The sequence below is a fragment of the Arthrobacter sp. 147(2020) genome, from assembly GCF_013116715.1.
Classification (GTDB): domain Bacteria; phylum Actinomycetota; class Actinomycetes; order Actinomycetales; family Micrococcaceae; genus Arthrobacter_D.
Map to the genome: position 1 here is coordinate 57,672 of NZ_JABFOM010000004.1, position 115,343 is coordinate 173,014.

Genomic DNA, 115,343 nt, shown 5'->3' on the forward strand with positions numbered 1-115,343 from the left:
GCCTCTAGCGTGGCCAGCGTCACGACAATCCGGGACGGCAGGGGCTGCTCGCCAGCATCGTAGGAGTGCAGTGCAGCAGCAGCTTCCTTCGCATCATCCACGAGACCGATGAACGCCAGAGCCTCGCATAGCCAAGCGGTAGCCAAACGACGGCGATCAGGATCGAGCGCACCAGGAACAAACTCCGGCGATTTCAGCTCGGTGACAACGTCACGAAATCGGCCCTCAGTTGCGGCTAGGCGGGCGCGCTCAAGAATGCTCGCTGCCCGCTGCTTTCGGGGGTTGCCGACTGGCTGGCTCAACCGGTCGGGTTTTGACCCGCTCGTTGCCGAGTGGGGACTGAACCCATCGATCTGGTTCGTCAGGCCGAGCACCGCGTCGCTGAGGAGCCGGGTCGCGACAGAGACGGTCGCCCACCGGTCATTGCTAATACAGAGCATTCCCTGATCGTGAAGATAATCGAGATCTCCCAGAGCCTCGGCTGGGACGGCGGCGAGTGGCGTCATTTCCAAGGCGGCAAAGGTTCCGAGAACGCTGAGTTGGGAAGGCTGAAGCATTTTGATGCGGGCCGTGATCAGAGCGGTCGCCTCTGTGGGCCGGATCGTGACGGCGGTCAATACCCAGATGCCTTCCGCGCAGCGGAGCGCACCGTCGGCGACATAGTCACGCACCAGCGCGACGAGAAGTCGTGGGTTCCCACCGCTGTGGGTGTGCAGCGCGCGCGAGGATGCCTGGGATACACCGGCGCCGAGGGTCGCGGCGAGGTAGGCCGCGACCTCCTGCTGTGAAAGGGGCGCCAGGTCAATCCTCACCAAAGTGTCCTTCAGACATAATCTCTGGAAGTAGGTGGGGGCGTCCGCAAAGCGGCTGCAGGCTGCGATAAGGCGAATGGTCCCAGCCTGGGCCAGCTGGCCCAACACGGTGGTCGAGTTTTCGTCCAGATGATGGGCGTCGTCGACTACGACGATCACAGGTAGTCCCAGTGCCTTGCCTTTGAGTACCCGAGTCAGAGCTCCAACCATCCGGATCGGATGGCTGAGCACTTCCCCCCTCATATCCGGAAGGAGGACTTTGAGCGCATCGTAGGATACCCCAGAGTTACGGCCGGTCCCTTGCAGATTAATGAGGTAGGTGGTGGCTCGAAGGTGGTCGACCATTGACTGAAGCAACGTTGACTTACCGCTTCCCGGTTCGCCGATCAACATCACAGATGAAGGGGCTGGACCTTCAAGTACCTGGTTCCTGAGCATCTCAAAAAGGTGCGCACGGGTCAGCCGCGGGGGTGACATCGGACTACCGACCCCGGTCCGAGGATCGTCTGCCGCCACATACCCCTCGATCTGGGCAAGCGCGGAATCATGCGCATTTATGTCGTAACTCATTGAGAGACCTTTTCTTCGCGTTCCCAGCGTTGTGAAGTACTGATCACGGTAGAACCACCGCCCGGCGCCCGCATGAGTAGCGACTACCCGAGTTTTTCGCGCACACTACGCGTCGGCTACTTGGATCCGTGGGGTCCAGGTACTCGCCGATATCCGCTGCCTGCGTAGGCACCAAAAAAGGGACCGACGTTGGGATGGGGGTGGCCCAGTCTCAGAGGCCGCCCAACGTCGGCCCCCGTATTTGGGGCCGTGATGGCGCGAAGCGGTCCGGATCATTTCACCAGTGGACCGCTGGTCGTGAGTCTAATTTATACGTTATTTCCCGGCCGAGTGGTATTTCTGCTGAGCGCTGACAAGACCCTCGGTAATCAGCGATTCCACGGCATCGGCAGCGTCTTCGAGGAGAAAGCCCAGCTCCTTCTTTTCGACGGTTCCGAAGTCGCGGAGGACGTGATCGGAGGCATCCTGCCGTCCCGGGGGCCGGCCCACTCCCACCCTTACTCTCAGGTAGTCCTTGGTGCCGAGAACCTTGGAAATGTCCCGCAGCCCGTTATGTCCGCCTTCGCCGCCGCCAGCCTTCAGCCTGACCGTGTTGAAGTCGATGTCGATCTCGTCATGCACGACAATGACCCGCTCAGCGGGTATGTCGTAGAACCGACAGAGCGCGCCGACTGGACCTCCTGAAAGATTCATGTAGGTCAAAGGCTTGGCGAGGACCAGCCGTGGTCCGCCGATGCCCAGGCGGCCTTCGAGGACTGCCGCGTGCGCCTTATGGCTTTTGAACTTCCCACCGATCCGGTCGCCCAGAACGTCAAGGACCATCTGACCGACGTTGTGCCTGTTGCGGCTGTAGTCGGGCCCGGGGTTTCCGAGCCCGACTACCAGCCACGTGTCATTCGCCACGGGTATTCCCGCAGATGGAGTTACTCGCCCTCTTCGGACTTCTCGCCGGAGGCAGCGACAACGTCACCCTCGGCAACTGTCTCTTCGTCTTCGTCGCCGAGATCCTGGACAGTCGGCTCGCTGATGTTCACGATCAGCGTGTCTGCTTCGATCAGCAGGGTGACGCCCTTGGGCAGCACAATGTCGGAGGCGTGGATGTGCTCGCCGACGGTGCGACCCTCAACGTTGACGGTGAGGGAATCAGGCAGGTGGGTGGCTTCGGCTTCGACCTGGACCGAGTTGTGCTCGAGGTTCATGACAGCGCCCGGGGCCAGCTCGCCCTCGACGTGGATGAACACGTCAACGGTGACCTTTTCGCCACTACGGACGGTGAGGAGGTCAAGGTGCTCCACAATGCGCTTCAGCGGGTTGCGGACAACGTACTTGGCCAGGGCCAGGTGCTTCTCCCCTTCGATGTCAAGGGTCAGCAGTGCGTTGGAGGTCCTCAGCGCGAGGGTCGTTGCCTTCGAGGGCAAGAGGACGTGGATGGGGTCGGCTCCATGGCCGTAGATGACCGCAGGGATCTTGTCTTCGCGGCGTGCACGGCGGGCTGCGCCCTTGCCGAATTCGGTGCGTACTTCTGCGGGGAGTGTGAGGTCAGACATTGAGTCTCCTGTGTTGACGAGTAGTGGATCGTTGCTGGGCAAACGATCGGCATCTGTCTAGAAACAGTTCATCGTCAACACGTTCAGTGTTGGACTCTCGTCACTAGCCACCGTCGATCACGGAACACTCCCGGTGGCACCGGGATGCTCCCTCGCCTAGGCATCGCGTTCAATGTTACAGCACGTGCGGCACCGCCCCGGACATCGGTTCAGGAATTCGTTCGGACAGGAACCGGCAGAATATTCCTCATCATCCTCTAATGTGTGAGACATACCGTTGAAGTCTGTTGGAACCGCTGGCAAGCAACCAGTGGCAAGCATCTCGTCGAAAGCTCCCCGGAGCTGCCGGACAAAGGATCAGCATGCGAATTTCAGTTATAGGTTGTGGCTACCTCGGAGCCGTCCACGCGGCGTGCATGGCAAAGCTGGGGCACGACGTCGTCGCGATCGACGTCGACGAGCGCAAGATCAGCGAGTTGCAGGCTGGCCGGTCGCATTTCTTCGAACCTGGCCTGCCCGAACTCCTCGACGAGGTTCTCCAGACGGGCCGGTTGAAGTTCAGCTCCGAGATCACCGACGCCCGCGGGGCGCAGGTGCACTTCCTGTGCGTGGGTACCCCCCAGCGCAAGGGTGAGTATGCTGCCGATCTGCGGTACGTGGACGCCGCTTTTGCCTCCCTCGTCGACTCGCTCGAGGAGGGGAACCTGGTGGTGGGCAAGTCGACGGTGCCGGTGGGCACCGCGGCCCGCCTCGCCGACGACCTCTTGGAACGGTTCCCTGACGCCAGCCTGGCGTGGAACCCCGAGTTCCTGCGGGAGGGCTTCGCGGTGAAGGACACGCTCAGTCCGGACCGCCTCGTCTATGGCGTCCCTGCCGGCGAGGCCGGGGAGCGGGCGACCGTCCTGCTCGACGAGGTGTACGCCGGGCCCCTGGGACTGGGAACACGTCGACTGGTGGCCGACTATGCCACGGCGGAACTGGTCAAGTCCGCCGCCAACTCGTTCCTGGCCACCAAGATTTCCTTCATCAATGCAATGGCAGAGGTCTGCGACGCGGCAGGGGCGGACGTCACGCTGCTGGCCGACGCGATCGGCATGGACGACCGGATTGGACGCAAGTTCCTCAACGCGGGAATCGGGTTCGGCGGTGGCTGCCTCCCGAAGGACATCCGCGCGTTCATGGCCCGGGCCGGCGAGCTGGGTGCCGACCAGGCGCTGACGTTCCTGCGCGAGGTGGACGACATCAACCTGCGACGCCGGATCCGGGTCGTGGAGTTGACCCGCCAACTGGTGGGTGGGTCGCTTCTCGGCAAGCGCATCACAGTCCTGGGGGTGGCGTTCAAGCCCAACAGCGATGATGTGCGGGATTCTCCTGCCCTGAGCATCGCCGCCCAGCTCCAACTCCAGGGCGCCGATGTCACAGTGACCGACCCTGAGGCGTTGACCAACGCCAAGGGTCGGTTCCCTGAACTGAACTACGAACCGGACTTCGGCGCAGCCGTCGCGAAGGCGAACGCGCTCCTGATCCTCACAGAGTGGGACCAGTACCGAGCACTGGATCCGGCGGAAATGGCCAAACAGGTGGCCAGCAAGAACATCCTTGACGGACGGAACGTGCTGGACCCCGTCCAGTGGCGTGCAGCCGGCTGGAACTACCAGGGCATCGGGCGGCCCTAATTCATACCGGGCGCCCGACGGGAGTCCCCGGAACCGGCCCTAGGCGTTGCCGTCGAACAGGCTGGTCACGGAGCCGTCGTCGAAGACTTCCCTGATAGCCCGGGCGATCAACGGGGCAATCGACAACACGGTGAGCTGCGGGAACCTCTTCTCCGAGGGGATCGGCAGGGTGTTCGTCACCACCACCTCGCGGGCGCCGGACTCGGAGAGGCGGCGGGCTGCAGGGTCCGAGAAGACGGCGTGGGTGGCAGCGATGATCACATCCTTGGCACCTGCGTTCTTGAGCACCTGGACGGCCCCGGAAATGGTGCCACCCGTGTCGATCATGTCGTCGATGAGCACGCAGGTCCGACCCTCGACCTGGCCCACCACCTGCTTGGAGACTGCCTGGTTCGGGACCGTGAGGTCCCGGCTCTTGTGCACGAACGCCAGGGGCGATCCGCCCAGCCGTTCAGCCCACTGCTCGGCGACGCGGACCCGGCCGGTATCGGGCGAGACCACAGTGACGTTGTCGGCGTCGACCCGGGTGCGGATGTAATCGGCCAGCAGCGGAATGGCCATCAGGTGATCCACCGGCCCGTCGAAGAACCCCTGGATCTGCGACGTGTGCAGGTCAACCGACATCAGCCGGTTGGCTCCAGCGGTCTTGTACAGGTCGGCGACCAGCCGGGCGGAGATCGGTTCGCGGCCGCGACCCTTCTTGTCCTGCCGGGCGTACGGGTAGAACGGGGAGACCACAGTGATGCGCTTGGCCGAGGCCCGCTTCAGGGAATCGATCATGATCAGCTGTTCCATCAGCCAGTTGTTCAGCGGCGCGGGATGAGCCTGGATCACGAATACGTCGGTGCCGCGCACGCTCTCCCCGGAGCGGACGTAGATCTCGCCGTTCGCGAAGTCGTAGGCGGAGATCGGGAGGAGCTCAGTGCCAAGCGCTGCAGCGATCTCTTCCGCCAGTTCGGGGTGGGCCCGGCCGGAGGCCAGGACCAGTTTCTTTTCGCCGCGTGCGGTGATCTCACTCATGAACGGTCGCTTTCGTCTGTGGTGCCTGGGGTCGTGCCGGAGGTGCTGGGGAGGTCGGAAGCGGCGAGTGTGTCAGGCGCTGCGCCCTGAGCCGTGGCCGCAGCTGTCGCGGCGGCGGTGCCGGGCCGTTTGGCCTGGACCCAGCCTTCGGCGGTCCGTTGCGGTGCAACGCTGATCGCCAGGGCACCGGCGGGTACGTTGTTGCGCACGACGGCGCTCGCACCGGTGTACGCGCCGTCGCCGATCACCACGGGGGCCACGAACACCGTGTTGGAACCGGTCCGCACGTTGCTGCCGATGACGGTGCGGTGCTTGTTCACGCCGTCGTAATTGGCGGTGATGTTGCCGCAGCCGATGTTGGTGTCCTCGCCGATCTCTGCGTCGCCGGCGTAGCCCAGGTGGGACAGTTTGGAGCCGCGTCCGATCGTCACGTTCTTCGTCTCGTAGAACGCACCGATCTTTCCGTCCTCCCCGAGAACCGTCCCTGGCCGCAGGTAGGTGAACGGGCCGACGGCGGCGCGAGCGCTGATGTGCGCGCCCGAACCGTGGGTGCGCAGTACACGCGCCCCCTCCCCGACCACAACATCGGTGAGGGTGGTGTCCGGGCCGATGACGGCGTCGCGGGCGATATCGCAGGCGCCGTGAAGTTGGGTGCCGGGGAGAATCGTCACGTCCTCAGCCATCTGCACCGACGTGTCGATCCAGGTGGTGGCGGGGTCGATAATCGACACACCGGCCCGCATCCAGCGGGTGAGGGTACGCCGGTTGAGTTCGGCGCCCAGCGCAGCAAGCTGGACCCGGTCGTTGGCCCCTTCGACCTGCCACGGGTCGTCCGAGACGACGGCTGCCACCCGGCCGCCCTGGCCGGAGGCGATGCCCAGGACATCGGTCAGGTACATTTCGCCCTGTGAGTTGCCGGCGGTCACAGATTTCAGCGCATCGCGCAGGGTCGCCGCGTCGAACGCGTAGATTCCCGAGTTAATTTCATTGATGGTGCGCTGGGCGTCGGTAGCGTCCTTGTGCTCGACGATCCCGGTGACGGTGCCGTCGTCAGCACGCAGGATACGGCCGTAGCCGGAGGCGTCGCCGAGCACCGCGGTCAGCACTGTGACGGCGTTGGCCCCGCCGATGTGCTCCTCAATCAGCTGGGCGAGCGTGTCGGAGGTCAGCAGGGGCACGTCACCGTAGGTCACCACGACGGTGCCCTGCAGGGGTGCGCCAGCCTCGTCGTCGAGAGCGTCAAGGGCCACCTGGACGGCGCGTCCCGTCCCGGGCATGTCATCCTGGTCGACGATGAGTGCCTGCGGATCCAGTTCGGCGATGTGGCCTGCCACGCGATCGCGTTCGTGCCGGACGACGACGGCGAGGGCCTCAGGCACGACACCGCGGGCAGCGGCGACAGCGTGCCCCACCATTGACCGTCCGCCGAGGGTGTGAAGGATCTTCGGGGTCCGGGACTTCATTCGTGTTCCGGCTCCGGCGGCCAGCACGATGACTGCTGCTGGGCGTTTAGCGCCTGCCTCGGGGATCTGTTCCTGAGGGTGGGTGTTTGAGGTCTGCGGACCCATTGAGGAGACACTCCTGCCTGTAGTTTTCACTGTCAACCGGAAAAGTACAGGCTCACACCGGCAATACTACCCGCGGCAATACTTTCCGATTGTTCCGCCCATAGGATTCGAACCTATACTCCACAGCTCCAAAGGCTGGGGTGCTGCCATTACACCAGGGCGGACTGTGCCAACCGGGCCCTGTCGGGTCCCGGACGCACGGTTATCCAGTTTGCCATGAGTCGGGGGCTTCCTGCGACTTGGAAGCCCCCCGTCGTGGCGCTACTTCCCGACGACCTCGGCTGCGGCAAGCCACTGCAGCTCCAGGTCCTGCTGCTCGGCCTGGACCGCCTGCAGTTTCGTGTTCAGCGTGGCCATCTTGTCGAAGTCGACGTCGCCGCCCGCACCGTCGTTCATTTGCTGCTGGATACGTTCCACCTGTGCTGCGGCCTTGCCGAGCTGGCGTTCGATGCGGGTCAGGTCCTTCTTCGCCTGCCGAGTCTCTTCGGAGCTGTACGCGGGGCTCGATCCGGCGCTGGCCTGGGCATCGTCAGCATTGAGGGGGGAGGCACCTGCTCCGGATTCCGCTGCACGACGCAGTTCGAGGTACTGGTCCACTCCGCGCGGCAGGTCACGCAGCTTGCCGTCGCCGAGCAGCGCCATCTGCGAATCGGTGACCCGCTCCAGCAGGTACCGGTCGTGGGAGACGACCACCAGGGTTCCCGGCCAGCCGTCCAGGACGTCCTCGATCGCCGCCAGGGTGTCGGTGTCCAGGTCGTTGGTGGGTTCGTCGAGCATCAGCACGTTGGGCTCGCCCACCAGGAGTCGGAGTAGCTGCAGCCGGCGGCGTTCGCCACCGGAGAGGTCCTTCACCTTGGTCCACTGCTTCGCGTTGGTGAAACCGAGTTGCTCCACCAGCTGGGTGGCTGACACCTCGCGACCGCCGACGCTGAAGACGCGTTTCTCCTGCTCGATGACCTCAGTGACGCGCAGGTGCTCCAGCTCGTTGAGCTCCTTGACTTCCTGGGAGAGGACCGCCGTCTGGACCGTCTTGCCCTTCTTCACCTTGCCGGCGTCGGGGCTCACCTCCCCGTTCAGCATCCGCAGCAGGGTGGTTTTGCCTGACCCGTTGACGCCAACCAGGCCGAGTCGCTGGCCGGGGGCGAGGCGCAGGGTGATGCCGTCGAAAAGTGTCTTCTCTCCGAGTGCGAGCGAGACATCCTCAAGGTCAAGGACGTCCTTGCCCTGCCGGGCCATCGCCATTTTGCTCAGGGCGAGGGAATCGCGCGGCTCGGGCACATCGGCGATCAGCGCGTTGGCTGCCTCGATCCGGAACTTCGGTTTGGCGGTCCGCGCGGGCGCACCGCGGCGCAGCCAGGCCAGTTCCTTCTTGACCAGTTGCTGCCGCTTGCCTTCGACTACTGAGTCCATCCGGTCACGCTCGGCGCGCGCGAGCACGTAGGCGGCGTAACCGCCGTCAAAACCGTCGACGACGCCGTCGTGCACCTCCCAGGTGCGGGTACAGATTTCGTCGAGGAACCAGCGATCGTGGGTGACGACCAGCAGCCCGCCGTCGCTCGGGCGCCAGCGCTCGGCCAGGTGGCGGGCCAGCCAGGCCACGCCCTCCACATCGAGGTGGTTGGTGGGCTCGTCGAGCATGATGACGTCGTCGTCCCCGATCAGGAGCTTGGCCAGCGCAACACGCCGCTTCTGCCCACCGGAGAGCGAGGAGACCTTGGCGTGCCAGTCCACTTCAGCGACCAGACCACCCATCACGTCGCGGATCTTGGGATTGGAAGCCCATTCGTGGTCGGCCTGGTCGCCAACGATCGCTTCGCCGACGCTCAGGTCGCCGTCCAGGACGTCCGTCTGGTCCAGGTAACCCACGTGGACGTCACGGCGGCGCGTGACCCGGCCTTCGTCGGGGGTGGCGCGCTGCGCCAGGAGGCGCATGAGGGTGGACTTGCCGTCACCGTTGCGGCCGACCATCCCGATCCGGTCGCCGTCCTCGATGCCGAGGGAGACGCCGTCGAGAACGGTGCGGGTGGCAAACGTGACGCTGACGCTTTCAGCGCCCAGAAGATGTGCCAAGGGTGTACTGCTTCCTGATTGTGGAGGGATGAATGGCTTGAGCTGGCCCCTGCAAGGGCCACGGGTCAAGCGGTGTAGTCGTTAACAATTCTGGCACCGTGCACCGGACCGTGCACTGCCGTGGCGGTCAGACCGCCCAGTGAGAGCTGCTCGGCGAGCGCTGCCGCGTGTTCTTCATCCTCGGCAAGGAACGCAATGGTGGGCCCTGATCCGGAGACCAGTCCGGCGAGGGCTCCCGCGTCAGTGCCTGCCTGCAGGATCGCGGCAAGCTCCGGTGCCAGCTCAAATGCCGCCGCCTGGAGGTCGTTGTGAAGGAGCTCGGCGAGCGCTACGGCATCGCCGGCGCGCATCGCGCTGAGGATCCGCGAGTCGATGTCCGGCGGGGTGGCCGGTTCGGTCCCGTCCCGCAGCCGGAGCTCGTCGAGCGTCCGGTAGACCTCGGGGGTGGACAGTCCAAAGGCGGACGTCACCAGCACCCAGTACAGGGGCGTCTTCGAGATCGCTGGAGTGAGCTGCTCCCCTACCCCAACTCCCACCGCCGTGCCGCCGACCAGCGCAAACGGCACGTCAGCGCCGAGGTCAGCTGCCATTTTCGCTAGCTCGTCCCGGGAGAACCCGCTGCTCCAGAGGGCATCGCAGGCCAGAAGTGTGGCAGCGGCATCGGCGGATCCTCCGCCCATCCCTCCGGCCACGGGTACTCGTTTGGTGATATCGAGCAGCAGCCCGGTGGAGCCGTCGCTGAGATCGGCGAGCAGGGTGGCTGCGCGTGCGGCAAGGTTGGTGGCGTCCAGCGGGATGCTTTCGACCGGCAGGTTAAGTGATCCCTGCCCGTTGACGGTGACCACGATGCCCGGCTCGGCCGTGACGGTCGCGGTCACCTCCTCATACAGGGAGACGGCCAGGTACACGCTCGCGACGCTGTGGTAGCCGTCCTCGCGAAGCGGGCCCACCCTGAACGAAACGTTGATCTTTCCGGGCGCGCGGACACGCACGCTCGCCGGAGCGCCGCCGAAGAGTCCTGCCGTTTTGCCTACCTCCATAGTCTCCAACCTAGATCACCCTGGGCTGAACCGGGAATCCTGCCGGCTTGCTACCGGACCATTGCACAAAGATAGTAAGCGTGCTTACATTACAGATTGTAAGCAGGATTACTATCCGAAGGAAGAACTATGACTACCCAGAATTGGTCAGAGGATCCCCTGACAGCTGTGCCCTCAGGCGAGCGTGTCCGGTCCGATTCACCAGCAGGCAACACACCGGTCGGTGGGAGCAACGGGTCCACCGGAATCAAGGATCAGGCGAAGGACCAGGCCAAAGAGGTGGGGCGCGACGGCCTGGACGCAGCCCAGGGTGTTGCCCAGACTGCGACCACCGAGGCAAAAAATGTTGCCGCTGAAGCCAGCACCCAGGCAAAGAACCTGCTGGGCGAACTGGGTTCGGATCTCAAAGAGCAGGCCGGCGCGAGCCAGCAGAAGGCTGCCGAGGGACTGCGCTCCATCAGTGATGAGCTGGTCTCCATGGCAGACAACGGGGACCAGGACGGCCCCGCCAACTCCCTGGTCCGCCAGGCTGCCCAGCGGTCGGGCGACGTCGCCGGCTGGCTGGAGGGCCGGGATCCGGGATCGCTGCTGGACGAGGTCAAGGACTTCGCCCGTCGACGCCCGGGTACCTTCCTGATGGTGGCTGCCGGAGCGGGCCTGCTCGCCGGGCGCCTCACCCGAGGGCTTACTGGCGCCGGATCGGACTCCCCGAGCACCACACCGGCCAACCCGGCCCCCGAGTACCCACCGACGGTCCCCGCGCAGCCTGCGGCAGGATCCTTCCCGGCTGCTACCGCGACCACCCCCGCGACCGAAACGAACCCGGTGGTGGACAACGGCCTGACCTCGGCCGACGATGCCCGGGGAACCTCGAACGATCCGCTGGCCGACCCGATCGCCGCCGAGCCAGTCATTGTTCCGGGCACCCGCACCCAGGACGAACGACTCGATAGGGACCTGCGCTAATGAGTGGCATTCACACCGGAGGACCCCAGGCGTACGAACCGCCACCCACCACGGCAGAGGAGCGGGCGGCCAACGAGTCGCTGGGATCGCTGCTGAGCGATGTGAGCCGCGACCTGTCCACCCTGATGCGTCAGGAGCTTGAGCTCGCCAAGGCTGAACTGCGTGAGAGCGGCACCAAGGCAGGCAAGGGCGTGGGCATGTTTGGCGGCGCCGCCATCGCCGGGCATTTCGTGCTGTTGTTCCTGTCCCTGGCGCTCATGTGGGGATTGGCTGAACTGGTTGGCCTGGGTTGGTCTGCGGTAATCGTCGCAGTCATCTGGGGCATCATCGCCGCCGTCCTCGCCCTGACCGGCAAGAAAGAACTCAAGAGCGTGCGCGGCCTGCCGGCTACCGCCGCAACCGTCAAAGACATTCCCCCCACTCTGAAACCAGGTGAGAAGACCCCATGAACCAGACCCCAGAACAGATTCGTGCAGACATCGAACGAACCCGCCGGGAGCTTGGCACCGACGTCGACGCCGTCGCCGACAAGGTCAGCCCCTCCAGCATCGCCCAGCGTCAGGGCGACAAGGTCCGCAACGCAGTCGGCGGCCTGAAAACCTCGGTCATGGGATCAGCGGACCATGCGTCCGCTGGCACCCGGTCGGCAGCGCAGAACGCCAGCGACGCCGTGCAGGACGCCCCCCAGCGGCTCACCCGCAAGACCCAGGGCAACCCGCTGGCTGCCGGGCTGATCGCCTTCGGCGCCGGCATGCTCATCTCCTCGCTGATCCCGGCGAGCGAGAAAGAGAAGGAAGCCGCGGCTGCGCTGAAGGAGAAGGCTGAGCCCCTCACGAGCAGTGTCACCGATGCGGCCAAGGCTGTGGCCGAAGATCTCAAGGAACCGGCACAGCAGGCAATGGATTCGGTGAAGGAAACAGCCACCATTTCTGCCAACACTGTGAAGGAAGAAGGCGCATCGGCCGCGGCCGATGTCAAGGGCAAGGCCCAGGACGCGAAGGACAACGTCCAGAACGAGGCCAGCCGCTCCTAGCAGCGGCTGCTCGTTAGAGCCAGCTGCTGGTGTGGCGTGCTGGCCCCGGTCCGCACGCCACACTGCCCTGCACTGCTATCCCGGTTCCCGGGATCAGACGCGACCCGGCTGATCCTCGGGGGGTGGCAGCTGCTCCGGTTTCGCTTCGGCGATCCGGGCGAAGGCGGCAATGTCGAGCATTTCCCCCCGCAGGCTCGGGTCGACGCCAGCCGCCGCAAGGGCCTCCCCCGCCAGCACTGAGCTTCCGGCCCACCCGGCGAGCGCCGCGCGGAGGGTCTTGCGCCGCTGGGCGAAGGCCGCGTCGATCACGGCGAAGACCTCACGCCGGCTCGCCGACGTCGCCGGCGGGTCATGCCTGACAAATCCCACCAGACCTGATGCGATCTTCGGAGCCGGCCAGAACACGTTCATCCCGATCACGCCGGACTTGCGCATCGTCGAGTACCACGCAGCCTTAACCGAGGGCACCCCATAGGTTTTGGATCCCGGTCCGGCGGCGAGCCGGTCGGCAACCTCGTCCTGGACCATGACCAGCCCATGGCGCAGCGACGGGAAGTTCTCCAGCAGGTTCAGCACCACCGGCACCGCAACGTTGTAGGGCAGGTTGGCCACCAGTGCTGTCGGCGGGTGTGGGAGCTCAGTGACACGCATGGCGTCGGCGAGCACCACGTCGAGGTTTGCCGCGGTATCCGGACGCCAGCGGGCCACCGTCTCGGGCAGCCGTGCAGCGAGCACCGGGTCGATCTCCACCGCCACCACCCGGCGGGCGGCATCCAGCAGGCCCAGGGTCAGCGAGCCAAGACCGGGCCCCACCTCGAGCACCGTCTCCTCGGGACCCAGGTGGGCGGCAGCCACGATCCGGCGGATGGTGTTCCCATCGATGACGAAGTTCTGGCCCAGCGTCTTGGTGGGGCGGAGATCCAGGTCGGCGGCGAGGCGGCGGACGTCACCGGCGCCAAGCAGGGGCTGGATCGGCTGGGGATTGGAGGGCGCAGTCACCTAAGCCATGGTAGTCGTGCGACGCGCCCGCTGGTCACCCAGCCGTGTTCACTCCCCCGGTGCCTTTAGGCATCAGTCCACTGGCCGTATACCCGGCGGGTGTTGTCGGCGATCGACTGGCAGAGCCTGGCCAGGTCGGTGTCCAGCACGTCCGCCATCGACCGGACCGTGTACGGCACCAGGTACGGCGCGTTGGGGCGCCCGCGGAACGGGTGCGGGGTCAGGAAGGGGGCGTCGGTTTCGGTGAGCACCAGCGACGGGTCGGCAATGCGCAGCGCGTCCCGCAGGTTGTCGGCGTTCTTGAACGTCACGGTCCCGGCGAAGGACATGTACCAGCCGTGCTCGTTGCAGATCCGGGCCAGTTCCGCACCGCCGGAGAAGCAGTGGAAAACCACCCGCTCGGGTGGACCTTCGGACAGCAGGGTGGCGACGACGTCGTCGTGCGCCTCCCGGTCATGGATCTGGAGCGCCAGGTCCAGCCGTTTGGCAATGTCGAGGTGCCGGCGGAAGGAGTACTGCTGGCTCTCGAGTCCGGCGGCGGCGGTCCGGTAGTAGTCGAGCCCGGTCTCGCCGATCGCCCGGACCCGCGGGTGGGCAGCCAATTGCTCAATCTCCGTGAGCGCAGCCTCAAGACCGCCCTGTTCCGCTAACAGCGGGGCGTCGTTCGGGTGGATCGCGACTGCCCCCAGCAGGCGGGGCTCCTGGTCGATGGCTTCGACTGTAAACCGGGACGATTCCAGGTCGCACCCCACCTGCACTGCACCGCACACACCCACCGCTTCGGCCGCGTCGAGGGCGGCACTAACACTGACCAGTGGCAGGCCGCTGCGGAAGTCGAGGTGGGTATGGTTGTCCATCACGGGAACGGGCAGCGGTTCGGGTGCTGGCGGGTACTGCTGCTTCTGGCTTCGCCCGCCCGCGTCGGGTACGCCGCCGTCGGGAGTCGTGCTGGGCGGCGCCGGTTGGTACGCCGCCGGAATGGCTGTATGAGGCATGACTCAACCCTAACCACCCGCGAAGTGAGTGCGGAACTTATCCCCACGGCCGCAAGTTGTCCTAGTAATCTGTACTCAAGCAGTTGCTGCGTGCCCCACGGCCGAACCGGCCGTGGGCGTATCCGACCAGGGCTGACCGACTCAACTGCACACCGGGGTGCAGTGCTCGCGGAAGGTTCGCATGGACGCCCACAACCAGTACGCCTCACCGAATGCCTCAGCCAACGTCACCACTGATCGTGACGACCCCTCAGGTGAGGCGCGCACCATGTCCGGTGAGCACTTCGACCAGCTGGCGGGCCGGATCCTGGGGTCAATCAACACGGTGATCGACGGCAAACCGGAAGCCGCGCAGCTGGCCCTCACGGTGCTGCTGGCGCAGGGCCACCTGCTGCTGGAGGACGTACCGGGAGTCGAAAAGACGCTGCTGGCGAAGACACTCGCCCGGACCATTGACTGCACGGTCAACCGCATCCAGTTCACGCCGGACCTGCTGCCCTCGGATGTGTCAGGGGTGTCGATCTACAACCAGGACACCCACCGGTTCGAGTTTCGGCCGGGCCCGGTGTTTGCCAACATCGTCATCGGCGATGAGATCAACCGTGCCTCCGCCAAGACGCAGTCGGCCCTGCTGGAATGCATGGAGGAACACCAGGTGACCGTCGACGGCGGCACCTACCGCCTGGGCGAGCCGTTCATGGTGGTGGCAACCCAGAATCCCATCGAGATGGAGGGCACCTACCCCCTGCCCGAAGCGCAGCGGGACCGGTTCATGGCCCGGATCTCCATGGGGTACCCGGACCGGAACGCCGAACTGCAGATGCTGCAGACCCACCAGTCGGTGTCGCCACTTGATGCGGTCCAGCCGACCGCCAACGTGGCCGACATCGCAGCGATGATGGAGCGGGTGCGCAGCGTCTACGTCTCCCCCGCGGTGCGGGAGTACACGGTGGCCATCGGCCACGGTACCCGCGGGCACCACCAGTTGCGCCTGGGCGCCAGCCCTCGCGCGCTGCTGCAGCTGCTTCGGGCAGCAAAAGCGGGGGCGGCGCTACAAGGCAGGGATTTCGTGTTGCCCGACGACGTCGCGGCGGTGGCCGAGCCGGTCCTGTCGCACCGCCTGATCCTGGATCGGAAGGCGCTGAGCACCGGGGAGACCCCCCAGTCAGTGGTGGCAGGAATCCTCGCAAAGGTTCCGGTGGAACGCACCGCGTCGAACTCCTACGTTCGAACCTAGGACCGCCGTGCGACTGCTGGCCAACCTACCCTCCCGGGTCCTCACCTCGCGCGGGTGGGGGCTGGTCATCACTGGTGTACTGGCGCTGCTCACGGCCCAGGTCCTGGGCCGCCGGGACCTGCTCTACGTCGGCGTTCTCCTTGTCTGCCTTCCGCTCCTGTCAGTGCTCATGCTGCGGCTGATCAAACCCCGGTTTACGGTTGAGCGGAAGTTTGCCCCGCAGACAATGGAAACCGGATTCACCTCCACTGTCACCCTGTCAGTCAGGTCCAGTGGCCCGCTCAGTGGGACGGTGGTGATGCAGGAAAGGATCCCCGCCCGCTTCGGGGAGTCACCGGAGTTCCATTTCCCCTCCCGCCATCCCAGCGCCCAGGGTGCCAGCCACTACGAGTACCGGCTGCGGTCCTCCTCCCGCGGCGTGTACGACGTCGGTCCGGTCACCGCCGCTTTCACCGACCCGTTCGGGTTGGGAACCTCCCGGCATACCCTGGGAGGCACTGAGCGGCTGGTCGTCACGCCCGCGCCCCTGGACCTGCCGCATTCACCGCTGACCGGTGCCCGCGGGGCCGACGGGTTCGCCGCGACCCGGCGCAACGCCAACCCCAGCGACGACGACGTCATGACCCGCGAGTACCGTGCCGGCGATCCGATGCGCCGGGTCCATTGGGCCGCCACCGCCCGCCACAACGAACTGATGGTGCGCCAGGAAGAGTCGGTCACCACCCCGGAGGCCACCCTGATCCTCGATCAGCGGCAGGCCCGCTACAGTTCCGGCTTCCATTCGGCCTTCGGCGTCGAAAACGACGACGGCACGTCCCTGCTCTTCTCCCCCGGATTCGAATGGGCTGTGGTCGCCGCCATGTCCATCACCGCGCACCTGCTTGAGCGGAACTATGCCCTGCGGTTCGTCGATGAGACGGGCGCGCCGGCACTGCGTTCGTCGGTCTCCGCCCCCTGGCCCGACGACGAGGAGCACCAGGGCCAGACCGGTATCCACAACGTCGCCGAAGGGCTGGCGGCACTGGAACTGTCCCCCGATCCGGCGAAACGAACGACCACCCGGCGCACGTCACGGCGCGCCGCCAGTCCGTCACGGTCATCCCAGGCCGGCCCGAACCGGTTCACGCCGTTCGGCGACCCGATGATGGATAAGCTGGCGACCTACAAGCACCGTGGCCCGTTGCTCGCCATTCTCGGTGCCATCACAGCGGCGGAGGCGCGCGACCTCGCGGCGGCGGCCGAATTCGGTTCGACGTCGTTCGCGATCCTCGTCGCGGACCGGCCGCAGGACCTGCACCCGGTGATGGAAATCCTCCGCGCCGCCGGGTGGCACGCGGTAGCAGTGTCCCCCTCAGCCGACCTGACGGCGGCCTGGACCTACTTCGACTCCCCCGGCGCTGCCAGCGCATCGACCGCCAAGACCACTGTGCCGTCCGCGGGCGGCTGGACCGGAGGGCGGGCATGACCTCGACCCTCCCCCGCCCCGCCACACCGACGCAACGGGTCGAGCCCCGCTCCGGTGGTCGGCTCCGCAGGGATCAGCGGCATTGGCTCTCGACGGCGGCCGTGTTCGCCGCGGTGATGCTGACCTCGCTGAACCTGCACTCGGTGCTGTTCGGGTGGACCTGGCTCAACCCGCTGGCCTTCACCGTCGGCGCCGTACTGCTGGTCATGGGGGCGGCGCGGAGCGCCCGCCTGCCCGCAGCCTTGGTCCCGGTTGCCGGGCTCGTGGCGCTGGTGGGTGCGCTGGTGTGGCAGTACTTCCCCGGGCAGAGCGTCTTCGGCATTTTTCCCGGCGAGGGCGCCGCTGGCCGGCTCACCGTCCTGCTCAATCACGCAGAAAACACGGTGGTATCCCAGGTGGCCCCGGTCCTACCGGGCACCGGGATCTTCCTGGTGGTCTGCGCCGCGATGGGCCTGATCAGTATTCTTACGGACACGCTGGCCACCACGCTGCGGATGCCCGCCACCAGCGGCCTGGCGTTGCTCGCGATCCTGGTGGTGCCTGCCGTGGTGCGGCCGCAGAGCGTCGGGGTACCCGGCTTCGTGGCGGCCGTCGTCGGCTTCCTGATCCTGCTCGGCTGCAGCCAGTGGCGGGATAGCCAGGCCACCGGAGCGTCGCGGGACGCCTCTGGCGGGCGGCTCGCCCGTGGACTGTCGATCGGCGCTGCGGCCCTCGCGGTGACCATCCTGGTGCCCCTCGCCATCCCCGGATTCAATGTGGGCCTGTTCCCCCAGGGCGCTCGGGTCAATCTCTGGGGCACCGCGACCGGGCTGAATCCGGTGGTGACGCTGGGAAATGACCTGCGGAACCCCACCGGTTTCGGCCGGATCACCTACGCCACGAATTCCCCCGAGGCCCTCTACCTGCGGGCGGTGACCCTCGAAGACTTCGACGGGGAGCGCTGGGAACCCGATCAGCGGCACAGCATCAGGCAGCCCGGGGTGGAGGAGATGGGCACCGACGAGGTGCGCGCCGCCATCGACGACGGCGTCGTCACCACCACGCGGATCACCACCGACACCTTCACCAGCCCCTGGCTGCTGGCGCCCTACGCTCCGGTGGGCTTTTCCAACCTGGCCGGACGCTGGTCATGGGACCCGCTGAACCACAGCATCATTGCGACCGACAATGGGTCGACAGCGCAGCAGGAGTACGTCGTGCGGAGCGCCGGGCCAGCGCTCACCCGGACCCGTTTGCAGGCCGTCGGCCCGGTAGCCGAGGGCGCAGTCGACGCCCAGTTCCTGAGCCTGCCGGACACCACCCCCGCCATCATCGAGCAGACCGCCACACTGTTGACTGAGGACATCGTCAACCCCTACGAGCAGGCGCTGGCAATCCAGAACTACCTTCGGGGGCCATCGTTCACCTACTCCGTGGATGCCCCGGTGGAGGGCGGGTATGACGGCAACAGCCTCGACGTCGTCGCGCGCTTCCTTGAATCGAAGTCCGGTTACTGCGTGCATTATGCGGGTGCGATGGCAGTGATGGCCCGGGTGGCGGGAATCCCCAGCAGGGTTGCTGTCGGGTACGCGCCAGGTACCCCGACCGGCGAAACGGTCTCCGGGCCTGACGGCGTGGAACTGACCGAGTTCACAGTCACCTCGCTTGACGCCCATGCGTGGCCCGAACTGTACTTTGACGATCTCGGCTGGGTGAAGTTCGAGCCAACCCCCTCCCGGGGCGTGGTCCCGGAGTACGCACAGACGGCGTTCGCGCCGGGTGCCCCCGCGGCCAACCCCGACAATCTGGACCCTGGCGGGAATCCGCTCACGGATCCGGGCACCACCGGCACTCCCGGTCAGGCAGCGGAGGACCCGCAGACCGAGGCGGAGACAGCTGAACGGGCCCGCGAAACCTCGACGCTCGTCATGGGCGTCCTGGTGGGAGGGGTGCTGCTGCTTTTCGTCCCGCTGCTGTTGCGGACGTTGCGCCGCCAGCGCCGTCGACGGCGCTTCACCGGAGCCGCAGGGGACGGCGCTGCGGCAGCACTGGCCTGGGCTGAGGTGGTGGATCTTGCCGCCGACTACGGCCACCCCGCCCTGCCCACCGACACCCCGCGGACGTTCGCGGCGCGGCTGTCCACCACCACGGGGATCGGCGGGGCTGCGGGGTCTGCCCTCGTCAGGCTCCGGACTGCCTACGAGGCCGCCCAGTATGCGGACCCCGCGTCGCTGGTTGTAGTCGCCGAGGGCGCCCCATCACCGGCCACCGGCCGAGGCGGTGGCCCGATGGTCCCCTGGACGGGGACCGCGCCAGGCCGGGCCGTACCTCTTGGCTGGGACGACGTGCAGGCAATTGCCGGGGCACTCCGCGACAGCAGTGGCAGGGCAGCCAGGATCAGGGCGCTCCTGCTCCCCCGATCATTGTCCGGGGACGCCCGGGGCTAGCTGTCCTGGGACAGCCAGCCCAAGGAACGTCAGGACGCCGTCGGATCGGCGATGCCGACGTACTGCGTGTAGAGGTACTCCTCGATGCCCTCGGAACCGCCCTCGCGTCCGAGTCCTGACTGCTTGACGCCGCCGAATGGTGCCGCCGCGTTGGAGACCACCCCGGCGTTGAGCCCGAGCATCCCGACATCCAGCCGTTCGCCGATGCGCAGCCCGCGGTTGAGGTCCCGGGTGAAGACGTAGGCCACCAGCCCGTACTCGGTGTCGTTGGCGAGGCGGACGGCGTCGTCCTCGGATTCGAAGGTGATGATCGGCGCGACCGGCCCGAAGATCTCCTCCTGCAGGATCCGGGATCCCGGCGCCACATCGGTGAGCACCGTCGCCTGGTAAAAGTAGCCGGGCCCCTCGACGGCCGATCCGCCAACGACTACCGTTGCGCCGTCGTCGACTGCCGCTGTGACCAGTTCGTGGACCTTGGTCCGGCTCTTCTCGTCGATCAGGGGGCCGAGGGTTGAGTTGTCCTCGGTGCCGCGGGCGGTCTGAAGGGTCTTCATTTTCGCCGCGAACTTCTCCGCGAACTCCCCGGCGACCGATGAGTGAATGATGAACCGGTTCGCTGCCGTGCAGGCTTCGCCCATGTTGCGGAGCTTCGCGAGCATCGCCCCGGCTACGGCGGCGTCGACGTCGGCGTCCTCAAAGACCACGAAGGGTGCGTTTCCACCGAGCTCCATGGAGGTGCGCAGCACGTTCTTGGCTGCGGCGGCCAACAGGTTGCGGCCCACCGGCGTCGAACCGGTGAAGGACAGCTTGCGGAGTCGCGGATCCTCGATCAGCGGTCCGGTGACGCCCTGGGCGTCGGAGGTGTGAACAACGTTCAGCACGCCCTTGGGCAGGCCCGCTTCCTCCAGGACGGCGGCGAACAGCGACGAGGTCAGTGGGGTGAGGTTCGCGGGCTTGAGCACCATGGTGCAACCAGCAGCGATGGCTGGGGCGATCTTGCGGGTAGCCATCGCGAGGGGGAAGTTCCAGGGAGTGATCAGCAGGCAGGGGCCTACCGGCTTCTTGTTGACGAGGATGCGGGTCTTGCCGTCGGGCGAGGTGGAGTACCTGCCGGTGGTCCGGACCGCCTCCTCGGAGAACCAGCGCAGGAATTCGGCGCCGTAGGTCACTTCGCCGCGCGCTTCGGCCAGCGGCTTCCCCATCTCCATGGTCATCAGCAGGGCGAAGTCCTCCGCCCGGGCGGTGACCAGGTCGAAGGCCCGCCGCAGGATCTCGCCGCGCTCACGGGGCGCGGTGCGGGCCCAGCTCTCCTGTGCGGCGGCGGCTGCGTCCAGCGCTGCCATCCCGTCCTCTGGGCTGGCGTCCGCGATGGTGAGCAGGGTTTCGCCGGTGGCGGGGTCCTCAATGTCGAAGGTCTTCCCGGTGGAGGCGTCCCGCCAGTGCCCATCAATCAGCAGTCCGGTGGGAACCTGCGCCAGAAGTTCCTGCTCACGCTGGGTGGTAACTGCCATAGTTGGTGCCTCCAAGAGGTTCTTCGTTGCGGGAAATCAAGTCGCGGCAGATCTGCCGCCTGGGCACCACGCTAGTCCCGCGCTTGTCAGGCTGTCCATGCCAGCCTGCACGGTCCCATCCGCTTCCCGCTGTCCGGGTGCACAACGCCGGCCCGGCGTCCGAGGGCCCCCGCTAGCGGGCGGCGATCACCGCCGCGTAGAGCTCCCGCTTGCTGATCCGCGACTCCTCGGCGACCGCTGCCACTGCGTCCTTGAGACGGATGCCCTGGTCCACGAGGGTGGCGACCGCTGCCACCCTGTCCTCCGGTTTCGCTGGGGCGGCTGGTGGTGCGCCGCCGACGACGACGGCGATCTCACCCCTCACCTCATTTTCTTCAGCCCATTCCAGGAGTTCCGCCAGGGGGCCCCGCAGCACCTGTTCATAGCGTTTGGTCAGTTCGCGGGCCACCGCCGCCGGACGGTCGGGGCCGAAAACCTGGTGCAGCGACCTCAGCATCACCTCCAGGCGGTGCGGAGCTTCAAAGAAGACCATGGTGCGTCGCTCGTCGGCCAACTCGGCGAGGCGGGAGTTCCGCTCACCGGTCTTGCGGGGCAGGAACCCTTCGAAGCAGAAACGGTCGGTGGGTAGCCCCGACAGGGCGAGCGCCGTCAGGACGGCTGACGGGCCGGGCGCCATGGTCACGGTGACCCCGCCGGCGATGGCGGCCTCCACCAGCCGGTAGCCCGGATCGGACACCGAGGGCATTCCAGCGTCGGTCACCATGAGGATGGTCTTGCCGTCGTGGACCTGTTCGAGCAGTTCGGCCGTCCGGCTGGCCTCGTTGTGCTCGTGATAGCTGATGATGCGGCCGGGCACTCTGATGTCGAGCGCCCTCAGCAGCCGTTGCAAGCGGCGGGTGTCCTCGGCCGCAACAATGTCAGAGGTTTGCAACAGCGACACCAGACGGGCTGACGCGTCGGCGGCGTTGCCAATGGGCGTCGCCGCCAGCACCAGCCGGCCACCGGGGTGGATGGTCCCGACGTCGGCCGCTGGCTCGAAATCCGGGTGGGACGCTTCGTCGCCGTCGGTGTAGCCGCCGTCGGTGTAGCCGCCGTCGGTGTAGTCGCCGTCAGAATCCGCTTCGTTCCCAGTGCTGTTCACCATCCCAGCGTAGACCCGCATCACCGGGGTCGGGATCACCTACTGGCAGTAGCATAAGCAGGGTGAGCCATACAGCCGTTACCCCACCACCGGTGGCAGCGGTGTCGGCTCATGGCTGGGTGTACACCCCCCGCACTGCCTATGACGCGCTGGTGCTGCGACGCCGCCTGCTGGGTGAGCGATTGCCGCTGGGGCTCCTCGGCTGGTTGTTGCCGTTGGTGGTCATGGTCATCGGCGGGGTGCTGAGGTTCGTCCGGCTGGGCGACCCGGCGACGCTGGTGTTCGACGAAACGTACTACGTCAAGGACGCCTACTCCTATCTCCTATCCGGCTACGAGCGGGAATGGCCCGAGGAGCCCGACGCCGATTTCAACAGCGGCAATACCGGGATCATCCTGAACAGCCCCGACTACGTGGTGCACCCGCCGGTCGGGAAATGGATGATCGCCCTGGGGATGGCACTGTTCGGTTCCGACAACCCGTTCGGCTGGCGCTTTTCGGCGGCACTGGTGGGGACGCTGTCCATCCTGATCATTGCCCTGATTGCCCAACGGCTGTTCGGGTCCCCCATCCTTGGTGCAGTAGCGGGGCTCCTGACAGCCGTCGATGGCCATCACCTGGTGCACTCCCGCACGTCCCTGCTGGACGTGTTCCTGATGTTCTGGCTGGTGGTCGCCTTCGGCGCGCTGCTGCTGGACCGTGATCGTTCACGGAAAAAGCTTGCCAAGAAGGTGTCGGCGTTGGCCGCGGCGTCCCCGACGGGGCGGCCGTCGGCGGCTGACCTGCTCTATGGGCCGTGGCTGGGGTTCCGGCCGTGGCGGATTGTCGCCGGTATCAGCCTGGGGCTCGCGCTCGGCACCAAATGGTCAGCAATCCCCTATATTGCGGTCTTCGGACTAATGACTGTGCTGTGGGACATGAACGCCCGCAGGATCGTCGGAGTGCACCGCTGGATCACGGGCGCCATCCTGAGGGACGGCCTGCAGGCATTCGTCTCGATTGTTCCCGTCGCGGCGCTGACCTATCTGGCGACGTGGACCGGCTGGTTCCTGTCTTCCGATGCGTACAACCGCCAGTGGGCAGCAGACCATCCGGCTCCCGCATGGGAATGGCTGCCTGCATCAATCAGGTCGCTCGCCGACTATCATCGCGCTGCCTACACCTTCCACGAAGGTCTCGGCTCCGAGCATCCCTACGAATCGACTCCCTGGTCCTGGCTGGTGATGGGACGTCCGGTGTCCTTCTACTACAAGGGCGATCTGGGGGCCGATGAAGGGTGCGCCGTCGACGCCTGCTCCCGGGCCATCTCCTCGGTCGGGAATCCGCTGATCTGGTGGTCGGCGGCGATCGCCCTGATCGTGCTCGTTTTCTATTGGGTGGGGCGGAGGGATTGGCGCGCCGGTGCCATCCTGGCGGGCGTCGCGGCTGGCTATCTCCCGTGGTTCCTGTACCCGGAGCGCACCACCTTCTTCTTCTACGCCATCGCGTTCCAACCGTTCCTCATCCTGGGCCTGGTGTACTGCCTGGGTCTCGTGTTGGGCGGTGCCTCCGACCGTCCCAGCCGACGGCGTCTGGGCCTGATCCTCGTCGGCGGGTTCGTGGTCGCGGGAGTATTGCTTTCTGCCTATTTCCTGCCAATCTGGACGGCAGAACTGATCCCCTATAACCAGTGGCGGCTCCGCATGTGGATGCCCAGCTGGATCTGATTTTGCGTCCTGGCGACGCACCTAGTGAAAGGTGAACCTCCCCCATGCGCGAATCATCCACCGAACTCCTGGTGAACCTCCCCGCGGACACCAACATCACCGACCTGCTCCTGGAGCAGCACCGCAGGGCTCCCGACGGCGCCCTGTACTCGGTGAAGAAGGGTGGTCAGTGGCAGGACATCAGCGCGTCCGAATTCCTTGACCAGGTGCAGGCCCTCGCCAAGGGCCTTATCGCGCGGGGGGTGCGCCCCGGCGACATGGTGGCTGTGATGTCAAAAACCCGGTATGAGTGGACCCTGGCCGACGTCGCCATCTGGTTCGCCGGAGCTGTCACTGTTCCGATCTATGAGACCTCCTCCGCATCACAGGTCGCCTGGATCCTTGAAGACTCTGCCGCCGGGATTATCTTCGTCGAGGACGATGCCAAGGCCGAGGTGGTGCAGACCGCGCTCGGTGGCACGGATTCGGATAACCGGTTGTACCTGATGAACAACGACGACGGCGGCGACACCTTCGCAGCGCTCGTCTCCGAGGGGTCGGCCGTCGGGGATGACGAGCTCGAAGTCGCCCGGGCCAGCCGCACTCTCGACGACGTTGCGTCGCTCGTGTACACCTCCGGGACGACCGGCGCCCCCAAGGGATGCGAAATCACCCACGGAAACTTCGCCCTGTTTGCAGTGAACACTCTCGAGTTCCTGCCGGAGCTGCTCCGCGAAAAAGACGCCCGGACGCTGATGTTCCTGCCGCTCGCGCATGTGCTGGCCCGGGCGGTCCAGGTGGTGTGCCTGGCTGGTGGGGTAAAGCTTGGACATACGGCCAACGCCGGCGAGCTACTGGACGACCTGTCGACCTACAAGCCGACGTTCCTGCTGGTTGTCCCGCGCATCTTTGAGAAGATCTACGCAACCGCGGAGCAGAAAGCCAGGGATGCTGGCAAGGGCCGCCTGTTCGAGATGGGTGCCGCCACCGCCGTGTCCTACTCCCAGGCTCTGGATACTGCTGCCCGTGGCGGCCGGGGGCCCTCGGTGCTGCTCAAGGCACAGCATGCCCTCTTCAACCGGCTGCTTTATCCCAAGCTGAGGGGTGTCTTCGGTGGCGAGGTGACCTACACGGTGTCGGGGGCAAGCCCGCTGAGTGAACACCTGGCGCACTTCTTCCGCGGGGCGGGGATCCAGGTGCAGGAGGGATACGGCCTGACGGAGAGCACGGCTCCCTGCACCGCGAACACCGTTGCATTGACCCGGGTCGGCAGCGTTGGCATTCCGATGCCCGGCACGACCGTGCGCATGGACACGGACGGCGAGATCCAGATCAAAGGCGTCGGGGTGTTCAAGGGATATCACAACAATCAGCAAGCCAACGCTGAAGCTTTTACCGACGACGGCTTCTTCAGGACCGGCGACCTTGGCCAGCTCGACGAGGACGGATTCCTGACCATCACCGGCCGCAAGAAGGACCTTCTGGTCACCGCTGGTGGGAAGAATGTGGCGCCCGGGCCGCTGGAAGAGAAGCTCCGTGAGCACCGGCTGATTGCCCACGCTGTGGTTGTGGGTGACGGTCGGCCTTTCATTGGTGCGTTCCTCACGCTCGACCCGGAAGCCGTGGCCGCATGGGGAACTGAAACCGGTCTCGGTGGTCTGACTGTCGCCGAGGCAGCATCACACGCCGGGGTGCGTGCCGAGTTGCAGTCAGCCGTGGACGAGGCCAACTCCCACGTCTCTGCCGCCGAGCAGATCCGCAAGTTTACTGTGCTCGACCAGGACTTTGGACCGGATTCCGGCTACCTCACCCCCACGCTGAAACTCAAGCGCGGAGCTGTTGTCGCAGACCTGGAAAGGGAGCTGGAGAGCCTCTACAGCATCTCGTGAGCCCGCTGCAGGTCACTCGGTCGGCAGCAGGCGAGCACCTGCTGTTCGATGAGGGCAGTGGAGGTCACGGCTGCAGTCGAGCGAGGGTGCGTTGGGAGGAAGCTGGCTGGGTTGGGGCTTCGCCGGTTAGGCGTTGACTCGGTGGTCTGCGCTTCGTAGGGCTTGCTACGGGACCGGGCACCAGGAACTTGAGCCACCGGGAGACGGGGCTGCCGCCAACTTCCGCAGATTCGGGACATGACCGCACTGCAACGTTGTCACCCCGGGACGGTTGGCCTTAAGAGTCTGCTGTTCGTTAGCTTGATCGTCTGCTGTTCTCTAGAAGGGTGGTGGGTCTTTCTTTGGTGCCGGTGGTGGGTCTGGTCGGGTGAGGTAGGTTTCGCCGGCGGGTGAGATGGCGATGATCATTCCGGGTTCGGGTTGTCGGTAGTGCCAGTAGCCTTCGGATTTGAGTTTGTGGTGCCGTTTACACAGCGCCGCCAAATTGCCGTAGCTGGTTTTCCCGCCTTGGGACCAGGGTGTGGTGTGGTCGAGTTCGCAGAACACCGCCAACCGGTTGCACCCCGGATGCCGGCACGTCCGATCCCTGACCCTGACCGCATCTTGGAGGTCTTTCGGTACCCGATAAGTAGTGACATCGGCCCCAAGCCTGGCCCCTGTGAACGGGTGGGTAAGGATCCTCGTGAACGAGGGGGCATGCCCGGCGAGTCTCCGGGCGGTGTCGGGGTCGATCGGCCCGTATCCTTCGAGTTCCCCCGGTGCGTCCCCGCCCAGGAGGGTCATTACCGGGACGGTGACGAACACCTTCGCCTGCACACCCCAGTAGGCGCCTGCACCACCGCGGCGAACCGGCTCGCCCACGGCGGTCGATCCGCCGTTCCCTGGCATCCCGTCCAGTCCGTTGATCCCGTCAACGACTGGTCCTCCGGTACTTATGTGCCCGGTGGCGCCGGCGCTGGTGAGGACGTCTGCGAGGACGTCGGCTCGTAATTGGGTGAGGGTGCGTGGTTCGTCGGGGCCTTGGAGGTGGCGGGCGGCGGTGTCGACGCGGTGGAAGATCCCGGCCGCCTGATCCACGGGTAGGTAGGCTTCGAGCCAGGCCATCCCGTCGTAGCTGGGGGTCAGGAACACCCCGCGCTCCTTCACCGCTCTCTTACGTCGGGTGGTGATGGTTTCGGGGTGGAGTTCTTCGCGGAGCCGGTTCGCCTGCTGCCGGAACTTCGCCACCGTCGTCAACGACGCCATCCCGATCAGCTGGCTTTCGAAGTCGGCGGTCACGGTGGGATCAGTGTCGGGGATGCTGGTGGCTTCCTCGACCACAGCCCACGCATGCCGTTTACTGAGCTTCCCGGCCTCCAACGCCTCCAGGGTGGCCGGGCAGTACCGGGTGAGCAGGGTGCTGTGCTCGACGAGGAACCCCGCCGTCCGTTCCGGTAGGTGCAGGGCTGCGCTGATCTCCGACGCGGTCACGGTTTTCTCGTAACCCCAGTCCCTCGGGTCGTGGCGGGTGTGTTCGGTTTGCAGGTCCAAGGCCCGGGTCACGACCTTGGCTTCCTGGGCGTCCAACCAGGACCTCGCTTCGTCGATGTCCTTCAACGCGTCCAACACCTGAGAGGCATCCAAACCACCCACAGCAGCCATCTGCAACTGCCCAGTCAGTGCGGGAGGTTCGCTACTGGAACGCACCCGTCCATCCGGGTCATCCCCGAAGTAAAAGAGATCCCACGCTTCAGAAAACAACCACTCAGAACCAGAACCGCCCGAATCTGGGCCAGAATCGGGCCCCGTTGATTCAGGGACAGTCGATTCTGGCCCTGTTGAGTCCGACCCTGTCGCATCGGGTCCTGTTGAACCGGATTTTGCCGGGTCCGCATCGTTCGGATCAGCCTCAGCCTCATCCGGATCCTTATCAGCCGCGGGCTCCGGCGGCTCCACGACCGGAGCCGTCCACACCGACTCAACACCCAACGGACCAGCCGACCCATACCTAGAAGAACACCCCGTAGAAGCTCCCGTGGACGTGTCCCCGGACGACTCCGAGCCAGCCTCCGCGGAAGACTCCCTGGACCTCTCCGCCGCAGTCTCCGGAGGAGCCCCTTCGGAAGTATCCGCCGCGGCCTCCGAGGAGGTCTGTAGACGTGTCCACGGACGTGTCTGAGGTAGCTTCCGCGACCCCGCTATCAGGAACGGAATTCGTGCCGGATCCGGGAGGAATCTCCGGTCCGGTAGAAGAAGCTCCGCTGCTTTCCATACCTCAAGTTCATCACCCGCCACCCCCAAAATAAGGTCCAATCAGGGGTGCCTAGAAAACTTTTCCTATTAATTTTTCGCCCGCCCAGAGGCGGCCCGACCCCTGCCCTTAGAGCGAGAGTGAGTCCAGCTGGCGCTGCCGGGCAGCGTCAGCTGCCAGGCGGGACTTCTGCCGGCGAGCCTTGGTAGGCCAGGTCAGAATGAGTGTGACCAGCGAGACGATCAGCACGAGCGCCGCCACGGTGATCGCGGCGTCCATCCAGAACTGTGCCGGGAAGAGCCTGATCAGCGTGTCGTCCATGCTGAACGTCCAGGTCCCGTCGGCGAAGAACAGGGCATGCACCTGGGTGAAGAAGGTCTGCCAGCCGAGGATGGCGGTCACCGTGAGGGCAATCATCAACACCAGGGTGGTCAGCGCCCCGGCGAAGAGACTGCGCCGAACACCACCCGGGTAGGTGCGTGCCAGGTGCCAGCAGGCGGCAATGGTGAAGACGAGCATTGCCAGCGCGACGGCGAAGCTGATCACCAGGACCAGCTTGACGTCAAGCATGTGGCCCACTTCGCTGTCGAGGAAGAGCTGGTCGCCGTCGGCGTTGACCAGCTCACCCAGGTAGCGAGGGGGTGCCCAGTTGAGGATGTAGTCCACTGTGTAAGAACCGTAGGTCATGCGGTCCTCGGCGGTGAACCCGAAGCCGTCTGAGGGGAATCCGGGGCGGTAGTACTCCACCCAGAGGAAGAGGGGGGTCGTGACGGCCCGGATTGCGGCCGCCAGGAGCATGATTGGGAAGAAGATCGCGATGAGAACTTGGAAGACCCTCGCCATCACCGGCTTTCCGGTCAGCGCGCCGTCTCTTTCGGCGGCACGACGGCGTGCCTCCTCCTCGGATGCCCTGGTGGACAGTGCTGCAGTTTCAGGCTCCGGGTAGTAGGGGTCGGACTCTGCGTCATCACTGCTCGTGCGGGTGTCGTTCTTGGCTCCGGCACTGGCAACCGCTGCAGCCGATACAGGCGCAGCAACCGACGTAGCGGTGGAGCTGTGCGAATCGGAAGCATCCTGGTCCTCGTCAGCGTCGTGAGAATCGGCTGCGTCGTGAGAATCGGCTGCGTCGTGAGCGTCTGGCTCGACGTTCCCTGAGGTTGCGGCATGGCCAACAGCACCGGTGGGTCCGGCGTGAGGATCGCCGCCGTCGTCGTCGGCGCTGTCGTGGTCGATGCTGCGCCGATCTGCGCCAAGGCCAGCCGCGCTCTCATCGGTGCTGTTCTCGTCAGTGCTGTTGTGGTTGGCGCTGTTGTGATCAGTGCTGTGCTCGTCGGCAATACCATCAGGGCGAGCAACGCCCTGGGTGTCCTGGGTATCGCCAGCGTTGGGGGAACCCAACGCATCAAAGGCGTTCTGCCAGTCCGCAATCGAGGTATCGTCGGCCTCGTCATGAGCGGGGCCAGTAGCCGTGTCGCTTCCCCGTGTCTCGTCCGCCGACGCATCGCTCGCCCGGGTGTCGTTCAACGGGGTCTCGTCCAACGCGGGCTCATTCGAAGAAGTGTCGCTGAGGGAGGTGTCGTTCGACGACAGGTCGTTCCCTGACTCGCCTGCCGGCCCGCCTGCCTGCTGGCTGTCCGCAGGCTCGCCGTCCGCAACTTCAGCCGTGCCCGACTTACCATCGAGCGGGTCATTCCCCTGGTCCTCGCCATCAGAGGTCCGGCCCTCGAACCGGCTGAGATCCGGCATGGTGCTTGCCTTGCGCATTGGCAGCGAACTGCGCAGCGCGATAGCGGGCTCGCCAGCAGGTTCGGTGGATTCGACGGGCGCTGGGGTGGCAGCGGCACTGGTCTCCGGGGAGGTTGCGTCAGCTCCGGCGTGCTGGTCGGTCTCGTCGTTCTGAGCCACTGGGTTATCTCCTAGAAAATTGCGCAAGTACTTACGTTCGAGCGTACCGCCGAACCCCGCTTACCTGCGGAGGCCGGACCGACGTCGGGCAACTGGTCCCAAGTCGCCTAGACAAAAGAACCCTCGGTAGAGGACCTGCACACTGGGACCGGCGTAGAGACCGGCTACCTTAGGAAGTGCGAACAGTCTCACCGCGGTCGATGCTCGACAGGTCTCCGGTGTAACCAGCATTGACAGCCCGGCGGCCCAGCACGAGGGTGTACACCCAGTACGAAGCGAACACGAGGAAGCCGATGCTGATTCTCAGCCAAGCCGGGAGCGGGCTGGGGGTGACGAAACCCTCGACCAGTCCGGAAATGAACAGCACCAGTACCAGGCCCAACGCAACGGTGATGAGGGAGCGCCCCTCTTCGGCGAGGGCATTCGCGCGGCTCCGGGCGCCGGGTGACACCCACGCCCAGAACAATCTCAGACCCGCGGCCGCTGCGATGAAGATGGCTGTCAGCTCCATGAATCCGTGCGGCAGGATATAGATGAAGAAGGTGTCGAGCTCCCCATAGGCGGCCATGGTGCCACCGGCCATCCCGACGGCCTGGGCGTTCTGGTAGAGAATCCACGGCGCCCATACGCCTGTCACCCCGAAGGCAACCGCCTGCAGGGCAATCCATGCGTTGTTGGTCCACACCAGTCCCGCGAACGATGCCGCCGGATTCTCGGAGTAGTAGTTGACGAAATCCTCCTGCACATACTGCTCGGCGACCTCGTCACCGCCCATCGCCGCGATGACACCGGGAGTGCCCGCCACCCAGGCCCCATACATCCAGGCCACCGCGATAAACAACACGCCGACGACGACGGTCAGCCAGCGGACACGGTAGAACGCTGCCGGGAGGGACACCACAAAGAACCCGGCCACATCCTCCATGAAGTTCGAGCGTGCGCCGGTGAATCGGGTCCGTGCCCGGGACAACCTCATCGACAGGGCGCCGGAGAGAGCACTCTCGGGCGCAATCGACCGGATCATTGACAGGTGGGTGGAGGTGCGCTGGTAGAGAACCAGCAGTTCGTCGGCCTCGGCGCCGGAGAGCTTCCGCCGCCGCACCAGCTCATCAAGCCGCTCCCAGTCCGGGCGGTTCACCTCAACGAAAGCATCGACATCCACCCGTTCAGCTTAGCCGGGCGACGCCAGATAAGCTTCAGAAGGAGAGGCCGCTCCGACGCCGTTCAGGCTGCGGAGGAACAACTTCAGGCTGCGGAAAGACGCGTTGGGCTTCGGAGAGAGACACTGGTCGGGGAAAAGCGCACTAGGCAAGGGGACGCATGATGAGTTCGGTCGTGACTGGCGAGGCTGTAGTCCTAGAACTCAGGCCTGCCTCCTTCGGTGCCCGGAGCATCAGCCTGCTCATCGATATCGTTGCCCAGGCGATCCTGGTCCTGGCAATCGTCCTGGGCGTGAGCAGCACCCTGGGCGGTTCCTTCGATCCGGCGCTGACCCAGGCGCTGGTTCTCGTGCTTCTGGTCCTGGTGGTGTTGGTGGTCCCGGTGACGGTGGAGACCGTGACCCGCGGTAAATCCCTCGGCAGGCTGGTGATGGGGCTACGGATTGTGCGCGACGACGGCGGTGCCATCCGGTTCCGGCACGCCTTCATTCGCGGCATGGTCGGCGTCCTCGAGATCTACCTGCTGCTCGGGTCGCTGGCCTTCCTCGTGGCCGTGTTTAACGAACGCTCCAAACGCCTGGGCGACCTACTGGCCGGTACGTACTCGATGCACGAGCGGGTAGTGGAGAAGCCCCGCACCCTCGCTGTGGTTCCCCCGCAGCTGGCGGGCTGGCTTGCTACCGCGGACGTCATGCAGCTCCCGGACGCACTGGCGCGGCGGGTAACCGCATTCATTGGCCAGGCCTCCAGACTCACTCCCCTGGCACGCCACACGCTCGCCGTCGACCTGGCGACCGAGGTGTCATCCTTCGTTGCACCGCCGCCACCAGCGGGCACCCATCCGGAGGATTTCCTCAACGCGGTGCTTGCCGAACGCCGGAACAGGGACCTGAACCGGTTGCGTCGCCAGCGCGAGCGCACCACCCGGACCACCGATCGGCTCCACAAGCTGCCCTTCGGCCAGTAACCACCGGCGCCGGCTGTCAGCTGGACGAAGAGGGCTGACTAGGGCTGGCTGCTGTATTCGCTCCACGGGGTGTTCCAGTCCCCGAAGCCGTCCCAGATGAACATCGGACCGTAGCCGGTATTGCGGACCTCGACTACGTCGCCCGGGCCGAAGGTGTCGTAGAAGTACTTCGCCCCCTCAGGGGACATTCCGATGCAGCCGTGGGAGACGTTGAAGTTGCCCAGCGCCACCTGCGCCGCGGGCAACGCCTCATGCACGAACGCCCCGCCGTTGGAAATCCGGCTTGCATGGTTCACCACGGTGGGCTCGTAATAGGCCTCGTCGCCCGGTTCCAGGCCAATGGACTCGGCCGTGAACCTGGTCGACTCATACTGTTCCATCACCACGTGGAAGCCGATGGTCGATGGCCACTCCTCGGTTCCCAGGGTGATGGGGAAGGTCTCGGTCAGATTCCCGTCGATGTAGACGTTCATCATCTTGGTTTCATTGTCGACGACGGCCAGCCGGGTGTTGTGGGTGTTGAACACCAGCTGGTCGTCGAAGTTCCCGATCATCTCGTTGCCGTAGTCAACCCCGAACAGTTCCATGTCGACGGTGATCGTGCTGTTCGGAGCCCAGAACTCTTCGGCCCGGTAGCGCACCTTGGTGTCGCTGAGCCAGTAAAAGGCACCGGTCTGACCGCTGGTACTGGTGATGGTGATGGCGGACTCCACCTCATCACGGTTGATGACAGGTTCGCTGAAGTTGATCTCGATGGGTTGCCCGGTCCCGACCGTCGAACCGTCCCGCGGATACATCGCCGCGTCCGCCTCGTTGGCTGGCATCACGGTACTGAAGCGCTGTGACTCGGTGACCGTGTTCCCGTTGGCGTCAGCCAACACAAACTCGAACTCGTAGGCGGTCGCGAACGCGAGGCGGTCGGTGGCGGTCCAGACGGTGTCGTTCTCGCTGAGCGTCCCGGCGACCGGCTCGGCCCCAGCGGCCCGTAGAGTGACACTCTCGATGACCCCATTCTCCGCCCGGATTTCCGGCGCGGTCACAGGGTTCACCTGTTCCGCCCCGTCCGCGGGAAGCGCGTTGAAAGCGAGATCGGCTGCGACGGTCGGTTCGGGGGAACTTGAGGCAGTCGTCGTCGGGGACGGCGAAGGTGCGGCGGCCGTCGTCGTCGACGTGGCAGCTGGCCTATCGTTGCCGGTGCCCGCCCAGTTGGGGGCCACGGCTACAGCCGCTGCCGCAGCGATCAGCAGGGCTGCCACCGAAACCCCGCCAATGACCCAGCCCTTGCGGCTCTTGCCCGTGCCCTGCTGCTTATCCATCATCTGCCCACATCCTCTAAAAAACCGGCCACCCCACAACAGATTTTACGTTGTGGGGTGGCCGGTGGAGTTCACTTCGACGTGGCAGCCACGTCGGGCGGTCTGGTTAGTACCGGTAGTGGTCCGATTTGTAGGGGCCGGAAGCGTCGATATCCAGGTATTCGGCCTGGCTCTTGGTGAGCTCGGTCAGCTCCACCCCGATCGCGTCGAGGTGCAGCCGGGCCACCTTCTCGTCGAGAATCTTCGGGAGCACGTAGACCTGGTTCGCGTACTCGCGGGTCCCTTCGAGATTGTTCTGCATCCATTTGGTGTAGAGCTCGATCTGGGCGATCGTCTGGTTGGCGAACGAGTTGCTCATCACGAACGACGGGTGGCCGGTGGCGTTGCCCAGGTTCAGCAGGCGACCCTCGGACAGCATGATGATCGAGTGCTCGGCGGTGCCTGCTGCCTCGTCGGCGGCGAACACCCACTCGTGGACCTGGGGCTTGATCTCCACCTTGCGGATTCCGGGGATCTTGGCCAGGCCAGCGATGTCGATCTCGTTGTCAAAGTGCCCAATGTTGCCCACGATGGCCTGGTGTTTCATGCCCGCCATGTGATGCGCCATGATGACGTCCTTGTTGCCAGTGGTGGTGATGAAGATGTCACCCTGCGCCAGGACGCTCTCCAGCTTCGCCACCTGATAGCCGTCCATGGCCGCCTGCAGCGCGCAGATCGGGTCGATCTCGGTGACGATCACCCGTCCGCCCTGGCCGCGCAGCGCCTCGGCGGCACCCTTGCCGACGTCGCCGTAGCCGCACACCACGACAACCTTGCCGCCGATGAGCACATCGGTGGCGCGGTTCAGGCCGTCCGGGAGGGAGTGGCGGATACCGTACTTGTTGTCGAACTTCGACTTCGTGACGGAGTCGTTGACGTTGATGGCCGGGAACAGCAGCTTGCCCTGCTGCGCCAGCTGGTACAGCCGCATGACGCCAGTGGTGGTTTCTTCGGTGACGCCCTTGATATCGGCCGCAATCCGGGTCCACTTCTCAGGATCCTCCGCCAGGGTGCCGCGCAGCACGTCGAGCACCACTGAGAATTCGTGGGAGTAATCCAGGTCGTCCTCGGCCGGGCCCGCGGGAACTTCTCCGGCCGCCTCGAACTCCACTCCCTTGTGGACCAGGAGGGTCGCGTCGCCGCCGTCGTCGAGGATCATGTTCGGCCCGTGGCCTGCTCCGCCGGGCCAGCTGAGGATCTGGGTGGTGGTCCACCAGTATTCCTCAAGGGTCTCGTTCTTCCAGGCAAACACCGCGACACCGGCGGGCTCCTCGGCGGTGCCGGTGCCGACGACGATCGCGGCAGCAGCCTCATCCTGGGTGGAGAAGATGTTGCACGAAGCCCAGCGCACCTCGGCGCCGAGAGCGGTGAGGGTTTCGATCAGGACCGCTGTCTGCACGGTCATGTGCAGGGAGCCTGCGATGCGGGCCCCCTTCAAGGGCTGGCTTGCACCAAATTCGCGGCGCAGGGCCATCAGGCCGGGCATCTCATGCTCGGCCAGGCGGATCTGGTGGCGTCCCGCCTCGGCGAGGGAGAGGTCGGCAACTTTGAAATCGAAGGTCATGGTTTAGCGCATTCCTGTTCGTTGGTGCTGCTGAAGGGACTAGTGTGCTGGGGGCCCATCGTGCTCGTCGGAGCCAGCCGCGGTCGCGGCCACAAGTAGTTCGGGGCGGAGGAGCACAGGGATGCCTTCGTCGATGCTGAATCGCACCGGGCTTCCTGTGCTGTCGGGCTCCGAGGAGACAAGGAACTCCCCCTCGTGGACCAGGGTTGAGCCGGTGACGGGGCAGCGGAGCACAGCGAGCAGATCAGGGGATATGGAGCTCATGGCTCAAGACTATCGCGGGCGCGGGTTGCGCGGATAACGTGGACCCTCGAACCCGCGCGGGGACAGCGGGAGGCACAGGTCTGGCCGAACCGCTGGGCTACTGCTCCCGGAGGATCCGCAGGTGACCGCGCCGGACGCCGGAGACATTGGCGGGTGGTTCCAGCGTGCCCTTGTTGCCCCGTACGGCTGGACCCGCCTCGGGACTCCGATCGGTGGCAGCTTCCCGTACAGCGTCGACGAGTGCCAGCAGGTCATCTGGGTGGGGCTCGGCGCGGGCCGAGGGCAGCGCCAACCTGACGACTTCCCAGCCACGTGGCACGGTGAGGGTTTCGGCGTGGGTGGCGCACAAATCGTAACAATGCGGTTCCGCGTAGGTGGCCAGCGGGCCTAACACTGCGGTGGAATCGGCATACACGAAGGTCAGCGTTGCGACTGCGGCATGCTGGCAGGCTGAGCGTGAACAAGTTCGAAGGGATCCCACGACTGTTGAGCCTACCGGCTAACCCCATCCGCGGCGGGGATCTGGGGCGGTCCCGCGCGCCGTCCGGGCACCGGCCCTTGCATTGGGGGCCAATGGGTTTACAGTCATTACATGCGGGACAGTTCTACATTCTCGGTACGGTTGAACGACCCTGACGACGCCGCGCGGCCGGGCCCGTCAGGTCCGGGTTTCAGCCGTCGTCGCCGTAACCGGCATGGCCGTGGCCTGCGCGGGCAGCTGATTCCGCCGCATCTCCCCGGCGCCCGCAGCAGGGCTGAACGGTTCGATGAGTGGGTGATGGAATCGGCCCAGCGGCTGGAACGGCTCTGGGGTGAGCGGATCCTCGACTTGCAGATGGTAGTGCAGGACATTCCAGCGAATCTTGAGTCGATGACCGCCCAGTCGCTTCGCGGGCTGCTCGGTACGTCGATTCCCGGAGCCGCGAACCGGCCCCCCACCATCATCGTGTACCGCCACCCCGTTGAACTCGCTGCCGGCGGCTTCATCGCGCCGAATGAACTGGTCCACGATGTGGTGGTTGAACAGACGGCCGAACTGTTGGGGATGACGCCCGAAGCCGTCGACCCCGCCTACGGGCGGTCCAAGGCCTGACCGGCGCGACAGGTTGCCAGTCAGTACCCCAGGTTTACCGCCACGTTTGGCTGACCGCCGCTACCGGGTGGAAGCGACGTCACCGAGATGCCCGGTTCACTGTCGATCTGGTGCACCTGCGCCCCGTACACCGGGTCACCTGAGGCCGCGATCAGGACGGCCACCACATCATCACCGAGATCGGCTGCCGTCACCGTAACTGTGGTCCCGCCGGCGACGCTGACTGTCTGTTCCTCCAGCAGGGTGCCGTCCTCGGCGACGGGAGTGAGCTGCACTTCCGACCGGCCCGTGGGTGCACCGAAGGTCAGGGCGGCACGGGAGCCCGCGGGGAACACCGCTACCTGGGTGCTACCGAGCCGTGCTCCCGACGGCGCGAACCCAAAGTCGACCGGCTCCTCAGCCCCGGTGCCACGGCTGACGCGCGCTGCCGCTGAAATGAGCACATCCGCTGTGACCTCGACGGTGTAGTCACCAGCCGGGATACTGTCCAGGGCCACGCTGGTCACCGCGCCCGCCGTTGCGGTGATGACGCCGCCGTCGGGAAGTTCCACTTCGCCGCCAGCACCGTACACCCTGACGTTCACCACGGCGTCGGTGCTGCCGGGCACCACTACCTGCAGGCCGGGTGCGGCAGTTTCGTAGCCGTCCTGGTCAGTAATCTCATTGGCAATGTCCTCGTCCTGGATCCGTACCCCCGAAATCACCTGGGTGCTGGCAGCTGGCGCGGCAGCCTGCAGCAGCTCTACACCACCGGGAGTCAGCTCACGCAGCAGGCTCTGCTGGATGTGTCCGGTCACCCGGCCGCCGTCGCTGAGGACGCGGACCGCCAGTTGGTCCTGGCCCGCGGCCAGGCCTGCGAGCACGATTGACTCGGTGGCTCCGGGCGCTATCAGCAACCCTCTACTGCCACCGGCCTCAACCGGCCCAGCTAACCCGTAGAGCTCAAGGTCGACGGTTGCCGGGGTTCCGGACGGGTTCGACAGATTCAGGACGGCGGTGGCGCCCACAGTGGTAGACGCGCCGACTATCCAGAAATCGCTGCGGGGTGCGGTGCAGTGGGACAGCGCGAGCCCACCCAGGTCGCCGTCCGTGGCGCGGTAGCTCAGGACCGCGCCGGCGGTGGCCGGAAGGTCGCCCACGGGTTGGACTGAAAGGACGCTCACCCCGTCGACCGCCTGGTCCGCGAGCACCCCGGCCGTCCGGTTGGTCAGCCCGTTCTCATCGGTGACCGCTTCGGGGACCGGGTCCTCGCCGGACTCGCCTGACTCTCCGCTGGCGATGGTCGCGAGCGGTTCCTGCTCTCCGAGTGCTGTGAGGTCGCTGCCGGGAAGGACCGACCCGAGGCTGCTGAGCACCAGGGCGCTCACCGCGCTGCGGGCCGTCTCGGACTCCGGGCTGAACTCCGGGTCGGCAAGGGCGGCGTCGCTGGCGATCAGGCGCGGCGGTCCCGGGCAGACCCCGGTGTACTCCCCCGCGGGCACCTCGGCGACGGGGATGGGGAACTGGGCTGCGGCGCCGGTGGGCTCCAGCCCGGAGATTCCGATCACCAGGGCGCCACAGGCTCCGACCAGGATCAGTGAGGCACCGATCCCCGCTCCACGGCGCAACGCACCCGGGTGTCGCCGCCCGGATCGGGAGCCCCCGGATCGAGAGCGGCCGGATCGAGGGCGGCCAGATCGAGGGCGAATGGCTGGCTCTGAACCGGCCGCAGGGTCTGCGGCGTCAGCCGTCACAGGACGGTTCACTGCAGTGTCAGGGTCATGGTGGGCACCCGGTTCGGTCATGACCGCCCCCGGGCGGTGAGGATTGATGTGTCGTTGGCTGGCCGCTCCCCGGCGGACCCGGTGGATGAAGCAGCGACGGCCGATCGGGCCGGCTCGGCTGACGAATCAGCGGGCTGGTCGGCGGGTGCGGTGGCATCGGCCCCGGCTGGCTGCGGCACCACGGTGGCTGGCGTTCCGCGCCGGCCCGGATACGTCCTGACGAAGCGGGGGCGTGACGGCATCGGGATGGCCAGCAGCACGGTGAGGCCGATGATGACGGCAGTCCCGATGCCTGCCCAGGGTTCCCACGCCGTGACATAGGTGACTTCCAGCCGGCCGCCGTCGGCGGGCAACTCGAACTCCTGGGACCATTCAGTGGTCCGCGGCGTGAGGGCGACGCCGTCGAGGGTGGCCCGCCAGCCGGCGTCGGAGCGTTCGGCCAGCACGAGCGACCGCTGGTCATCGCCCGCGGGGATGATGGTTGAGACGGAGGTAGGTCCGGAGTCAACCACCTCGACAGTGGTTCCCTCGGCATCAATGATGCGCACCCGCGCCCCGGCAGTGTTCTCCAGGCTGGTGGTGTCAGCTGTGGTGACAGCATCGTCCGAACCGGTGCCGGGTACCACCCGCCACAACCATCCCGAGTTGGTGTTACCGACCGCGACGAGGCCCGGCACTGCGTCAATCTGTCCGGCGAGGACTTCAGCAGCCGTATCCGACTGCTGCAGCACAATGAATCCGACACCCAACTGGCTCAGCTCCTGGCGGGGATCGTAACCGGTGCCGGCCACGATCACGGCGACGGTGCTCCGGATCGCAGCAGTTGCTTCATCGTCAGCACGCACCTCAGCCGATCCCAGCGGACCATAGAGTCCACGGGCCGAGTAGATCTGTGAGAGCTGGTCAAGGGTGGTGCCGCCACTGCGCATCAGGGCGGCGCTGACGTTGTTGCTGCCGTCAACGTTCAGCACCAGGGACTTGGTGCGCTCGGCGCTGTTCCCTCGGTCGGCGGCCGTCGCGGGAAGGGTGCGCTCGGCACTGGGCGCGAGGAGAAGGTCAGCACCGAACCGGGTGCCGGCGTTCGCCGACGGCTCGAGGTTGTCATTGGTCAGGCTATCGGTGGCCAGGCTATCGGTCGACGCGGTGTCGCCCGACAGGGCGACGGCGGTGGTCTCGACGGGCGTCGGGATAGCCCAGAGGCCAAGACTGACCGCCGGGCCGATTCCGAGTACTACGGCGGCAGCTACCAAGGCGGGACCGGTGCGTCGGCGCGGCGCGGAGGCGTCAGCACGTGCCTTGCGGGCGATCCCGGTCTGGTGCGCGGAGAGGGCCTTGTCCGCTCCGACGAGCGCCGCGCCCGCCATGGACAGCATCAGCACCGAGACCAGTGGTCCGGTAAACGGAGTGATCAGTGCCGAGGACCCCACCGAGACGGCGACAAAGGACAGGGCGGTGGAGAGCAACAGGGCAGCCAGACCGAGAACCCAGAGCCCACGGGCCACAGCAGTGCCACGGCCGGGCAGGAACAGCGCCGCGGCAGCCAGCAGAAGGGTTGGACCGCCGACCAGAAGGGCAGCGGCCAGCGCCCACGGCCCCTCGGGCAGGAAGGGCAGGGCCGCGAGTGCGGCCGTCGGGTCGAAGGCCACCGGGTAGCCGAGCAGCTGCTGCCACAGCGCGGCAGCCTCAAACGGGACGGGGACACCGGGATCGGCCAGGACGGCCCGCAGCTGGTCGGTGGTCGAGGCGATGAAGGGGACAAAGAGGGCCAGCGCGGGCAGCAGGGACCACCACAGGGTTTTGGCGCGGCGGCGGAGCAGGACGGCAGCGGTGAGGACTCCCACCACGGTCAGGGGGAGCAGCGACGGTGCGGCGGCCGTGATTGCTGCCAGCAGCAGGCCGGCTGTCGCAGCGGCAGTCCAGCTGGGTACCCCGCTGATACCCGGCTTCAGCATTACTTCGACCGGGCGGCGGCGGGCGTACGCGTCGTCGTCGTCAAACGCGATCGCATAGGGGCTCGACGCGGCCGGAGCCACTCCGGGCGCGTGGAGGTGGGATCCCGGCTGCGGTGCGCGCGCTCCGCCGACGGCGCGAATCAGTGCCAGTCCCGCCAGCGGCAGCAACAGATGCACCAGCAGCGCACCCAGGCGACCACTGCCCACGGCCACCTGGAGCGCCGGCACGGCAGCCCAGAAGAAAGCGGCCCACACGCGCAGCCCCCGGCTCCAGGTCAGGGCTCCGGCAGCGAACCAGGCGGACAATCCAGCCATGGGAAGGGCCAACAGCACCAGGGTGACCAGGACGACGTTGCCGTTGCCGAATCCCAGGGCGGCGAGCAGCCACAGCACGTATCCGAACGGGTCGCCGTGACCGGCCATTCCGAAGGCCAACGGGATCCACCAGCTCGACGCGTTGTTCCAGATATCCACCATCGAAGCGGAGACCGGCAGCAGGGCTCCCCCGGCCAGCGCTGGTGCGCCGATGAGCCGGTAGAGGCCTACAAGGGACACGGCCGCTAGCACTACGGTGGCCACCATGGCACCCACGCCAACCCAGGTGCGCGATGGTGCGGCAAGGGAGCTGAAGTCTTCGGCGGCGTCGCCGGAGGGAATATAGGCGCTCTGCTCGTCGGCAATGGCGGCTTCGCTGAGGTGCCCTTCCGCCGAGAAGGCGTCGATCACCGACCGGCGGTGGGACCAGACTTCGCGGCGGGACGTGCGGAGTGCGCGGACGGTGTTACGCGGCAGTTTCCTTGTCCGCGTGGCGCGGCGGCGGGATCGGAACAGGTCCACTGGTCGCAGTACCGCTGAAACGCTGGCAAAGAGTTGGCTGAACCCGTAGCCGGGGTCCTTGGCCAGTAGTCCGAGGACCAGCCGGCCGAATCCGCCAATGACCGCCCCGACCGCCAGGAAGGGAACCTTCCACAGGGTGGAGTGCTTCAGCCGCAGGTAGACCTCGGCCTTGCGGGCTGCACGATGGGCGACCGTGGGATGGGTGCGGGAGCTGGCATGACGGATGACTGCGCTGGGGACCACCACGACGCGATGTCCGGCGAGCCGGTTCCGCCAGCAGAAGTCGACGTCGTCGCCGGTGCCGGGCAGTGCGGGATCGAACCCCTCCAGGAGCTCCCAGACATCCCGCCGGATCAGCATGCCAGCGGAGTTGACGGCGAACACGTCGCTTCGCGAGTCGTATTGGCCCTGGTCGAGTTCATCGACGTCGATCAGCGTCAGCCGTTCTGCCCACCGGCTGATGGACAGGCCGACGTCGACCAGTTTCCGCCGATTGCCCCACTCCACCTGCTTTGAGCCGGCGACGGTGACCGAAGGGGCGCGTTCGACGGCCAGGAGCAATTCCTCCAGGGCCTGGGGCTCGGGGGCAGAATCATCGTGAAGGAGCCAGAGCCATTCATGGGCGGACTCCGATCCTTCAACCGGCGGGCGGCGTTCCGGCAGTTCGGCGAGACCCACCCGCACTGCCGCTCCAAAGCCAGCACGGGACGGCGCCCCCACCACCGGAGATCCGACCGGCAGTTCCAGCTGCAAAATGGACGCCGAGTCATCAGTTGACCCGGCGTCGACGCCAATCACAAAGTCGGCCGGGTGTTCCTGCGCTCCGAGAGCGGCGAGGGTGGCCGAAAGAAATGCCGAACCGTTGTGGGCGACCACAACGGCCGTGACGCGGGGGTGCTGCAGAATTAGACCGCTCGCTTTCGTAACCGACGGCGCTCGCGCTCGGAAAGCCCACCCCAGATACCGAAGCGCTCATCATTCGCCAGCGCGTATTCGAGGCACTGCGAGCGCACGTTGCAGGCACCGCAGACCTTCTTGGCGTCGCGGGTCGACCCGCCCTTCTCGGGGAAGAACGCTTCGGGGTCGGTCTGTGCGCACAGCGAATCAGCCTGCCAGCCCAACTCCCCCTCGTCGTCGAAATCCTGCCCGATGCCCGGCAAACCGATCCAGACGGCCTGGTCGCTGCGCTCGGCTGCCTGTCGGCTCGGTGCGGGGGCCTCGGCGGGGGTGAGCCGCTGCGGCGCCAGGAGCGCCGAGGGTGATTCGTCATCGAGGTCAGTCAGGTCCTCATGAGCGGTGAGGAAGGCGGTCGCCTGGTCCTCGAGTGAACTGGCGGTGCTCTGCCGGTACCGCTCGGCTGCCTCGGGGTCTGCCGGATCGACAAACCAGTCGCTGGGGACGCCACGTGAGCCGTAGCGCGCCGAAGCCTGTGCCTCAATGGTCGTACGGTCGTGGACCTTCTCTGCCTGTCCCATGTCAGCCCTCCCGGTGTTGCCGTTCCAGCAGCTACTGTGGTGGATTCAGGCACGACTACTGAGCAAAAGGTGTTTGCGAGAGACTGTGCGGCCCAAGTATCCGATGTGCTGGAACTTTCCGATACCTAATTACACGCGTGTAATACGTGTTCAGTCAAGCGCCGGGGGGAATCTTATAGAGTTATTTCCCAGGAACCCGTTCACGCCACGCTGAGAGTTTGTCACTTCCCCTGCGGCGTGTCCCCTGTGACACTGGCAAATCCGCAGCCGGCGGATTCCCGGCCAAAAAAAGAATTCGCAACCAGGCACCAGGAAGGCGTCAACCGGTCATGGCAGCATCAACGGCAGTCCCCCACCTCATGCACCAGCTCCGCACGGTCAATCCCTCGGCTCCCCGGCTGATCTGGTACGGCCCCAACAGTGAGCGGATCGAGCTCTCCGGACGGGTGCTGGACAACTGGGTGGCCAAGACCTCCAACCTGCTGGTCGAGGAACTGGACGCCGTACCCGGGACGCGGGTTAACCTCTTGCTGCCCGGCCACTGGAAGACGCTGGTATGGGCCCTGGCCTGCTGGCAGGTAGGGGCGGTCCCCGTCGCCAGCGCGGTGACAGCCGACACCGCCGCGGACATCGTGGTCAGCTCTGACGACACGGCGGCGGTGAACTCTCCCTCCCAGCTGCTGGTGCTGGTGGCGCTGGGCGCCCTCGACCTGAAATATCCCGGAACCATCCCTGCCGGTGCCGTTGACTATGCGGCGGAGGTGCGGGGCTACGGCGACGAGTTCCTCGACCTTCCCCCAGCGATCGAGGGTCAGACCGCCATGGAGCTGGCAGATGGCGGGTTGAGCATGCCGGTGCTGTTCGACCGGGCTGCGGCCTGCGGCTGGACGCCGGGCGGGGTGCTCCTGGTCCCTGCCGACCTGCCCCTTGAGACAACCCTCGCTGCGGCGGTGCACTGCTGGACCACCGGCGGCACCCTGATCGTGGCACACGCCAGTGTGGAGCTTTCCGCTGACCTGGTGGCCAGCGAACGGGTCACTGATCGCGTGGGAGCGTAGGTTCGCGCGGCCCAGCATCCAGGTTGTCGACAATTCCCGGTCCCGGTGCGGCGCCAGCCGGCGCATTCACCGGGCCTTCCTCGGCCCTGTCGTCGGGGTGCCCGAACAGCTCCCGGTCGTGGCTGAACGCCGGATCCTCGTCGAGTTCCACGTTGAACACCCAGAAGCGGTAGGCGACGAACCGGAGGACAGTGGCGAGGACCGTTCCCACGATGCCGGCGAAGAACAGGGTCGGGCGATCAGTGATGTCCATCGGGTACTTGGCGATCCACACGCACCCGGCAGCGATCCCCATGCCGATCAGGTTGATGAACACGAACATGGTCAGTTCGCGCGCCGGGTTCGGTTGCCGGCGGTGCCGGAAAGTCCAGTAGCGGTTGGCGATCCAGGCAAACACTGTGGCCACCGACGCTGACACGAAGCGGGCCTTGACCTCGCTGTCGGACATCGGGCCGTGGATGAGGTACCAGAAGAGGCCGTTGTCGATGATGAAGGCGACTCCGCCGACTGCGCCAAACTTGGCAACCTCTCGCCAAAACAGGGATGCGAGGCCCCTGATGCGCTCTGCCACTGTGGAAAACATGACCCTCCGCGGTCCGGTTGCATGCTGGTTACCCCATGATCGCGGACGTGCAATCGTGGGGGGTGCTACCACCATGCTGCATGCACAACGGCCAATGAATCATTTTAGCTGCCAAGGTTGGGAGTTTCCTAGAAACCCACCCCACCTGGGCCCTGCATGCCAGTACCGCGCCCGGCAGTGGGTACCCTGAGTACGTGACTTTTCCTGTAATCGGCGTGGTTGGCGGCGGCCAACTGGCGCGCATGATGGCCCCTGCCGCAGTCCAGCTCGGCTTCACCCTGCGCGTCCTGGCCGAAGGCCCCGACGTGTCGGCGGTGGCTGCCGTCGCCTCCTCCACGGTGGGCGACTACCGCAACCTCGAGCAGCTGCGTGCGTTCGCAGCCGGGGTGGATGTGCTGACCTTCGACCACGAGCACGTCCCCGGGGACCTGCTCCGCGCGCTGGAGGCCGACGGCGTGAACGTGCAGCCGCCGTCGTCAGCCCTCGCCCATGCGCAGGACAAGATCGTGATGCGCCGCGCCATCGACCGCCTGGGGCTGCCCAACCCGGAGTGGGACGAGGTGTCTTCGGTGACGGAGCTGTGCGCGTTCGGCGACCGGATCGGCTGGCCGGTGGTCCTGAAGACCCCGCGTGGCGGCTACGACGGCAAGGGCGTCATGATCCTTGACTCTCCTTCCGACACCTCCCGTGCAGCCTCCTGGTTCACGGGAGGCGCCCTGCTCGCCGAAGCGAAAGTGGACTTCAGCCGCGAACTCTCAGCCCTGGTGGCGCGGACCCCGTCGGGTTCATCCCTGGCCTGGCCGGTGGTGCACTCCATTCAGGTGAACGGCGTCTGCGACGAGGTCATCGCGCCCGCAGCCGATCTTCCCGCTGACCTTGCGACGGCGATCGGTGCCGCAGCACTGCGCATTGCCGATGAGCTGGGGGTGACCGGAGTGATGGCCGTCGAACTGTTCCAGACCCCCGGGACCGAGGCAGGGTTCATGGTGAATGAACTGGCCATGCGGCCCCACAACTCGGGCCACTGGACGATGGACGGTGCGGTCACCGGCCAGTTCGAGCAGCACCTTCGGGCAGTCCTGGACCTGCCACTGGGAAGCACCGCGACGCTCGGCGGGGTGACAGTGATGAAGAACTTTCTGGGCGGCAGCAACGTTGACCTCTTTAGTGCCTATCCTGTGGCACTGGCGGCCGAACCCGCCGTGAAGATCCACACCTACGGCAAGGACGTCCGGCCGGGTCGCAAGATTGGCCACGTCAATGCCGTGGCACTGGCCGGCGAAAGCCTCTCCACCGTCCGGGACCGGGCGGAGCGGACCGCAGCTATCCTCAGGGACGGGCTGGACGGTCCAGACATCCGGAAGGAAAACACGTGAACAACCCTCTAGTGGGCCTGGTAATGGGCTCCGATTCGGACTGGCCCGTCATGGAGGCCGCCGCGCAGGCCCTGACCGAATTCTCGGTGCCCTATGAGGTGGACGTGGTGTCCGCGCACCGGATGCCCATTGAAATGATCGCGTACGGGCAGGACGCCCATGACCGTGGCATCCGGGTCATCATCGCTGGTGCTGGCGGCGCCGCCCACCTGCCGGGGATGCTGGCGTCGGTCACCCCCCTGCCAGTGATCGGCGTCCCGGTGCCATTGAAGTTTCTTGACGGAATGGATTCGCTGCTCTCGATCGTCCAGATGCCCGCGGGGGTTCCGGTAGCTACGGTGTCGATCGGCGGCGCCCGCAACGCCGGGCTCCTCGCCGTGCGGATCCTCGCCGCAGGCGAAGGGACCCTGGCCGATCGCCTCCGCGGCGAGCTCATCACCTTCGCTGCCGATCTGCGGCAGACCGCCGTCGACAAAGGCACCGCGCTCCGCGCCCGGGCAGCCGCCCCGGAAGGCAGCGGCGTATGAGCCAGCACCCCGGCACCGAGGGCCACTGGCAGTTGACCGACCCGGTCCGCTACCCCCAGTCCGCCCCGCCCAGGGTCCGCACCAAACGCGCCTTCGTCCTGCTCCTGTTGACCCTGGTGTTGCCTGGCTCCGCGCAGATCGTCGCCGGGAACCGCGCCCTGGGCCGGCGGGCACTGGTGGTGACCTTCTTTGTCTGGCTGGCCGTGGCGGCAGCGATCATCGTCGCCGCAACCAACCGCACCGCTCTGGTGAGCGTGGTGACCCACCAGTGGTGGTCGCTCGTGTTGATCATCGTGCTGCTCGCACTGGCCGTGTCCTGGGCGATTCTGTTCCTGAACACGCTGCGGATCATCAGGCCTCCCCTGCTGGAGCGGTCTATGCGCCCGCTGGTGGCCGGATCGCTGGTGGCCCTGATGGTGGTCACCAGCGGCTCCCTCGCCTACGGTGCCTACCTGCTCAACGTCAGCCGCGGTACCTTCGGCTCGATCTTCCAGGCTGGTCCCGCGTTCGACCCGGTGGATGGCCGCTACAACTTCCTGCTGATGGGCGGCGACGCCGGTGAGGACCGCACCGGCCGCCGGCCGGACAGCATCTCGGTGATCAGCGTGGACGCGTCCACCGGTGCCGCCGTCACCTTCAGCATTCCCCGCAACCTGCAGAACGCCCCGTTCACCGAGGATTCCCCGCTCTGGGAGATCTATCCGGACGGGTACAACTGCGGGGATGAGTGCATCATCAACAGCCTCTACCCGGTGGTCGCCCAGGACTACCCCGACCTGTATCCCGATTCCGCCGACCCCGGCGCGGAAGCCATGATGGACGCGGCAGGTGGGGTTCTCGGCATCGAGGTCCAGGCCTACATTCTGGTGGACATGGAGGGCTTCTCCCAGGTGATCGACGCCATGGGCGGCATCACCATCGACGCTGGCGGCTGGGTTCCTATTACGTCCGCCGAGATTCCTGGCACCGACCCGATCCGGCACTACCCTCCCTCAGGGTGGATCGCCCCGGGGGTTCAGACCCTCGACGGGTACCAGGCTCTCTGGTACGCCAGGTCACGGGAGTTCGTCACCGACTATCACCGGATCGCCCGACAGCAGTGCGTGCAGCAGGCGATGATCGCCCAACTGGATCCAGCAACAGTGCTGACCCGGTTTGAGGACCTGGCCAGTGCCGGGGCCGAGATCGTCGAAACGGACATTGCCCTGGACCAGTTGGGAAGCTTTGTTGACCTGGCACTGAAAGCCAAGGACCACGAAACCCGGCGCCTCACCATCGGCCCACCCGACTTCGGTACAGCTGCCGACAACTTCGTCACCTACCCTGTCTTCGAGGAGATTCACTCCCGGGTCCAGGAGACCCTCGCCGAGGACGTTTCGGCCTCCGCCGCCGACTTGCCGGTGCCTGGCACGTCCGACGCGCCGGACGTGGCAGCCGTCTTCCAGTCCACCCAGCTGCCGGACACGGTTCCCGCACAGCTTACGGAGCCCGAGATCACCGAGGAATACCTGCAGCAACTGGCCATCAACGGTGACATTCCCACCCTCAGCACCCTGCTGGACAACAATGGGGAATGCAGCCCCGCCTAACGAAACGAGACCCATGTACCTGCTGGAGAACACCATGCGGCCCTACGCCTGGGGATCCGAAACGGCAATCGCCGAGCTGCTCGGACGGGTTCCGACAGGTGGACCGGAAGCGGAGCTGTGGATCGGCGCCCACCCGGATTCGCCGTCGCGCGTCTTGCTCGAGGATGGCACGCAGGAGGATCTTGACCACCTGATCGCCGCAGACCCGGAGCGCGCCCTGGGTGCAGCTACCCGTGAGCACTTCGGCGACCGGCTCCCGTTCCTGCTGAAGGTGCTCGCCGCTGCGGCGCCGCTCTCGCTCCAGGTCCACCCCAGCAGTGAGCAGGCTACAGCAGGGTTTGAGGCCGAAAACGCAGCAGGCGTTCCGGCCGACGCCCCCCACCGCAGCTACCGGGACGGGTTCCACAAACCCGAAATGCTTCTCGCCCTCACCCCCTTCGAGGCGCTGTGCGGGTTCCGCCCGGCGTCGGAGGCTGCCGGCGTGTTTGAGCACCTGGTCAGCGTGATCGAGGACACCGGGGCGAACGTCCCCGCGCTGCTGGCCGACGTCGTCAGCGACCTCCGCCACCCGGATCAGGGTGAAGCACTACGCGGCGCCTTCACCCGCCTCCTCACCGACGACGGCACCCCGCAGGCGGTCGAGGCCGTCACCGCAGCCCTCGCCGAGGCGCCCGGGAAGGACGCCGCGACGGTCAGGGACCTCGCCGCTCACTACCCCACCGACCCCGGGGTGCTGGTCTCCCTGCTCCTGAACCGGGTGTCCCTGAAACCCGGCCAGGCCATTTACCTGCCTGCCGGGAACGTCCACGCCTACCTGAGCGGCCTCGGGATTGAAGTGATGGCGGCATCGGACAATGTCCTGCGCGGCGGTCTCACCCCCAAGCACGTCGACGTCCCCGAACTGCTGCGCACCGTCCGGTTCGAAACGGTTAAAGTACCCGCCGTCGAGGTCCGCCACACCCCGCTCGGCCAGGAGGTGTACTGCCCGCCCTTCGAAGAGTTCGCCCTGCAACGCCTCGACCTGCGCACCGGATCCGATTCGATGGCCTCCTCCGACGTGCCGCTGGCCCAGAACGGGCCCGTGCTGGTCCTCGCCGTCTCCGGGAGCATCGTCCTGGACTCACCCCGGGGCGATCTCCTGCTCCCCCGCGGATCAAGCGCCTTCGTCCCGGCCAACGAGGCCCCCGTCATGGTGAAGCTCGCCTCCGGGACCGGCCCGGACACCGACAACGACGACGACGGCGCCCTGGCCTTCGCCGTCACCCTCCCCGGCTGACCCTGCCCCTGCTGCCGCCCCACAGAAGTGCCGGGAAGGCAGGCCAATGACCACCAATGGTCGGGGGTGTCGGCCGGATTTCCCTAAGATAGACGGGTGACTGCTTCCCTCGTGGCGAAGGACCTCTCCGGAGGCCACGCCCACCGCACCCTCTTCTCCGGCCTCAATCTAACGGTCGCGCCCGGCGACGTCATTGGCGTGGTCGGGGCGAACGGCGCCGGCAAATCCACGCTGCTCAGGCTCCTCGCCGGAGTGGACACCCCACTGGGCGGCACGGTTACCACCACCCCCACCGACGCTTTCGTGGGGTGGCTGCCCCAGGAACAGGACCGGCTCCCCGGCGAAACCATCGAGGGTTATCTGGGACGCCGCACCGGAACGACGGCGGCGACCGCGGCCATGGAGGCGGCCGCCGACGCGTTGGCCTCCGGCACCACGGCAGCGAACGACGCCTACGGAACCGCCCTGGACCGCTGGATGGCGTGCGGCGCGGCCGACCTCACCGAACGCATCCCAGCCGTCCTCGCGGAGCTGGGCCTGACCCTGGCCGTGGACACCCCGATGACCGGCCTCTCCGGCGGACAGGCCGCCCGCGTGGCGCTGGCAGCACTGCTGCTCAGTCGGTTCGACATCGTCCTCCTGGATGAACCCACCAACGATCTCGACCTGGCGGGCCTGGCCCGTCTGGAGGAGTTTGTGAGGGGCCTGCGGGGCGGCGTCGTCCTGGTCTCCCACGACCGCGAGTTCCTGGCACGCTGCATCACCGCAGTGGTGGAACTGGACCTCGCGCAGCGCAGCGTCGCCGTGTACGACGGCGGCTACGACGCGTTCCTCGAGGAACGGGCTGTGGCGAAGCGCCACGCGCGGGAAGCGTACGAGGAGTTCGCCGACAAGAAGGCCGATCTGGTCTTCCGCGCCCGCACCCAGCGGGAATGGAGTTCCCAGGGCGTCCGGAACGCGATGAAGAAGAGTCCGGACAATGACAAGATCCGGCGCCGGGCGTCCATGGAGTCCTCGGAGAAGCAGGCCCAGAAGGTCAGGCAGATGGAGTCGCGGATTTCCCGCCTCGATGAGGTAGCGGAACCGCGCAAGGAGTGGCAGTTGCAGTTCAGCATCGGTGAGGCCCCCCGCTCCAGCTCCGTGGTGGCGACCCTGAACGCCGCGGTGGTCCGCCGCGGCGGGTTCACCCTCGGACCGGTATCCCTGCAGGTCAACGCCGGCGACCGGATTGGCATCACCGGCCCCAACGGCGCCGGGAAATCAACCCTCCTCGGGTTGCTGCTGGGCCAGCTGGCGCCCGACGACGGCGGGGCGGCGCTGGGAGCGAGTGTCGCCGTCGGCGAGATCGACCAGGCGCGCGGCGTGTTTGCGGAGACCGAGAAACTCGGCGATGCCTTCGAGGCACTGGTTCCCAGCCTGAACCGGGCCGAGGTCAGGACCCTACTCGCGAAGTTTGGGCTCAAGGCCGACCAGGTCGGCGGCACCGTGGGCAGCCTGTCCCCCGGTGAACGCACCCGGGCGGCGCTGGCACTGCTCCAGTCCCGCGGGGTGAACCTGCTGGTGCTGGACGAACCGACCAACCACCTGGACCTACCGGCCATCGAACAGCTGGAGGAGGCGCTGGAACACTACGACGGCGCGCTGCTCCTGGTTTCCCACGATCGCCGGCTGCTGGAGAACGTGCGGTTGGATAGCCGGTGGACGGTCGCCAGTGGACAGGTCAGCGCCAGCTGACCGTTAGATCAACTCGTCTGGGACCGGCCCCGGATTGTGGATTTTAGCCGAGGGATTGCTGACTTCAGCGCTGGCTTGACCCTGGCCGCGGTGGACTGGGCGAAGCGTATCCCGTCGCGGGCAAGCGGCATCGCCCGGGAGTACACCGGGTAGAGCGGTGAGAGGGGTTTGTCCCACGTTCCGGCGAGCTGGTTCTCGTGCTTGGCCCAACCCATCTTGAACTTGGAGACACCGTCGTTCAGGAGCCCGTTGAAGTCGTAGCGCACCGCGCCGCGCTCCTTCATCGACTGGATAGCCAGCCACTTCAACGCGTAGTTGGCGCGGAGGTGCTCACCCGCTGCGGTCATCCCGCCGTACAGTTCGAACACCGTGTTCTCGCTCACCGACAGCCAGAGGAAGGCCACTACCTCGTCACCCTGGAACGCCGCATAGACGGGCGACGCGCTGCCCAGGTTGTCGAAGATGTCCAGGTAGTAGCGGTCCTCGTGGATGCCGAACCCGGCACGGTCAGCGGTCTCCCGGTACACCGCAAGACACTTCGGCAGCTCCGCGCGGGTCACTTCCCGGTACTGCAGGTCCTCCCGCCCGGACTTCCTGATGTACTGCCGGTGCTTCTTGCTCATCGCGGCCAGCAGCTCGTCCTCGCTGAGGGTGAGGTCGAGAATCAGGGTGCGCCCAATCAGGATGGTGCTCTCGGTGCTGCGCCAGCCTGCTGCGGCGAGGGCCCGGGCCGGGGCGGCGTCGGCCTCCCAGTCGGGCTCGATGCACAGGGCCACCGGCCGGTGGGCGCGGCGGGTGTACACCTCAAGTGCTGCCAGCACCTCGGCTTCCCGTCCAGGGAGGGTCTGCGGTCCGCGCGGGCAGTAGGCGAGCGCGCGGAACGGCAGCGGCAGCTTCCGGAGCAGCAGCTGGGCTGATCCCACGAGTTCGCCGCCGTCCTGCACCAGGACACGGTCAACACTCCAGCCGTGGCTGGCCTTGGTCTGGCCCCAGCCCCAGAGCTGCTGGGGGTGCCCAAGCAAGGCGTTGACTGAGGCGTCCCACCGGGACTCGTCGGTGCACTGCACAACAGAAAGGGTCATGCCCTCAACCCTAGCGCCGATCACGGGGCAGTCCCGCAGGTGGCTTCGTCGCAGTCCCCTTCAGACGGCCACCCGATGGCCCTCCTTGACCAGTCCTACTTCAGACGTGCGTAGCTTTCCCACTTGTGCGCTTGGTGCTCGCCGTCGACCACGCGGATCGTTCCGGACTTGGACCGCATCACGATGGACTGGGTAAGGACCTTGCCCTTGTTGTAGCGCACGCCGCGCACCAGGTCGCCGTCGGTGATGCCGGTCGCCGCGAAGTAGCAGTTGTCGCTGGTCACGAGGTCGGAGGTGGACATCACGCGGTCGAGGTCGTGGCCGGCGTCGAGAGCCTTCTGCTTCTCCTCGTCGCTGGTGGGCCAGAGGCGGCCCTGGATGACGCCGCCGAGCGACTTGATGGCGCAGGCAGCCACGATCCCCTCGGGGGTGCCACCGATTCCCATCAGGGCGTCGACATCGGTACCTTCACGGGCTGCGGCGATGGCCCCGGCCACGTCTCCGTCCATGATGAACTTGGTGCGTGCGCCAGCGGCGCGGATCTCGTCGACCAGCGGGCGGTGCCGGTCGCGGTCCAGGATCATGACGGTGACCTGGTTGACCGACTTGCCCTTCGCTTTAGCGATCAGGTGCAGGTTCTGCTTGACGGGCAGGCGCAGGTCCACCATGTCGGCGGCCTCGGGCCCGGTGACCAGCTTCTCCATGTAGAACACCGCTGAGGGGTCGAACATGGTGCCGCGCTCGGCGACGGCCAGCACGGCGATCGCATTGTTGATGCCGAGGGCCGTCAGCCGGGTCCCGTCGATCGGGTCGACGGCGACGTCGCACTCGGGTCCGCTGCCGTCGCCGACCCGCTCGCCGTTGAACAGCATCGGGGCTTCGTCCTTCTCGCCCTCACCAATGACCACCACACCGTTGAAGTGGACGGTGGAGAGCAGGGAGCGCATGGCGTCCACCGCCGCGCCGTCGGCCTTGAGCTTGTCCCCGTAGCCGACCCAGTGGCCGCCGGCAATGGCTGCTGCTTCGGTCACGCGCACCAGTTCCAGCGCAAGGTTGCGGTCCGGCTCATCGTCGCCGACGGCGAGGGCGCGCGAAAGCGTTGAATACTGGGCTGATTTGGCGGTGTTAGACACGTCAATCCTCATCGTCGAAGCGGTGCTGTGCCATCGCTGGCGAAAGCTGCGGGACTTATCCCCTGCGCCCAATCATAGTAGGACCGGTCCAGCCGCACTATGCGTGACGGCGGACGTCCCGCAGTCCGGGAGGGCCATCGTTTAGGCAGGCACCCCGGGTGTGGTGGAAAATAGAACCGTGAGCACCCCCCAGCCCGGACCATCAAACACTTCCGCCGACAGCGCCCCCCGTCCCGACGCTGACCAACAGTTCACTCCTGTCCTGACCCCGAAGCAGGCGAAGCGGGCCAACTCCACGGTGATCGGCATGCTGATCGCGGTTGCCGCGACCTTCGGCCTGGTGCTGCCGGTGCTGCTGCTCAACCCGACCCATACCGCCGAAACCTACGCGCGGGACATCGACGTTCCGAACGTCTCCGCGGAGGCCGCTGACATTGCCGGGTATGTGCCCCTGGCCCCCGACCTGCCGGAGGACTGGACCTCCAACTTTGCCCGCTGGAATCCGGGCGGCAGCGACGGCGTCCCCTTCTGGGAGGTCGGCTACCTCACCCCCGAACGGCAGTTCATTCAGCTCACCCAGACCAACAGCGCCAACCCCACCTGGACTGCGCAACGGCTCGACGGCGCCCAGCTCTCCGGCCAGCGCACCATCGGCACCCTCGACTGGGAGCTGTTCGACTCCTCCTCGGGGGATTCCTTCCTGACCACCGAGACCGGCGAGTTCACCCTGATCCTCAACGGCACCGCCGATCTCGCCGAATTCGATGTGCTCGGCGACGCAATCCTGAACGATCTCGCTTCCCCCTAGGCTGCATGTCCGGGTCATCGGCCCGAAATCGAAGGGTCACAGTCTCAGGAAACCTGGGCCATGCGGCGTAAGGTAGGCCCCGTGAACAACCAATTGACTCCTGCCGATGCCTGGCAGCGACTGCGTGATGGAAACCAGCGGTTCGTCACGGGGACGTCCTCGCATCCCAACCAGGATGCCCTGCACCGGGCGTCACTGGTCGAAACCCAGCACCCGTTCGCCGTCATCTTCGGATGCTCGGACTCCCGGCTGGCCGCTGAGATCATTTTCGACCTCGGCCTCGGTGACGTCTTCGTGGTGCGCACCGCCGGTCAGGTCATCGACGACGCCGTCCTGGGCTCCCTTGAGTTCAGCGTCAGTGTGCTGAACGTCCCGCTCATCGTGGTGCTCGGCCACGACCGCTGCGGCGCCGTATCGGCCACCATGGATTCCCTCGACTCCGGAGTGATGCCGGTGGGCTTCCTCCGTGAACTCGTGGAGCGGATCACCCCCTCGGTCCTCACCTCCCGCCGCAACGGGGTCACCGACCTCAACGCGACAGTTGTCGAGCACATTAAACAGACCTCGAAGCGCATGGTGGACTCCTCCCGGGTCATCGCCGATGCCGTCGAGCAGGGCTCGACAGCCGTGATGGGTGTGACCTACCGGCTGGAGGATGGCAAGGCGGAGATCGTCTCAGGAATCGGCGACCTCTAGACGGCAGCGCCCGGCGGTGTTCAGCCACCGCAGGGGATTCCCGCTGCATTTCGATGTGGAGCCGAGCAGGATTTGGTTCGCTGCAGCCCCAGCGGAGAGAATTGGCGCATGACTCAATCGCCTGGATCCGACGCCGAATTCCGTATTGAACACGACACGATGGGCGAGGTCCGGGTTCCGGTCAACGCCCTGTACCGTGCACAGACCCAACGCGCCGTGGAGAACTTCCCCATCTCCGGCACCCGCCTGGAGCGCGCCCACATCGAAGCGCTGGCCCGCATCAAGAAGGCCGCAGCCACCGCCAACGCCGAACTGGGAGTGCTCGACGACGAGCGTGCCCGCGCCATCGAGGCCGCCGCCGAAGAGGTGGCGCAGGGCAAGTACGACGGCGACTTCCCGATCGACATCTACCAGACCGGCTCCGGCACGTCGTCGAACATGAACATCAACGAGGTCGTCGCCACCCTGGCGACCCGCGCCCTCGCCGCCGCGGGCAGCGAAACCACTGTTCACCCGAACGACCACGTCAACGCCTCCCAGTCCTCCAACGATGTGTTCCCCACCTCGGTGCACGTGGCTGCAGCGTCAGCACTGACCAAGGATCTGGTCCCCGCCCTGGAATACCTGGCCGCCTCGCTGGAGCGCAAGGCCGACGAGTTCAAGACCGTCGTCAAGTCCGGCCGCACCCACCTGATGGACGCCACACCGGTCACCCTCGGCCAGGAATTCGGCGGGTACGCCGCGCAGATGCGCTACGGCGTCGAGCGTATCCACGCCTCACTCCCCCGGGTCGCCGAAGTACCGCTGGGCGGCACGGCAGTCGGCACGGGGATCAACACCCCCGCCGGATTCTCGGCTCGGGTCATCGAACTTCTTGCCAGCGACACCGGACTTCCCCTCACCGAGGCCCGCGACCACTTCGAGGCACAGGCCAACCGCGACGGACTGGTCGAGGTGTCGGGCATGCTCCGCACCATCGCCGTATCGTTGACCAAGATCAACAACGATTTGCGCTGGCTGGGCTCCGGCCCCAACACGGGCCTCGGCGAGATCGCGCTGCCCGACCTGCAGCCCGGCTCGTCCATCATGCCCGGCAAGGTCAACCCGGTGATCTGCGAAGCGGTCATCATGGTGTGCGCCCAGGTGATGGGCAACGACGCCACGGTGGCCATCTCCGGAACCAACGGCGCGTTCGAGCTCAACGTCGGCATCCCCGTCATCGCCCGCAACGTCCTGGAATCGGTGAGGCTCCTGAGCACCTCCACCCGGGTGATGGCCGACAAGATGATCGACGGCATCACCGCCAACGAGGAGCGCGCCCGGTTCCTGGCCGAAGCGTCCCCCTCGATCGTGACCCCGCTGAACAAGTACATCGGCTACGAAAACGCCGCGAAGATCGCCAAGAAGGCGGTGGCCGAGGGGCTGACGGTCCGGGAGGCCGTCGTCGCGCTCGGGTTTGTGGAGCGCGGGGAGCTCACCGAGCAGCAGCTGGACGACTCACTCGACGTCCTGTCCATGACCCGCCCGCCGCAGTAACTAGCGCTTCCCGCACAGACACGGCCCTGAGGATCAGGCCCGCCGGTTCCTCCCGGCGGGCCTTTCCCTTGGGGCCGTTTCTGTGCCCAGACTTATTATTTTGCACTCTTAGCTCTATCGTGCAAATATGTACTCCGTGGAGAATAGTGCAAAAAATGAAGACGGCGGCCTGCGCGAACGCAAACGGCTGATTACCCGGTCAGCCATCTGCGACACCGCCCGCCGGCTGACCATCGACAAGGGGCTCAGCGGCTTCACCGTCGAGGAGCTCTGCGAGCAGGTCGGCATTTCCCGGCGCACCTTCTTCAACTACTTCCCCACCAAGGAAGACGCGGTGCTCGGCCACAGCGAGGACCATCAGCCGAAAGACCTGACTGACGCCTTCCTTGCCAGCGCCGGGTCCGTCCCCCTACTGACCGCGCTGGCCGAGCTGGCCGCCTCCACCGGCGAGCGCCTCGCCATCACGCGGGAGGAGTTCGCGCAGATGCACGCCCTCATGCAGCGTGAACCCCAACTGCTCGTGAAGCTGTTCGGCGACTCAGCGGTCCGGCACAAGGAGTTCGCAGCCCTGATCGCCCGCCGTGAGGGCATGACTGCTGACGACCCCCGCGCCGCCATGGCCGCCGAGCTCATCGGCCGCATCGCCTGGCTCTCCACTCACGCGTTCTTCCGGGACGAGGAAAGCCAAAGCTACCGCGACATTCTTGAATCCAACATCGACGCCGCAGGCTATCTCTTTAACACCGGCGCCCCACACCACACCCCCGAAGGAACACCATGAGCTCGACCGCCCAGAAGGAAAAGGGGCCGCTGCTGCTAACCCAGAAGCGCATCTGGATCATCTTCTCAGCACTCATCGCCGGCATGCTGCTGGCCAGCCTCGACCAGACCATCGTCTCGACGGCGATGCCCACCATCGTGGGGCAACTCGGCGGCGTCGAACACCAGACCTGGATCACCACCGCCTACCTGCTCGCCACAACCATCGTGATGCCGATCTACGGCAAACTCGGCGATGTGTTCGGCCGGCGCAACCTGTTCCTGTTCGCGATCGCCCTGTTCACGATCGCGTCGATCGGCTGCGCCTTCGCCACCGACTTCTGGGCCTTCGTGATCTTCCGGGCCATTCAGGGTCTCGGCGGCGGTGGGCTGATGATCCTCTCGCAGGCGATCATCGCGGACATCGTCCCCGCCAGCGAGCGCGGCAAGTACATGGGCCCCCTGGGCGGCATCTTCGGCCTCTCGGCGGTCGCCGGTCCCCTGCTCGGCGGGTTCTTCGTCGACAACCTGACCTGGAACTGGGCCTTCTACATCAACATCCCCATCGGCGTCGCGGCCTTCGCCGTCGCCTGGTTCACCCTCACCCTCCCGTCCAAGCAGGCCACCAAACGGATTGACTACTTCGGGATTGGGCTGCTGTCCATTGCCACCACCTGCCTGATCTTCTTCACCGACTTCGGTGCCGACCCTGCAGAGGGCTGGGCCTCACCCCTCACCTGGGCCTTCGGCGTCGGGCTGGTTCTTGCGGTGACCGCGTTCATCATGGCAGAGCGCCGGGCCGAGGATCCGATCATCCCCCTCAGCCTCTTCCGCAACAGGGTCTTCATCAACGCGACGGCCATCGGCTTCACCCTCGGGCTGGGCATGTTCGCCGCCCTCGCGTTCGTTCCCACCTTCCTGCAGATGTCTTCGGGTACCTCGGCGGCCGTCTCCGGCCTGCTGATGTTGCCCATGATGGTGGGCCTGATGGGCATGTCGATCTACTCCGGTCTGGCCATTTCACGGACCGGGAAGTACAAGCCCTACCCCATTGTCGGAACCAGCTTCACGATCGTGGCGCTGCTGTGGATGACCACGCTGACCGCTGACACCCCCATCTGGGTGATCTGCGCCCAGCTGTTCCTCTTCGGCGCTGGGCTCGGCCTGATCATGCAGGTGATCGTCCTCGTGGTGCAGAACGCAGTCTCCGCCGACATGATCGGCACCGCGACCAGCACTAACAACTACTTCCGCGAAGTGGGAGCCTCCCTGGGTGTCGCAGTGTTCGGTGCCATCTTCACCAGCCGCCTCACCGAATCGCTCACCACCACCTTCACGGGGTTCGGTTCGACGCCGGCGCAGGCCGGTGAGGCGTCGGCAACTATCGATCCGCAGACCCTGGCACAGTTGCCCGACCCACTCAGGGACGCGATCGTGGCCGACTACGCGAACTCCCTCGCGCCGGTGTTCTGGTACCTCGTACCGTTCCTGGTCCTCGCCCTGATCCTTGCCATCACCCTCAAGCACATCCCCCTGTCGGAAACCTCGGGCATGGTGGCCAGGGGTGAGGCGATTGGCGGCGAGGACGCTGAACGCCTCGAACGCGAGCGCGCCTCGGTGCCCGCCGGGGGGACCACCGCGACCGGCACGGCCGGAGGTGAGGCACCCGCCGACCCCAACGCCGAACTGGAGACCCGTCCGGCTCCGGGACCGGATTCCCGCTAGCGCACGAAGTGGGGGACGCCGTCAGCCGTGCGGGCCGATTCGATGAGCTGGCGGTGCCGGGTGTTCAGGTCGGGCAGGTCGTCGAGGGGGAACCACTGCACGTCGGTGGACTCGTCGTCGTTCACGCGGGCGTCCCCCGAAACGTACCGGCAGCTGAAGTCGGAGGTGAGGAAAGTGCACACGTCCCCGTTGGGGAAGGTTACCGGCCCCACCACCTCCACCCGGATCAGGTGCTCCACCCGGGCCACCACCCCTGTCTCCTCAAGGATTTCCCGCACGATGCCCGGTGCCGGTTCCTCACCGGGCTCAAGCATTCCGGTGATCACCGTCCATTGCCCGTTATCGGTACGTTTTCCGAGCAGCACCCTGCCGTCGTCGTCGAACACCACGCCGCCGACGCCGGGCAGCCAAAGCGGCGCGTGCCCGATCTTCTCGCGGAGGGACAGGACATAGTCAGGAGTCGGCATCCCTTCAGCCTAGCGACGGGATCGCCAGGACCAGTACCGCGCCGCCGATCATGAACGGGCCGAACGGAATCGCCGACCTCAGGGTGCCACGACGGCTGGCGATCAGGGCCAGCCCCCACAGCCCAGCAAGGCAGAACGCCGCAAAGGTCCCCCACAGCAGGTATCCCCACCCGGCGAACCCGAGATACAGTCCCAGCAGGCCGGCGAGCTTCACGTCTCCGAAGCCCATCCCCGCCGGGTAGACGATCCGCAACATGAAGTACACCAGCCAGAGCAGCGCAGCACCGATGAGCATGGCGAGCACCCGGGAGGGCTCTCCGGCGATCAGGGCGCCCGCCGCCAGCAGCACCGCTGCCACCGGGTAGGCGGGGAAGATGATCCGATCCGGCAACCGGTGGGTGCGGGAATCGACGACGGCGAGCCGGACACCCACCACCAGCAGGACACCCATCGCCAGGGCGAGCGGCAGGACCGCCAGCGGGCTCCCGGAGGCGTACCGGATGAGGATCTCGGTCATGGATCCCAAGCTACTGCCTCCGCTCTGGTGCAGTGAATGGCGGCGGTTACACTGTGGATATGTCGGCAACCCACAGCGCCACCCCCGCAGCCACGTTCCGGTCGCTGTGCCGGTCATCCCCGTGGAAATGGGAGACGTTGCGCTTCACTGTGGCCTGGCGGAGCGCCGAAAAGGACACCCGCCCGCTGAAGGCATGGATACGTCGGCCGGCCGCGCTGCGGGTCGAGGACGACGACGGCGTGCTGCTGCACAGCACCACCGGCACCGCTGGCTCCCGCGATGCGTTGTATGTCAGTGCCACCCGCAAGTCCTGGCTCCTGGCACCCCGGCTCATCACCCCCGTCTATAACGACGCCGGCTTTGTGCTGAGGCGCCCGGAAGCCGCCTACGGTGAACCGGCGTTCGGCGACCCACGGTGGGCCGCCATGCTGGACCCGGTTGAGTTCGCCGGTGATTCGCCAGTCGCCTTCGAATCCCCCTTCGCCAACCGGGTGGAACTGGAGAATATTGTGGAGGAGGAATTCGAGGGCCGGCCGGTGCTCAGCGCCATCGCCACCCCGAACCTCACCTACAAACCCTTCACTCCGGGCTACCCCCTCATCGGCCGCGGCCGGACCGAGGTGAAGGTGGACGTGGGCACCGGAATCTGCGTGTCCACGCGGGCACTGGACGGGGAGTTCGCCGGGGGCGGGCACTGGCTCCGCATCCTGGGCGTCGATGAATACATGATCGATGACCACTTCGTGGACTCGGGGATGGGCCTCACGGACGTCAGTTCCCACATTCCGTGGAATGTCAGCTGACCGCTCCCCGCATCAGCTGACATCCCCATCGGCACTGCTGGTTTCCCTCTTCTGGATTTTCCCGCTCCTCGATCTTTCCCTTCCCTAGATCTCGGCACCCTCCAGGAGTTCGGTGACGAGCGCGGCAATAGGCGACCGCTCCGACCGGGTCAGGGTGATGTGTCCGAACAGCGGATGCCCCTTGAGGGTCTCCACCACCGCGGCGATCCCGTCGTGGCGACCCACCCGCAGGTTGTCCCGCTGGGCCACATCGTGGGTCAGGACAATTTTGGAATTCTGCCCGATCCTGCTCATCACGGTGAGGAGGACATTCTTCTCCAGTGACTGGGCCTCGTCGACGATGACGAAGGAATCGTGCAGGCTCCGGCCCCTGATATGGGTGAGCGGGAGCACCTCGAGCATGCCGCGGTCCATCACCTCCTCCACCACCTCCTGCGACACCAGGGCACCCAGCGTGTCGAAGACGGCCTGCGCCCAGGGATTCATCTTCTCGCTCTCGCTGCCGGGCAGGTACCCCAGCTCCTGGCCACCGACGGCGTACAGCGGCCTGAAGACCACCACTTTCCGGTGTTCACGGCGTTCCAGGACTGCCTCCAGGCCGGCGCAGAGGGCCAGCGCCGATTTTCCGGTTCCGGCGCGCCCGCCCATCGAGACGATCCCCACTTCCGGATCCATCAAGAGATCGATGGCGAGCCGCTGCTCGGCTGACCGGCCGTGGAGGCCAAAGACATCCCGGTCGCCCCGGACCAGGCGCACCTGCTTGTCGGCACCGACCCGGCCGAGGGCTGACCCCCTCGGCGAGTGCATCACCAGCCCGGTGTTGGCGGGCATCTCGGCGGCCTCGGGAAGGAACACCGGCTGGTGCTCGTAGAGGGTGTTGACGTCGGCCTCGGCCACATCCAGTTCGGCGACCCCTGTCCACCCGGAATCGGTGACCAGCTCACTGCGGTACTCGTCGGCCTTCAGGCCCATCGCCGAAGCCTTGACGCGCATCGGCAGGTCCTTCGACACGACCGTGACGTTCCTGCCCTCGTCCGAGAGGTTCTTGGCCACGGCAAGGATCCGTGAATCGTTGTCTGAACTTCTGAAACCTGCCGGCAGCACCTCGGTGGAAATATGGTTCAGCTCAACCCGCAGCGTTCCGCCCTCTTCCCCGAGAGGGATCGCCTGGTTGAGCCCGTTGTGCTGCACCCGCAAATCGTCGAGCAACCGGAGCGCCTTGCGTGCAAAGTAGCCCAGCTCGGGATCGTTGCGTTTGGCTTCCAGCTCACTGATCACCACGATCGGCAGGATCACCTCGTGCTCTGCGAACCTCAGGATGGCCCGCGGATCCGAGAGCAGTACCGAGGTGTCCACCACGTAGCTCCGGCTGCCGAGGCTTTCGACAGACGAAAGGCCCGCCTCGGCAAGGATGACTTCGTCATCAGTGCTGGTGCGGGCCTTCGTGGTGGCAGTGGGCGGGAGGCTGTGGCCTGAGTCAAATGAACGCTGTTGGGTGTCAGTTCTAGTCATGTGGACTCCACGGGCGGGGCGTGCAATCCCCGACTTGTGATGAATGGGTGGGGCAGTGCGACCATGAGGCCTGGCACGGCCTCCCCAGACGTGGCGAGGTGCTGGTGTGCCCTGTTCGCTGCATCGGTGGCCTCCCGACCAGGCGGCTGGTTGCCCCCTGATGGAGTTGAGAATACGCCGCACAGCAGGGCCCCGAAAATATGGCGCGGCGTGTCGAAAATAATTCCAGATTAACTTTCGGTTGGGGGGCTAGCCCCCGAACCGTCGCTGTCGACGTCCGTAGTCGCGCAGCGCACGGAGGAAGTCGACCCGGCGGAAATCGGGCCAGAGTGCTTCACAGAAGTAAAACTCGCTGTACGCGCTCTGCCACATCAGGAATCCGGAGAGCCGCTGCTCCCCGGAGGTCCTGATCACCAGGTCCGGGTCCGGCTGCCCCCTCGTGTACAGGAAGGAGGAGATCTGCTGGTCGGTGAGACCTTCCGCGACCTCCGGGAGGGTTTCGCCGTTCGCCGCCGCGGCGAGAAGCAGTTCCTTCACCGCATCGACGATCTCCCGGCGTCCGCCATAGCCCACCGCAACGTTCACGTGCAGACCGTCGATGTCACGGGTGTGGGTGGCGAGGGAGCACAGCTTGTCCGACAGATCAGCTGGCAGCAGTTCGAGTGCCCCGACGGGTTGCACCCTGACCCGGTTGCTCTCCCCCAGCCGATCGAGGGTATTGGCAATGATGTCCAGGAGCTGCTCGATCTCCTCCGGAGACCGGCTCATGTTGTCGGTGGACAGCATGTACAGGGTCACTACTTCGACGCCAAGTTCCTCACACCACCCGAGAAACTCGTGGATCTTGTCGGCGCCCGCCTGATGCCCGTCACGGGTCGGTGCACCCGCCAGTTTTGCCCACCGCCGGTTACCGTCGACCATCACGCCAATGTGGTGCGGGATCCGGTCGGGGCTCAGGGACCGCTGCAGTCTGCGTTCATAGAAGTTGTAGGCGAATCCTGGAAACTTCGTGGGGTGGTTCACCTGTCCTACTTCCTGAGGTGCTGCGGCTGCACCGATGCGTCGCTCGATTGATCTACTCCTAAGGTACCGTCATGGAACCGATGCGCCGCCGTCGATACCGTGGCGTTCACCAGAACTCCAGACAATCAACACATTACCGGGCAGTAACATAGCTGCCCGCCGGATAGAATTACCGCATGACCCTCAGCTCCCCCGGCGACCTCAAACCAAAGCTGCGCGGCTGGTTGCATGCGGGAGCCACACCGTTGGCGCTGGCCGCCGGAATTGTCCTGGTTGCGATCGCCCCGACGGCCGCCGGGAAGATCACCTCTGCCATCTACGCGTTCACCGGGGTGCTCCTGTTCGGCATCAGCGCGGTGTATCACACCGGTACCTGGACAGACCGGACACGTGTGGTCCTCAAACGCCTGGACCACACGAACATCATGTTGGTGATCGCTGGGAGCTACACTCCGCTGGCCTGGGCGCTCCTGGAACCGCCAAAGGCAACCGTATTGCTGTGGGTGATCTGGTCCGGTGCCATCGCGGGAGTCCTCTTCAGGGTCCTGTGGGTGAACGCTCCCCGCTGGCTCTACGTACCTGTCTATGTGGCACTGGGGTTGGGCGCGCTGTTCTATTTGCCGGAGTTCTTCGCCGCGAGTCCCGCGGCTGCAATCCTGATTATTGTCGGAGGCGCCCTGTATATCGCCGGCGCTATGTTCTACGCGCTCAAGCGACCCAATTTCAGTGCAAAGTGGTTTGGCTTCCACGAACTGTTCCACGCATTCACGGTGGCAGCGTTCACTGTCCACTTCATCGCCATTGTCATCGCCGTCCTGAATCCCGTCTGAAAACTCCTTGACCGCCACCGACCGCAGGAGTAACTTCTTAATCAACCAGTTAGTTGATCAAGAGTTAGGTTGATTAGTGTGGATGATCCGGGTGACGAGCTACTTGACCGGGCGTTCCTGGCCCTGGCCGACCCGGCCCGGCGACGCATCATCGCGCGACTCAGCCGTGGACCCGCCACGGTCAACGAACTGGCAGAGCCCTTCGAGATCAGCAAGCAGGCGGTCTCGAAGCATATCCAGGTCCTCGAGCAGGCACAGTTGGTCACCCGCACACGGGATGCCCAGCGCCGGCCCGTCCATCTGGACCCCGCACGGCTGGAGGCACTCACCGCCTGGATTGACCAATACCGTCTGGTGCGTGAAGGGCAGTTCCGGAGCCTCGACGCCGTGCTGAAGTCCCTTGCCGCCGACAGCGGCAAACAGTCACACGAGAGCGCAAAGGATCCATCATGAGCAACTCACTGAAACTCACTGTTCCCGACGGAGTCCCCTTCATCGACTTCGAGCGCGAGTTCGACTTCCCGGTGGAACTCGTATTCCAGGCCCACGCGAAGCCCGACCTGATCGGGCAATGGCTGGGACCACGGCGGAACACCATCGAGGTTGACCACTACGATTTCCGATCCGGAGGAACCTACCTGTACCGGCACACCGGTCCCACGGGTGAGACCTATACCTTCAGCGGCGTATTCCACACCGTGCGGGAGAACGAGTTCGCCATCCAGACCTTCGAGTTTGGCGGGTATCCGGACGTCGTCAGCATCGAGTTCCTCACCTTCGAGGACCTCGGCAGCGGGCGCTGCCGTCTCATGGGCCATGCCGTCTACCCCACCCAGGAGGCGCGTGACGGGATGGCTGCTTCAGGCATGGAGGGTGGGATGTCCGAGGGCTACGACCGGTTGGAGGAGCTCCTCGCATCGGCGAACGTCTGAGCGGCGGCCGCAAGAGATCGACCGGGGTTACGCCTCCGGCGGCATCGGACCCGGCAGGTTTGGGTTCGGCTGGTTTGGGTTCGGCTGGTTTGGGCCCGGAAAACCCGCCGGTGCCCGCCTAGCGGTCGCGCGGCGTGAACCCCGGACGATCGTCTGAGGAAGCCGGTGCACCGGAGGGGCCCTGGGCGTCGGACCTGCCGTTCGTCCCATCCGGCTTCGTGCCGTCCGGCGTGACGCCGTCCGACACTGAGCCGTCCGACGCCGCGTCGTCCGCCATCGACTGGTAGCGCACGCGCCGGATCCGGCGGGACATGTCCCTGACCAGGAAGATGACAGCTACTACCAGCACCAGGGTGGCGAGGAAACCCAGCAGTCCGGGAGTCACCTGGGAAGGATCAAGTCCCGGCCTCAGCCCGTCCTCTTGATCGGGAGTGGGGCTCACGGCAGACGCCAGGTTGAGCAGGTAATTCACAATGCACCACTTTCAGGGGAAGGACGGGCCACAGGGCCAGACCTACCTATTCTATGCCCGCGAAGAAGTCAGCTTCGGGCAGTGTAGCTTCCACACGGGAGTCGATCAGTGAGTAGTCTTCCCAGGGCCAGACCTCCCGCTGCAGGTCTGAAGAGACGGCGAAGAAGAAGCCCTCCGGGTCAACCTGGGTGCGGTGGGCGCGCAGCGCACGCTCGCGATGTTCGAAGAATTTGCCGCACTCGATCTGGGTGGTGGTCTCGTGGGTTGGTGCCGGGGCCTGATGGCCCTCGGAGTCGGCTTCCAGCCAGGCCGCGATCCGCTCCGCATAGGGCGACTTCAGGCCAGCCCGTTCCAGTGCTTCGTGCAGAGCACGGAACCGTTCGGGGTTGAAGGCGCGGTCGTAGTACAGCTTGGAGGGCGTCCAGGCCTCCCCGGTGCCCGGATACCGGTCAGGGTCACCCGCTGCATGGTAGGCCTCGACGGCGACCTTGTGGGCCATGATGTGATCCGGGTGGGGGTAGCCACCGTTCTCGTCGTAGCTCAGGATGACGTGCGGGCGGAACTCGCGAATCAGCTTCACCAGCGGTGCCGACGCGCGCTCCAGGGGCTGCAGCGCGAAGCAGCCGAAGGGCAGCGGCGGGAGGGGGTCACCCTCGGGCAGGCCCGAGTCGGTGAAGCCCAACCAGCGCTGGCTGATGCCCAGTTCGCTGGCGGCCTGCGCCATTTCCAGCCGTCGTAGCCCGGCCAGGTCACGCAGGGCGTGGGCTTCGCCTGCCATCTTTTCGTTGAGGATGTCACCGCGTTCCCCACCGGTGCAGGTGGCTACCATGACCTCGACGCCCTCGGCCGCATACCGCGCCATGGTTGCCGCGCCCTTGCTTGACTCATCGTCGGGGTGGGCGTGGACTGCCAGCAGGCGGTATCCCTGGCCCGGTGCGGACGCGCTGGATGATGGGGTGTTTTCCGGGGTGGGCAACGACTGCTCCTGTGGTTTGGTTAATCGCTTTAGGCAATAAATTCCGGCGGGGATAAAATGGTGTGCGATGGATACCAACCAACCGCCAGTATCAAGAGTAGCCAATCGCTACGGCACCCCCAAGCCGGGATTGTCGCGTCGGGCCTGGAAGCGGTTGATCTGGATTACCCTCGGCGTCGCGGTGCTGGCCACAGCCGTGTTCAGCGTGCAGACCTCCATTCCCGAGGTCTCGAGCAAGGACGTGGGCTTCAACATCCAGGACGCCGGGCGCGCAAGCGTCGACTACGAGGTCACCAAGGCCCCCGAAACCACTGTGCAGTGCGCCGTCCAGGTACTTAGCGAGACCTATGCGGTGGTGGGCTGGCAGGTGGTCGAGATCGGCCCGAACAGCATTGATGAGGGCACCGACGGCGGCCGGACCACCGCGCACCGCACCTCCCTGAGGACCGAGACCATCGGCGTATCGGGCGGGGTCAACGCCTGCTGGGTACTGGAAGACACGACCTCTCCGTAGGCTGTCCGCAACGGCCGCTACGTCTCATTTTCACTACGTTTCCGGCATGACCCCCCAGAACTACCTTGGGTTAACCCCACGAAGCCGACTACACTTGAGGCAATACGTTCGGCTCTCCCCAACCGGTGATCAACGGTGTATGTGGTCATCCAAGGGTGGGGCCTTTATTTGTTGCTAAGCCTGCTTACATCTCGTTGTGCAGGCTGTCACCATGCCGGAGCCTCCTGTATGTCGGGTTCCGGACATAGCTAAGGAGATGCCCGTGTCCACCAACAGTGCACCTGTCGCATGGCTTACCCAGGAGTCCTACGATCGCCTCAAGGCTGAGCTGGAGCATCTCTCCGGCCCGGGCCGGACCGAGGTTGTTGCCCGCATTGAACAGGCCCGCTCCGAGGGGGATCTGAAGGAGAACGGTGGCTACCACGCCGCCAAGGAGGAGCAGGGCAAGTCCGAGGCCCGCATCCGCCAGCTCACCGCCCTGCTGGAGAACGCCCACGTCGGCGAGGCTCCCGAGGACAACGGCATCGTGGAGCCCGGCATGCTGGTCCACGCCAAGATCGCCGGCGACGACTCCACCTTCCTGCTGGGCAGCCGCGAGGTCGCCGGGGATACCGACATCGACGTGTACAGCGAGAAGTCACCGCTGGGCGCTGCCATCCAGGGCAAGAAGTCAGGTGACAAGGTCACCTACACGGCCCCTAACGGCAAGTCCATCGAGGTTGAGGTCCTGTCGGCCAAGCCCTACGTCGGCTGAGCCAGCCCCTAGCGCCTGTTTGACTGCCGACGGCGGTCCGTCCCCTCGGGGGCGGGCCGCCGTTTCAGTACCAGCGCAGCGAGTAGTCCGCCGAGCGCTCCGAACAGGTGGGCCTGCCACGACACGTTGGATCCCGGCGAGGGCAGGACGCCCCACAGGATGGAGCCGTACATCAGGAACAGCACCCCGGCGAGCAGGATCTGGCGCAGGCTGCGGTTGTAGAAGCCACGGACGATCAGGTAGGCGAACAGGCCGAACACCACCCCGGACGCACCGATGGTGAGGCCTCCACCAAAGATCCAGACGCCGATCCCCGAACCGAGCCAGCTGGCGGCGACCGCGACGGAGAAGCGCCTCGCACCTTCGAGGAAGGTCAGGAACCCCAGCACCAGGAGCGGGAAGGTGTTGCTGACCAGGTGTCCGACGCCCGCGTGGAGCAGCGGGGCGAACAGGATGCCGTCCAGGCCCTCGAGCTCCCGGGGGTCGATGCCGAGCCAGCCGACCAGACGCGTTCCGGTCAGGACATTGACCAGGTGGATGGCCCACAGCAGCGCCGTGAAGAGCCCCACCGTCAACAGCCCCGTGCGTGCGCGTTCGGCGAGCATGCTCAGCCCTCGATGACCATGGGCTGGAATCCTTCGGCCCGCAGGTTCCTCAGGATGAGTTCGCAGTGCTCCTCCCCCTTGGTTTCCATGTTGATGGTGATTGCCACGTCCCCCATGCTGATCGAACCCCCTACGCGGGTGTGGTCGACGCCGGTCACATTCGCGTCCGATTCGGCGATGATGCGGGAGATGGTCGCCAACGAGCCCGGCCGGTCATCCAGGAGCATCCGTACCACCAGGTACCTGCCTGCCGCGGCGAGGCCGCGCTGGATGACCTTCAGCATCAGCATCGGGTCGATGTTGCCGCCAGACAGGATCACCGCCGTGTTCCCAGGTGAGGCACCGTTCTCGGTCAGCTTGCCGTCGAGCAGCGCCGCCACGCCCACGGCGCCTGCAGGCTCCACCACCATCTTTGAGCGTTCCAGCAGGAAGATCAGAGCCCGCGCCAGCGAATCCTCGGTGACAGTGACAACATCGTCGACCAGTTCCTTGATGATGGAGAACGGCAACTGGCCGGGCCGGCCCACCGCAATGCCATCAGCGATGGTCGATACCTTGGTCAACGGCACCAGTGCGTCGGCTGCCAGCGACGGCGGATAGGCTGCCGCGTTCTCGGCCTGCACCCCGATGATCCGGATCTCCCGGCCCAGTTCCCGCGCCCTGGCCTTGACGGCGACGGCGACGCCGGCCAGCAGCCCACCGCCGCCCACCCCCATGAGGATGGTGTCGACGTCGGGCACCTGTTCAAGGATTTCCAGGCCGATGGTTCCCTGCCCGGCCACCACGTCGACGTTGTCGAACGGGTGCACGAACACGGTGCCGGTCTCCTCCGCGTACCGCTTCGCTTCAGCGAGAGCCTCATCAACGTTGTGCCCGTGCAGGATCACCTCGGCGCCGTGGCCACGGGTGGCTGCCAGCTTGGGCAGCGCGACCCCCAACGGCATGTAGATCCGGGCGGTGATGCCGAGCCGTGCGGCCGCCACGGCCACGCCCTGGGCGTGGTTGCCGGCGGACGCGGCGACGACCCCGCGGGCCTTCTCTGCGTCGGACAGGCGGGCCATCCTGACGTAGGCTCCGCGGATCTTGAACGATCCTGCGCGCTGCAGATTCTCGCATTTCAATGACACGTTGGCGCCGATCAGCCGTCCCAGCGCCCGCGACTCCTCGATGGGGGTGCGGGCGATGACGCCGTCGAGCAGTTTCTGCGCCGCCTGCACATCGTCGAGCGTCACCGCGAGGTCCAATAACTCAGTCACTGGTCGGCCTTTCGTGTCTCATGGGGGATGGAATCTTCAGGGGTGTCGTTGTGGGGTGGTGCTTCGGGCGGTTCCGGGAGCCCGTCCGGCGGAGGCGGCACCCCGCCCACCGCGGGGTCGGTCTCCCAGGAGCGCCCGGCAATATAGCGGACCACAGTATTCACCACGGCCAGCAACGGCACCGAGAAGAGTGCGCCGGGAATACCCGCGATCAAGGTGCCACCGGCCACCGCCAGCACTACCGCCAGCGGGTGCAGCGACACGGCCGGCCCCATGATGAGGGGCTGCAGGACGTGCCCCTCGAGTTGCTGCACCACCAGGACAATGGCCAGCATGATCAGAGCGTTGACCCAGCCGTTGGCCACCAGGGCCAACAGGACGGCCACCAGCCCGGTGAACAGGGCTCCGACAATGGGGATGAAGGACCCCAGGAAGACAAGGACGCTCAGGGGCAGGGCGAGGGGCACCCCGATCAGCGCCGCACCGACCCCGATGCCCACCGCGTCGACAAACGCGACGAGCATCTGCACCCGCACATAGTTGGCCATCGATGACCAGCCGCGCCGCCCGGCACCGTCGACCGGGATCCGCGCCACGCGGGGCATCAGGCCCACAACAAACCGCCAGATCCGCTCGCCCTCCAGCAGGAAGAAGATGAGCGCGAAGATGGTCAGCAGTGCCCCAGCTCCGAAATGGCCTGCGCTGCTTCCCAGCGAGATGACCCCGGTGACGATGGTTCCACTGTTGTTCTGGACGGCGCCCGTCACCTCTTCGATGAACTGGTCGATCTGGAGGGTGGTCAGTCCCAGCGGCCCGTCCGATAGCCAGGACTGGATCTGGCGGATCCCTTCCAGCGCCTCATCCCACAGGTCCGCAAGACCCAACGCCAACTGTCGTCCGGCGAGTGTTGCCATGCCGCCCACCAGGCCCAGGAACGAGACGACGGTGACGACGACGGCGAGCCCGTTGGGAAGCTTCGCTTTCCGTAACAGACCCATCACCGGCAGGAGCAGGCTTGCCAGCAAAGCTGCCAGCAGCAGGGGGATGATCAGCAGCGACACATGGCCGAGGAGCCAGACCAGCATCCCACCCACCAGCACAATCAGCCCCACCCGCCAGGCCCAGGCCGCTGACAGGCTGAGCGCATAGGGGACGTCCCCAGACCGGTCACGTCCGGCCACCTGCGCCGGGGCACCCTGGAGGTCCGCCGGGACCTTCCGCTGAGAGGGGCGATTCATGCTGTCATCCTTCCATACGTTGCCGACCATCAGGCATTGGGTCGGCGGGGCCTCGGCCCTTGTTACGTGGCACCCGGCTGAGGGTTTTTCACCATCGTCGGTTATCGGATATGTTTGACTTTGTTCGAAAAAGTTACTTTCAGGAGATATGGATGCTTGCCGCCGAACGACGGGACGCGATTGTTGCCGAACTGGTGACCAGTCCTGCCGTCCGCGTGACCCGGCTTGCCGAGCAGTTCGACGTGTCCGAGATGACCATCCGCCGTGACATTGACGCACTGGAGGCGGCGGGCGCGCTGACCCGCGTCCACGGCGGTGCCACCCGACCGCAGACGCTGAGCGCCGCCGAACCAGGGTTCTCGGCCAACACCGGCCGGCAGCGCGAGGCGAAGCAGCAGATAGCGCTGGCAGCGAGCCGACTGATTACCCCCGGCATGACCATCTCCCTCACCGGGGGCACCACCGTCTATGAGCTTGCTGCCCTCCTGCCGGACCTCGGCCCCCTCACCGTGCTCACCAACTCGCTACCGGTCGCCGACCTGCTCAACGGTCTGGCCGCCCAGGACCGTGGCCGCAACCTCAGCGTGTTCCTCACCGGCGGGGAACGGTCGCCGTCGGAGGCCCTGGTGGGTCCGCTCGCCACCGCCACTGTCGGTCTACTCAACGTCGATCTCTGCTTCATGGGGGTCCACGGGGTGGATGCCACCGCCGGCATCACGACGCCGAACCTCGCGGAGGCCGAAACCAACCGCGCTTTCGCCCGCCAGAGCGCGCGGCTGGTGGTCCTCGCTGACTCCACCAAAATCGGCGTCGTAGCCCTGGCCCAGATCGTCGACCTGGCCGAGCTCGAATGTCTCGTCACCGCGGGCGACGCCGTCGGCCCGGACCAGCTCGCCGACCTTGTTCTCCACACCACCGTGCTCACTCCCGACACCCCCACCTCCAAGGAAACCCACCCATGACCCTGGTCACCCCCACCCGGCTGTCTGACGGCCGCGAGCTGATCTATTTCGACGCCACCGCCGAGTCTGCGGCCCTCCACCGTGATCGCTCGGCCGTCGCTGACACCAGGGACCTTCCCGCCCGGGGTGCCACCGGTGATGCCCGCTTTGACGCCCTGACCGGGGAATGGGTGGCGGTCGCAGCGCACCGGCAGTCCCGAACACACCTGCCGCCGGCCGACCAGTGTCCCCTGTGCCCCACCACTGCCGGCAACCTGTCGGAGATTCCTGCCCCGGACTACGAGGTGGTGGTGTTTGAGAACCGCTTCTCCTCCTTCGGTCCTTCCCTTGGCGCACTTCCGGCCCATGCCGGCTGGGGAACCACAGCTCCGGCGCATGGTCGCTGCGAGGTGGTGGCCTTCGACTCGGCCCACGAGGGTTCTTTCGGGTCGTTGGCTCCCGAGCGTGCCAGGACAGTGATTGACGCGTGGGCGCACCGGACGGAGGCCCTGTCCGCCCTGGACGGGATCCGACAGGTCTTCTGCTTCGAGAACCGCGGCGCCGATATTGGGGTCACCCTGTTGCACCCCCACGGCCAGATCTACGCCTACCCCTTCATTCCGCCCCGCTCGACGGTGATGGCCCGCGCGGCGCGGGAGTATTACGACGCCGCCGACGGCCGGGAGACCCTGCTGGCGGGAATGCTGAAAGCCGAACGTGGTTCGGGCGCGCGAATGATTATCGAGGGCAAGCACTTCAGCGCCTACGTCCCGTTCGCTGCGCGCTGGCCCCTCGAGGTCCATCTGGTGCCGCACCGGCAGGTGGCGGACCTGGCAGCATTGACCGACCCGGAACGCGACGAGCTGACCACCATCTACCTGGACCTGCTGGGACGCGTGGACCGCCTCTACTCCACCCCCACCCCGTACATCGCGGCCTGGCATCAGGCACCCCTTGACCCGCTGCTGCGACCTGCCAGCCGCCTGCACCTGCAGCTCACCTCGCCCCGCCGGGCCGAAGACAAACTGAAGTTCCTGGCCGGCTCCGAGGCCGCCATGGGCGCATTCATCAATGACACCACCCCTGAACTGGTCGCGGACAACCTTCGCAGCGCCGTCGGGACAACTGCAAAGGACCAGTCATGACCGGGCCATCCCACGATCTCGCCACCGCATTCACCCACAGGTTCGGGTACGAGCCGGCGGGGGTATGGTCCGCTCCGGGCCGGGTCAACCTGATCGGCGAACACACCGACTACAACTCGGGCTTTGTGCTGCCTTTCGCCATCAACCACTCCACACTGGTCGCAGCGGCGACACGCCAGGACCGGACTGTGAGGGTGGCTTCCACTCTCGGCGAGGGCGACGAGGTCCAGGTGGACCTCGACGGGCTACATCCGGGCAGCGTCGATGGGTGGGCTGCCTACCCTGTGGGTGTGCTGTGGGCCCTGGAGCAGGCGGGGCACCGGCTCCCCGGGTTTGACCTGTTGATCGACTCGAGTGTGCCGGTCGGTGCTGGGCTCTCCTCGTCGGCGGCGATTGAATGCGCCGTCGCGGTAGCGGCCAACGACCTGGTCGACGCAGGGCTCTTGGCGTCCGAACTGGCCCTCGTGGGCCAACGGGCGGAGAACGAAATGGTCGGTGCCCCCACTGGCGTCATGGACCAGACGGCGTCGCTGCGGGGCCGCGCTGGCCACGCCGTATTCCTGGATTGCCGCAGCCTGGAGTCCGAGCTGGTGCCGTTTCCGCTGCAGGAGGAAGGGCTGACGCTGCTGGTCATCGATACCCACGTGAGCCATTCGCATTCGACCGGCGGGTACGCGGACCGGCGGAAGTCCTGTGAGCGGGGAGCAGAGCTGATGGGGGTGGCATCCCTGCGCGACCTGTCGATCGCGGATCTTGCGGCGGCCGCTGGAATCCTCGATGAGGAGACCCTGCGCCGGGTCAGGCACATTGTGACCGAGAACGAGCGGGTGCAGGACACAGTCAAGGTACTCGCCGACAAGGGTCCGGCGGCGATCGGCCAGCTGCTCGATGTGAGCCACTCGTCGATGCGCGACGACTTTGAAATCTCCTGCGACGAACTGGATCTCGCCGTCGACACCGCGCGGGCCAACGGGGCGCTCGGTGCCAGAATGACCGGCGGCGGGTTTGGTGGCTCGGCCATCGCGCTCACACCCACCGACGACGTCGACCGCGTCACCACAGCCGTCACCGACGCGTTCGCGGCGGCGGGCTATGTGGCACCGTCGATTTTCGCGGTGCTTCCCGACGACGGTGCGCGTCGCCTCGCCTGACCCCGTACCTGGCACCTAGCAAAAGGGACCCACAGCCTTCGCTGTGGGTCCCTTTTCGTTAGAAGTTTGGTCGTGACAGACCGGTGAGGCTAGTCGCTGCCGCGCAGGATCGCGATGACGCGGATGAACTCCACGTACAGCCAGATCAGGGTCACTGTGAGACCGAAGGCAGCCGTCCAGGAGTATTTCTGGGGGGCGCCGTTGCGGACGCCGTCGCTGATCGAGGTGAAGTCGATGACCAGGGAGAAGGCGGCAAGGCCGATCGCGAAGATGCCGATGATGACGCCGAGCGGGATCCCAGCGATTTCGATTCCGGTACGCAGACCCCAAGGATCTTCGCTAACCCCGAACAGCATCAGGCCCAGGTTGATCAGGCTGAACGCAGCGTAGCCGATGATGGCGATCATGAAGATCTTCATCGCCTTGGGGGTCGCCCGGACCTTGCCGCTGCGGAACAGCAACAGAGTGATCGCGAAGACTGTCAGGGTGCCGACCAAGGCCTGAAGAGCAATGTTGGGGAACTGTGCCTCCAGGATCATCGTCAGGCCGCCGACAAACAGACCCTGCAGGAACGCGTAAGCGAGGATCAGCGCAGGGACCGGTTCGCGCTTGAAGGCGTTGACCAGGCCAAGGACCAGGCCGCCGATCATGCCGACAATCATCAGGGGCATGACCAGGCCGGGGAGCAGGAAGGCTGGGACCGCTGCGCCCACCAGGACGACGCCGATCGAGAGGACCGTCTTGACGATCACATCATCGAAGGTCATCCGCCCCATCTGGGATGGACCAGCTGACGGCTGGTTGTAGAGGTCTTCCATCTGGGTGGTGCTCATTGCGCTCTGGCCTGCGAGCGCCGTCGAACCGTACCCTGCTGGTGCCCCTGCCGGGTTGTTGCCGCGAGCAGCGGTACGGAAGTTCTTTCCGTTGAATACCGGGTTACCGCCAAGTGCCATGTGAACTAGTCCTCCATCGGGGGATGATATACGTGTGTTTAACCTTACCAATGTCAACGGTTCACGGGTCATTTTGTTCCCCGGGCAGCACTGCTCGGGGCAGAGTTGTTACCTAATCGCTACCCGCCGGTAGCCGTTTGGGTATCAGGTGAAACATGGCGCGGGTAACATGAACTCACACTCGGTGACATGTGTCACAAGACACGTGCCCGCAAGCCGTCCTACCCCGCCGAACCCTCAGGCGGGGCAGACCCATAGCGAGGTTCATAACTTGATAACCCGACCGACGCCTGCGTGGATCAGGAGGCTGCTGGTTTTTGCGACCGGGCTCATAGCCGTCCTGCTACTCAGTGCCCCTGCTGCCCAGGGTTACCACCCGGGCACCCCCGCCGCACCCAGCGCGGTGGCATCGTCGTCCCTTCCCGCCGGCCAGATCGTGGCCCAGGAGTTTTCCGACCGGATCAGTGGTGTTCTCCGCAACGCCGATGGACCGCTCCCTGATGTGACCATCTCCGTTTCGGGCAACGGGTTCGACGGCGAAACCACCTCGGCAGCCAACGGATCCTGGTCGATCGGCGTGCCGGAACAGGGCGCCTACGAGGTGACCCTCGAGGTGGACACCCTCCCCGAGGGGACAGCCCTCGCCGAGGGCCAGGCCAACCCCCGGACGGTCACCTTCGCGGGAACCTCAAACGTCACCACCCTCTTCCTGTTCGGCGACGGAATCGTCGCCAACACCACCAGCTTCTGGGACACGCTCGCTGAGCGGACCCTGGCGGGTCTCAGCTTCGGCCTGTTGCTCGCCCTGAGCGCCGTCGGACTGTCACTGATCTTCGGCACCACAGGCCTCACCAACTTCGCGCACGGCGAGATGGTCACCTTTGGAGCAGTCGTCGCGTTCGGCTTCGCAGCCATCGGGCTGCCCATCTTCGTCGCCATACCGCTGGCGGTGGTTGCTGGCGCGCTCCTTGGCTGGGTGCAGGATGCCGGTCTGTGGAAGCCCCTGCGCCGGCGTGGCACTGGTCTTGTCCCCATGATGATTGTCAGCATCGGCTTGGCGCTGGCCCTGAGGTACATCATCCAGTTCAACTTCGGTGGTGCCACCCAGCAGCTGCCCGGCGCGCAGAGCGCGCGCCTGGACTTCGGTCCGGTGTCCATCTCGCAGAACAACCTGAACTCGCTGCTGATCTCCCTGGTGATCATCCTGCTGGTCGGGTTCCTCCTGCTGCGCACCCGGATTGGCAAGGCCACCCGAGCCGTGTCGGATAACCCGGCGCTGGCGGCAGCCTCGGGGATCGACGTCGACCGGGTCATCCGGATCGTGTGGATGGTCGGCGGAGCGCTCGCTGCCCTCGGTGGCATCCTGTGGGCGTACTACCGCCCGGGTGTCTCCTTCAACATGGGCCAGCAGATCCTGCTGCTGATCTTCGCCGGCGTCGTGCTCGGCGGACTCGGCACCGTGTTCGGTGCCCTTATCGGCTCGATCATCGTGGGACTGTTCGTCGAAATCTCAACCATCTGGCTGGAGGCGGACCTGAAGTACGTGGGAGCGCTCCTGATCATGATCCTGGTTCTTCTGTTCCGGCCGCAGGGTATCCTCGGCCGCAAAGAGCGCGTCGGTTAGGGGCTCACATCATGGATTTCGGAAATATTCTTGCACTCGCCTTCGGCGAAATGATCAGCCCAACCACCGCTGCCTACGCCCTTGCGGCACTCGGTCTGGCCGTCCACTTCGGCTACTCCGGCCTCCTGAACTTTGGCCAGGCCGGCTTCATGGCGGTGGGTGCCTACGGGTACGCCATCTCCACCCTCACGTTCAACGCTCCCCTGCCGGTGGCCGTCCTCGTCGCACTGACCGCTTCGGTGCTGTTCGCGCTCATCCTGGGTATCCCCACGCTGCGCCTGCGCGCCGACTATCTGGCGATCGTCACGATCGCCGCGGCGGAGATCGTCAGGTACATCGTCACCACCAACGGCCTCACCGACGTCACAGGTTCGGCCAACGGGCTCGCCAACTTCGAAAACGGCTTCTTCGCCCTGAACCCGCTCGCGCCGGGGTCCTACAACGTGGGTCCTATCTCCATGAATGAGCGGGACCTGTGGATCAGGATCGTCGGCTGGACCATCGTTGCACTGGCCTGCCTGACCGTGTGGCTGCTGATGCGCAGCCCGTGGGGCCGGGTCCTGAAGGGAATCAGGGAGGACGAGAACGCTGTCCGCGCCCTGGGCAAGAACGTGTACGCCTACAAGATGCAGGCACTCGTTATCGGTGGTCTCCTCGGCTCCCTGGCCGGCATGATCTTCACCCTCCCCCGTGGAGCGGTGCAGCCAGCCAACTACGCCACCGAGCTCACGTTCTTCCTGTACACCTGTCTGTTGCTGGGAGGGATGGCAACGGTTCTCGGACCGGTGATCGGCGCCATGATCTTCTGGGTGGTGCTGTCCCTGACCCAGGGGCTGCTGTACGGCGCCATTGAGATCGGCGCCATCACGTTCCTGTCCAACGTCCAGGCAGGGCAACTGCGGTACATCCTGGTCGGCGTCGCGCTGATGCTGCTCATGGTGTTTAGACCCCAGGGCGTCCTGGGTAACAAGAAGGAGCTGGCGTTCGCATGACCGAACCACGAGAGACGCAGGCGGTCGACTACATGACCGATTCCCGCGACATCACCACCGGCGAGACCGGGCCGGGGTGCCGTAAGAGGGATCCGATCCTGGTTGCGGAAAAGGTGACCCGGCACTTCGGTGGGATGAACGCCGTCGACGTCGAGTACCTCGAGGTCCCCCGCAACAAGATCACTGCCCTCATTGGACCGAATGGTGCCGGAAAGACCACCCTGTTCAACCTGTTGACGGGGTTCGACACCCCCAACAGCGGACAGTGGAAGTTCGACGACAAAAGCATCGCTGGCGTGCCGTCCTACAAGGTGGCCCGGATGGGAATGGTCCGCACCTTCCAGCTGACCAAGGTGATGGGCAAGCTGACGGTGATGGAGAACATGCGTCTCGGGGCGACCGCCCAGCCGGGCGAGAGCCTCGCCCGGGCGCTGTTCAAAGGGCTCTGGGGCAAGCGGGAGAAGGAGATCACCGAGCAGGCGGATGTCCTTCTCGCGAAGTTCAAACTCGACGCGAAGAAGGACGATTACGCTGCGTCGTTGTCCGGTGGGCAGCGCAAGCTGCTCGAAATGGCCCGCGCCCTGATGGTCAAGCCAGTTCTGGTGATGCTCGATGAGCCGATGGCTGGCGTCAACCCGGCACTCACCCAGTCCCTGCTGGATCACATCAAAAACCTGAAGGCCGAAGGTATGACCGTGCTGTTCGTCGAGCACGACATGCACATGGTCAGGCACATTGCCGACTGGGTGGTGGTGATGGCTGAGGGCAAGATCGTCGCTGAAGGTCCTCCGGAAGTGGTGATGAAGGACAAGGCGGTGATTGACGCCTACCTCGGCGCCCATCACGACGTCGACCTGGGTGATTCCAAGGGCGTCGAGATGCTCGAAGTGGAACTCGCTCAGGACGAGGAGTCGGTGGTTGGCACAGCCGACGCTGGCATCCTCGCCCATCCCGGTGGGGTCCATGCAGACGGTGCTCCTGCGGACAGCCCTGCGGGCGGTGCCCACGCAGCTGGTCCTGCGGACAGTGCTCACTCGGCTGGCCCTGCGGATGAACTGACAGACCCAACAGGTCCTTCCATCCGCGGCGCGCACGCTGCGAGCCCAGACACAGCACCGGATGACAAGGAGACCCGACCATGAGCGAGGACAACAGCACATCAGTAGTGAAGGTCACCGACCTGGTGGCTGGATATCTGCCAGGGGTCAACATCCTCAACGGCTGCAGCATCGAGGCGCGTTCCGGCGAGCTGATCGGCATCATTGGGCCAAATGGTGCTGGGAAGTCGACGCTGCTCAAGGCCATGTTCGGACTGGTGAAGGTCCACTCAGGCACGGTAGTGGTCAGGGACAAGGACATCACCGGTCTCAAGGCGAACAAGCTGGTCAGCCAGGGCGTGGGCTTTGTGCCCCAGAACAACAATGTGTTCGCGTCACTGACCATCGAGGAGAACCTTGAAATGGGCATGTACCAGCGCCCCAAGGACTTCAAGAAGCGGTTCGAGTTTGTCGCCGACCTGTTTCCCGAGCTGGGAAAGCGGCGTGCCCAGCGGGCCGGTTCGCTCTCCGGTGGTGAGCGTCAGATGGTGGCGATGGGCCGCGCTCTGATGATGGATCCGGCGGTGCTGCTGCTGGATGAGCCCTCTGCGGGTCTGTCCCCCGTCAAACAGGACGAGACGTTCCTGCGGGTGCACGAGATCAACCGCGCTGGGGTGTCGGTAATCATGGTCGAGCAGAACGCACGTCGCTGCCTCCAGATCTGTGACAGGGCGTATGTCCTCGATCAGGGTAAGGACGCGTACACGGGAACCGGTCGCGAGCTGATGAAGGATCCGAAGGTGATCCAGCTGTACCTGGGGACGCTGGCAGACACAGCGTAACCGGCGGGCTTCGTTGATGCCCGGTCAGGATCTCACTGGAGATCCCGACCGGGCATTTTCGTTGTCACCCGCCAGCCAGCCCCTCCAACCGACGCTCTCCCCTCCATTCCTCCCCGCGACGCCTGGTGGGGAGTTTTGCTGTGTCATCAGCGGAGTTCGTGGGTCTTCCCTGGAGGAGCCGGCACGTTGCTGTGGGAGGGGTGTCTCACGAGGCTTCGGGACCCAAAAGATTGTCAGAAAAAGTTTCAGCCAGATGCCCGATTTACCCCCAAAAAATGTCGGTGCTCGATGATGGACTAAGGGTATGAAAAGCAGCAATTCTTCTGCTTCGAGGACCGGATTCCCGTCCGCTCCTGACACCGGTCCAGCGCCCGACGGCGGCCGCACCCACGGTTCTCCCTCCGGGGCGAGGACTGCAGACTACGGCCCGGCCGGACCACTGGGTGAGCGCGCTGTGTGGTCCGCACCCGGCCCATCCCCTGCACCCGGCCCATCCCCTGCGGCTGACTCTCCCAAAGCATCCGACGTGGCCGACATGGCAGATACGGTGGCCGAGCCCTACCCAACCACCGCAGCAGCACCCGCAACCACAGCTCCAACCGGCCCCACTACAGCAACCAAGAAGGCCCTCCCTTCTGGCGAATCAGCTCCTCTTGGTGACTCGGTGTTGACGGGTTGGGTGTCTTTGTCCGCGTTGGTGGACTCGGATGCGTCGCAGACGCTTGAGGTGATGAAGGCTCTGGATGGGTTGCGGTCATGGGTTGATGCGCAGGAAGCCAAAGCGGTCACCCATCTGTGGGATTTGATCCGGACGGAATGCCCGGGAGTGGAAGAGGCAGCGCAGGACCTCGGCCGAACGCTGACGGCTACCGAGATTGGCGCGGCTCTGCGCCTGCCTGATCGGACCGCGGGGGCACTGATCGAGAACAGTGAGTTCCTGGTCCGGGACTACCAGTCGACCCTACGGGCCCTTGAAGACGGGAAGATCACCAGGCGTCATGCCGTAGCCGTGGTCGGCGAGGCGATCAGCATCCCCGACACGGCGCCCGGGGTGTGTGCCGGGTTCGAGGCCCAACTGATCGATCTGGCCTGTGAGCTGACGGTCGCGAAGTTCAGCTATCAGGCGGTCCGGTTACGCGAAACCCTGCACCCTGAATCGATCACAGTGCGGCGGCGCAAGGCTATCCAGGACCGGCGGGTATACGTCGCCCCGGACTACGACGGAATGGCCTGGCTTCATGCTTTCCTTCCCACTGAGCAGGTGGCCGGGATCTTCCACCGCGTCGACACGGCAGCCCGCCACCTCCAGGGCGCCGAGGAGTCACGGACGCTCACCCAGCTACGCACCGACGTCCTCATCGACGTCCTCACCAGTGCGGGCGCCACCGGCCACATCGCTGACGGCGACAGTAACCCCACTGGCCCGAAGGACAGCAGCGCCTTTTGGGGTGTTCAGGCGAAGGTGTTCGTCACCGTCCCGGTCTCCACACTCCTGGGCGGGGATGTGCCAGGGGAGCTGGAAGGCTACGGGCCGATTGACCCCGAGACGGCAAGGAGACTCGCCGGGCATGCCCCATCGTTCACCCGGATCCTTACCCACCCGTTCACGGGGGCGAGGCTTGGTGCTGATGCCACTACTTATCGGGTGCCGAAGGACCTGCAGGATGCGGTCAGGGTGAGAGACCGGACCTGCAGGCATCCCGGGTGTAACCGGTTGGCGGTATTCTGCGAACTCGACCACACCACACCCTGGTCACACGGCGGCAAAACCAGCTACGGCAACCTCGCCGCACTGTGCAAACGGCATCACAAGCTGAAATCCGAAGGCTTCTGGCACTACCGACAACCCGAACCTGGCATGATCATCGCCACCTCACCCGCCGGTCACACTTATGTCACCCGACCAGACCCACCACCAGCGCCACTCCCAGAAGAACCACCACCTTTCTAGCCAGAGACCCTGCTTTAGGCAGAGACCGACCCCATCCGCGCCGCGCATTCTTCCTCGTCGGTCCGGCTCCGGGAAGTCGTGGATCGAGGCGGTGCCCGTGACCAGAGTGCCTGTGACCAGAGTGCCTGTGACCAAACAACCGCGTCCTATTCCGCAACAACTCCCCATCCACGCACCTGGGCGCCACGTAGCGGAGCTTTCAGACAGCCCCTGCGCCCGGCAAGCCGCCCAACAGGGCAAGGTAACCTTTGATATCCCCAGGCCTCCTCAAGGGGCCTGTAGCCACTCCAGAAGCCCAGTAAGAAGCCCCAGTCCTCAAGTCCGCCCCGAGATAGCACGCCAGGGCCCTCCAGGCATAGCAAAACGGTCGTTGCTACCCCTGGACCAGGGGTAGCAACGACCGTTTGTGGTGCGAGTGTCGAGCTAGTTGTCAGCCGGGCTGGAGTTCAGCACGAGCTGACCCGTCCCTCTAGAGCTGTCCGGTTTCGGAGCGGCTCGGCTGTGGGATGTTGTCGCCGTCGAACGCGTAGATACCGATGAACGCTTCGGTAGGATCACCGTTCTCGTCGAACGTGATCGGACCGGAGATACCGTCGTAGTCGATGTCTTCGCCGTCGCGCAGCAGGGTGACGCAGGCGGCGAAGTCGTAGCACTTCTCGCCTTCGCCGGTAACGCCCTGCAGTTCGGCAGCGATGGCCTCGCCATCGGTGGATCCTGCAGCCTCAGCTGCCAACGCAACAACATTCGCTGCGTCGTAGCTTTCACCTGCGTAGCTCCAGCTGGTGAGAGCTGGATCGATCTCGAGCAGCGCTTCCTGGAACGCGTCACCGGTGAAGGGGCCAGGAATGGTGCCCTGTGCACCCTCCATGGTTCCTGGATCCAGATCAGCGCTGTAGTCGGCAGTGTTGCCGTCGACGAGGAAGAGGGTGCTTGGGTCAACACCCTGAGCGGTCAGAAGCGGCACAATGCTGGTTGCCTGGTCGAAGCTGATGACGACGATGGCGTCAGGCTCTGCAGCGACGACTGCGTCGACCTGGCTGCTGAACTGTGAGTCACCCTCGTTGAACATCTCGTTCGCGACGACCTGGCCACCTGCGCCCTCAACGGCCTCGCTGATGAAGCCCTGGAGTCCGGTGCCGTAGGCATCGTTCAGGGTGACCATACCGACGGTCTGGGCGCCACACTCCATGATGTAGTTGCCGAGCACGCGGCCCTGCAGCACGTCGGAAGGTGCGGTGCGCCAGTACAGGCCGTTGTCATCCCAGTCGGTGAAGTCGGGAGCCGTGTTGGCCGGCGAGATCTGGATGACTCCGGCACCGGTGATCTGGTTGATCACAGTGCGGGAAACACCCGAAGATGCGGCACCGATGATGGCGCTGACGTCCTGGGACAGCAGGTCAGTGACTGACTGGGTGGCGATGTCGGTGGTGGTATCGCCCGAGTCACGGTGGATGATTTCGACGTCCTGGCCGAGTACACCGCCTGCCTCGTTGATTTCCTGGACTGCCAGGTTTGTGCCGGCGATCTCGGGTGGGCCGAGGAACGCGAGTGCACCGGTGGTTGGCAGAAGCGTGCCCAGAGTCAGTGGGGTATCAGAAGTGGTGGTTGCCTCGGGGACAGCTGCGGGGTCACCCTTCGGGTTGGCCTCGGGGGCTTCCCCGCCCTGGCTCTCCGGGCAGCTCAGCCCGGTGGCGGCGGGTGCGGCTGAGGTTTCTCCGCCGTCTCCTTCAGGAGTCGATCCGCCGCAGGCAGATGCGAAGAGCGCGATGCCCAGCCCCAGGGCAGCGACCTTCGCTACGCGCGGTGCATTGTCTCCAATGCCAAACCGCACGGAGTTGCGTGTTGCAGTCATGTATTTTTTCTCCTCGACCGAAAGGCTTTGTGCGCCTTTGATGCGATCACCAGGTGTTCCTGGTATGTAGAAAAGCTAATGCAAAAAGGTGTCGAAACTAAGCAATTCCGGTCACATCCTTGTAACGCTCGCCACACAAGGATCGAACCCCTGCCGAATCAACAGCTTCGGGAGGGTCAGTGGTGCCCCAGGTCAGACTCGAACTGACACTGAACAGATTTTAAGTCTGGTGCCTCTGCCATTGGGCTACTGGGGCGGTAACGGGTTGATCGTCCCTTCCAGAATACGTGATCCTCCAGTACCCCGGGGGAGCCACCGCGTGCTCACAGCCGTGAGAACGGATCGGCGTAGACAAACTCGCCGACAGGAATCGTGACGCCACCGATTGCCCGAACCATGAAGTAGTCGCCCCAGGCCGGGTCGGGGGCCGCAACCCCGAGCCCCGTGGCAGGCTGGAACCCAAACCGGTGATAGAACCCCGGATCGCCGAGCAACGCGACCGATTTCTCTCCGAGCGCCTCCGCCCGACGGAGTGACTCGACCATCAGCGCCGATCCCACTCCGTGTCCCTGGGATGCGGGCAGCACCCCGATGGGTCCCAACCCCAGGGAGGGTACCGTCCCGATCCGTGCCCTCGTCGTGATGACGTAGCCGACCACCACGTCGTCCACCGTGGCAACCACCGAAAGATCCGGTACATAGTCTGCACCGGCCAGCAACTCACGGGTAAGACCCACTTCAACCGGCTCGGCGGACGGGTCCGACGGAACCCGGAACGCATTGGCCAGCAGGCCGAAAATCTGTTGACGGTCGGCCGGGGTCTCCGAACGGATGGTGAGGCTCACACAACCAACGCTAGCGGGTCGGGCTGCTGACCGTCAGTTCGAGTCCGCACCTCCCTCGCGCAGCGCACTGCGGCGAAGGAGTGGTTGCTCAGCGGAATCGGCTGGGTCCACAACACCGGCGGGCCCAACGACAACGGCGGCACCTGCCCCGAAGGACACGTACCGCCGTCAACGCCACTGAGGGTGGCTAGCTTTTCGCTGGTGCGCCGTAGGAGTCGGCTTTCGCTGCACCAGCACTGGCTGGTGCTTCAGCCTTCTTCGGCGGCGGGGTGGCCGCTTCACGGAACTGCCGCTTGGGCGTCTGCAGGTCCATCAGCTGGGTCGTGTCGCGCCCGAAGAGGAAGCTCAGGATCCAGTTCGAAACCACCCTGAACTTCCGCTCGAACATCGGCATCGCCATGCCGTGGTAGCCACGGTGTGCCAACCAGGCCGGGAGTCCGCGCATCCCGAAGCCCATAATGTTGGCGACACCCTTGTACTGGCCGAATCCGGCCACTGCACCGAGGTTCTTGTGCTTGTATTCCTTGACCCGGCCGACGCCGTTGTTCTGCGCGTAGATGTTCTTCGCGAGCAACTTGGCCTGCCGGACTGCGTGCTGTGCGTTGGGAACGCAGAACCCGCCAACGCCTCCACCGGTGAGGTCAGGTACTGCTGCGACGTCTCCAGCGGTCCAGGCGCCGTCGATGGGCCCATCGTCGCCGGTGATCCGGAGTTCAGCGTTGGCACGCAGGCGGCCACGCTCGTCGATTGGGAAGTCGGAGGACCTGACCATCGGGTTGGCCTGTACGCCAGCCGTCCAGATTAGGGTGTCGGTCTCAAACTCGTCCGCTGGGGTCTTGTCAGGCATGTTGATCAGCTTCAGGCGCCCGTCGACGGCGCTGGCCAGCGAGGTGTTCAGCTTGACCTGGATCCCGCGGGACCGCAGGTGCGCGACCACCCAGACAGCCTGAGGTTCGGTGACCTCGGGCATGATCCTGCCCATGGCTTCCACCATGACGAACCGCAGGTCGGCGTGCTCCAGGCGGTCGTTCTTCTTCACGGCCGCCCGGGCCATGTCCTCGATCTCGGTGATGGTTTCGATTCCCGCGAACCCACCGCCGACGACGACGAACGTCAACGCGCGGTCACGCTCGGGACCTGCGTCCATCAGCGAACCGGTTTCGATCCGCTCGAGGACCTGGTTGCGCAGGGCTACCGCTTCCTCAATGGTCTTCAGGCCGATGCCCTGGTCCTTCAGACCGTCGATCGGGAAGGTCCTGGTGATGGAGCCGGCGGCCATGACGACGTCGCGGTAGGTGAGCTCGAAAGGCTCACCCCCATCGGCAGGCGCAATAATCGCCGTGCGGCGCGAGTGGTCGATGCCGGTGACCTTGCCGGTAATCAGCTCGGTCTGCTTCAGGTGCGTGCGGTGGGACACCACCGCGTGGCGGGCCTCAATGTTGCCGCCAGCCACCTCGGGGAGGAACGGCTGGTAGGTCATGTAGGGCAGCGGGTCCACCAGGGTGACGATGCCACCGTGGGATTTGACCTTCTTCTGTAGCTTGTGGGCGACGTAGAGACCTACGTAGCCGCCACCGACTACAAGAATGCGCGGACGATCGGAGAACTGTTGATTCAGTGCCATGCTTCGATGGTACCGGACTTTGTGAAAATCTTCACTAACTAATGGTCGGACTAGATTCCTCGCCCCAGAAAGGCACAATCAGGGTCAGTCGTCGCTGGCGATCCCCTGGGACTTAGCCTCGGACTCCCCATTCGCGCTGTCCAGGGCAGCACGCCGAGCCCGCAGGACGGCGACGGTGCCTCCAGTCAGGACGACGAGGATCAGGGAGCCGAAACCGAGCACGATTGCTGCGGGCAGACCGCCCGAGGTCCCAGTCACCTCTTCGGCGACTGGCACCGCGGGTTCGGGGATGTCGACGGGCGTGGGTTCGGTGGTGGGCTCCGCCGGTTCGGGAGGTGGCGCGGGTTCTCCCCTGCGGTAGATCTGGATGAACTCGGCCATACTCCCGAGAAGGTTCTCCTCGGGCACCGCGATGTCGGCGTTCACTGCCGCGGCGACGTCGAGGATCCCGTAGCCGTAGATGGTGTCGCGCTCCCCGCCGTCGTCGCCAGCGTCCCGTGCCGTCAGGAGAATCCTGTTGACCACCTGGGCGGCAGAGAGGTCAGGGTATTGGGACCGGATCAGTGCGGCAGTGCCTGCAACGAGAGGCGCCGCCCCCGAGCTGCCGGACCAGTCCGCGTAGACCCCTCCGGGCAGGGCACCCACGAGGTTCTCGGCGGGAGCGGCGACGCCGATGCTGATGCCTTCGGAGGACGATTCGCGGCTCGCTTCGCCGTCGCGGTCCAGACCGGCGACCGCGAGGACCCCCGGCATGGTCGCCGGGGCGCCGACCTGCATTGAGCCGCCAGCGCGGTTTCCGGCGGCAGCAACGATCACCACATCGTTTTCCTCGGCATAGAGGAAGGCGTCGTCCCAGCTTTCCGGCCAGGTGGGCGAGGTGCTTCCCAGAGACATGTTGATCACCTGGGCGCCGTTGTCCACTGCCCACCGGACGGCGTCGGGAATCTGTTGGTCAATACTGATTCCAGCGGGGTTGGGGCCCTTGGTCGGACCCTCGATCCAGACCGAGACGGCTAGCAGGTCCGCCTGCGGCGCCACGCCGACAATCCCGTCGGAGCCGCGCCCATAGGTGTCTGGCCCGGTGGTCTCCACCGGTTCGGGTGACGGCGACTGGTCGCCCGAGGATTCGTCGTCGTCGGCGGATGGCGACGGGCTGGGAGGGGGGTCGGGCAGGTGCCCGCGCCCGGCCAGCAGACTGGCGACCAGGGTGCCGTGCTCCGACACCTCGCCAATACCCAGCTGGCCATCCAACTGTCCAGCACCCGAAACATCGGTTCCGCCCACCACAACGCCGTCGAGGTCGGGGTGCGATCCGTCGACGCCGCTGTCGATCACCGCAACGCGGACCCCCTCCCCCTGGGTGGTCTCCCACGCCTCGGTGATGCCGTAATCCTCCAGCCAGTACTCGCGCTCCCGCAGTTCATCGGCGTGAGCAGGGAACGCAGGCAGCAGCGCGGCTGCCAGTACCGCCCCGAGCAGGCAGGCCGTTGACCGCAGCCGGACACTCAGTGGACCGCGAGAGGGAGTCACCAAGTTAGTTTCCTGAACTCTGGCTGAGGGCTATTCCGTCAAGGATGTCGTGTTCGCTGGCGATGGACGTCACCACCCTGCCTCCGGTGGCAACACCCAGGTGCGCGGTGATGGTCCGCCAGATCAACGCTCCGGCACCGATCACGTCCACCCTGCCCGGGTGCATGTAGGGCAGCGCGGCTCGTTGGTCGCGGGTCATCTCCAGCAGCTCGGTGGCAGCCCGCGCCACGAGGGCCTGGTCCAGTTCGGCGCCGTGGATCTCGGCCGGAGAGTACTCGGGCAGGCGCAGGGCGTGCGCGGTGACCGTGGTGATGCTCCCCGCCACACCGATCAGACGGGTGACCCGATCGAACGGTACCCGGAGCGCTGCATCAGCGATGAGCCGCTGTACCTCGTTCTCCATGGTGGTGATTTCAGCGGTCGTCGGCGGATCCGAGGCAAGGTAACGCTCAGTGAACCGGACGCACCCCATGTCCATGCTGATGGACGCTGTGACTCCGGCGGCAGTGCCGGCAACGAACTCGGTGCTGCCCCCGCCGAGGTCGACGACGAGCACCAGGGAATCCTCACCGGCCGAGGCCTCAGCGGGAAGAACGCTCAGCGCACCGTCGAAGGACAGCGCTGCCTCCTCTTCCCCGCTCACCACCTCGGGGTGTACTCCCAGCAGGTCATGGATCCCCGCGGCAAACTCGTCCCGGTTCGCTGCGTCCCGGGTTGCCGAGGTCGCCACGAAACGAATCCGGTCAGCGCCGTGTAAGTCGATGAGTCCCGCGTACTCACGGGCGGCGGTGAAGGTCCGCTCCAGCGCGGCGTCGGAGAGCCTGCCGGTGGTGTCGACGCCTTCGCCCAGCCGGACCACCCGCATGACACGAACGACGTCGGTGAGGGTCCGGTCGTCGTCGGCCACGTCGGCGATCAGGAGGCGGATCGAATTGGTTCCGCAGTCGATGGCGGCTGTCCGCATTATGGCGGTGGTTTCCGTTGCAGCGTCGGCAGCTGACCGGCGGTTCGCCCGCTTGATCTCCAGCTCCTCGGGGGTGAGCCCCTGGGTGCGGGTGTGCCGGCTGAGTTCGCGGTCGGGGGCCGTCCCTGCCGTGTCCCAGGCGCCGGCGCAGTAGCACCGGTCGCGGGTCCACCACTGGGCGATCCCGTCGAGCGCCTCGTCACCGAGCGGATTGACCCCGGGACCGGCAGCCAGCGAGTGGCCGACCAGGACGTGAAGGCATTTCACCCGGGTGGGCATTCCGCCGGCTGAGACCCCGTCGATTTCGGGTACAGGTCCCGTCCCGGACCGCTCCCCGATGGCGTTCCTGACGCTCAGGTAGTGTTCGTGGGCCTGCGCGTACTGCGCCGCCAGGACCGGGTCCTGCTCCAACCGCTCGGTCATCTCAGCCATCAGACCCGACGCTTCAAGGCGCGAAACCGCAGCGGTGATCACCGGGTGGGTGAGGTAGTAGGTGGTGGGGAAAGGAATGCCGTTGGAGAGCCGTGGGGCGGTGGTCGCGACGAGCGGGTTTCCGCAGACGCAGCGTGCCCCGATCTCGACGACGTCCCGCACCGGACGGCCCAGCTGACGGCTGAGAGTGTCGAGGTCTGAGCTGGTCAGTTCAGTGCTGGGTGCGGAATCCATGACGGCCTACCTTTCGTGCGTGGAAGCAGTAAACGTGCGGTGAAGTGGGGACTCGGCGGCGGAATTGCCGGGGCTAGGAGTCGGTTGCCGACCGCTCAATTGAGTCCCAGAGGGCGTCGACCCAGGGCAGGTCCTGCGGGGCCTCGCCCGAGGAGCCGACGGCTTCCTCGCCGAGGATGCTGTCCCCCACCACGACGTAGCGGGTCTCGCCGGGCATCACCAGGAAGATCCGTTCGCGGGCCTGGGCCTTGATGTAGGCGGGGTCTTCCCAGCGGGCGAGCTGCCGTTCGGACTCGAGCTGGGATTGTTCAAGCGCTGCGATCTCGTCGCGCAGCGTATTGAGCTCACCCTGCTGGAGGAGGTAGGTCCGCACCGAGGGTGCAAGCAGCACGGTGATGGTGACCAGGACTACCGCCAGGGCGAGGAGCCTGCCGGAGAAGGATTTCGCGGGGATGGGTTTGGCGTCTTCGGCCGGCACGATCGCTGGCGCGTCACGCCGGAAGGGCTGCCGCGCCCGCCGGATGGCACCGGCGAGCTGCAACCGCTGCTGCGCCCTCGCCTCGGAGGGACTCAGCGGAGCGGATTCGGCGGTGTCTTGTTGAGCGAACCCTGGTTTAGCGGTGTCTGATTTAGCGGAGCTTGAGTTAGCGGTGCGTGATGCCGCGGAGCCAGGTTTAGGAGTGCGTGACTCGGCGGAGCGGGGCCCAGCGGCGCCGCCGGCTCCCGCGTGGGGTACCGGTCCGCGCCCTGCGGGTCCCGCCGATTTACCGGCTGGACCCGCTGGGCGCGGGGCTGGTCGCATCGACCCGGAGGAGGCCGCCGCCGAGCCGGATCGCACGCCTGGACGGGCGCGCGGCCCACCCTCGTGGCTTTCCGGAGCTGGTGTCGCTGGCGCCTGAGGACCTGCACTGCGCGGCACCTTGGGGCGGCGGGTAGACATCAATACTCCTCTGGGTCCTCAATACACGTCACGGGCAGCCCGTGGGCAACCCTCTCTAATGAGGGTAGCCGCCGGGGCTGTGAACTAGGCCGTGAAACGCGGGAAGGCGGCCCGCCCTGCGTAACGTGCGGCGTCGTCGAGCTCCTCTTCGATCCGCAGGAGCTGATTGTACTTGGCCACCCGTTCGGACCGCGCGGGTGCACCGGTCTTGATCTGGCCGGCGTTGGTGGCGACACAAATGTCAGCGATCGTGGTGTCCTCGGTCTCGCCGGAGCGGTGCGAGGTGATGGTGGTGTAGCCGGAGCGCTGCGCCAGGGAGATCGCATCGAGGGTCTCGGTGAGCGTGCCGATCTGGTTCACCTTGACCAGCAGCGAATTAGCCGTATCGGCTTCGATGCCGCGGGCCAGGCGGACCGGGTTGGTGACGAAGAGGTCGTCGCCGACGAGCTGGACCTTGGAGCCCACCTGCTCGGTGAGGGCCTTCCAGCCGTCCCAGTCCTCCTCGTCCAGGGGATCCTCGATGGACACCAGCGGGTAGTCCCGGACCAGTTCACCGTAGTAGGCGTTCATCTCCGTGGAGGACAGGGTCTTCCCCTCGAAGTGGTAGGCACCGTCGGTGTAGAACTCCGACGCGGCGACGTCGAGCGCCAGCGCAATATCCTTGCCGGGGGTGTAGCCGGCCCGCTGGATGGCGGTGGTGATCAGGTCCAGTGCGTCGCGGTTGGACGGCAGGTTAGGAGCGAAGCCGCCCTCGTCGCCGAGCCCGGTGGCCAGGCCCTTTTCCTTGAGCACCGACTTCAGCTCGTGGTAGACCTCGACGCCCCAGCGCAGACCCTCGGAGAAGGACTCGGCGCCGAGGGGCACGATCATGAACTCCTGGATGTCGACGTCGGAGTCGGCGTGGGAGCCACCGTTGAGAATGTTCATCAGCGGCACGGGAAGCACGTGCGCGTTGGGGCCACCGAGGTAGCGGTAAAGGGGCAGCGCCGAGGATTCGGAGGCGGCCCGGGCGACGGCGAGCGAGACGCCGAGCATGGCGTTGGCGCCAAGGCTGGACTTGTTCTCGGTGCCGTCGAGGTCGATCATGGCCTGGTCGATGGCCCGCTGGTCGGTGGCGTCGAAGCCGAGGAGTGCAGGCTGGATCTGCTCGATTACCGCTTCGACGGCCTGCAGGACACCCTTCCCGAGGTAGCGGTTCTTCTCGCCGTCGCGGCGTTCGTTCGCTTCGAAGGCACCGGTGGACGCGCCGGAGGGTACGGCTGCCCGACCGAAGGTGTCGTCGTCGAGCAGGACCTCCACCTCAATGGTGGGGTTGCCGCGGGAATCAAGGATTTCACGTGCGTGGATGGCATCGATGATGGCCATGGGAATGCTCCTTTGGTCCTAGGGAAAAATTGCAGTCGGCCGGTCAGGGGTTGATCTGTCCGGGGGGTGGGGTCAGTGACGGGGTCGGTTCCAGCCTAGTGGAAACGTCGGCGGAAGCGCCGATCATGTCCTCGCCCTGCAGACTCCGTGACCGTGCCTGCAGCCGCAGCACAGCTGACCGCAGCGCGAGCTCAGGATCCAGTCCCGCAGCGGTGGACTGCTGCACCAGGGTCAGCAGCAGATCTCCCAGTTCGGCTTCGGTTTGCGGTGCGGGGCCCGGCAAGGGTGTGGCGGGTTGGGGCAGACTCCCCGGAGCCCGGCGGAGGGTCTTCGCCGCGAGCGCCAGGGCAGGCAGTTGCCGCGGGATTCCATGGAAGGGATCTTCACGAAGCGGTTCCTCGGCCCGTTTGACCCGGTGCCAGGTCTCCACGATCGAGTCGGTGGTGGCGTCGAAGCTGTCCCGCAAGGATCCGTCGGCAGCGAAGACGTGCGGATTGCGGCGGATCATTTTCTCGGTCAGGGAGATGACGACGTCGTCCAGCCCGAAATGCCCCTGTTCGCGTTGCAGCTGCGCATGTAGGACCACCTGCATCAGGACATCGCCGAGCTCACCGCGCAGTTCAGTGATCGTGTCCCCTGCCCCAGTTTCAGCCGCAGGAGTGTCAGCCGCGGGAGCGCCCGGGAGCTCATTGAGGACGTCAACAAGCTCGTAGCATTCCTCCACCAGGTACTCGACCAGTGAGGAGTGGGTGAGCTGCGCCATCCAGGGGCAGTGTTCCCGGAGCTGGGCCACCACAGCCACCAGCCGGTCCAGCGGGTGCTGGGATCCGGCTGGGGCGCGGCGGGACTCCGGCTCAGCCATCGGCGTGGATGTAGCCTTCGGTGACGTAGGCTGCCAGTGCCTCCCGGTCCTCAAGGGGCAGGAACGCTGCGTCGACGGCGTTGAGAGTGAGCTCCAGCAGGTCGTCGAGGTCGTAGTCGAACGTCTCGCTGAGGAGCTCGAACTCGTCGGTGAGGGTGACGCCGCTCATCAGGCGGTTGTCGGTGTTCACGGTGACCTTGAATCCGAGCTGGAACAGCAGGTCGATGGGGTGGCTGGCGATGTCGCCGCCGAACGCGGCGACGGCGCCGGTCTGGAGGTTCGAGGACGGGCACACCTCGAGGACGATGCCGCGGTCACGGACCCAGGAGGCCACCTGTCCGAGGGTGACGACGCCCAGCTCCGGCTCTTCGCTGTCGGCGTCGTAGTCGATCTCGATGTCTTCGGCGATCCGGACACCGTGGCCCAGGCGCAGTGCGTGGCCATGCACCAGTGCATCGACAATGCTGTCCAAACCAGCGGCCTCGCCAGCGTGAACGGTGGCGGGGAACTGGTGCTCGGCCAGGTAAGTAAAGGCGTCCTTGAACCGGGAGGGCAGGAAACCATCCTCGGCACCGGCGATGTCGAAGCCGACGGCGCCCTTGTCGCGGTGCCGGATAGCCAGTTCGGCGATCTCCTGGCCCCGGTCGGCGTGGCGCATCGCAGTGATCAGCTGACCGACCTGGATGGCCCGTCCGCTGGCAACTATTGAATCCACCGCCTCGTCGAGGCCCTGCTGGACAGCTTCGACTGCTTCGTCGAGGCTCAGGCCCTTGGCGGTGTGCTGCTCCGGGGCCCAGCGGACCTCGCCGTAGACGACGCCGTCGTCGGCCAGGTCCTCGACGAACTCGCGGGCCACCCGGATCAGACCCTCGCGGGTCTGCATGACCGCGATGGTGTGGTCGAAGGTTTCCAGGTAGCGGACCAGTGAACCGGAGTCAGCTGATTCGCGGAACCATTCGCCCAGCGCCACCGGATCGGTGGAGGGCAGCTGGTGCCCCACGGCTTCGGCGAGCTCGATGATGGTGGACGGGCGCAGGCCCCCGTCGAGGTGGTCGTGCAGGGAAACTTTGGGAAGGCTCCGCAGGTCGAAGGAAAGGTCGGTCGCTGGGGAGATGATTGGCTCAGTCACCCCACTCACCTTACGCGAGGTGCGGTGTGCGCACCTAGCGCCCTCCGGCCACCGCCGGGTGGCACAGTGCGATGCACTTCGGCGATTGCTACTGGCTGTCCGAGTGGACTTTCGTCGGTTCGGGGCGCAGCGGGGTGGAGCCGCGGACCGCAGCGATGATGCGGTCGAGGATGATTCCGAGGATGACAGCAATCCCGATGGCCACCATCACACCCAGCAGGTGGTTGTGCTCGAACCATGAGCCCGCGACCACGCCGATTCCCACCGAGTAGCTGGACCAGACAACAGCCGAGAGCCCGGTCAGGGCAACGAAGCTCCGCCGTAAGTATCCGGTGGCCCCAGCGGTGAGGTTGACAGCGACGCGTCCGATCGGAATGAACCGTGCCACCATGATCAGCGACGCTGCCCGTTTCTGCAGTTCGTGACCGGCCCAGCCGAAGGACCGCTGCATGCGGGCGGTGCGCATCCAGCGGAACCGTTTGGTGCCGATCGCCCGCCCCATCACATACGCAATGTTGTCCCCAATGAACGCTCCGAGACCCGCCGCAATGATCAGCAGCCAGGGGTTGGGGACGCCCTGGGTCAGGACCAGCGAGGCCAGGCCCACCACCACCGACTCGCTGGGAAACGGGGGAAAGAACCCGTCGACGGTGCAGCAGATGAAGACCAGCAGGTAGACCCAGGGCTGTTCGGCGGTGCTGAGGATGAAGGTGCTGGCCGCATTCATGACCTGGACAAGCGCTTCCACCCCGACCCACCGCCTTCCTGACACTCGTTGACTCACCGACACTCACCACGATGCCATCCGACACCTGGCGCCACCATGGGTGGATGCCCTGACCGGACCCCTGACTCGACCCCGGTCCCGGCTCACGCGTGATCAATGCTGAGGCGTGGCGCCGGGGTGTAGCAGCGGGGTGTAGTAACGGGGTGTAGTAGCGGGGTGCGGTGGATGGTTCAACGGTAATGTGCCGATACCGGCTGCCGCGTCGACCGTTCGACTGATCTTCGACCCTTCGACCTCCTCCCGTGGGTGGATGGGAGGAGGCCGAGGGCGCCAGATACGGAGCCTAGGCGATGCGGTCCAGGATAAGCTGCGCGTCGGGGCGCGACCCTTCGGGGGCGATGACGACGGCGCCCTCGAGCGCCTCCCGCGCCCGGTCGAACTTCTCGGGGGTGTCGGTCAGCAGCGTCATCAGTGGCTCGCCGGCGCGGACCAGGGCGCCTGGCTTGGCGTGCATCCGGACTCCCGCTCCCGCCTGCACCACGTCTTCCTTGCGGGCCCGCCCGGCGCCGAGGCGCCAGGCGGCGACGCCGACCGCCATGGCGTCAAGTTCCACGAGTACACCATCGGCGGGGGCGTAGATGGTCTCGGATTCCCGCGCGACCGGAAGTTCTGCGCGGGGATCGCCGCCCTGGGCTTCGATCATTGAGTTCCAGACATCCATAGCACGGCCGTCCTTCAGCGCCGCGGCCGGATCCGCATCGCGCACACCAGCGCAGGCGAGCATCTCCTCGGCCAACCGGACGGTCAGTTCCACTACGTCCTCGGGTCCGCCGCCGGCGAGTACCTCGACCGACTCCTGGACCTCGATGGCGTTGCCGGCGGTGAGGCCCAGTGGGGTTGCCATGTTGGTGAGCAGTGCGACGGTGTTGACGCCGGCGTCCTGGCCCAGCGCCACCATGGTGCGGGCCAGCTCCCGGGCCTGATCGAGGTTCTTCATGAACGCTCCGCTGCCCACCTTCACGTCGAGCACCAGCGAACCGGTGCCCTCGGCGATTTTCTTGCTCATGATGGAGGAGGCGATCAGCGGAATGGCCTCGACGGTCCCGGTCACGTCCCGGAGCGCGTAGAGCTTCTTGTCGGCGGGGGCCAGTCCCGCGCCGGCTGCGCAGATGACGGCGCCGACGTTGGCCAGCTGGCGCATCATCTCGTCGTTGCTCAGGTCCGCGCGCCAGCCGGGGATGGATTCCAGCTTGTCCAGGGTGCCACCGGTGTGGCCCAGCCCCCGGCCGGAGAGCTGCGGGACAGCCACGCCGAAGACCGCCACCAGGGGTGCCAGGGGCAGCGTGATCTTGTCGCCTACTCCCCCGGTCGAGTGCTTGTCACTGGTGGCTTTGCCCAGCGAGGAGAAATCCATCCGCTCGCCCGAGGCGATCATCGCCGTCGTCCAGCGACTGATCTCGGTGCGGTCCATCCCGTTCAGGAGGATGGCCATATTGAGGGCCGCCATCTGCTCGTCGGCGATGGCGCCGCGGGTGTAGGCGTCGATGGTCCAGTCGATTTGCTCCGGGCTGAGGGTGCCTTTGTCCCTTTTGATGCGGATGATGTCGACGGCGTCGAACTGCTCAGACATGGGTGCGGGTGTCCTTTACTTCTGGTGGTGCTTCGGAAACGCGGCACGTGACCGCTGTGTAAGTATCGGGTGCTGTGTAAGTTTCGGTGCTGTGTAAGTTCCAGTTGCTGTGTCAGTTCCAGCTGAGGGCAGGCCAAGGGCCGGCCCTGTTCAGGAGAGGTGCTCGGGGCCGAACGCGTCGGGCAGGACCTCGTCCATGGTCTTGATGCCGCTGACCGTCAGGAGCTGCATGCCGGGGGCACGGAACTCGTAGAGCAGCTGGCGGCACCGGCCACACGGCATCAGGGTGTTGCCATTGCCGTCGACGCAGCTGAACGCGACGAGCTTTCCGCCACCGGTCATCTGGAGCTGGCTCACCAGCGAGCATTCAGCGCACAGGGTCAGCCCGTAGGAGGCGTTCTCCACGTTGCACCCGGAAACCATGCGTCCGTCGTCGGTCAGCGCTGCGGCACCGACGGGGAACTTCGAATACGGCACGTAGGCCCGGCGCATGGCCTCCGTCGCTGCAGCGGTCAGCATCTCCCAGGGGATTTCCTCGGCGGGGATCCCTGACCCGGGGTTCCCGGCTGTGGTGTTCTCGGTCATGGCTACTCCTTCATGTACGGGGTGCCGCTGGCAGCCGGTGGGCGGGACCGCCCCACCAGGCCTGCCACCGCGAGGATGGTGACAATGTACGGGAGCATCGCCATGAACTGGCTCGGCACCGAGGTGCCGACGATCGAGAGCACGTACTGCAGGTTGGTGAAGAACCCGAACAACAGGGCAGCGAAGAACGCACCGATCGGATTCCACCGGCCGAAGATGAGCGCGGCCAGGGCGATGTACCCGGCGCCGGCGGTCATGTCCCGGGAGAACGAGCTGACCGAGACGAGCGTGAAGAAGGCGCCACCGAAACCGGCGACCGCGCCACCCAGGAGCACGTTCCAGAACCGGGTCGAGTTGACCTTGATCCCCATGGTGTCAGCGGCCTGGGGGTGTTCTCCGACGGCCCTGACCCGCAGGCCCCACTTCGTGTGGAACAGGCCCACGTAGATCACTATCACTGCCACGTACATCAGGTACCCGACGATGCTTTGCCGAAAAAGGATGCCACCGATGATCGGCAGGTCGGACAAGAACGGAATGCTGATGACCGGCAGGCTCGGTGGGGAGTTGAAGGTCGCCGAGTCGCGGCTGAGCAGCGTCGACGCGAGGAAGCCGGTCAGGCCCGAGACAAGCACGTTCAGCACCACGCCGACGATGATCTGGTTGACGTAGTACTTGATGCTGAAGACAGCGAGCACCACCGACACCAGGGTGCCGGCGAAAGCGGCAGCGATCAGTCCAACGTAGGCGTTGCCCGAGATGGAGGCGGCGACCGCAGCGGCGAACGCGCCGGACAGAAGCTGGCCCTCGATGGCGATGTTGACCACGCCCACCCGCTCGCACAGGACACCCGAGAGCGATCCGAAGATCAGCGGGATGGCGAGGGTGACTGACCCGGCGATGAGGCCGGCCAGCGAGATGCTCGGGGTATTGGCACTACCGACCACCCAGGTGAGGAAGCCGATCATGAACAGCGCGCCGTAGACGATCGGGATCCACCGGGCGACCTTCCGTCCGTTCCTGACCTGCAGGAACGCGTAGACGGCAATCAGCGTGAGGGCGACGGCGGTGAACCAGCCGACGGTGGTGGCGGGCAGGGCGACATCGGCCAGTCTGAACCGGTCCGAGTCGTTCGAAATGCGGAACACAGCGGTCTGGGCCGGGCTGCCGAGGGCGAAGACCAGCAGTGCGACCAGGGCACCAATGCCGAAGCCGATGGGCGCCTTCCAGTTCCTCACTCTCGCGGTATGCGTCGGGCCTTCCGGCCTCGTTTCGGTTGCAACGCTCACGCCACTCCTCCAGCTGCCGTTGTGGTGGTGATGTCCTCTGAGGACTGATCAGGCTTGGTGGTCTTTTTCTTTTTCTTCTGGTCAATCCGGAAGATGGCCTTGACCAGTGGAGGCGCTGCGATGAAGAGCACGATGAGCGACTGCACCACCAGGACGATGTCGATGGGCGTTCCGGTCTGGGTCTGCATCTGCACGCCGCCGGCACGGAACGCACCGAACAGCAGGCCAGCGAAGAAGACACCCCACGGGTGCGACCGGCCCAGCAGTGCAACAGTGATCGCATCGAAGCCGAAGCTGGCGGCGATACCGCCGGTCAGCACCTTCTCGGTGCCGGCGACCTGCGCCACCCCGGCGAGTCCTGCCAGACCGCCGGCGATCATCATGACCACCACATATCCCTTGGTCACGCTGATGCCTGCGGTGCGGGCTGCATTGGGGTTGGCCCCGACGGCACGGAGTTCAAATCCTGTGGTCGAGCGGTTCAGGAGCCACCACACGCAGATGGTGGCCGCGATGGCCACCAGGAAGCCCAGGTGCAGACGGTACCCGGAGCCGAGCAGCAGCGGGTACAGGGCGGAATCGTCCAGGCGGGGGCTGATCGGGTTGGAGGAGCCGGGGTTCTGGAAGCCCGGCGTGAACAGCAGGTAGGCCACCAGATACACGGCGACATAGTTGAGCATGATCGTCACGATCACCTCATGCGCGCCGGTGCGGGCCTTGAGGATGCCCGGGATGAAGCCCCAGAGGGCGCCGCCGATGAATCCGGCAACTACCGCAATGAGCAGGTGGAGGCCCGGCGGCAGTTCGAGGGTGAATCCTACCCAGGCAGCGAACGTGGCGCCGAGGATGATCTGCCCCTGGGCGCCGATGTTGAACAGGCCGGTGCGGAACGCGATGGCTACGCCGAGGCCGGCGAGGATCAACGGCGTCGCGACGGTCAGCGTTTCGGTGAGGGGGCGAATTGCCTGCGCGACCGTGTCGGCCCGGGGGTTGAAGATCGCGCCCTGGAACAGTGCGATGTAAGCGCCGCTGGCCGCCTCCCATGCCGCCGTCAGCATGTCGCCGGGGCGGCTGAAGAAGTAGGCCGACGTTTCTGCCACCCGGTCGTCGGTGACAGCGATCAGGATGCCACCGAGCACGATGGACAGCACTACCGCGAGTACGGCGACCAGCGTGCTTCCACCCATGATCCGGTGCAGGACACTGCGGGAGCTATCGCCTTGCTGCAGCTGTGAACTCATTGCTTCTCCTCCGCAGACTGGCCGAGGGCCTCGTCCGCCGTCATTCCGGCCATCATCAATCCCAGGACGTCGCGCGTGGTGTTTCCAGGCACCACACCCATCAGTTTGCCGCGGTGCAGGACGGCAATCCGGTCCGCCAGTTCGCTGATCTCATCGAGCTCGGTCGAGACGATCATGACCGGGGTTCCGCCGTCACGCTCCTGCACGATCCGCTTGTGGAGAAACTCGATGGATCCGACGTCGACGCCGCGGGTGGGCTGCGAGGCGATGAACAGGTTCAGCGGCCGGGACAGCTCGCGGGCCAGGACTACCTTCTGCTGGTTGCCGCCCGACAGGGTTCCCACTGCTGAATCAGCCGATTGGGTTCGCACGTCGTACTCGTGGATCTTTGCCTTGGCGTTGGCCATCACCACCGACGGTTTCATGGCCAGCCCCTTGGCGAACGGGGGCTCGTTGTACCAGTTGAGGATCAGGTTCTCCGCGACGGAGAACGTTCCGACCAGGCCGTCGACCTTGCGGTCTTCGGGGACGAAGCCAACACCGTGCCGGATCACGTCCTTGGCCTTCAAACCGATCAGTTCGGTGCCCTTGAGCTTGATCGATCCGCTGGCGTGGTCCTGGAGTCCCAGGATGGCCTCGGTCAGTTCGGTCTGGCCGTTGCCCTGGACGCCAGCGACGGCGAGGATCTCGCCCTCGGCAATGTCGAAGGTGACGTCATCGACCAGGCGCTGCCCGGTGGGTGAGAGGACCGTAAGGTTCCTGACCTGGAAGGTGCGCTCCCCGGGGTTGGCTGGAGCCTTGTTGAGGCTGAGGCTCACCTGACGGCCGACCATCATGTTGGCCAGCTCGGTGGTGCTGGTGCTCGGGTCGACACTTCCGACCACCGCTCCGCGGCGGATCACCGTGATGACGTCGGAGACAGCCCGGACTTCGCGGAGCTTGTGTGAGATGAAGACAATCGCTGTGCCGGCGGCTTTGAGCTGGCCGATAATGTCGATCAGTTCATCGGTTTCCTGGGGGGTCAGGACCGCGGTGGGCTCGTCCAGGATGAGCACGCTCGCGTTGCGGACCAGCGCCTTGATGATCTCCACCCGCTGCTGGACGCCCACGGGGAGGTCTTCGATCAGGGCATCGGGATCGACGTCGAACCCGTACCGATCGGAGATGTCGCGGATCTTGGCCCGCGTTTTTTCGAGGTCGAGGAGGCCGCCGGCGCGGGTGAACTCGTCACCAAGGGCTACGTTCTCGGCGACGGTGAACACGGGGATGAGCATGAAGTGCTGGTGCACCATGCCGATCCCGGCGGCCATGGCGTCGCCGGGGCCCTTGAAGGTGACCGATTTACCGTCGAGGAGGATTTCGCCGTCGGTCGGTTCGTAGAGTCCGTAGAGGACGTTCATGAGGGTGGACTTGCCCGCACCGTTCTCGCCGAGCAGGCAGTGCACTTCACCGGGCTTGACGACGAGGTCGATGGAGTCGTTCGCCACCAGGGTGCCAAACTTCTTTGTTATTCCCTGCAGTTCGAGCAGCAACGGACTCCAACCACCTGTTCTGGATCAGGACCGGAAATCAGCGGAGGGAGCCGCTGGACCGGTCAGTAGGGTTTTTGCTGGTTACCAGCCTAAACGCAAGACGCGCCGTCAGCTTGAGCGTGTGGGAATCCCTCACGCTCAAGCTGCGGCGCGTTATGCCTTGGCTGTTACGACTCTGGGCTGGCGTCGGAATCGACGGTGATGTCGCCCGAGATGATGCCTGCCTGGATCTCTTCCAGCTCGGCCTTCAGCTCGTCGGAAACGGCGGCTTCCTGATCGTGGAAGGGCGCGAGGGCCACTCCGCCGTTTTCGAGGGTGCCAACGTAAGGCGTGTTGTCGAAGTTGCCGTCGACGTCGGTGCTGATGACCTCTTCAACAGCCTCGCCCATGAGCTTCATGACCGAGGTCAGGATGAACTCGTTGCCGGCATCGACGGTCAGGAACCCATCGGAGTCAACCCAGATGACCTTGGCGTCGGCGCCGTCTGCGTTGGCTTCCTCAACTGCTTCGATGGTGCCGAGGCCCACGGGACCGGCAACCGGCATGATGATGTCGGCGCCTTCGTTGATGAAGTTCTCGGTGTTGGTCTTGCCGTTGGCGAGTGACTCGAAGTCGCCGGTGAACGTACCAGTTGCGGCTTCCTTGTCCCAGCCGAGGAGCTGGACGTCCTCGCCCTTCTGCTCGTTGTAGTAGGCGACACCGTCAGCGAAGCCATCCATGAAGATGGTCACGGTGGGGATCTGGATACCGCCGTAGGTGGCAACCGTGCCGGTCTGGGTGGTGCCCGCTGCGGCGTAGCCCGCGAGGAACGCGGCCTGAGCCGTGTCGTAGATGATGGGCTTGACGTTGTCGAGCTCGATGTCGTTGTCATCAACGATGGCGAAGTTGGTGTCAGGGTTGGCCTCTGCGGCTTCAGCGGTGGTCGCGGAGAGCAGGAAGCCAACGGTGACGATCATGTCGCAGCCACTGGTGACCATCGAGTTCACGTTCGGTCCGAAGTCGGTTTCGGCCTGTGATTCGGCCTCGCGGATCTCAATGCCAAGGCTATCGCGGGCGGCGGTCAGGCCCTCGTAGCTGGACTGGTTGAACGACTGGTCGTCGAATCCACCCGCGTCCGAGACAATGCAACCGGTGTAGTCAACGGTGGCTTCGGTTGCTTCACCGCTGGCGTCCGAGGTGCCTGCTGGCTCTTCGGGAGCCGCGCCACAACCGGCGATCAGCAGTGCCGAGGCGCCGAGCATCGCGGCTGACAGGGCCGTCTTGTTGTTGAGGCGCGTGGTGGTGCGCTGTGAGTTCTTCAAAATTCCTCCAGAAAGAAATGGGCCCCACGGCCGAAGACCTCAGTGAGTGACCGCCCCAGAAGCACCTAAACGTGTTCGTGGCTCTGTTTTCACTGATTTTTCGTAGGCTCTGTGCCGCACCGTGGGTCCGGCACGATATGAGCATACTCTAGCGGCGCCCTGCCCCAGCTCCTACCAAATCAAGCGACGGAAATCACATTGTTCGGGATTTGTTACCAACCGGTATTCCATTGGAAACCCGACCGCCCCACGCCTCGCTGAGCGCTTCGAGGGACGCCACCCGTGATGCGACCTCATAGGTGGTGCCGGTAATCATCAGTTCGTTGGCTCCAGTTTGCTGCACCAGCGCGTCAAGACGGTCGGTCACCTGCTCAGGCGTTCCGACGGCCTTGATCGCTGGAAGGTGTTCCAGCACCATCAGCTCCTGGTCGGTAAGTTCCCTGGCAGCCGCTTCCTCCGGGGAGACGATCGGCCCCAGCTTTCCGGAGCGCAGGGCCAGGGCCATGATGCGGGCAGGACCGGCGAGGTAGTCGGCTTCCTCTTCGGTATCGGCGGTCAGCGCCGAGGTGGCCAGCATCGCGTACGGCTCATCGAGCACGGGCGAGGCCTGGAAGTTGGACCGGTACAGGTTCATCACTGCTGCGGGATCCTCGTTGCCGAAGTGGTGCGCATAGCTGTAGCGCAGGCCCAGCATGCCTGCGAGCTGTGCCGAGTATCCGCTGGACCCGAGCAGCCAGACCTCGGGGTAGCTGGAGGCCGACGGCGTGGCGACCAGGTTCAGGGCCTGATCATTCGACCGGTGATCACCGAGCAGGCTCATCACCTGCAGGACATGCTGGGGGAACTCCTCGACACCCAGCCCGCCTGCCTGCCGCCTCAGGGCCATGGCCGTTGCCTGATCCGTGCCGGGTGCGCGGCCAATGCCCAGGTCGATCCGGTTCGGGTACAGCGCCTCGAGGAGTGCGAACTGCTCAGCGACGACAAACGGTGCGTGGTTGGGGAGCATCACACCGCCGGAGCCGAGCCGGATGCGTTCGGTCTGCGACGCCAGGTGGGCCATCAGGACGGGTGGGGAGGTGGATGCCACTGCGGGCATGTTGTGGTGTTCGGCGACCCAGAACCGTCGGTAGCCCAACCGGTCGGCGGCCTGCGCGAGGGTGGTGCTGTCGGCGAGGGCATCCCCCGACGATTTCCCGGCACCGACGGTGGCGAGGTCGAGGACTGACAGGGGCGGACGGGTATTCACTGATGTACTCACACTGGAGCTAACCTCTCGGGCCCCGGCTCTATTCCACGCTGGTAGCGTGGGCCGATCCGCTAGTGGCGGACGCCCCTGATCGCGCGCAGTGCGGCGTTGGTCATCACCTGGACGCCGCAGCCGATCGCCTGCTCGTCGGGGTTGTAGTCACCCCGATGCAGGTCGTAGGTTTCACCGTTGGGGGTGCGGGTGCCGAGCCGCATCATGGCGCCGGGCACCTCCTGGGTCATCCACGCGAAGTCCTCACCGCCCATTGACTGGGGTGTGAGGACGACGGCGTCGGGCCCGAGCTCGGCGCGCGCCGCGGCCTCCAGCAGACCGGTCTCCGCTTCGGTGTTGATCACTGGCGGCACTCCACGGGTGTGTTCCAGGTGGACGTCCACCCCGAAGGGTGCGGCGATCTGCCGGACAGTGCTGTCGAGAAGGTCCCCGGCGGCTTCCCATGCCTCACCGTCGAGGCAGCGCATGGTGCCGGACATGAAGCCGTGGCCGGGAATGGCGTTGGGCGCGCTGCCGGCGTGGATCTGGCCCCACACCACCGACACGGCGCTGCGGACGTCGATCCGCCGGGACAGCACGGCCGGCACGTTGACGGCGATGTTCGCGAGGGCGAACACCAGGTCCTCGGTGAGGTGCGGCCGGGAGGTGTGGCCTCCCCTGCCGGTCAGTTCCACCCGGACGGTGTCCGACGCCGACGTGATGGCCCCGATCCGCGTCCCCACCAGGCCGACGTCGATGTGTGGGTCGCAGTGCAGCGCCAGGATCCGTGGCACGTCGGTGAGCACTCCCTGCTCGATGACTTCCAGCGCGCCGCCGGGCATCATTTCCTCGGCGGGCTGGAAGATGACCCGGATGCGTCCACCCAGGGGCTCGTCGTCGTTCATCCGGGCGAGCACCAGCGCCACACCGAGCATCACCGTGGCGTGGATGTCATGGCCGCAGGCGTGGGCGATGCCGGTGGAGGCCGACTCGTAGGCCAACCCCGTCTCCTCCAACACCGGGAGCGCATCAATGTCAGCGCGCAACCCCAACCGGATGGGACCGGAGCCGATGTCGACGAACAATCCCGTGTATTCGAGCCGCTGGGGTGCGAGGCCGGCTGCCTCCAACCGCTCCACGAGCCGGTCGGTGGTGCGGTATTCCTTGTGCGACAGTTCGGGGTGCGTGTGCAGATCCCGACGGAAAAGGGTCAGATCCTCCAGCAGGGGGGCAAGCCACACGCCAATGGGAGGAGCGACTACGGGATCGGTTGGCGCACTGCGGTTGGTTTGCACCCCTCCAGCCTAGCCACAGCCGGACCGCACTATAGAACTGTGCTGTTGGGTTAAGCAGGAGCAGTCCTAGAGGACGTCGATCTCGCCGCTCGCCCGCAGGTGCTCGACGGCCTTCTTGACTTCCTGTGCGTGCTCCTTGGTGGTGACCAATAGGGCATCGGGCGTGTCAACGATGACGACGTCGTCAATCCCGATGAGCGCGATCACCCGCTTCGTATCGGAGACCACGATCCCCGAGGCGTTGTCCGAAAACACCCGCGCACCCTCGCCCATCACCGTCAACTTCGAGTTCTCGATGGCGGGATTCAGGCGGCCGATGGCGGCGAAGTCGCCGACGTCGTCCCAGCTGAAGTTGCCGGGAATCATTGCCACGTCGCCAGCCGCGGCGGCCGGTTCGGCAACCGCATAGTCGATGGCGATCTTCGGCAGGGTGGGCCAGACCCGGCGGGCCACCTCGACCCGGTTCGGGGTATCCCAGGCCTGGGCGATCTCGGTCAGCCCGGCGTACAGGACAGGCTCGTTGGCTTCGAGGTGGCGGAGCATGAGCGCCACCGGGGCCACGAACATTCCGGCGTTCCAGCTGTACTTCCCGGATTCGAGGTATCCCTGGGCGACTTCCTCGGACGGCTTCTCCACGAATTCGATCACCGCGTGGGCGCTCGGGGCACCCTCGATGTCGAGCCGCTCTCCGGCGCGGATGTAGCCGAAACCGGTGGCGGGGAGAGTGGGCTGGATGCCGATGGTGACGATATATCCCTGGGCTGCCGTGTGGATCGCTTCCCGGACCGCGTCCTGGAACACCTCGACCGGGGTGATGACCTGGTCGGCGGCGAACGAGCCCATGATGATTTCCGGGTCCCGCTGGTACAGGATGGCAGCGGCGAGGCCGACAGCTGCCGCCGAGTCCTTCGGTTCGCTCTCGAGCACCAGGTTGGAATCCTGGATCTCGGGGATCTGCTTCAGGACCGCACGGCGGTGCACCTTGCCGGTGACCACCATGATGCGGTCACCGCTGAGCGGGCCCAGCCGATCGTAGGTGGCACGGATGAGGGTGCTTCCGGACCCGGTGAGGTCGTGAAGGAACTTGGGCGCGGCCGCACGGGAGAGCGGCCACAGGCGCGTCCCCACACCACCGGCGGGGATCACCCCGTAGAAGCGCTCAAGCGCCTCGGTCGAATTTTGGGCACCAGCCCTCTGCGTAGTCATCGCCTCCACGTTAGTGCACGATGGTGAATTCGGCGGGCCGCAGGGCACCCAGCGCCTCCGATTGGCCCCCTCGCCGACGTCGGGACAGGCCCGCAAACGGGTGACGGTGAAGCGTCACCTTAGCGCCTGTTAAGAATGTCACAGCGTAGGAGAGCCTAAATTGAACCCACGGGTGACGGAGCCTACATTAGGATCAAGTGAAGAGTGCTTTCGCATCGGCGTCTTTCTGCGTGGGAGACATGCATACGCCGGGCGTGCAGGGGAGGTTATTTCAGTGTCGAAGACACCAGCAGGCACCCTCTACCGCGGCCGTGAGGGCATGTGGTCATGGGTAGCCCATCGTATTACCGGAGTAGTGATCTTCTTCTTCCTCCTGGTTCATGTGCTTGACACCTCGTTGGTGCGCGTGTCCCCCGAGGCTTATGACGCAGTGATCGAATCCTACAAAAATCCCATCATGGGCCTGGGCGAACTGGGTTTGGTGGCAGCCATCGTGTTCCACGCGTTCAACGGGCTCCGCGTCATCCTGATCGACTTCTGGAAAAAGGGACCCAAGTACCAGCGTCAGCTGCTCTGGGGCGTCGTCGGGCTGTGGGCAGTCACCATGGTCGCGTTCTCCATCCGTCACCTCTCAGTTGTCTTTGGAGGCTAAGCCATGGCTAACCCAGTAATTGAAAGTCCCCGCTCCGGGCGCGTTGCGCCGGAGTACACCCGTACCGGCGCCAGCAAGGGCAACTTTGAAATGTTGGCCTGGCTGTTCATGCGGGTCTCAGGCATCATCCTCGTGGTCCTGATCTTCGTCCACCTGTGGACCTCACTGATCGACGGCGACGGCATCAAGGGCGTTGACTTCGGTTTCGTGGCTGGCAAGTGGGCTGACCCGGTGTGGCAGATCTGGGACCTGGTGATGCTGTGGCTGGCTATGCTGCACGGCACCAATGGCGTCCGGACCATCATCAATGACTACGCGGAGAAGGACTCGACCCGGTTCTGGCTCAAGAGCGTGCTCTACGCCTCCACCGTTGTCATCATCGTGCTCGGCACCCTCGTGATCTTCACCTTCGATCCGTGCCCAGTGATCGACGGCGTAGCGCACGTAGCGCCATACTGCCCGGCTCCGTAGGGCTCCCGACGCATCAGGCCGCCGGCGCGGCCGTCCGGTTTACAACAGAAAGAGCAACACGTATGCAGGTCCACAAGTACGACGTCGTTATCGTGGGTGCCGGCGGCGCCGGTATGCGCGCCGCCATCGAATCCGGGCAACGTGCGCGGACCGCAGTACTGACCAAGCTGTACCCAACCCGCTCCCACACCGGGGCGGCGCAGGGCGGCATGTGCGCGGCTCTAGCCAACGTTGAGGAAGACAACTGGGAGTGGCACACCTTTGACACGGTCAAGGGCGGCGACTACCTGGTTGACCAGGACGCGGCGGAGGTGATGGCCAAGGAGGCCATCGACGCCGTACTGGACCTCGAAAAGATGGGGCTGCCGTTCAACCGCACCCCCGAGGGCCGGATCGACCAGCGCCGCTTCGGCGGCCACACCCGTGACCACGGCAAAGCCCCGGTACGCCGGTCCTGCTACGCAGCCGACCGCACCGGGCACATGATCCTGCAGACCCTCTACCAAAACTGCGTCAAGCACAACGTCGAGTTCTACAACGAGTACTACGTGCTCGACCTGCTGACCGTGCAGGAAGAAGTCACCGTCGACGGGGTCACCAAGCTGCAGACCCGGGTCGCCGGCGTCGTCTCCTACGATCTGGCAACGGGCGAACTGCACGTGTTCCAGGCAAAATCGATCATCTTCGCCTCAGGCGGGGTGGGCAAGGTCTACAAGACCACCTCCAACGCCCACACCCTCACCGGTGATGGAATGGGCATCGCGTTCCGCCGGGGCATCCCCCTGGAGGACATGGAGTTCTTCCAGTTCCACCCGACCGGCCTGGCCGGCCTGGGCATCCTGCTGTCCGAAGCGGCCCGCGGCGAGGGAGCGATCCTGCGTAACTCCGAGGGCGAGCGGTTCATGGAGCGGTACGCCCCCACCATCAAGGACCTGGCGCCCCGTGACATCGTGGCCCGCTCGATGGCCAACGAGGTCAGGGAAGGGCGCGGCTGTGGACCGAACAAGGATTACGTCCTTCTCGACCTCACCCACCTGGAGCCGGCGCACATCGACGCGAAACTCCCTGACATCACTGAGTTTGCGCGCACCTACCTCGGCGTCGAGCCGTACACCGAGCCGGTGCCCGTCTTCCCCACCGCCCACTACGCCATGGGTGGCATCCCCACGAACATCAAAGCCGAGGTCCTCCAGGACAACGACACAGTTGTTCCGGGCCTGTACGCCGCCGGTGAGGTGGCCTGTGTGTCGGTCCACGGATCGAACCGCCTGGGCACCAACTCGCTGCTCGACATCAACGTGTTCGGCAAGCGTGCCGGCATCTACGCGGCCGAATACGCGTTGACCGCCGACTTCGTCGAAATCCCCGAAAACCCGCTGGTCGAAACGGAGTCGCTGCTCGACACGATGCGCAGCTCCGAGGGTGGCGAGCGGGTGGCACAGATCCGCAAGGAACTGCAGGACATCATGGACGCCAACGTACAGGTGTTCCGCACCGAGGAAACCCTGCTCGAAGCGCTCAGCGTGATCGACGGCCTGGAGGAGCGGTACAAGCACGTCACCGTCCAGGACAAGGGGAAACGGTTCAACCTGGACCTGCTGGAAGCAGTGGAACTGGGTTTCCTGCTCGACATGGCCAAGGTCATGACCGCTGCGGCCCTGCACCGGAAGGAATCCCGTGGGGGCCACTTCCGCGAGGACTACCCCGAGCGGGACGACGAGAACTACATGACCCACTCGATGGCCTACCTGGATCCAACGGCCACCGAAACCTCCGGCGTGCGTCTGAAGACCAAGCCGGTTGTGTTTACCCGTTACCAGCCCATGGAGCGTAAGTACTAATGAGCACTGAAACAGTCGAAAGAGAACCAGCCTCCAAGATCGATCTGGCACCGGGGATTGGCGGCGGCGGGGAAATCCCGACGTTCGACATTACCCTCAAGGTCCGCCGCTACAACCCTGAGGTTTCCGACGAGGCCCACTGGGACGAGTGGAAACTGACCATGTACGGCACCGACCGCGTGCTGGATGCCCTGCACAAGGTGAAGTGGGAGCACGACGGCACGGTCACGTTCCGCCGCTCCTGCGCGCACGGCGTGTGTGGGTCCGACGCGATGCGGATCAACGGGCGCAACCGGTTGGCCTGCAAGACCCTGCTGAAGGACCTCGACACGTCCAAGCCCATCCTGGTGGAGCCCATCAAGGGCCTCCCGGTGGAAAAGGACCTCATCGTGGACATGGAGCCGTTCTTCCAGTCCTTCCGTGAAGTCATGCCGTTCCTGGTCAACCGTGGCCACGAACCCACCAAGGAGCGCCTGCAGTCGGCCGAGGAGCGGGAACGCTTCGACGACACCACCAAGTGCATCCTGTGCGCCGCGTGCACGTCCTCGTGCCCGGTGTTCTGGACCGACGGCCAGTACTTCGGCCCGGCGGCAATCGTCAACGCGCACCGTTTCATCTTCGACTCCCGTGACGACGCCGGCGACATGCGCCTGGAAATCCTCAACGACAAAGAGGGTGTGTGGCGTTGCCGCACCACCTTCAACTGCACCGAGGCCTGCCCCCGCGGCATCCAGGTGACCAAGGCCATCGCCGAAGTCAAGCAGGCCATCCTGAACCGCAAGATCTAGATACAGCTCAGCCTTCGGGCGATCTTTGGCCCGGTCCCGCTTACCAGCGGGGCCGGGCCGGAGTTGTTTAAAGGCTGGAGCTGCGAACTAGCCCTTTTGCCGGTGGGCGACGAGACTGCGCTGCTTCAGCGACCGCCCGTGCCGTGGGTTGAGCCCCGCCTCCGTGTCGGCGGCGCCGATGGCACCCCAGGCTGCGGCCAGGAGGTAGACCTGGCTGAGCAGGAAGAACCAGACAAACAGGCCGACGACGACGGTGAACGGTGCCAGCAGCGGGTTGCCCTGACCGACGCTGCCGAGGAGCAGGGTGCTGAAGGTGCGCAGCACGGTGCTCCCGACAGCGGTGATCACTGAGGACTGGATGAGCAGCCGACGGGATTGCTCAATCCCCGACGCCCGCCGGAAAAGGATGACAGCGACGGCGAAGTCCACCACCAGCATCAACGCAATACCGGCAAGCTGGGTGAAGGGCCGGCCGGTGTCACCGAACCCCAGCCAGTCGAAGACCACGTCCAGGAGGGTGTTGGCGACGAGGCCGATCGCCGTGGTGAGGATCATCGCGGCCCCCAGCACGAGGAGCGTCCCCAGGTCCTTGATCCGTAGGACGACGGGGTGCACCAGCAATGGGGGCAGGTCATAGATCCCCCTCATGGCCTGCCGGACTCCCGCAATCCAGCCCAGCGCGGTGATGAGGGTGATGACCGTGGAGACGATCAGGGTGAGTGTCAGCCCGTCGTTGACGTTAAACAGCGCCTCGGGAGTGGCGAGGCCGGGGCCATCGGGTTCCATAATGAGGATGCCGGGGGCGGTGGCGTTCACCGCCTCGATGATCAGGTTCTGCAGGGGCTCGTTGCCGGCGACCACCAGGCCCAGGATCGAGAAGCTGGCCAGGAGCAGGGAAGCCATCGAGAAGAACAGGCGGTAGGCGATCCCCGCTGCCATGAGCGGGCCCCGCCGGACCACGTAGAGGTGGAACACCCGGACGCCCCGGATCACAAAGATGCGGGCGAGCAGGTAGGTGATCATCGGCTCCGCGAGGGCCAGACCAGTGAGGCCGCGGCGCCGGGCCTTCCCCAGGTCGCGGCGGGCGTCGATGACCTTGCGTTTGAGGTGGGCTAGTTCGGCCGGCCGGGGCTCATCATAGTGCGGACCCTGGGCCGTCGCTGCGGTCCGGGTGTTGATCTTGGCCAAAGCTCAGCTCTTCCCTCAGTCTCCAGATGCCCAACGAGTCATGCTCGTACAGACCCATAGTACGGACAGTGAAGGAGGCTTCGAACTCTTCGAGCTGACTCTCCGCCCAGTCCATGCTGGCCGTACTGACATCGTGGGCCACTGTCACATGCGGGTGGAAGGGAAACTCGAGGGTGCGCTCCAGGGGTCCACACTGCAGTTTCTCGTGCAGTGCCACGCAATCATTGAATCCCTCGTCGAGGTTCAGGAACACTACCGGGGAAACGGGCCTGAACGTCCCGGTGCTTTTCAGGGTGACGGTGAAGGGGCGCTGCCCCCTGGCGACCTCGCGCACATGGGCGGTGGTCGCAGCCCAGTCCGTGGCGGGGGTGGTGGTCACCAGGGTGATGTGGGCCGGGATGAGGGAAGCCATTGGATCGCCGAAAGCAGCGCGCCACCGTTCAAGGATCGCCGCCGCCGGTTCGGGCACGGCGATGACGATCCCGACACAGCTTTCCCTGACTCCCCCTGTCACCGGCGCGGCCTCGCCGTCGGCCGGTGAGGGCTGAGCGCTGGTGGAGGCCCTGATGCTCTGGTCCATGACGCTAGCGCGCACCACCCAGGGGAGGAAGGAACCCGAGTTTCGCGTAGACATCCGCCAGCGTGGCGGACGCGATGCTGCGCGCCTTCTCCGCACCGCGGGCGAGCAGAGAGTCGAGTTCGGCGGGGTCGTCGAGGAGTTCGGTGGTGCGCAGCCGGATCGGATCCAGGTGGGCGACCACAATGTCGGCCAGCTCGGTCTTCAGGTGCCCGTACATGCGGCCCTCGAACTCAGCTACCACCTCGTCAATGGTCTTGCCGGTGAGCATCGAGTAAATGGAGAGCAGGTTGGACACCCCGGGCTTGGTTTCCCTGTCGAACCGGATCTCCGTCCCGGTGTCGGTGACCGCCGATTTGATGCGTTTGGCGGTCACCTTCGGGTCATCCATCAGGTTGATCAGGCCTGCCGGAGAGCTGGCCGATTTAGACATCTTGGCGGTGGGGTTCTGCAGGTCGTAGATCTTGGCCGACTCCTTCTGGATGAAGGGCTTCGGCACCACGAACGCTTCCCCGAAGCGGGAGTTGAAGCGTTGGGCCAGGTCCCGGCTCAGTTCGACGTGCTGCCGCTGGTCCTCCCCCACCGGTACACCCTCCGGCTGGTACAGCAGAATGTCCGCGGCCTGCAGGATGGGGTAGGTGAAGAGGCCAACACTTGCCGCGTCGGCGCCCTGCTTCAGTGACTTGTCCTTGAACTGGGTCATCCGTGACGCTTCACCGAAGCCGGTGATGCAGTTCAGCACCCAGCCCAGCTGGGCATGCTCTGGCACGTGGGACTGCACAAACAGGGTGCACTTATCCACGTCCACCCCTCCGGCGATGTACTGCGCCGCGGTACGGCGGGTACGCTCAGCGAGTTCCGCCGGGTCCTGGGGGACGGTGATGGCGTGCAGGTCCGGGATGAAGTAGATCGCCTCGTACTCGTCCTGCATGCGTACCCAGTGCACCAGCGCGCCGAGGTAGTTTCCCAGGTGAAGGGACTCACCCGAGGGCTGCATGCCGGAGAGGACTCGCTGCCGTGCACCAGTGGTGGGAATTGTCATCGTTGAGGGTTCCTGAAGTTAGAGCCGGTAGTCCACTACCAGCGGGGCATGGTCTGAGAATCGGGTATCCCAGGAGGGTGCTCGGTCGACGACGGCGTCGGCTGCGGCCGCCGCGAGACCCTCGGTGGCGAGGTGGTAATCGATCCGCCACCCCGTGTCATTGTCGAAGGCCTGACCGCGCCAGGACCACCAGGTGTAGGGTCCTTCCACCTCGCCCGCGAGGCGGCGGTGAACGTCGACAAACCCGAACTCGTCGTCGAAGAACCTGTCGAAGTACGCGCGTTCCTCCGGGAGGAATCCCGCCTTCTTCTGGTTGCCCTTCCAGTTGCGGACGTCGAGCCGGGTGTGGCCCACGTTCAGGTCACCGACCAGTAGCGCATGGTCGCGGGTGCGCCGCAGTTCAGGGAGCCGCTCGGACATCACATCGAGGAAGCGGTACTTGTCGGCCTGCTTGGGGCTGTCCACCTCGCCCGAGTGGACGTAGGCGCTGACGACGGTCAGGCTCACCCCGGCCAGGTCGAAGTCGGCCTCGACCCAGCGGCCGGACGTGGCGAAGTAGTCGTCGCCGATGTGGGTGCGGGTGGCAGTTGGCGCCATCCGCGACGCGATGGCGACGCCGGCACGGCCCTTCGCCTCAGCTTCGGCGTGGATGATGTGCCAGGAATCGCCCAGCAGTGCCCGCAGGATGTCGTCGGGCGCCCGCACTTCCTGCAGGCAGAGGATGTCGACCTCACGCTCGGCCAACCAGTCGGCCATACCTCGTTTGTAGGCCGCCCGGATGCCGTTGACGTTGACCGTTGCGACGCGGAGCGCCGACCCTTTGACGGGCGACAACATGGCAGAGGATGCGGGAAGGGTTGCTGTAGAACTCACTCGTTCAACTCTACCGGAGCGCGCTGGCGGTGGGGGTGAACCGCGGGTGGCGGCCAGCGCCGCACTCAGTCGACAACAGTGCCCTCCACCGGGCCGTCGTCGTTCCGCTTCATCATTGAACGCGCGTTGTGGGAGGTGATCTCGATCGTGTCCAGGGCCCGGCTCACCGTTTCGTCGTCGCTCGACTTGCCGCTGGCCAGGTGGTCCTGGATGACCCGCACCTGAACCTGGACGATCTTGAAGCTGTGGTCCAGCTTCATGTCGCGGGCCTGCGTGGCCTCGTCCACCACGCTCGGGCCCCGATCGGGGATACCGTTTGCCCGGTTGAAGTTCAGCTGTGCCTCGTTGATACGCGCCGCCGCGTTACGCGCCGCGGAGCGAAGGCTGAAGACCACGAAACTGAAGACCAGGAGCCAGCCCAGGGAGATGATCGCGACCAGCCAGCCGACGACGTCGTTCTGGTTGGCGGCGAAGACCACAGCCACCAGGAACACGATCAGCATGATGCTCATCCCGATCGTGCCCATCCGCAGGCTGAGGCCGCGGCCAGCACCTGCTGTGGCACCGGACGCTGTTGGCTGCTGGTTCCCAAGAGGCTTCATACAACTCATTCTCGCAAACCGCTGGGGCCGGCGGCGAGTCTTCCACCGTTGGCGAACGCCCAGTGGCAAAAAAACTTCTTCCATCCCGACCCATCCGTGACGGGCACCACTCCGAAGTAAAAGTATGTGTGCTTACAAAGGCCCACTAACACTCGCACTATGGAGGAAAAACACATGAACAAGAATTTGCGTCTCCTCGCAGTCCCCACCCTCGCCCTTGGCATGGTTGCCATGGCCGGTGCACCAGCAATGGCAGACCACGCCAACGGCTCGTACACCGTAGACTTCCAGCAGCTCAGCGGCACCACCGGTACCGCCACGTTCGCGATGGACATTGATGACAAGACCGCAACCGTGAACCTGCAGGTCTCCGGTCTTGGCGAAACCTTCATGGATGCACCGTACCCCCACGTGCAGCACGTCCATGGTGGCGCCCAGGGCGTTTGCCCCACGATGGCTGACGACGCCGATGGCGATGGCATCGTCTCCACCACCGAAGGCGCAGCCTCCTACGGTGGAATCCAAACCACCCTCGGCACCAGCGGCGACACCAGCCCAGCTGCAGGCCTGAACCTTGAACTCGCGGGTCAGGGCGGCAGCTACTCCATCGAGCGCACCTTCGAGATGAACGCCGAAACCCTCGACGCCATCGAAGCTGGCACCGCCGTCGTCGTCATCCACGGCCTGGATCCCGCGACCTCAAGCAGCGAGGAAGCGTTCAACGCTCCCTCCGACCTTGAGCCATCACTGCCCCTGGGCGCCACCTCGCCAGCACTCTGTGGCGTTGTGACCGCTTCACAGATGGGTGCCATGCCTGAGGGCGGCGCCGACACCGGCGTGGCTCAGTCCACCACCAACAACATGGGAATGATCGCCCTCGGAGGTGGCCTCGTTCTGGCTGCAGCCGCTGGTGGTACCTTCATGGTTCGCCGCAACGCTGCGAACAACGCATAAAGGAATAGTCTGATTTCATGATCAGCACTAACAACGGTCGTCGTCGGGGCTTTGCAGTCTCGGCGGCGACCGCCCTTTTAATCCTCACCGGCTGTGCCGCCGAAGCCCCACCGCAGGACACTGGCTCGTCGTCGTCGGCTGCGCCCTCCTCAGTCGCCTCGCCGGAGGCATCCCCGTCGCCGGCACCCTCCCCGTCTGCCTCGGCTGAACCGTCGGCTGCGGCCTCACCCGCACCCACCCCCGAACTCCCCGCGGTCCTCGAAGCGTCAAAGCCAGCATCGTTCAACATTCCGACGATCGGCGCGGAATCGGAGCTGCTGCACCTGGGACTGCGCGATAACGGGTCCCTTGAGGTGCCGCCCGATGGCCCCGGGGCGCCGGCCAGCTGGTACGACCAGTCCCCCACCTCGGGCGAACGCGGCCCATCGGTCCTGCTCGGTCACGTCAACGCGACCGGCGGCGGTCCAGGCGTCTTCGCTGACCTCCGAGCGCTCCAGCCCGGCGATGAGATTAACGTGGTCCGGGAAGATGGCACCACCGCTGTTTTCGCCGTCGACCGGGGTGAGCAGTACCAGAAGGACAACTTCCCCACCCTTGAGGTGTACGGCAATACCGAAGCCGCCGAGCTGCGCCTGATCACCTGCGACGGGTACAACCCCGACACCGGCGAATTCGACGACAACTACGTGGTCTACGCGACCCTCGTGCCCTAGCGGTCCGGCCGGGTCCGCAGCCGGGCTACCAACTCACCAGGCAGAACGGGTGGCCTGCGGGATCGAGGAACACCCGGTGTGCCTTTGACCCTGAGTCCATGCTCACCGCTCCGAGCGCCAGCACCTTCGCCTCCGCGATATCCAGATCGTCGACCCGGATGTCGAGGTGCAGCTGCTGCGGCAGGTCCTGGCTCGGCCAGCGGGGCGGCGTGTAGTCCTTGACCCGCTGGAAGCCAAGGGCTGGCCGGTCGGGTGCGTCGCCGATGGAGATCCAGCCGTCCTCATCGTGCTGGACCCTGATCATCCCCAGCACGTCCTCGTAGAAGGATGCGAGCAGATCGGTGTCCGGGCAATCGAAAACTGTGGCTTGCCATTTTCCAATCATGCTCCAGTATGTTCCAGTGGCCCCGGGAGATGGAACCCCCGGGGACCCGGTCCAGTGACTTTCTCCTATTTGAGGAACAGTTTCCGGAGTCGGCTGGTGGTCAGCACCATCCCGATGAGGATCATCACGAGGTAGTAGAGAATGTGGATTGCCGTCGCGGACGTGAACGTGCCGACGCTGATCTGACGAAGCAGTTCGACTCCATGCCACAGGGGAAGCGCCTGGATGAACCACTGGATGCCCTGCGGGTACACGCTCAGCGGGTAGAACGTCGCCGAGAACAGGAACATCGGCAGCATCACGAAGTTGATCCAGTCCATCTGCTGGAAGGTCTTCATGTAGCTGGTGATCCCCATCCCGAAGGACGCGAACCCGAACGCAATGAGCACCGACGCTGGCACCATCAGCAGGGCCCACGGCGTGGTGATCAGCCCCATCATGCCCATCACCGCGGTGAAGCCGGTGGCGTACATGGCCCCTCGCAGCAGGGCCAGGAAGATCTCCCCGATCGCGACGTCGAGCGGCCCCAGGGACGTGTACAGCATCCCCTGGTAGAGCTTCGCGAAGTTCATCTTGAAGAACACGTTCCAGGTGGAGTCGTAGACGGCTCCGTTCATCGCCGACACCGCCAGCAGCGCCGGAGCGATGTACGCCGCGTAGCTGATGGGCTCGCCGCCGGGCCCGACGACGTCGCCCACCAGTGCGCCGAGGCCCACGCCCATGGAGATCAGGTAGAGCACCGGCTCGAAGAAGCCCGAGACCATGATCAGCCAGTTGCTGCTCTTGGTCGCGCGCAGACCGCGGG

General features: G+C 65.6%; 102 protein-coding genes, 2 tRNA genes and 1 pseudogene (2 of these 105 cut by a window edge). 42 read left to right on the forward strand and 63 right to left on the reverse strand.

All coding sequences use genetic code 11. The features are described from left to right. The 3 genes from HMI58_RS04650 to HMI58_RS04660 all read right to left on the reverse strand — a co-directional run. Positions 1–1,382, reverse strand: the 5' portion of a protein-coding gene (locus HMI58_RS04650; RefSeq protein WP_171618313.1) for a LuxR C-terminal-related transcriptional regulator. 949 nt of this gene lie to the left of the window's left edge; only the first 1,382 of its 2,331 coding nucleotides appear in the window; it begins with the start codon at positions 1,380–1,382; its stop codon lies off the left edge, out of view. A gap of 315 nt (positions 1,383–1,697) precedes the next feature. Beyond that, a complete protein-coding gene (gene pth / locus HMI58_RS04655) occupies positions 1,698–2,285 on the reverse strand; it encodes an aminoacyl-tRNA hydrolase (RefSeq protein WP_171618314.1) in 588 nt (195 codons plus the stop codon). A 20-nt stretch (positions 2,286–2,305) separates the two neighbouring features. Then, entirely contained in the window at positions 2,306–2,929 is a 624-nt protein-coding gene (locus HMI58_RS04660; RefSeq protein WP_171586422.1) for a 50S ribosomal protein L25/general stress protein Ctc, read from the reverse strand. 362 nt (positions 2,930–3,291) lie between these two features. On the opposite strand from HMI58_RS04660, the gene HMI58_RS04665 reads away from it, so the two are divergent. Continuing rightward, positions 3,292–4,605, forward strand: a complete 1,314-nt coding sequence (locus HMI58_RS04665) for a UDP-glucose/GDP-mannose dehydrogenase family protein (RefSeq protein WP_171618315.1) — start codon at positions 3,292–3,294, stop codon at positions 4,603–4,605. Between the two features lie 39 nt (positions 4,606–4,644). On the opposite strand, the gene HMI58_RS04670 is transcribed toward HMI58_RS04665, so the two are convergent. From HMI58_RS04670 to HMI58_RS04690, 5 genes are all read right to left on the reverse strand, one after another. After that, complete coding sequence (locus HMI58_RS04670; protein WP_019483222.1) at positions 4,645–5,625, reverse strand: ribose-phosphate diphosphokinase; 981 nt, start codon at positions 5,623–5,625, stop codon at positions 4,645–4,647. Then, entirely contained in the window at positions 5,622–7,193 is a 1,572-nt protein-coding gene (gene glmU, locus HMI58_RS04675) for a bifunctional UDP-N-acetylglucosamine diphosphorylase/glucosamine-1-phosphate N-acetyltransferase GlmU (protein WP_171618316.1), read from the reverse strand. Before glmU ends, HMI58_RS04670 begins: the two co-directional genes overlap by 4 nt. A gap of 92 nt (positions 7,194–7,285) precedes the next feature. Continuing rightward, positions 7,286–7,357, reverse strand: a tRNA-Gln gene (locus tag HMI58_RS04680). 97 nt (positions 7,358–7,454) lie between these two features. After that, positions 7,455–9,263, reverse strand: a complete 1,809-nt coding sequence (locus HMI58_RS04685) for an ATP-binding cassette domain-containing protein (RefSeq protein WP_171618317.1) — start codon at positions 9,261–9,263, stop codon at positions 7,455–7,457. Positions 9,264–9,328: 65 nt separating this feature from the next. Continuing rightward, complete coding sequence (locus HMI58_RS04690; RefSeq protein ID WP_171618318.1) at positions 9,329–10,303, reverse strand: 4-(cytidine 5'-diphospho)-2-C-methyl-D-erythritol kinase; 975 nt, start codon at positions 10,301–10,303, stop codon at positions 9,329–9,331. 129 nt (positions 10,304–10,432) lie between these two features. On the opposite strand from HMI58_RS04690, the gene HMI58_RS04695 reads away from it, so the two are divergent. From HMI58_RS04695 to HMI58_RS04705, 3 genes are read left to right on the forward strand one after another with little or no spacing between them, the layout of a single operon-like run. Continuing rightward, positions 10,433–11,269, forward strand: a complete 837-nt coding sequence (locus HMI58_RS04695) for a hypothetical protein (protein WP_171618319.1) — start codon at positions 10,433–10,435, stop codon at positions 11,267–11,269. Then, positions 11,269–11,718: a phage holin family protein gene (locus HMI58_RS04700; protein WP_171586428.1), complete on the forward strand. Its 450-nt coding sequence runs from the start codon at positions 11,269–11,271 to the stop codon at positions 11,716–11,718. Before HMI58_RS04695 ends, HMI58_RS04700 begins: the two co-directional genes overlap by 1 nt. Continuing rightward, a complete protein-coding gene (locus HMI58_RS04705; RefSeq protein WP_171586429.1) occupies positions 11,715–12,302 on the forward strand; it encodes a DUF3618 domain-containing protein in 588 nt (195 codons plus the stop codon). Before HMI58_RS04700 ends, HMI58_RS04705 begins: the two co-directional genes overlap by 4 nt. A 93-nt stretch (positions 12,303–12,395) precedes the next feature. Here HMI58_RS04705 and rsmA read toward each other — a convergent pair whose 3' ends face one another. Together rsmA and HMI58_RS04715 are read right to left on the reverse strand one after the other, a co-directional pair. Continuing rightward, positions 12,396–13,301, reverse strand: a complete 906-nt coding sequence (gene rsmA / locus HMI58_RS04710; protein WP_171618320.1) for a 16S rRNA (adenine(1518)-N(6)/adenine(1519)-N(6))-dimethyltransferase RsmA — start codon at positions 13,299–13,301, stop codon at positions 12,396–12,398. Positions 13,302–13,366: 65 nt separating this feature from the next. Continuing rightward, positions 13,367–14,296, reverse strand: a complete 930-nt coding sequence (locus tag HMI58_RS04715) for a TatD family hydrolase (RefSeq protein ID WP_171618321.1) — start codon at positions 14,294–14,296, stop codon at positions 13,367–13,369. Between the two features lie 268 nt (positions 14,297–14,564). Here HMI58_RS04715 and HMI58_RS04720 point away from each other — a divergent pair, with 268 nt between their 5' ends. The 3 genes from HMI58_RS04720 to HMI58_RS04730 are packed head-to-tail and all read left to right on the forward strand — an operon-like array spanning position 14,565 to position 19,424. Then, positions 14,565–15,533 carry a MoxR family ATPase gene (locus tag HMI58_RS04720; protein WP_225667908.1) on the forward strand — a complete coding sequence of 323 codons (969 nt, stop codon included), beginning with the start codon at positions 14,565–14,567 and terminating at the stop codon, positions 15,531–15,533. 7 nt (positions 15,534–15,540) lie between these two features. Beyond that, entirely contained in the window at positions 15,541–16,998 is a 1,458-nt protein-coding gene (locus HMI58_RS04725) for a DUF58 domain-containing protein (protein WP_171618323.1), read from the forward strand. Further along, positions 16,995–19,424 (forward strand): DUF3488 and transglutaminase-like domain-containing protein, encoded by a 2,430-nt coding sequence (locus HMI58_RS04730; protein ID WP_171618324.1) that lies wholly within the window; start codon positions 16,995–16,997, stop codon positions 19,422–19,424. Before HMI58_RS04725 ends, HMI58_RS04730 begins: the two co-directional genes overlap by 4 nt. A 29-nt stretch (positions 19,425–19,453) precedes the next feature. On the opposite strand, the gene HMI58_RS04735 is transcribed toward HMI58_RS04730, so the two are convergent. Together HMI58_RS04735 and rsmI are read right to left on the reverse strand one after the other, a co-directional pair. Next, on the reverse strand, positions 19,454–20,935 hold the full coding sequence (locus tag HMI58_RS04735) for an NAD-dependent succinate-semialdehyde dehydrogenase (protein WP_171618325.1): 1,482 nt from the start codon (positions 20,933–20,935) through the stop codon (positions 19,454–19,456). 172 nt (positions 20,936–21,107) lie between these two features. Continuing rightward, positions 21,108–21,947 (reverse strand): 16S rRNA (cytidine(1402)-2'-O)-methyltransferase, encoded by an 840-nt coding sequence (rsmI, locus tag HMI58_RS04740; protein ID WP_171618372.1) that lies wholly within the window; start codon positions 21,945–21,947, stop codon positions 21,108–21,110. Between the two features lie 353 nt (positions 21,948–22,300). Between rsmI and HMI58_RS04745 the strand changes: the two genes are divergently transcribed. Further along, positions 22,301–23,782, forward strand: coding sequence for a glycosyltransferase family 39 protein (locus tag HMI58_RS04745; protein WP_225667907.1), 1,482 nt, complete (start codon positions 22,301–22,303; stop codon positions 23,780–23,782). A gap of 44 nt (positions 23,783–23,826) precedes the next feature. After that, the gene (locus tag HMI58_RS04750) at positions 23,827–25,650 is read left to right on the forward strand and encodes an AMP-dependent synthetase/ligase (RefSeq protein WP_171618326.1); all 1,824 of its coding nucleotides are present in this window, start codon (positions 23,827–23,829) and stop codon (positions 25,648–25,650) included. 318 nt (positions 25,651–25,968) lie between these two features. On the opposite strand, the gene HMI58_RS04755 is transcribed toward HMI58_RS04750, so the two are convergent. From HMI58_RS04755 to HMI58_RS04765, 3 genes are all read right to left on the reverse strand, one after another. Further along, entirely contained in the window at positions 25,969–27,336 is a 1,368-nt protein-coding gene (locus tag HMI58_RS04755) for a DUF222 domain-containing protein (protein ID WP_318779132.1), read from the reverse strand. Between the two features lie 673 nt (positions 27,337–28,009). After that, on the reverse strand, positions 28,010–29,785 hold the full coding sequence (locus HMI58_RS14925; RefSeq protein WP_318779131.1) for a TIGR01906 family membrane protein: 1,776 nt from the start codon (positions 29,783–29,785) through the stop codon (positions 28,010–28,012). A 169-nt stretch (positions 29,786–29,954) separates the two neighbouring features. After that, a complete protein-coding gene (locus HMI58_RS04765; protein WP_171618327.1) occupies positions 29,955–30,947 on the reverse strand; it encodes a stage II sporulation protein M in 993 nt (330 codons plus the stop codon). A gap of 161 nt (positions 30,948–31,108) precedes the next feature. Here HMI58_RS04765 and HMI58_RS04770 point away from each other — a divergent pair, with 161 nt between their 5' ends. Next, complete coding sequence (locus HMI58_RS04770) at positions 31,109–31,912, forward strand: RDD family protein (RefSeq protein ID WP_171586518.1); 804 nt, start codon at positions 31,109–31,111, stop codon at positions 31,910–31,912. A 38-nt stretch (positions 31,913–31,950) separates the two neighbouring features. Here HMI58_RS04770 and HMI58_RS04775 read toward each other — a convergent pair whose 3' ends face one another. From HMI58_RS04775 to HMI58_RS04790, 4 genes are all read right to left on the reverse strand, one after another. Then, positions 31,951–33,231, reverse strand: a complete 1,281-nt coding sequence (locus HMI58_RS04775) for an Ig-like domain-containing protein (protein WP_171618328.1) — start codon at positions 33,229–33,231, stop codon at positions 31,951–31,953. Between the two features lie 103 nt (positions 33,232–33,334). Then, positions 33,335–34,831 (reverse strand): adenosylhomocysteinase, encoded by a 1,497-nt coding sequence (ahcY, locus tag HMI58_RS04780; RefSeq protein WP_171618330.1) that lies wholly within the window; start codon positions 34,829–34,831, stop codon positions 33,335–33,337. 39 nt (positions 34,832–34,870) lie between these two features. After that, positions 34,871–35,095, reverse strand: a complete 225-nt coding sequence (locus tag HMI58_RS04785; protein WP_171618331.1) for a hypothetical protein — start codon at positions 35,093–35,095, stop codon at positions 34,871–34,873. A gap of 97 nt (positions 35,096–35,192) precedes the next feature. Beyond that, positions 35,193–35,576 (reverse strand): DUF3499 domain-containing protein, encoded by a 384-nt coding sequence (locus HMI58_RS04790; RefSeq protein WP_171586441.1) that lies wholly within the window; start codon positions 35,574–35,576, stop codon positions 35,193–35,195. Positions 35,577–35,687: 111 nt separating this feature from the next. Here HMI58_RS04790 and HMI58_RS04795 point away from each other — a divergent pair, with 111 nt between their 5' ends. Next, positions 35,688–36,188, forward strand: coding sequence for a metallopeptidase family protein (locus HMI58_RS04795; RefSeq protein ID WP_171586442.1), 501 nt, complete (start codon positions 35,688–35,690; stop codon positions 36,186–36,188). A 20-nt stretch (positions 36,189–36,208) separates the two neighbouring features. On the opposite strand, the gene HMI58_RS04800 is transcribed toward HMI58_RS04795, so the two are convergent. The 3 genes from HMI58_RS04800 to HMI58_RS04810 all read right to left on the reverse strand — a co-directional run bounded on the left by HMI58_RS04800 (position 36,209) and on the right by HMI58_RS04810 (position 42,215). Continuing rightward, positions 36,209–37,795: a DUF5719 family protein gene (locus HMI58_RS04800; protein WP_205207909.1), complete on the reverse strand. Its 1,587-nt coding sequence runs from the start codon at positions 37,793–37,795 to the stop codon at positions 36,209–36,211. Positions 37,796–37,968: 173 nt separating this feature from the next. Beyond that, positions 37,969–41,700: a glycosyltransferase family 2 protein gene (locus tag HMI58_RS04805; RefSeq protein ID WP_345890613.1), complete on the reverse strand. Its 3,732-nt coding sequence runs from the start codon at positions 41,698–41,700 to the stop codon at positions 37,969–37,971. After that, a complete protein-coding gene (locus HMI58_RS04810; RefSeq protein ID WP_171586443.1) occupies positions 41,646–42,215 on the reverse strand; it encodes a WhiB family transcriptional regulator in 570 nt (189 codons plus the stop codon). Before HMI58_RS04810 ends, HMI58_RS04805 begins: the two co-directional genes overlap by 55 nt. A gap of 329 nt (positions 42,216–42,544) precedes the next feature. On the opposite strand from HMI58_RS04810, the gene HMI58_RS04815 reads away from it, so the two are divergent. Beyond that, positions 42,545–43,273, forward strand: a complete 729-nt coding sequence (locus HMI58_RS04815) for a TIGR03089 family protein (RefSeq protein WP_171586444.1) — start codon at positions 42,545–42,547, stop codon at positions 43,271–43,273. Here the strand turns inward: HMI58_RS04815 and HMI58_RS04820 are convergent. After that, positions 43,251–43,856 carry a GtrA family protein gene (locus HMI58_RS04820; RefSeq protein WP_171586445.1) on the reverse strand — a complete coding sequence of 202 codons (606 nt, stop codon included), beginning with the start codon at positions 43,854–43,856 and terminating at the stop codon, positions 43,251–43,253. The two genes, HMI58_RS04815 and HMI58_RS04820, sit on opposite strands and share 23 nt — an antisense overlap. A gap of 194 nt (positions 43,857–44,050) precedes the next feature. Between HMI58_RS04820 and HMI58_RS04825 the strand changes: the two genes are divergently transcribed. The 5 genes from HMI58_RS04825 to HMI58_RS04845 all read left to right on the forward strand — a co-directional run bounded on the left by HMI58_RS04825 (position 44,051) and on the right by HMI58_RS04845 (position 50,358). Then, positions 44,051–45,232 (forward strand): 5-(carboxyamino)imidazole ribonucleotide synthase, encoded by a 1,182-nt coding sequence (locus HMI58_RS04825; RefSeq protein WP_171618333.1) that lies wholly within the window; start codon positions 44,051–44,053, stop codon positions 45,230–45,232. A gap of 23 nt (positions 45,233–45,255) precedes the next feature. Continuing rightward, complete coding sequence (purE, locus tag HMI58_RS04830; RefSeq protein WP_171618377.1) at positions 45,256–45,759, forward strand: 5-(carboxyamino)imidazole ribonucleotide mutase; 504 nt, start codon at positions 45,256–45,258, stop codon at positions 45,757–45,759. Further along, a complete protein-coding gene (locus HMI58_RS04835; protein ID WP_171618335.1) occupies positions 45,756–47,348 on the forward strand; it encodes an LCP family protein in 1,593 nt (530 codons plus the stop codon). Before purE ends, HMI58_RS04835 begins: the two co-directional genes overlap by 4 nt. 13 nt (positions 47,349–47,361) lie before the next feature. Then, complete coding sequence (gene manA / locus HMI58_RS04840) at positions 47,362–48,624, forward strand: mannose-6-phosphate isomerase, class I (protein WP_171618378.1); 1,263 nt, start codon at positions 47,362–47,364, stop codon at positions 48,622–48,624. Between the two features lie 96 nt (positions 48,625–48,720). Beyond that, positions 48,721–50,358: an ABC-F family ATP-binding cassette domain-containing protein gene (locus HMI58_RS04845; protein WP_171618336.1), complete on the forward strand. Its 1,638-nt coding sequence runs from the start codon at positions 48,721–48,723 to the stop codon at positions 50,356–50,358. Between the two features lie 8 nt (positions 50,359–50,366). Here the strand turns inward: HMI58_RS04845 and HMI58_RS04850 are convergent, their stop codons facing one another. Together HMI58_RS04850 and glpX are read right to left on the reverse strand one after the other, a co-directional pair. After that, on the reverse strand, positions 50,367–51,440 hold the full coding sequence (locus tag HMI58_RS04850) for a peptidoglycan bridge formation glycyltransferase FemA/FemB family protein (RefSeq protein ID WP_171618337.1): 1,074 nt from the start codon (positions 51,438–51,440) through the stop codon (positions 50,367–50,369). Positions 51,441–51,535: 95 nt separating this feature from the next. Beyond that, on the reverse strand, positions 51,536–52,585 hold the full coding sequence (gene glpX / locus HMI58_RS04855; RefSeq protein WP_171586451.1) for a class II fructose-bisphosphatase: 1,050 nt from the start codon (positions 52,583–52,585) through the stop codon (positions 51,536–51,538). A 166-nt stretch (positions 52,586–52,751) separates the two neighbouring features. On the opposite strand from glpX, the gene HMI58_RS04860 reads away from it, so the two are divergent. The 5 genes from HMI58_RS04860 (at position 52,752) to HMI58_RS04880 (ending at position 58,097) form a co-directional block, all read left to right on the forward strand. Next, positions 52,752–53,381, forward strand: coding sequence for a DUF4245 domain-containing protein (locus tag HMI58_RS04860; protein ID WP_318779130.1), 630 nt, complete (start codon positions 52,752–52,754; stop codon positions 53,379–53,381). A gap of 81 nt (positions 53,382–53,462) precedes the next feature. Then, the gene (locus HMI58_RS04865) at positions 53,463–54,077 is read left to right on the forward strand and encodes a carbonic anhydrase (RefSeq protein WP_318779129.1); all 615 of its coding nucleotides are present in this window, start codon (positions 53,463–53,465) and stop codon (positions 54,075–54,077) included. 108 nt (positions 54,078–54,185) lie between these two features. After that, positions 54,186–55,613: a class II fumarate hydratase gene (locus tag HMI58_RS04870; protein WP_171586453.1), complete on the forward strand. Its 1,428-nt coding sequence runs from the start codon at positions 54,186–54,188 to the stop codon at positions 55,611–55,613. A gap of 127 nt (positions 55,614–55,740) precedes the next feature. Further along, on the forward strand, positions 55,741–56,394 hold the full coding sequence (locus HMI58_RS04875; RefSeq protein WP_171618338.1) for a TetR/AcrR family transcriptional regulator: 654 nt from the start codon (positions 55,741–55,743) through the stop codon (positions 56,392–56,394). Beyond that, positions 56,391–58,097: an MDR family MFS transporter gene (locus HMI58_RS04880; protein ID WP_171618339.1), complete on the forward strand. Its 1,707-nt coding sequence runs from the start codon at positions 56,391–56,393 to the stop codon at positions 58,095–58,097. Before HMI58_RS04875 ends, HMI58_RS04880 begins: the two co-directional genes overlap by 4 nt. On the opposite strand, the gene HMI58_RS04885 is transcribed toward HMI58_RS04880, so the two are convergent. Both HMI58_RS04885 and HMI58_RS04890 read right to left on the reverse strand, forming a co-directional pair. Further along, complete coding sequence (locus tag HMI58_RS04885) at positions 58,094–58,564, reverse strand: NUDIX domain-containing protein (protein ID WP_171586456.1); 471 nt, start codon at positions 58,562–58,564, stop codon at positions 58,094–58,096. The two genes, HMI58_RS04880 and HMI58_RS04885, sit on opposite strands and share 4 nt — an antisense overlap. A gap of 4 nt (positions 58,565–58,568) precedes the next feature. Further along, entirely contained in the window at positions 58,569–59,015 is a 447-nt protein-coding gene (locus HMI58_RS04890; RefSeq protein ID WP_225667903.1) for an A24 family peptidase, read from the reverse strand. 125 nt (positions 59,016–59,140) lie between these two features. On the opposite strand from HMI58_RS04890, the gene HMI58_RS04895 reads away from it, so the two are divergent. Beyond that, positions 59,141–59,884 (forward strand): hypothetical protein, encoded by a 744-nt coding sequence (locus HMI58_RS04895; protein ID WP_171618341.1) that lies wholly within the window; start codon positions 59,141–59,143, stop codon positions 59,882–59,884. 84 nt (positions 59,885–59,968) lie between these two features. Here HMI58_RS04895 and HMI58_RS04900 read toward each other — a convergent pair whose 3' ends face one another. Then, positions 59,969–61,396, reverse strand: a complete 1,428-nt coding sequence (locus HMI58_RS04900; RefSeq protein WP_205207910.1) for a PhoH family protein — start codon at positions 61,394–61,396, stop codon at positions 59,969–59,971. Between the two features lie 249 nt (positions 61,397–61,645). Then, the gene (locus HMI58_RS04905) at positions 61,646–62,419 is read right to left on the reverse strand and encodes an isoprenyl transferase (protein WP_171586459.1); all 774 of its coding nucleotides are present in this window, start codon (positions 62,417–62,419) and stop codon (positions 61,646–61,648) included. A 176-nt stretch (positions 62,420–62,595) separates the two neighbouring features. Here HMI58_RS04905 and HMI58_RS04910 point away from each other — a divergent pair, with 176 nt between their 5' ends. The 3 genes from HMI58_RS04910 (at position 62,596) to HMI58_RS04920 (ending at position 64,181) form a co-directional block, all read left to right on the forward strand. After that, positions 62,596–63,249 (forward strand): hemolysin III family protein, encoded by a 654-nt coding sequence (locus tag HMI58_RS04910; protein ID WP_171618342.1) that lies wholly within the window; start codon positions 62,596–62,598, stop codon positions 63,247–63,249. 78 nt (positions 63,250–63,327) lie between these two features. Continuing rightward, positions 63,328–63,702 carry a metalloregulator ArsR/SmtB family transcription factor gene (locus tag HMI58_RS04915; protein WP_171586461.1) on the forward strand — a complete coding sequence of 125 codons (375 nt, stop codon included), beginning with the start codon at positions 63,328–63,330 and terminating at the stop codon, positions 63,700–63,702. Next, the gene (locus tag HMI58_RS04920; RefSeq protein ID WP_171586462.1) at positions 63,699–64,181 is read left to right on the forward strand and encodes an SRPBCC family protein; all 483 of its coding nucleotides are present in this window, start codon (positions 63,699–63,701) and stop codon (positions 64,179–64,181) included. The genes HMI58_RS04915 and HMI58_RS04920 overlap by 4 nt, the downstream gene beginning before the upstream one ends. 118 nt (positions 64,182–64,299) lie before the next feature. On the opposite strand, the gene HMI58_RS04925 is transcribed toward HMI58_RS04920, so the two are convergent. Both HMI58_RS04925 and mca read right to left on the reverse strand, forming a co-directional pair. Next, positions 64,300–64,566 carry a hypothetical protein gene (locus tag HMI58_RS04925; protein WP_171618343.1) on the reverse strand — a complete coding sequence of 89 codons (267 nt, stop codon included), beginning with the start codon at positions 64,564–64,566 and terminating at the stop codon, positions 64,300–64,302. Between the two features lie 133 nt (positions 64,567–64,699). Next, the gene (mca, locus tag HMI58_RS04930) at positions 64,700–65,629 is read right to left on the reverse strand and encodes a mycothiol conjugate amidase Mca (RefSeq protein ID WP_171586464.1); all 930 of its coding nucleotides are present in this window, start codon (positions 65,627–65,629) and stop codon (positions 64,700–64,702) included. A 67-nt stretch (positions 65,630–65,696) separates the two neighbouring features. Here mca and HMI58_RS04935 point away from each other — a divergent pair, with 67 nt between their 5' ends. Further along, positions 65,697–66,143 (forward strand): DUF4307 domain-containing protein, encoded by a 447-nt coding sequence (locus HMI58_RS04935; protein ID WP_171618344.1) that lies wholly within the window; start codon positions 65,697–65,699, stop codon positions 66,141–66,143. A gap of 256 nt (positions 66,144–66,399) precedes the next feature. Further along, entirely contained in the window at positions 66,400–66,897 is a 498-nt protein-coding gene (greA, locus tag HMI58_RS04940) for a transcription elongation factor GreA (protein ID WP_171586466.1), read from the forward strand. An 8-nt stretch (positions 66,898–66,905) separates the two neighbouring features. Here greA and HMI58_RS04945 read toward each other — a convergent pair whose 3' ends face one another. From HMI58_RS04945 to HMI58_RS04955, 3 genes are read right to left on the reverse strand one after another with little or no spacing between them, the layout of a single operon-like run. Beyond that, positions 66,906–67,502: a rhomboid family intramembrane serine protease gene (locus HMI58_RS04945; RefSeq protein ID WP_171618345.1), complete on the reverse strand. Its 597-nt coding sequence runs from the start codon at positions 67,500–67,502 to the stop codon at positions 66,906–66,908. Positions 67,503–67,504: 2 nt separating this feature from the next. Beyond that, complete coding sequence (gene ilvA / locus HMI58_RS04950) at positions 67,505–68,758, reverse strand: threonine ammonia-lyase (RefSeq protein ID WP_171586468.1); 1,254 nt, start codon at positions 68,756–68,758, stop codon at positions 67,505–67,507. Then, the gene (locus tag HMI58_RS04955; protein WP_171618346.1) at positions 68,755–69,996 is read right to left on the reverse strand and encodes an AI-2E family transporter; all 1,242 of its coding nucleotides are present in this window, start codon (positions 69,994–69,996) and stop codon (positions 68,755–68,757) included. Before HMI58_RS04955 ends, ilvA begins: the two co-directional genes overlap by 4 nt. A 152-nt stretch (positions 69,997–70,148) precedes the next feature. Here HMI58_RS04955 and HMI58_RS04960 point away from each other — a divergent pair, with 152 nt between their 5' ends. From HMI58_RS04960 to galK, 3 genes are read left to right on the forward strand one after another with little or no spacing between them, the layout of a single operon-like run. After that, positions 70,149–70,958, forward strand: coding sequence for a DeoR/GlpR family DNA-binding transcription regulator (locus HMI58_RS04960; RefSeq protein ID WP_171586470.1), 810 nt, complete (start codon positions 70,149–70,151; stop codon positions 70,956–70,958). Continuing rightward, the gene (galT, locus tag HMI58_RS04965) at positions 70,955–72,082 is read left to right on the forward strand and encodes a galactose-1-phosphate uridylyltransferase (RefSeq protein WP_171618347.1); all 1,128 of its coding nucleotides are present in this window, start codon (positions 70,955–70,957) and stop codon (positions 72,080–72,082) included. Before HMI58_RS04960 ends, galT begins: the two co-directional genes overlap by 4 nt. Continuing rightward, positions 72,079–73,233, forward strand: coding sequence for a galactokinase (gene galK, locus HMI58_RS04970; protein ID WP_171618348.1), 1,155 nt, complete (start codon positions 72,079–72,081; stop codon positions 73,231–73,233). The genes galT and galK overlap by 4 nt, the downstream gene beginning before the upstream one ends. An 89-nt stretch (positions 73,234–73,322) precedes the next feature. On the opposite strand, the gene HMI58_RS04975 is transcribed toward galK, so the two are convergent. Further along, on the reverse strand, positions 73,323–74,186 hold the full coding sequence (locus HMI58_RS04975; RefSeq protein WP_171618349.1) for a Bax inhibitor-1/YccA family protein: 864 nt from the start codon (positions 74,184–74,186) through the stop codon (positions 73,323–73,325). A gap of 271 nt (positions 74,187–74,457) precedes the next feature. On the opposite strand from HMI58_RS04975, the gene HMI58_RS04980 reads away from it, so the two are divergent. The 5 genes from HMI58_RS04980 to HMI58_RS05000 all read left to right on the forward strand — a co-directional run bounded on the left by HMI58_RS04980 (position 74,458) and on the right by HMI58_RS05000 (position 80,632). Then, positions 74,458–75,810, forward strand: a complete 1,353-nt coding sequence (locus tag HMI58_RS04980; RefSeq protein ID WP_171586474.1) for a branched-chain amino acid ABC transporter permease — start codon at positions 74,458–74,460, stop codon at positions 75,808–75,810. Between the two features lie 11 nt (positions 75,811–75,821). Continuing rightward, entirely contained in the window at positions 75,822–76,802 is a 981-nt protein-coding gene (locus tag HMI58_RS04985) for a branched-chain amino acid ABC transporter permease (protein ID WP_171586475.1), read from the forward strand. Then, positions 76,799–77,944, forward strand: coding sequence for an ABC transporter ATP-binding protein (locus HMI58_RS04990; RefSeq protein WP_171618350.1), 1,146 nt, complete (start codon positions 76,799–76,801; stop codon positions 77,942–77,944). The genes HMI58_RS04985 and HMI58_RS04990 overlap by 4 nt, the downstream gene beginning before the upstream one ends. Next, a complete protein-coding gene (locus tag HMI58_RS04995) occupies positions 77,941–78,681 on the forward strand; it encodes an ABC transporter ATP-binding protein (protein ID WP_171586476.1) in 741 nt (246 codons plus the stop codon). The genes HMI58_RS04990 and HMI58_RS04995 overlap by 4 nt, the downstream gene beginning before the upstream one ends. Before the next feature lie 535 nt (positions 78,682–79,216). Continuing rightward, on the forward strand, positions 79,217–80,632 hold the full coding sequence (locus HMI58_RS05000; RefSeq protein ID WP_225667900.1) for an HNH endonuclease signature motif containing protein: 1,416 nt from the start codon (positions 79,217–79,219) through the stop codon (positions 80,630–80,632). Positions 80,633–81,101: 469 nt separating this feature from the next. Here the strand turns inward: HMI58_RS05000 and HMI58_RS05005 are convergent, their stop codons facing one another. The 21 genes and pseudogenes from HMI58_RS05005 to HMI58_RS05100 all read right to left on the reverse strand — a co-directional run bounded on the left by HMI58_RS05005 (position 81,102) and on the right by HMI58_RS05100 (position 104,452). Continuing rightward, complete coding sequence (locus tag HMI58_RS05005) at positions 81,102–82,484, reverse strand: ABC transporter substrate-binding protein (protein ID WP_171586477.1); 1,383 nt, start codon at positions 82,482–82,484, stop codon at positions 81,102–81,104. A 180-nt stretch (positions 82,485–82,664) separates the two neighbouring features. Next, a tRNA-Leu gene (locus tag HMI58_RS05010) sits at positions 82,665–82,740 on the reverse strand. 67 nt (positions 82,741–82,807) lie between these two features. Further along, entirely contained in the window at positions 82,808–83,329 is a 522-nt protein-coding gene (locus HMI58_RS05015) for an N-acetyltransferase (RefSeq protein WP_171618351.1), read from the reverse strand. 187 nt (positions 83,330–83,516) lie between these two features. After that, positions 83,517–84,953, reverse strand: coding sequence for an FAD-dependent oxidoreductase (locus HMI58_RS05020; RefSeq protein WP_171618352.1), 1,437 nt, complete (start codon positions 84,951–84,953; stop codon positions 83,517–83,519). Positions 84,954–85,037: 84 nt separating this feature from the next. Next, entirely contained in the window at positions 85,038–86,432 is a 1,395-nt protein-coding gene (locus tag HMI58_RS05025) for a S8 family serine peptidase (protein ID WP_225667898.1), read from the reverse strand. A 55-nt stretch (positions 86,433–86,487) separates the two neighbouring features. Next, positions 86,488–87,447 (reverse strand): Ppx/GppA phosphatase family protein, encoded by a 960-nt coding sequence (locus HMI58_RS14615; RefSeq protein WP_225667897.1) that lies wholly within the window; start codon positions 87,445–87,447, stop codon positions 86,488–86,490. Positions 87,448–87,522: 75 nt separating this feature from the next. Further along, positions 87,523–88,113 (reverse strand): annotated as a pseudogene (locus HMI58_RS14620) (DUF501 domain-containing protein); the annotation flags it as partial. 73 nt (positions 88,114–88,186) lie between these two features. Beyond that, positions 88,187–89,053 carry a septum formation initiator family protein gene (locus tag HMI58_RS14625; protein WP_225667889.1) on the reverse strand — a complete coding sequence of 289 codons (867 nt, stop codon included), beginning with the start codon at positions 89,051–89,053 and terminating at the stop codon, positions 88,187–88,189. Positions 89,054–89,137: 84 nt separating this feature from the next. Beyond that, positions 89,138–90,418: a phosphopyruvate hydratase gene (gene eno, locus HMI58_RS05040; protein ID WP_171586482.1), complete on the reverse strand. Its 1,281-nt coding sequence runs from the start codon at positions 90,416–90,418 to the stop codon at positions 89,138–89,140. 43 nt (positions 90,419–90,461) lie between these two features. After that, entirely contained in the window at positions 90,462–91,280 is an 819-nt protein-coding gene (locus tag HMI58_RS05045) for a MazG nucleotide pyrophosphohydrolase domain-containing protein (RefSeq protein ID WP_171618354.1), read from the reverse strand. Beyond that, a complete protein-coding gene (locus tag HMI58_RS05050) occupies positions 91,273–92,409 on the reverse strand; it encodes an adenosine deaminase (protein ID WP_171618355.1) in 1,137 nt (378 codons plus the stop codon). The genes HMI58_RS05045 and HMI58_RS05050 overlap by 8 nt, the downstream gene beginning before the upstream one ends. An 88-nt stretch (positions 92,410–92,497) precedes the next feature. Then, positions 92,498–93,136, reverse strand: coding sequence for a DedA family protein (locus tag HMI58_RS05055; protein ID WP_171618382.1), 639 nt, complete (start codon positions 93,134–93,136; stop codon positions 92,498–92,500). A gap of 343 nt (positions 93,137–93,479) precedes the next feature. Continuing rightward, positions 93,480–94,766, reverse strand: coding sequence for a thymidine phosphorylase (locus tag HMI58_RS05060; protein WP_171618356.1), 1,287 nt, complete (start codon positions 94,764–94,766; stop codon positions 93,480–93,482). A 150-nt stretch (positions 94,767–94,916) separates the two neighbouring features. Beyond that, on the reverse strand, positions 94,917–95,351 hold the full coding sequence (locus HMI58_RS05065) for a cytidine deaminase (protein WP_171618357.1): 435 nt from the start codon (positions 95,349–95,351) through the stop codon (positions 94,917–94,919). Between the two features lie 2 nt (positions 95,352–95,353). Further along, complete coding sequence (locus tag HMI58_RS05070) at positions 95,354–96,640, reverse strand: ABC transporter permease (RefSeq protein WP_171618358.1); 1,287 nt, start codon at positions 96,638–96,640, stop codon at positions 95,354–95,356. Next, on the reverse strand, positions 96,637–97,881 hold the full coding sequence (locus HMI58_RS05075; protein WP_171618359.1) for an ABC transporter permease: 1,245 nt from the start codon (positions 97,879–97,881) through the stop codon (positions 96,637–96,639). Before HMI58_RS05075 ends, HMI58_RS05070 begins: the two co-directional genes overlap by 4 nt. Next, entirely contained in the window at positions 97,878–99,413 is a 1,536-nt protein-coding gene (locus HMI58_RS05080) for an ABC transporter ATP-binding protein (RefSeq protein ID WP_171618360.1), read from the reverse strand. The genes HMI58_RS05075 and HMI58_RS05080 overlap by 4 nt, the downstream gene beginning before the upstream one ends. A gap of 167 nt (positions 99,414–99,580) precedes the next feature. Further along, positions 99,581–100,714 (reverse strand): BMP family ABC transporter substrate-binding protein, encoded by a 1,134-nt coding sequence (locus tag HMI58_RS05085; protein WP_225667888.1) that lies wholly within the window; start codon positions 100,712–100,714, stop codon positions 99,581–99,583. A gap of 193 nt (positions 100,715–100,907) precedes the next feature. Continuing rightward, positions 100,908–101,972: an LLM class flavin-dependent oxidoreductase gene (locus tag HMI58_RS05090; RefSeq protein WP_318779126.1), complete on the reverse strand. Its 1,065-nt coding sequence runs from the start codon at positions 101,970–101,972 to the stop codon at positions 100,908–100,910. 59 nt (positions 101,973–102,031) lie between these two features. Further along, positions 102,032–103,246 carry an amidohydrolase gene (locus tag HMI58_RS05095; RefSeq protein ID WP_171618361.1) on the reverse strand — a complete coding sequence of 405 codons (1,215 nt, stop codon included), beginning with the start codon at positions 103,244–103,246 and terminating at the stop codon, positions 102,032–102,034. 66 nt (positions 103,247–103,312) lie between these two features. Continuing rightward, entirely contained in the window at positions 103,313–104,452 is a 1,140-nt protein-coding gene (locus tag HMI58_RS05100; RefSeq protein WP_171586490.1) for a mannose-1-phosphate guanylyltransferase, read from the reverse strand. A gap of 274 nt (positions 104,453–104,726) precedes the next feature. Between HMI58_RS05100 and sdhC the strand changes: the two genes are divergently transcribed. The 4 genes from sdhC to HMI58_RS05120 all read left to right on the forward strand — a co-directional run bounded on the left by sdhC (position 104,727) and on the right by HMI58_RS05120 (position 108,204). After that, a complete protein-coding gene (sdhC, locus tag HMI58_RS05105; RefSeq protein WP_171586491.1) occupies positions 104,727–105,104 on the forward strand; it encodes a succinate dehydrogenase, cytochrome b556 subunit in 378 nt (125 codons plus the stop codon). Between the two features lie 3 nt (positions 105,105–105,107). After that, on the forward strand, positions 105,108–105,575 hold the full coding sequence (locus tag HMI58_RS05110) for a succinate dehydrogenase hydrophobic membrane anchor subunit (protein ID WP_171586492.1): 468 nt from the start codon (positions 105,108–105,110) through the stop codon (positions 105,573–105,575). Between the two features lie 62 nt (positions 105,576–105,637). Beyond that, the gene (gene sdhA / locus HMI58_RS05115) at positions 105,638–107,416 is read left to right on the forward strand and encodes a succinate dehydrogenase flavoprotein subunit (RefSeq protein ID WP_171586493.1); all 1,779 of its coding nucleotides are present in this window, start codon (positions 105,638–105,640) and stop codon (positions 107,414–107,416) included. Next, positions 107,416–108,204: a succinate dehydrogenase iron-sulfur subunit gene (locus tag HMI58_RS05120; RefSeq protein WP_171586494.1), complete on the forward strand. Its 789-nt coding sequence runs from the start codon at positions 107,416–107,418 to the stop codon at positions 108,202–108,204. The genes sdhA and HMI58_RS05120 overlap by 1 nt, the downstream gene beginning before the upstream one ends. A gap of 87 nt (positions 108,205–108,291) precedes the next feature. Here the strand turns inward: HMI58_RS05120 and HMI58_RS05125 are convergent, their stop codons facing one another. The 5 genes from HMI58_RS05125 to HMI58_RS05145 all read right to left on the reverse strand — a co-directional run bounded on the left by HMI58_RS05125 (position 108,292) and on the right by HMI58_RS05145 (position 112,486). Beyond that, positions 108,292–109,392 carry a YihY/virulence factor BrkB family protein gene (locus HMI58_RS05125; protein WP_171586495.1) on the reverse strand — a complete coding sequence of 367 codons (1,101 nt, stop codon included), beginning with the start codon at positions 109,390–109,392 and terminating at the stop codon, positions 108,292–108,294. Next, the gene (locus HMI58_RS05130; protein WP_171586496.1) at positions 109,340–109,972 is read right to left on the reverse strand and encodes a 2'-5' RNA ligase family protein; all 633 of its coding nucleotides are present in this window, start codon (positions 109,970–109,972) and stop codon (positions 109,340–109,342) included. The genes HMI58_RS05125 and HMI58_RS05130 overlap by 53 nt, the downstream gene beginning before the upstream one ends. Positions 109,973–109,976: 4 nt before the next feature. Then, a complete protein-coding gene (gene trpS / locus HMI58_RS05135; protein ID WP_171618362.1) occupies positions 109,977–111,011 on the reverse strand; it encodes a tryptophan--tRNA ligase in 1,035 nt (344 codons plus the stop codon). Positions 111,012–111,029: 18 nt separating this feature from the next. Continuing rightward, the gene (locus HMI58_RS05140; RefSeq protein WP_171618385.1) at positions 111,030–111,848 is read right to left on the reverse strand and encodes an exodeoxyribonuclease III; all 819 of its coding nucleotides are present in this window, start codon (positions 111,846–111,848) and stop codon (positions 111,030–111,032) included. Between the two features lie 101 nt (positions 111,849–111,949). After that, complete coding sequence (locus HMI58_RS05145) at positions 111,950–112,486, reverse strand: hypothetical protein (RefSeq protein ID WP_171586498.1); 537 nt, start codon at positions 112,484–112,486, stop codon at positions 111,950–111,952. A gap of 174 nt (positions 112,487–112,660) precedes the next feature. Here HMI58_RS05145 and HMI58_RS05150 point away from each other — a divergent pair, with 174 nt between their 5' ends. Both HMI58_RS05150 and HMI58_RS05155 read left to right on the forward strand, forming a co-directional pair. Next, positions 112,661–113,440, forward strand: coding sequence for a CHRD domain-containing protein (locus tag HMI58_RS05150; protein ID WP_171586499.1), 780 nt, complete (start codon positions 112,661–112,663; stop codon positions 113,438–113,440). Positions 113,441–113,457: 17 nt separating this feature from the next. Then, entirely contained in the window at positions 113,458–114,153 is a 696-nt protein-coding gene (locus HMI58_RS05155; RefSeq protein ID WP_171618363.1) for a class F sortase, read from the forward strand. 25 nt (positions 114,154–114,178) lie between these two features. Here HMI58_RS05155 and HMI58_RS05160 read toward each other — a convergent pair whose 3' ends face one another. Together HMI58_RS05160 and HMI58_RS05165 are read right to left on the reverse strand one after the other, a co-directional pair. Then, positions 114,179–114,538 (reverse strand): VOC family protein, encoded by a 360-nt coding sequence (locus tag HMI58_RS05160; protein ID WP_171586501.1) that lies wholly within the window; start codon positions 114,536–114,538, stop codon positions 114,179–114,181. Between the two features lie 65 nt (positions 114,539–114,603). After that, positions 114,604–115,343: the 3' portion of an ABC transporter permease gene (locus HMI58_RS05165; protein WP_225667887.1), read on the reverse strand. The gene runs 130 nt beyond the window's last position; the window shows 740 of its 870 coding nt (coding positions 131–870); its start codon lies beyond the right edge, outside the window — the gene reads right to left on this strand; its stop codon occupies positions 114,604–114,606.

Coding starts and splice junctions, on each gene's coding strand:
- HMI58_RS05020 (WP_171618352.1), bottom strand. CDS start 84,953: ATGGCACTGAATCAACAGTTCTCCGATCGTCCGCGCATTCTTGTAGTC.
- HMI58_RS05140 (WP_171618385.1), bottom strand. CDS start 111,848: ATGTTGTCGCCCGTCAAAGGGTCGGCGCTCCGCGTCGCAACGGTCAAC.
- HMI58_RS04945 (WP_171618345.1), bottom strand. CDS start 67,502: ATGCTCGCCGAACGCGCACGCACGGGGCTGTTGACGGTGGGGCTCTTC.
- HMI58_RS04985 (WP_171586475.1), top strand. CDS start 75,822: ATGGATTTCGGAAATATTCTTGCACTCGCCTTCGGCGAAATGATCAGC.
- HMI58_RS04885 (WP_171586456.1), bottom strand. CDS start 58,564: ATGCCGACTCCTGACTATGTCCTGTCCCTCCGCGAGAAGATCGGGCAC.
- HMI58_RS05000 (WP_225667900.1), top strand. CDS start 79,217: ATGGCAGATACGGTGGCCGAGCCCTACCCAACCACCGCAGCAGCACCC.
- HMI58_RS04695 (WP_171618319.1), top strand. CDS start 10,433: ATGACTACCCAGAATTGGTCAGAGGATCCCCTGACAGCTGTGCCCTCA.
- HMI58_RS04900 (WP_205207910.1), bottom strand. CDS start 61,396: ATGACTAGAACTGACACCCAACAGCGTTCATTTGACTCAGGCCACAGC.
- HMI58_RS04810 (WP_171586443.1), bottom strand. CDS start 42,215: ATGGGACAGGCAGAGAAGGTCCACGACCGTACGACCATTGAGGCACAG.
- HMI58_RS04910 (WP_171618342.1), top strand. CDS start 62,596: ATGACCCTCAGCTCCCCCGGCGACCTCAAACCAAAGCTGCGCGGCTGG.
- purE (WP_171618377.1), top strand. CDS start 45,256: ATGGGCTCCGATTCGGACTGGCCCGTCATGGAGGCCGCCGCGCAGGCC.
- HMI58_RS05110 (WP_171586492.1), top strand. CDS start 105,108: ATGGCTAACCCAGTAATTGAAAGTCCCCGCTCCGGGCGCGTTGCGCCG.
- HMI58_RS04665 (WP_171618315.1), top strand. CDS start 3,292: ATGCGAATTTCAGTTATAGGTTGTGGCTACCTCGGAGCCGTCCACGCG.
- glmU (WP_171618316.1), bottom strand. CDS start 7,193: ATGGGTCCGCAGACCTCAAACACCCACCCTCAGGAACAGATCCCCGAG.
- HMI58_RS04715 (WP_171618321.1), bottom strand. CDS start 14,296: ATGCCTCATACAGCCATTCCGGCGGCGTACCAACCGGCGCCGCCCAGC.
- HMI58_RS04990 (WP_171618350.1), top strand. CDS start 76,799: ATGACCGAACCACGAGAGACGCAGGCGGTCGACTACATGACCGATTCC.
- HMI58_RS05155 (WP_171618363.1), top strand. CDS start 113,458: ATGATCAGCACTAACAACGGTCGTCGTCGGGGCTTTGCAGTCTCGGCG.
- HMI58_RS04850 (WP_171618337.1), bottom strand. CDS start 51,440: ATGACCCTTTCTGTTGTGCAGTGCACCGACGAGTCCCGGTGGGACGCC.
- HMI58_RS04735 (WP_171618325.1), bottom strand. CDS start 20,935: ATGGCAGTTACCACCCAGCGTGAGCAGGAACTTCTGGCGCAGGTTCCC.
- HMI58_RS14625 (WP_225667889.1), bottom strand. CDS start 89,053: ATGTCTACCCGCCGCCCCAAGGTGCCGCGCAGTGCAGGTCCTCAGGCG.
- HMI58_RS05120 (WP_171586494.1), top strand. CDS start 107,416: ATGAGCACTGAAACAGTCGAAAGAGAACCAGCCTCCAAGATCGATCTG.
- HMI58_RS04700 (WP_171586428.1), top strand. CDS start 11,269: ATGAGTGGCATTCACACCGGAGGACCCCAGGCGTACGAACCGCCACCC.
- HMI58_RS04960 (WP_171586470.1), top strand. CDS start 70,149: ATGCTTGCCGCCGAACGACGGGACGCGATTGTTGCCGAACTGGTGACC.
- HMI58_RS04660 (WP_171586422.1), bottom strand. CDS start 2,929: ATGTCTGACCTCACACTCCCCGCAGAAGTACGCACCGAATTCGGCAAG.
- HMI58_RS05065 (WP_171618357.1), bottom strand. CDS start 95,351: ATGACCGAGAACACCACAGCCGGGAACCCCGGGTCAGGGATCCCCGCC.
- sdhA (WP_171586493.1), top strand. CDS start 105,638: ATGCAGGTCCACAAGTACGACGTCGTTATCGTGGGTGCCGGCGGCGCC.
- ahcY (WP_171618330.1), bottom strand. CDS start 34,831: ATGACCTTCGATTTCAAAGTTGCCGACCTCTCCCTCGCCGAGGCGGGA.
- HMI58_RS05100 (WP_171586490.1), bottom strand. CDS start 104,452: ATGACTACGCAGAGGGCTGGTGCCCAAAATTCGACCGAGGCGCTTGAG.
- HMI58_RS04920 (WP_171586462.1), top strand. CDS start 63,699: ATGAGCAACTCACTGAAACTCACTGTTCCCGACGGAGTCCCCTTCATC.
- HMI58_RS04995 (WP_171586476.1), top strand. CDS start 77,941: ATGAGCGAGGACAACAGCACATCAGTAGTGAAGGTCACCGACCTGGTG.
- HMI58_RS05055 (WP_171618382.1), bottom strand. CDS start 93,136: ATGAATGCGGCCAGCACCTTCATCCTCAGCACCGCCGAACAGCCCTGG.
- galT (WP_171618347.1), top strand. CDS start 70,955: ATGACCCTGGTCACCCCCACCCGGCTGTCTGACGGCCGCGAGCTGATC.
- HMI58_RS04745 (WP_225667907.1), top strand. CDS start 22,301: ATGGTCATCGGCGGGGTGCTGAGGTTCGTCCGGCTGGGCGACCCGGCG.
- HMI58_RS04730 (WP_171618324.1), top strand. CDS start 16,995: ATGACCTCGACCCTCCCCCGCCCCGCCACACCGACGCAACGGGTCGAG.
- HMI58_RS04955 (WP_171618346.1), bottom strand. CDS start 69,996: ATGAATCGCCCCTCTCAGCGGAAGGTCCCGGCGGACCTCCAGGGTGCC.
- HMI58_RS05075 (WP_171618359.1), bottom strand. CDS start 97,881: ATGAGTTCACAGCTGCAGCAAGGCGATAGCTCCCGCAGTGTCCTGCAC.
- HMI58_RS04750 (WP_171618326.1), top strand. CDS start 23,827: ATGCGCGAATCATCCACCGAACTCCTGGTGAACCTCCCCGCGGACACC.
- glpX (WP_171586451.1), bottom strand. CDS start 52,585: ATGAGGATTGACGTGTCTAACACCGCCAAATCAGCCCAGTATTCAACG.
- HMI58_RS05060 (WP_171618356.1), bottom strand. CDS start 94,766: ATGTCTGAGCAGTTCGACGCCGTCGACATCATCCGCATCAAAAGGGAC.
- HMI58_RS05150 (WP_171586499.1), top strand. CDS start 112,661: ATGAACAAGAATTTGCGTCTCCTCGCAGTCCCCACCCTCGCCCTTGGC.
- HMI58_RS04895 (WP_171618341.1), top strand. CDS start 59,141: ATGTCGGCAACCCACAGCGCCACCCCCGCAGCCACGTTCCGGTCGCTG.
- HMI58_RS04835 (WP_171618335.1), top strand. CDS start 45,756: ATGAGCCAGCACCCCGGCACCGAGGGCCACTGGCAGTTGACCGACCCG.
- manA (WP_171618378.1), top strand. CDS start 47,362: ATGTACCTGCTGGAGAACACCATGCGGCCCTACGCCTGGGGATCCGAA.
- HMI58_RS04875 (WP_171618338.1), top strand. CDS start 55,741: ATGTACTCCGTGGAGAATAGTGCAAAAAATGAAGACGGCGGCCTGCGC.
- HMI58_RS04815 (WP_171586444.1), top strand. CDS start 42,545: ATGGCAGCATCAACGGCAGTCCCCCACCTCATGCACCAGCTCCGCACG.
- HMI58_RS04670 (WP_019483222.1), bottom strand. CDS start 5,625: ATGAGTGAGATCACCGCACGCGGCGAAAAGAAACTGGTCCTGGCCTCC.
- HMI58_RS04880 (WP_171618339.1), top strand. CDS start 56,391: ATGAGCTCGACCGCCCAGAAGGAAAAGGGGCCGCTGCTGCTAACCCAG.
- HMI58_RS04935 (WP_171618344.1), top strand. CDS start 65,697: ATGGATACCAACCAACCGCCAGTATCAAGAGTAGCCAATCGCTACGGC.
- HMI58_RS04975 (WP_171618349.1), bottom strand. CDS start 74,186: ATGGCACTTGGCGGTAACCCGGTATTCAACGGAAAGAACTTCCGTACC.
- greA (WP_171586466.1), top strand. CDS start 66,400: ATGCCCGTGTCCACCAACAGTGCACCTGTCGCATGGCTTACCCAGGAG.
- trpS (WP_171618362.1), bottom strand. CDS start 111,011: ATGACAATTCCCACCACTGGTGCACGGCAGCGAGTCCTCTCCGGCATG.
- HMI58_RS05045 (WP_171618354.1), bottom strand. CDS start 91,280: ATGGCTGAGCCGGAGTCCCGCCGCGCCCCAGCCGGATCCCAGCACCCG.
- HMI58_RS04690 (WP_171618318.1), bottom strand. CDS start 10,303: ATGGAGGTAGGCAAAACGGCAGGACTCTTCGGCGGCGCTCCGGCGAGC.
- HMI58_RS04770 (WP_171586518.1), top strand. CDS start 31,109: ATGAGTTCGGTCGTGACTGGCGAGGCTGTAGTCCTAGAACTCAGGCCT.
- galK (WP_171618348.1), top strand. CDS start 72,079: ATGACCGGGCCATCCCACGATCTCGCCACCGCATTCACCCACAGGTTC.
- HMI58_RS05005 (WP_171586477.1), bottom strand. CDS start 82,484: ATGACTGCAACACGCAACTCCGTGCGGTTTGGCATTGGAGACAATGCA.
- eno (WP_171586482.1), bottom strand. CDS start 90,418: ATGGCCATCATCGATGCCATCCACGCACGTGAAATCCTTGATTCCCGC.
- HMI58_RS04870 (WP_171586453.1), top strand. CDS start 54,186: ATGACTCAATCGCCTGGATCCGACGCCGAATTCCGTATTGAACACGAC.
- HMI58_RS04720 (WP_225667908.1), top strand. CDS start 14,565: ATGTCCGGTGAGCACTTCGACCAGCTGGCGGGCCGGATCCTGGGGTCA.
- HMI58_RS04820 (WP_171586445.1), bottom strand. CDS start 43,856: ATGTTTTCCACAGTGGCAGAGCGCATCAGGGGCCTCGCATCCCTGTTT.
- HMI58_RS04705 (WP_171586429.1), top strand. CDS start 11,715: ATGAACCAGACCCCAGAACAGATTCGTGCAGACATCGAACGAACCCGC.
- HMI58_RS04785 (WP_171618331.1), bottom strand. CDS start 35,095: ATGAGCTCCATATCCCCTGATCTGCTCGCTGTGCTCCGCTGCCCCGTC.
- HMI58_RS04775 (WP_171618328.1), bottom strand. CDS start 33,231: ATGATGGATAAGCAGCAGGGCACGGGCAAGAGCCGCAAGGGCTGGGTC.
- HMI58_RS14615 (WP_225667897.1), bottom strand. CDS start 87,447: ATGCGGACAGCCGCCATCGACTGCGGAACCAATTCGATCCGCCTCCTG.
- HMI58_RS05130 (WP_171586496.1), bottom strand. CDS start 109,972: ATGGACCAGAGCATCAGGGCCTCCACCAGCGCTCAGCCCTCACCGGCC.
- HMI58_RS05145 (WP_171586498.1), bottom strand. CDS start 112,486: ATGAAGCCTCTTGGGAACCAGCAGCCAACAGCGTCCGGTGCCACAGCA.
- HMI58_RS04795 (WP_171586442.1), top strand. CDS start 35,688: ATGCGGGACAGTTCTACATTCTCGGTACGGTTGAACGACCCTGACGAC.
- HMI58_RS05160 (WP_171586501.1), bottom strand. CDS start 114,538: ATGATTGGAAAATGGCAAGCCACAGTTTTCGATTGCCCGGACACCGAT.
- HMI58_RS04890 (WP_225667903.1), bottom strand. CDS start 59,015: ATGGGTGTCCTGCTGGTGGTGGGTGTCCGGCTCGCCGTCGTCGATTCC.